Here is a 115343-nt window from a genome sequence, read left to right as displayed (position 1 = left end):
CGTCGCCAACCTCATCGAGGCGTACCGCCAGAGCATCCGGAACCTCGAGTGGATGAGCGCTGACACGCGCGAGAAGGCGCTCGCCAAGCTCGACACCTTCCACCCGAAGATCGGCCACCCCGACATCTGGCGCGACTACGACGGCGTCGACATCGACCCCGGCGACCTCGTCGGCAACGCCCGCCGCGCGACCGTCTTCGAGCATGACCGCCAGGTGAAGAAGGTCGGCGGACCCATCGACCGCGACGAATGGCACATGCCTCCGCAGATGGTCAACGCGTACTACAACCCGCTCATGAACGAGATCGTGTTCCCGGCGGCCATCCTGCAGTACCCGTTCTTCGACGCGGGCCGTGATGCGGCCGCCAACTACGGCGGAATCGGCGCGGTGATCGGGCATGAGATCGGTCACGGCTTCGACGACCAGGGCAGCCGCTACGACGGCGACGGTCGCCTGCAGGACTGGTGGACGGATGCCGACCGTGAGGCGTTCGAAGAGCGCACCAAGGTGCTCATCGCCCAGTACGACTCGCTGGTGCCGCTCGGCCTGAGCGACGAGAACACGGTCAACGGCGCGCTCACGATCGGCGAGAACATCGGCGACCTCGGCGGGCTCGGCATCGCCCTGAAGGCATACGAGCTCTCGCTCGACGGCGCGGAGGCGCCCGTGATCGACGGCTACACGGGCATCCAGCGTCTGCTGTTGTCGTGGGCACAGGTGTGGCAGCAGAAGAGCCGCGACGCCGAGACGATCCGCCTGCTCACGATCGACCCGCACTCGCCGAACGAGTTCCGCTGCAACCAGATCCTCAGCAACATCGACGCCTTCTACGAGGCGTTCGACGTGAACGAGGGTGACAGGCTGCACCTGCCGAGCGAGCAGCGCGTCACCATCTGGTGAGGCCGGGTTCCGGGGCGCAGGCGCCGGGGATAGGATGACGGAGGCGCCAGGGGAACCGCAGGAGGGGCGGATCCCCGCAGCCGCCGACTCAGTCTCCCCCTGTTAGGACACCGCGCGTGGTCCCGTCGCCAGCTTCCGCCCCCGAGCCCGGGTCCGGCGCGCCCGCGGTCCGCCGGCGCGCACCGCGCGGGGGTCGGCGTATCCCTCGTCGCGCCGCCGTCGACCGCCGCTCGTTCGCGCCCAGCCTGCGCCGACTCGAAGAGCTCGCCCAGAGCGGAGCGCAGGTCTCGGTGCACGTCGCCGAGCTCGACTCCGACCGGGTCGTGCTCGCGGGCGACGACCACGTGCCGCTGCCGATCGCGGGCCTCGGCATCGTGCCGGTGCTCGTCGAGACGGCCGCCGGATTCGCGTCGCGCTCGCTCGACCCGCTGCGGATCATCGACAGGCTCGACGACCAGCTGGTCACGCGGGCGGGCCTCTGGCGACACCTGCGCGCGCCGGCGCTGCCGCTGACCGACCTCGCCGTGCTCGCCGCGGCGGCCGGCGATCCGAACGCCGCGAACGCCCTGCTCGACGCCGTCGGGCACGAGCAGGTGCGCTCTCGGATGGTGGCGCTCGGGATGCCCCGCAGCGCCGTGCTCGACCGCTTCCGCGACAAGCGCGGACCCGATGACGCGCCGCACGTCGCCGTCGGCACGACGCGCGAGTTCGCGAAGCTCTTCGCCGCCCTCGTCGACTCGCGGGCGGTGGATGCCGCCGTCAGCGCGCAGGTGGCCGAGTGGCTCAGCCTGAATCAGGACCTCACCCTGGTGGCATCCGCGATGGGACTCGACCCGTTCGCGCACGACGACGACGCGCACGGCCTGCTGTTCGTCAACAAGACCGGACGCGCCAGGGGCGTCCGCGCCGAAGCCGGAGTGCTCGCCGGGCCACGCGCCGGCGTCGCCTACGCCCTGACGGTGTGCTTCGACGATCTCTCGATCAGCCACCGGTTGCGCGTGCACGATGCGTTCCGCGTGCTCGGCACCGACCTCATGGAGTACACGCACTGAGACCCGCCGGCTGCGACCACGGGCATCCGGGTTCTGGCGAGGTCTGCCGGGCCGGGTCTGCGCCTGAGATCCGGATGTTCGCCTGAGATCCGGATGCTCGGGCCGCAGGCTTACGGATCTGGGGCGACCTGCCGGATGCGGGGCGACCTGCCGGGCCGGGGTCTGTGCCTGAGATCCGGATGTTGGCCTGAGAGCCGGATGCTTGGGCTGCAGACATCCGGATCTGGGGCGACCTGCCGGATCTGGGTTGACCTGCCGGGCGGGTCTGCGCCTGAGATCCGGATGTTCGCCTGAGCTCCGGATGCTTGGGCCGCAGGCATCCGGATCCGGGGCGACCTGCCGGATCTGGGACCATCGGCTAGCGTCGAGGGATGCTGCCCGCTGACTGGATTCCGCACCGACGTGACGACGGCGAGCTGCTCGGCTGGATCCGCCCCGAAGGCGATGACTGGGTGGCGATCGATGTGCTCGGCCGCCCGGCCTCCGACGCGGTCGACTGGCTCGACGCCGAGGCGGCGCTCGAAGCCGTCGGTCTCGCGTGGCTCGCCGACGTGTGGATGCTCGACGGCGAGGCGCAGGAGCCCCTTCGCGTGCGCTTCGTCGAGGTGACGCCTCCGACCGCTGAGGCCGGCCGGATCGTCGTGAAGGCCGACGACTTCGGAGACATGCAGCGTCCGCCCGCTGAGCGCTTAGTGCTGCCGTGGCCCGCGCCGGAGACACTGCGCCCGGCCCGCGCCGGTGATCCGGACGGCCGGACGATCGCGCGCTGACGCGATCCGCAGCGCGACGGAGGATGGTTCCGCTGCGCCCGAGATGCGGATGTTCGCCTGAGATCCGGATGCTCGGGCCGCGGGCATCCGGATCTCGGACGAATTGCCGGGTTCCGGGCGTGACGGAGGATGGTTCCGCGCGCCGGCCTGCGGTGGTTCCGCTGCGCCCGAGATGGCGATCTGCCGGATTCCGGGCGGCGAAGGCAGGTGCCCTAACCCGGCAGGGCCGGGTGCGGCTCCGCGCTCGGATGCCTCGGGATCAGGAACGTCAGCGCGAACCCGATCGCACCGGCGATGATCGACAGCCAGAAGCAGACCTCGAACGCCTCGCGGGTGGGGATCGCCCGCCCGTCGACGTCGATGCTCATCGCGGCGAGCACGCCGCCCATCACCGCTGACGCCGTCGAGGTGCCGACCGAGCGGAACAGCGAGTTCAGCCCGTTCGAGGCGCCGGTCTCGTGAGCCGGCACAGCCCGCATGATGATCATCGGCATGGCCGCGAACGAGAAGCCGATGCCGATTCCGATCAGCACGTTCGCGACGACGAAGTGCCACAGCTCGGTCGACCAGATCAGCACGAACGCATAGGCGAGCACGATCGCCGCGGTGCCGACGGTGAAGAGCGGGCGAGGGCCGACCGTGCGCTCGAGCCATCCCGAAAGCGGCGAGATGATCATCATCATGACGCCCGAGATGGCGACGATCACCGCCGCGGCGAACATGTCGAGGCCGAGCCCCGATCCGGTCTCGCGGGGCAGCTCGAGCATCTGCGGGAATGTCACGTTCGATGCGAACAGGGCGAAGCCCATCCCGATCCCGGCGATGTTGGTGTACAGCACGGCCGGGCGGGCGGCGACCCGCAGATCGAGCAGCGGTTCCTTCGCCTTCAGCTGGTACCGGCCCCAGACGCCGAGCACCACGAAGCCGCCGATCAGGCACGCCAGCGCGAGCGGCGAGGTCCAGCCCCAATCAGCCCCGCGCGAGACGTAGAGCAGCAGCCCGGTGAGGCCGGCCGCGAGCCCCACCGCACCGAGAAGGTCGAGACGCCCGGGTGCGAGCAGCACGTCGTCCGGCACGACGAGCACGACCAGTAGCAGGCCGACCGCGCCGAGCCCGGCCGCCAGCCAGAACAGCCCGTGCCAGTCGGCGTTCTCGGCGACGATGGCAGCCACGGGCATCCCGACAGCTCCGCCGACGCCCATCGTCGCGCTCATCAGGGCGACGGCTGTGCCCAGGCGCTCGGGATGGAGCACGTCGCGCATGATCGCGATGCCCAGCGGAACCACCCCCGTGGTCGCGCCCTGCAGGGCACGGCCGATGATCACGCCGATGATCGACGACGACAGCGCCGCGACGATCGAGCCGACCACGAGCAGAGCGAGCAGCGCGATCACGACGCGACGCTTGCCGTACATGTCGCCGAGGCGTCCCGAGATCGGCGTCGCCACCGCGGCGACCAGCAGCGTGATCGTCACGACCCAGCTGGTGTCTTCGCGCGAGGCGTTCAGCAGTCGCGGAAGCTCGGCCTGCAGCGGCACGACGAGCGTGAACATGAACGCCGCGCACAGCCCGACGAAGGCCAGCACGGCGACGATCGCACCGCGAGGAGGGGTGCGTGAGAGCCGCTTCCTCGCCCGGTCATCCGCATCGCCCACGGAACGAGGCTATCGGGGTGGGCGAGGTGAGGTCCCAGTTCCGGCAGGTCGGCTGAGTTCCGGATGCTCGGGTGCGGGGTCTCCGGATCTGGGGTGGTTTGCCGGATTTCGGCGACCGGGGCCGGGGAGGCGCCCAGTTCCGGCAGGTCGGCTGAGTTCCGGATGCCGGGGCGCGGGGTATCCGGTTCTGGGGAGCGGTGCCGGATTTCGGCGACCGGGGCCGGCGAGGTGAGGTGCCCAGTTCCGCAGGTCGACCGAGATCCGGATGCCCGGGTGCGGGGTATCCGGTTCTGGGGTGGTTTGCCGGGTTTCGGCGACCGGGGCGAGGTGAGGTGCCCAGTTCCGGCAGGTCGACCGAGTTCCGGATGCCCGGGTGCGGGGTATCCGGTTCTGGGGAGGGTTGCCGGATTTCGGGGATCGCAACCAGCTGCGCCAGCCGTCAGCTGACGCCCTTCATGAGCTTCAGCACGGGCTTGACCGACAGCCCCAGTCCCACTCCGACGACGATCGCGATCAGGCCGAGCACGGTGAAGTACGGCACCTCGTTCGTCGGATCGTAGAACTGCACCAGCCAGCCCGAGATGGCCGTGCCGAGCGAGATCGAGAGGAAGAACAGCGCCACCATCTGCGTCTTGAAGCGCGCCGGCGCGAGCTTCGTCGCGGCAGACAGTCCGATCGGCGAGAGCAGCAGCTCGGCGACGGTGAACACGAACAGGATGCCGACGATCGCCAGTAGCGGGGTGGAGCCCTCGCCGCCGTTCGCGAACGGCAGGAACAGCAGGAACGCGCCGCCCATGAGTGCGGTGCCCAGCGCGAACTTCGCCGGGGTGGACGGCTGGCGGGCGCCGAGGCGCGTCCACAGCGCCGCGAACACGCCCGAGAGCACGATGATGAACACCGGGTTGATCGACTGCACGGCCGAGATCGGCATCTCGAAGCCGAGGATCGACCGGTCGAGTCGCTTGTCGCTATACACCGTCAGCACGGTGAACTGCTGCTGGTACAGCGACCAGAAAGCCACGCTCGTCACGAACAGCGGCACGAACGCCCACACGCGCGAGCGCTCGACCTGGTCGATGTGCCGGCTCGCGAGGATCACGGCAAAGTACGCGATCGTCGCGCCGAGCGCGCACACGATCACGATGCTCGCCAGATTGTCGGCGCGGATGACACCCGTCAGCACGAGCACGGCGATGACGGCCACGGCGCCGACGGCGATGCCGGCGAACAGCGGGTAGCGACTGCGCGGCAGCGGATTGGGCACCGCGCGCGCCGAGTCGGGCAGCTCCCTGCGCCCGAAGCTGTACTGGATGAGGCCGGCGGTCATGCCGACTGCTGCGAGCCCGAAGCCCCAGTGGAACCCGGCCGACTTCTGCAGCAGTCCGGTCAGCAGCGGGCCGAAGAACGACCCGAGGTTGATCCCGAGGTAGAAGAGCGAGAACCCGGCATCGCGTCTGGTGTCGTCCTCCGAGTACAGGGTGCCGACGACGGCCGTCGCATTGGCTTTCAGGCCGCCCGAGCCGAGTGCGACGAGCACGAGACCGACCGCGACCCCGACGACACCGGGGAGAAGGGCGAGAGCCAGGTGACCTGCGACGATGACGATCGCGCTGGCGAACAGCACGCGCTCCGACCCGAACAGCCGGTCGGCGAGCCAGGCGCCCAGGATGGTGGACAGGTACACCGATCCGCCGTAGGCGCCGACGATGCCTCCAGCGACCGCCTCGTCGAGGCCGAGCCCGCCCTTCGTCACGCTGAAGTACAGGTAGATCAGCAGGATGCCCTGCATGCCGTAGAAGCTGAAGCGCTCCCACATCTCGACGCCGAACAGGTGGGCCAGTGCACGTGGCTGGCCGAGGAATCGCTTCTCCGACGGGGTCGTGTCGGTCGCGGGAACTGGGGAAGGCATCCTTCCAGCCTACGCTCGCGGCGCGAGCGGGCTGCTGCGCGCCGAGTTCGCGGGCGGCACTCGTCAACGTGCGCTGCGACGCGAGCGCACCAGTCCGACCACCCCGGCGCCGACGATGACCGCCGCCGCGATCAGAGCCGCCGCGCCGATCGGGATGCTCTCCGGCTCGCCGCCGAACCGTCCGACGGCGAGCCACACCAGCCCCCACGATGTCGCGAGGGCAGGGGCGAGACGGCGGGTCACGAGGGCGCTCGCCGCACCGATCGCGGCGACCACGACGAGCACGCCGATGCCCCAGGCATCCGCCTGCTGCCCGAGCCCGTCGGGCAGCGTCTGCGTCAGCCATGCGGCGGTGTTCGCGACGGTCGCGATCGTCACCCAGCCGAAGTGCAGTCCCATCACGGCGTCGAAGAGGGTGAGGTCGAGAAGGCCGGATGCCCGGTCGCGGCCGAGCAGCACGATGATGCGCGCCAGCACGATGAGCAGAGCCGCGATCACGACCACGGTCGCCACGAGGCTCAGAAAGCGGGCGGTCACCAGCCACAGGCCGTTGAGCACCATCGACCCGGCCACCCACCAGCCGATCGCACGCTGGCGGCTGCTGTCGCGCTGAGCGGGAAGCGCCTGCCAGATCGTGTATGCGCCGAGGCCGAGGTAGATCAGCGTCCAGATCGCGAATGCGGGCCCCGCCGGTGCGAGGTGCGAGCCCTGCGCGGACAGCGCGCCGTCCTGCAGCTCGGCCACCGATTCGCCCCCGAACGCGCCGCCGCCGACAGCCGCGCCGATGATCATGAACACCGCTGCCGCGGTGATGGTCGACTGCCTCACGATGTCGCGTCCGGTGCTGTTCATGCCGCCGACCCTACCGGCGGAGGGGGTGGGCTCGGCTGGCCCGTTGACATGGCCGCCGCGCTCTGTCAGTGCGGCGTGGTTCGATGTACCCATGAGCGCCGACGAGCAGCATCCCGCAGACACCGATTGGCACCGCTGGGCGCCCATCGGCCAGACACTCGACACCCGCGGCATCCCCGGCAGCGGCCCACGCGCGAGCATCGCCGCCTTCGAGCTGCTGCCGCTCGAGCCGATGCTCGTGCCGGAGAAGCCGCGCAGCGGCGAGCTCGACGCCTCTCAGTGCGGTCACTGCCGACCCGCGAACGAGTACACGATCTGGCAGGACGACGAGTGGCGCGTCAGCGGCGGCATGCAGGGGCCGAGCGGCATCCCGTTCATCGGGGCGATCTCGCCGCGCCGCCACGTGAAGCTCGAGGATGCCCCCGTCGAGGTGCTCTCAGGTCTGGGGCCGATCCTGCAGCGCGTCTCGGAGGCGGCCAAGAGCATCCCGGCGGTCGCTCGCTGTCACTTCTCGCGCTGGAACGACGGATCCGCGCATCTGCACCTGTGGGCGTACGCTCGGCCGCTCGGCATGATGCAGGGCCGCGGGGCGATCCTTCCCTACTGGGAGCAGGCGATGCCCGCCATGCCGGGGGAGATGATGCAGGAGTACCTCGAGATCGTCGCCGACGCGCTCGCCGCAGGTGGCGGCCAAGCCTTCCCGGCCCGCTGACCGCCCCGGTACGCTGGCCGCATGAGCAACGTTCCCCCGCCGCCCGGAGCATACGCGGCCGCCCCGCAGCCGATGAGCCCGTCCGACGAGAAGATGTGGTCGACGCTGGTGCACGTCGGAGGCATCCTGTTCCAGTTCCTGCCGGCGCTGATCGGCTTCCTCGTGCTGAAGGACCGCGGCCCGTTCGTGCGCGCGCACACGGCCAACGCGCTCAACTTCCAGCTCACTCTGCTGATCGCCTACTTCGTCGGCAGCCTGCTCACGATCGTGCTCGTCGGCTTCCTGATCATGTTCGCCGCGTGGGTGCTGAACATCGTCTTCAGCATCATGGCGGCGGTGAAGTCCAACGGCGGGTGGCCGTATGAGTACCCGATGACCATCCGGTTCGTCCGCTGACGCGGGCGTTCGAAGCTTCGAGAGGCAGACTGACACCGTGCGCACGATCCGAGACCTCGACACCGTCGAACTGATCATCGACGCCCAGGAGCTGCTGGACTCGATCCGCGGCGAGAACCGCGTGATCGACGCAGGCACTCTGCGCGCCCTGCAGCATGCGGGCAACTACGTCGTCGGCCTGTTCGACGACAGCGACGGCGAGGAGCGCATGGTCGGCGCATCGATCGCGTTCTTCGGCGAGCCGGGAAAGCGCACCATGCACTCGCACATCACCGCCCTGCTGCCCGAGTACCGTGGCCGCGGCTGGGGCCGCGAGCTCAAGGAGCACCAGCGTCAGTGGGCGTTCTCGCGCGAGGTCGGCCGCATCACCTGGACATACGACCCGCTCGTCGCGCGCAACGCGCACTTCTTCCTCACCGTGCTCGGCGCACGAGTGAGCGGCTACTCGGTGAACCGCTACGGCATCTTCGGCGGCGGCGACGCGGGAGACGAGAGCGACCGCCTCGATGTGCAGTGGGCCCTGGCAGACATCGCCAAGCCCCCGGCGCCCGAGTCCGTCGTGGCGACCCTCGAGATCCCGACGGATGTCGAGGCGATGCGCACGTCGGATCCGGATGCCGCGCACGAGTGGCGCCTGCGTCTGCGCGGCGAGATGGAGGAGCTGCTCGGCCGGGGGCTGCACATCGCCGGATTCGACAACGAGCGCGGCTACCTGTTCACCGAGTAGGGGGCAGCACGAACGCCCCGGTGTCGCCGGGGTTGACCGCGATCTCCCAGCGGAAGCCGTCGGGGTCGGCGAAGTACCCCGAGTAGCCGCCCCACTCGCGTCTGGTCGCGGGCGAGACGACGGCGCCCAGCGCCTCGGCCTCGGTGAGCACCGCGTCGACCTCGGCCTCGGTCGCGAGGTTGTGCGCCAGGGTGATCGGCGCGACTCCGGATGCCGGTGCCTGGCCGATCTCGGCGGTGAAGCCGGCCACGCTCCACAGCGACAGGATCAGGCGGTCGGCCACGGGCAGCATGAGAACCTCGCCCTCGGCCTCGAAGATCGGCCGCCAGCCCAGTCCGTCGACGTAGAACGCCCGGCTGCGGGCGACGTCGGCCACGGCGAGGGTGATGAAGCTCACGCGCTGTTCCATCGCCCCAGCATCCCACTGGCATCCGACGTGCCGGAAGGGCGTCGCGGGTAGGATTGGGATGCCCGTGTTCACGGGCTTCTCACCCGCAGCATCCGACCATTGGAGCCACCGTGGCCGAACAGTCCCGTCTTGACAAGGTCATCGCCCTCGCCCGCCACCGCGGGTTCGTGTTCCAAGCGGGTGAGATCTACGGCGGTTCGCGTTCTGCGTGGGACTACGGCCCCCTCGGCACCGAGCTGAAGGAGAACATCCGCAGGCAGTGGTGGCAGACCTTCGTGCGCGGCCGCGGCGACATGGTGGGCCTCGACTCGTCGATCATCCTCCCGAAGCGGGTGTGGGAGGCATCCGGTCACGTCGCGACCTTCAGCGACCCGCTGGTCGAGTGCCTGCAGTGCCACAAGCGTCACCGTGAGGACCACCTCGTCGAGGCGTTCGTGGCCAAGAAGGGCCGCCAGCCCGAGAACGGCCTGGCCGACATCGTCTGCCCCGACTGCGGCACCCGCGGCAGGTGGACCGAGCCGAAGTCGTTCTCCGGTCTCGTGAAGACCTACCTCGGCGTCGTCGACGACGAGTCGGGCCTGCACTACATGCGACCCGAGACCGCGCAGGGCATCTTCGTGAACTTCTCGAACGTGCTCACCGCGTCGCGCAAGAAGCCGCCGTTCGGCATCGGCCAGGTCGGCAAGGCGTTCCGCAACGAGATCACTCCCGGCAACTTCATCTTCCGCACCCGCGAGTTCGAGCAGATGGAGATCGAGTACTTCGTGCCGCCGGCCGAGGCGAAGGAGTGGTTCGACCACTGGGTCGAGGCGTGCTGGGACTGGTTCATCGACCTCGGCATCGACCCCGACAACATCCGCCGCTTCGATGTGCCGGAAGAAGACCGCGCGCACTACTCCGCGGGCACCATCGACGTCGAGTACCGCTTCGGCTTCCAGGGGTCGGAGTGGGGCGAGCTGATGGGTGTCGCGAACCGCACCGACTACGACCTGTCGAGCCACAGCGAGGCGTCCGGCCAGTCGCTGACGTACTTCGACCAGGCATCGGGCGAGCGCTACACGCCCTACGTGATCGAGCCCTCGTTCGGCCTCACCCGCGCCATGATGGCCTTCCTCGTCGACGCGTATGAGGAGGAGGAGGTGCCGAACGCCAAGGGCGGCACCGACACCCGCACCGTGCTCAAGCTCGACCCGCGCCTCGCGCCCGTCAAGGTCGCGGTGCTGCCGCTCTCGCGCAACGAGCGCCTCTCGCCGCTCGCGCGCGAGGTGGCCGACACTCTGCGCGGCAAGTGGACCATCGACTTCGACGACGCCGGAGCCATCGGCCGCCGCTACCGTCGCCAGGACGAGGTGGGCACCCCGTTCTGCGTGACCGTCGACTTCGACTCGCTCGACGACGACGCGGTGACCGTGCGCGACCGCGACACCATGGGTCAGGAGCGCGTTGCGCTCGAGAACCTCGAGGCCTACCTGGCCGAGCGTCTGCGCGGCGCCTGACGCCTGCTCGCCGAGCCCCGATCCACGCAGGTGGATCGGGGCCTCGTCGTGTGTGGTGCCTGTCGGACTTGCCGGACCGGATGATCGTGGCGCGGCGTGTCGGCGTCCGCCACGCCGCCGGCGGGTCGGATCGTCTGAGGTTCCCGGCGTGCGGGGGCGTCTGTCGGGTTTGCCGGACCGGATGCCTGTGGCGCGGCGTGTCGGCATCCGCCGCGCCGTCGGCGGGTCGGATCCTCTGAGGTTCCCGGCGTGCGGGGTGCCTGTCGGGTTTGCCGGATCGGATGCTCGTGGCGCGGCGTGTCGGCATCCGCCACGCCGTCGGCAGGCCGAACGGTCTGAGGTTCCCGGCGTGCGGGCAGAGCGCCAGGAACGTCAGCCGTCGCGCGTGAGCAGTCGTCCGAGCGCCGTGGTCGCGGTGAGCAGCGCCTCGACGAGGTGGTCGTCGACCTCGAAGGGGGATCGGGACGATAGGGCGATCGCCCCCAGGGGCTCCTTACCCATCCACACGGGCGCGGCCAGGGCGGCGACGTTCGTGTCGTACTCGCCCTGCGAATAGCACCACCCGCGAGCCCGGATGTCGAGGAACTCCTCCTCCAGCTGTCGGGGGTCGGTCTTCGTCTCGGCGGTGAATCGCGCCATCGGGCGATCGCCGATGAAGCGGGCGCGGAGCGCGTGCGGCAGCTGCGCGTAGTATGCCTTCGAGATGGCGCCGGCGTGCGCGGGGAACAGCTCGCTGGCCATCGGGTAGCCGCGCAGGGGACCCTCGGCGCCGTCTATCGATGCGACGACGCGCATGTGCGCATGATCCGGCACGGCGAAGGTCGCGTTGAGCCCCGTGGCCTCGGCGAGCGACTCCAGCATGGGGGTGGCCATGCTGCCGAGCGACGCGGTGCTGCGCCAGGCGCGCGAGAGGTGCAGCACCGCTGGACCCAGCCGGTAGGTGCGCGTCTCGTCGTCGCGCCGCAGGAAGTGCTGCTCGGTGAGTGTCGCGAGCGTGCGCTGCGCCGTCGAGGTGGAGCATCCGAGCAGGTCGGCGAGTTCGGTGACGCCCATCGAATGTCGCTCCCCGGTGAACAGGCGCAGGGTCTCGAGGGCTCTCGTCACACTGCTGAGCTGATCGGCCATGCATCCATCATCCCGCATAGCGGGAAATGTCTTGCCGGTGGTTGCGCGTCGGACGAATGTTGCTTCAGACCACCCCGATGGAGAGGAACGAGATGGCACTGACAGAGCAGACGGATGCCGCGAGCCGGCCGTACGTCTACTTCGACTCCGCGGCCGCCGCACCACCCGTGCCCGAGGCCGTCGACGCCGCCGTCTCGTACCTGCAGCGCACCGCAGCCGAGGGCCCCTACGTCCCGAGCTTCCGGCGCGAGGTGTACGAGCGCATCGAAGAGGTGCGCGCCGCGGTGGCCGGATTCCTGCAGGCAGCGCCCGAGGAGATCGCCTTCACCCGCAACGGCACCGAGGCGATCAGCCTCGTCGCCCGCGGCATCCGCTGGCAGCGCGGCGACGAGGTGATCGTGCCCGACACCGAGATGCTGAGCAACATCGCCATCTGGCGGATGCTCGAAGCCGAGGTCGGCATCCGCGTGGTGCCGTTCGCGGCCGACGCCGACGGGATGCTCGACCCGCAGCGCCTCGCCGCGGCGATCACCCCCCGCACGCGCCTGATCACCTTCGTGGCCCTCTCGAACGTCACAGGAGCCGTGCAGCCGGTGGCCGAGATCTGCCGCCTCGCCGCCGACGCCGGAGTGCTCACGCATGTCAACGCGGCGCAGGCGATCGGGATGCTGCCCCTGGGCTTCTCGTCATGGCAGGCCGACTTCATCTCCGCCTGCACGCGCAAGGGGCTGCGGGGCATCGAGGGCTCGGGCGTGCTCGCCGTCCGGCGTCAGCACGTCGAAGCGATGACGCCCGCTCTGGCCGGCTGGTGGAACGCCGGCCTCGAGGGCGGTGGCGTGACCCTGCCCGACACCGCCAAGCGCTTCGAGGCCGGATCCCCCAATGTCCCCGCGATCCTCGCCCTCGGGGCCGCGATCGAGGTCGCCGAGCGGATCGGCATCGACAGCATCCACCAGCAGGTCCGCGAACTGACGGCTGCTGCGGTCAACGGCATCCGGAGCATCCCCGGCGCAGCGGTGTACGGTCCCTCCGACGACGACCGCCTCGGCATCATCCCGTTCAACGTCGCCGGTGTCGATCCGCGCGCTCTCACCGATCACCTCGAGAGCCGCGGCATCATCATCGAGGCGGGTCACTTCATGGCCACGCCGATTCTGAACGCGTACGGCATCTCCGCCATGGCGCGGGCCTCGGTGCACTACTTCAACTCCTTCGACGAGATCGACCGCCTCGTCGCCGAGATCACGGCCTTCGCCGGAAAGGAAGAATCATGACTCGCGCACTTCTCATGAGCAGCTCGCGCAAGGACAGCCTCGGCTACCTCGAGCACGCAGGCGACCAGCTGGCGCTGGTGCTCGGCGAGCACGACGGTCGCCCGAAGCCGACCCGTGCCCTGCTTATCCCGTACGCAGCCGTCTCGACCACCTTCGAGGCGTACGAAGAACTGGCGAAGCCGGCATTCGCCGCCCACGGCGTCGAGCTCACCTCGATCCACCGCTTCGACGACCCGGTGCAGGCCGTCCGCGACGCGGAGGTCATCGCCATCGCCGGCGGCAACACGTTCGCTCTGCTCACCCGCCTGTACCAGGCCGGCCTGATCGACGAGATCCGCGAGCGAGTCACCTCCGGGGCGGCCGCCTACGTCGGCTGGAGCGCGGGCACGAACGTCGCCACGCCGTCGATCCGCACCACGAACGACATGCCGATCGTCGAGCCGCCCTCCTTCACCGCCCTCGGTCTGGTGCCCTTCCAGATGAACCCGCACTTCATCCCGGGCAAGCCCGTCGGCCACAACGGCGAGAGCCGTGAGGAGCGTCTCGCCGAGTTCACCGCCATCAACCCCGACGAAGAGGTGCTGGCCCTGTACGAGGGCTGCGCGCTCTGGGTCACGGGCGACAGCGCGCGCATCGTCGGCGGGCGGGAAGCACTCGTCTTCGGGAACGCCGCCGAGGTGCGCACGATCGCCGACGGCGAGAGCTTCGCCCTCGCCGAGATCCGCGGGGCGGTGCGCTGATGGGCGCACGCGAGATCGCCGAGGTCACCGAGCTGATGGACGACCCTCGCCTGAACGGCGAGCGGATCGCGACGCTGCTGGGCAGTGCGGCCGCCCCTGGCGCCGAGATCACGGTCACCTCGGTGCCCTACGAGGCACCCGAGGACACGAGACAGACCTGCGACTTCGTGCGCGTGGTGCTGCCGGGCAGCAAGGGGGCGCTCGCCGGCGGCGACGCTCCGACGCTGGGCATCATCGGCAGGCTCGGAGCGCAGCAGGCGCAGCCGGCTCGGATCGGATACGTGTCGGATGCCGACGGCTCCACCGTCGCGATCGCCGCAGCTCTCCGGCTGCTTCGTCTCGCCGCGGCGGGTGCGCAGCTTCCGGGCGATGTGATCGTCACCACCCACATCGCCACCCATGTGAGCATCACGCCGCGCGAGCCCGCCGACTTCATGGGCATGCCCGTCTCGTCGGCGACGATGAACGAGCACGAGGTCGATGACGCGATGGACGCGATCCTCTCGATCGACGCCTCGAAGGGCAACCGACTCATCAACCACCCCGGTGTCGCTATCTCGCCCACGGCGAAGGAGGGCTACCTGCTGCCCGTCGCACCGGGCCTGCTCACGGTGCTCGAGTACGCCACCGGTGCACCGGCGCGCACGTTCCCGCTCGCGCTGCAGGACATCACGCCGTACGACAACGGCTACCGCCACTTCAACTCGATCATGCAGCCGACCGTCGCCACAAGCGCTCCGGTCGTCGGCGTCGCCCTGACGGCGGCCGCCGTGGTGCCAGGATCCTCGACGGGGGCCAGCTACGAGCCGGCCCTTCTCGAGGCCACTCGCTTCGTCGTCGAGACGGCGAAGCAGTTCACGCAGAGCCGCGTCGTCTTCCACGACGCGGACGAGTACGACCGCCTCGTCGACCAGTACGGCGACCTCACCCGATTCCAGCGCTGACCCGCCCGACGATGGGCACCCGCAGGCGATGACGCCCGCGTCCGACAGCCTTCAGAAAGTCCGCACATGACCACCACACCCTCCAGCGAGCAGGCGCCCCCGAAGGCCCACCCGCGCGCATTCGAACCCCTGACCCTGGTCGTCACGATCGTGCTGAGCGTGCTCGGCGCGGTGATCGGCGTCCACCTGATCACCACACTCGGCATCTCGGCGAACACGAGCGTCATCGGCGCCGTGATCGCGATGCTGCTCGGACGGATCGCCTTCTTCGGCTTCTCGAAGTTCCGCAGCAGGCACCGCCAGAACCTGATCCAGTCGGCGATCTCCGCAGCGACCTTCGCGGCGGCCAACGGCATCCTCGCGCCCATCGCCATCCCGTGGGCGCTCGGCAGGCCAGAGCTCGTCTGGCCGATGCTGCTCGGCGCCTCGCTCGGCGTGCTGATCGACGTGTTCGTGCTGTTCCGCGCGTTCGGCTCGCGGTTCATGCCCGCCTCCGCTGCGTGGCCTCCCGGAGTCGCCGCCGCCGAGACCATCAACGCGGGCTCAGAGGGCGGACGCCGCGCTCTGATCCTCGTGGGCGGAGGCGTGGTCGGCGTCATCGGCTCGCTGTTCGCGCTGCCGATGTCGGCGGCGGGTGTGGCCCTGATCGGCAACATCTGGGCTCTGCTCATGTTCGCGGTCGGTCTGCTGATCTCGCAGTACGCCCCTGTGTTCCTCGGCGTCAACCTGGGCCAGCTGTACATCCCGCACGGTGTCATGATCGGCGCGGGTGTCGTCGCACTGCTGCAGGTGATCTGGATCATCGCGGGTGCCCGCACCAAGCGTGCGCGGGAGGAGGAGGAGCGTCACACCGAGGCGATCAAGCTCGACGAGACCCTCGATTACACGATCTCCGGGCGCCGACTCGGACGTGCGCTCGGCACCGGCTATGCGGCCTTCGTCGCCGGCGCGCTGCTGATCGCGCTGATCGGCGGCGCGGCATCCGATCTGACCATCCCTGCGCTCATCGGCTTCGTCCTGTTCGCCGGCTTCGCCGCCATCGTGCATGAGCTGATCGTCGGACTCGCCGCGATGCACGCCGGATGGTTCCCCGCGTTCGCGGTGACCCTCATCTTCCTGATCCTCGGCCTGTTCCTGGGGATGCCCGAGGTGCCCCTGCTGATCCTGGTGGCATACTGCTCGGCTACGGGACCCGCGTTCGCCGACATGGGCTACGACTACAAGGCCGGCTGGCTCCTTCGCCGCGAGGCCCGCCCGTGGAAGGCGTACGAGCTCGAAGGCCGTCGCGAGCAGCTGAAGGCATCGCTCGTAGCCATCGTGATCGCGATCGGCATCGTCGCGGTCTCGTGGCAGGGTCTCTTCGCGGACGGCAAGATCCCCCCGTCGTCGCAGGTCTTCGCCGACACGATCGCGGTCGGCATCTCCGACCCGCAGGTCGCGCTCACCATGGCACTGTGGGCCATCCCCGGGGCGCTCGTGCAGCTTCTCGGCGGCTCCAAGCGGCAGATGGGCGTGCTGCTGGCGACGGGTCTGCTGGTCGCGACCGCCAACGCCGGATGGCTCGTGCTCGTCGCGCTGCTCGCACGGGTGATCTGGGTCAAGCGCCGTGGCGAGAAGGGCGAGCAGGAGATCGCGCTGGTCGGTGCGGGCGTGATCGCCGCCGATTCGCTGATGAGCGTCGGCAAGGTCATCAAGTTCTGACCCTGTCGGTCTGACGGAGCCCCGGTTCACACCCTGTGGATCGGGGCTCCGTCGCATGCAGGCTCCTGGCCGGACGGGTTCCGGGTTCGGGGGCCGGGTGACCGACGGGAATCCGGTCGGTCCGGTTCGGGCTCGGTTCCCGGTGGGCCGGTCGGGTGACCGACGGGAATCCGGTCGGAAGGACCAGACCGGATGCCCGTGGCGCGGCGTGTCGGCATCCGCCACGCCGCGTGGCGACCGAACCGCCTGAGATCCCCGACGCGGGATCCGGAGGTGTTCAGGCCCCCGTCCACCCGGAGCCGTTCCTCGGCGTTCTGGGCTCGGCATGTGCGCGACCCGCCGTTGTGGATAACTCGAAAGCCCTGCAGGCCTGAACGCGTAGCGTGCCGGGCATGCAACAGCAGACGGATGCTCCGATCGCGCGCCCTCGATGGATGACCCTGCTCGTCACCGGCATCCTGCTCGTGGCGGGCGGGCTGACACTGTGGGTGAGTCCCTCGCTGGCCGAAGGCGCGTGGCTCGGTGCGGCTATCGCGCTCGCTGTCGGCCGCACCGGCATCCCGATCGGGCTGTCCGTCGCCGGACGGATCGCGCTGGTCGCGGTGCCGATCGTGATGATCGGCACCGGGATGCGGCTGGAGCAGGACGCGCTCGAGCCGTTCGACGCGGTCATCCTCCTGAACGACGTGCCCGTGGCGCCCGAGGTCATGCACCTCCTCGTGATCGCGGGCGGCGGCGCGGTTCTCGCGGCTGCGGCCGGCGTGGTCGCGTCGGTGCTCATCGTCCGCTCGAACGTCTTCTCCAACGGCTGGGGGTGGCTGGCGCTGCCCGTCCTGGCCGGTGGCGCGATGTGCGCGATCGCCCGCGACCTCATCGTCGCGACATTCGCCGTGTCGATCGGATACGCCGAACTCGACACGTGGCTGATGCTCGCCCAGTTCATCGGCAGCGTGGTCGTCGGTGGTGTCCTGATCTTCGTCGCGGTGGTCGCCAGATCCCGGATGCCCGTGCCGGAACAGCCCGTGGGCTGATCGAGCGGTCGGCGATCTCAGACCGGATGCCCGTGGCGCGGCGTGTCGGCGCCCGGCGCGCCGACCGTGGGTCGGATGGTCCGAGACTTCCGACGTCCGCACCCGCTGAGCACGCGCACGGGCCCCTCCGGATGCCCGTGCCGGAACTGCTCGTGCGCTGATCGAGCGGTCGGCGATCTCAGACCGGATGCCCGTGGCGCGGCGTGTCGGCATCCGGCGCGCCGACCGTGGGTCGGATGGTCCGAGACTTCCGACGTCCGCACCCGCTGAGCACGCGCACGGGCCCCTCCGGATGAACCGGCCCGTGGCGATCAGCGTGCGATCAGAAGTCTTCGCCTTCGGCCTGCGACGGGTGACGGTCGAACCAGTAGGGGCGACCGATGTGCAGCAGGGCGTCGGTGTCGATGAGGTCGTTCTCGCGGTCCATGTGCGGCTCCTTCGCGCGGAATGTCTGGGGCTGAATCCAGCATCCGGCATGCTTGAGCCCTTTTGCGGGGGAATCCAGGCGAAAGAATCGCCAGAGTTTCGCGTTGCTTAAAGGCTGGCGGGCGTCGCTATGGTGAGCGCATGAACGATGTCGATGAAGACGTCCTCGCCGGTCGCCGCCGCACCTGGATGGTCGGGGGTCTGCTGCTGCTCACCACAGGACTTGCGTGGACCCTGTCCGAGCTGGGCATCGCACCACTCGGGCTGCTCGGTCTCGTGACCGAACCGCTGGCCTTCATCGTGTTCGCGATCGGTCTCGGGCGAGAGGGCAGCGTGACCGCGCGCCACCCGGTGGGCACGATCGCACTGGCGGGACTCGGCGTGCTCGTCGTCGCGCAGCCGCTGGTGCGGATGATGCTGAACGGCATGCCCATGGGCGAGGGGCCGCAAGCCTCTGAGCAGTACGCCGTGATGCACCAGAACGTCGGCATCGCACTCGATGTCACCGCACTGGTGCTGGCCGTCGTCGCGGCCGTCGCCATCGTGATGGCGGGCGTCGTGCCGTCGCCCTGGCGCTGGCTGCCGGTGGTCGCGCTGATCGTGGCGCTGATCGCGCGGGCTCTGCCCCTCCTTCGCCACGGTCCCTTGACGATGGATGCTCTGCTGACCGTGCTCAGGACCGCGAACCTGCTGAATCCGCTGATGCTGCTGATCCTGGGCGCTGCGGCCGTGGTGCTCGCCGCTCGTTCACTCAGCCGCCTGCCCATCAGCACCGTCGCCTGAGCGCACCGGCATCGCCCCGTGACGGGCACGTTCGGGAGGAGAGATGCCGCTGGGGAGGAGGATCCTCGCAGATTCCTCCTCCCCAGTGCGCGAACGCCTCCCGAGAGCGAGAGACCGAGGGCCGATCAGACCCGCGCGATGCGCAGGGTGCGCACCTCGAACGGCTTCAGCGCGAGCTCGCCTGTGCGGGCGTCTTCGAGCTCGTCCTCGATCAGCGAGACCTCGCGGATTCCGGCGTGATCGAAGGCCGCAGACACAGACCCGGTCGCACGGCGACCGAGCGACTCGTAGACCCGCACGATCACGTCGCCGGAGCGGTCGTCGGCGAGCTTCACGGCTGACGTCACGATCCCCGTGCCCGATACCGAGACCAGCGGCTGCACCTCCTCGCCGCCGCGCACGACCGCAGTCGGCGCGTTGAGGCGGATGCCCTCGGCCGTGGCGATCCCGGCATCCGCCCCGATCACCAGGCCGACCCGGATCTCGTGGCGACCGTGGTCGGTGTCGGGGTCGGGGAAGCGCGGAGCGCGCAGCAGCGACAGGCGCACGGTGGTGGTGACGTCGTCGCCGTCCACGTCGCGGGAGGTGTCGTAGCCGTAGATCGAGTCGTTCACCAGGGCTGCGCCGAAGCCGTCGTCCTCCTGGGCGAGCACGAAGCGGTGCATCGAGGTCTCGTACTTCGCGGCCTCCCAGCTGGTGTTCACGTGGGTCACGCGGCGCTGGAAGCCGAACTGCGTCTCGGCCAGCGTCTCGCGAGCGAAGATGTCGAGCGGGAATGCCAGCTTGAGCAGCTTCTCGGTCTCGTGCCAGTCGATGTCGTTGTGCAGCAGCACGGTGCGCGATCCGGGGCGCAGCGTGATCGTCTGGGTCAGGCGGGAGGATGAGAACTCCCGCGACACCGTCACGACGGCGGCGCCGTCGACGACGGACGCCTCGATCGACGAGATCGCGGTGAGGTCGTCGACGCGGTTCCTGTAGTAGCGGTCGATGTCCCACGCGTCCCACATGTTCGGGAAGTCCTGGTGCAGCTGGAACAGGTTGGCGGGCCTGCCCGCCGGGATCGTCTCGCGGCCGGTCGCCTCGTCGATCGCCGAGACGATCAGACCTTCGGACGAGATGGTGACAGTGATGAGCTCGTTGGAGAGCACATAGCCGCCGTCCTGCGGCGTGAGCACGGTGTCGGCGTGCGCCGGCTGTGCATCCGCACGGGAGGCGCCTCCGGTCATGCGGTCGAACACGAGCTCGCGGTCGCCCTCGCCGGCGAGCGCATCGCGTGCTGCGGACGACAGCTCTGCAGCATCCGCCAGCACTCCGGAGAGCACCTCGACGGCCTCGCGATGCACCCACGCGATCGACGTGCCGGGCAGGATGTCGTGGAACTCGTGCAGCAGCACGAGCTGCCACAGCCGGTCGAGCTCGTCGTAGGGGTACTCGGACCCGAGCTTCACGGCGGCGGTCGCCGCCCACAGCTCGGCCTCGATGAGCGCCTGCTCGGCCCAGCGGTGCAGGGCCTTCGTCGCGTGCTGGCTGGTGAGCGTGCCGCGGTGCAGCTCGAGGTAGAGCTCGCCGACCCAGACGGCGGGGTCGGTCAGCTCGGCCTTGGCCTCGTCGAAGAAGGCATCCGGATGCTTCCACTCGACCTGCGCGGCTCCCTCGAGCGACGCCATGCGCTGCGCCTTGCCCGTCATCTCGCGGGTGGTCCCGCCGCCGCCGTCGCCCCAGCCGACGGGGGCGATCGACATGGTCGCGACGCGGTTCTCCTTGAACTGGCGCGAGGCCTTCGCGACCTCCATGCCGCTCAGCTGCGAGTTGTAGGTGTCCATCGGCGGGAAGTGTGTGAACATGCGCGAGCCGTCGATCCCCTCCCACAGGAAGCTGTGGTGCGGGAAGACGTTGCGCTGGTTCCACGAGATCTTCTGCGTGAAGAACCACTCGAACCCGGCCCTGCGCATCAGCTGCGGCAGCGCGGGGGAGTAGCCGAAGCTGTCGGGCAGCCAGACGCCCTTCGAGCGGATGCCGAACTCGCGCTCGAAGAAGCGCTGGCCGTGCGAGAACTGGCGCACCAGCGACTCGCCTGTGGGCATGACGGTGTCGGACTCGACCCACATGCCGCCCAGCGGCAGGAACCGCCCGGAGGCGACGGCATCCTTCACCCGTGCGAACACCTCGGGACGGTGCTCCTTGATCCAGGCGTACTGCTGCGCGCTCGACATGCCGTACAGGAACTCGGGCTGCTCGTCGATGAGGGTGGTCATCGACGACGTGGTGCGGGCGACCTTGCGGATCGTCTCGCGCACCGGCCACAGCCAGGCCGAGTCGATGTGCGCGTGGCCGATCGCGGCGATGCGATGGGCGCTCGCATCGGCGGGCGAGGTCAGCACCTCCACCAGCTGGGCGCGGGCATCGGGGGCGGTCTCGACGATGCGCTGCAGGTCGAGGGCGTCGAGGGCGTTGTCGAGCGCCTGCAGGATGCGCATGCGGCGCGGGCTGGTCTCAGGCAGCTCGGCCTGCAGCTCGATGAGCACTTCGAGGTCGAGGGCGAGCTCGAAGACCGACTCCTCGAACACGGCGAGATCCATGTGGCGGACGCGGTACAGGGGCTCGGGGGAGGAGGTGCGGATGTCGCCCTCCTGCGTCGGAAGGAAGGGGTGGTAGTCGAGCAGCACGGGGTTGGATGCGCCTTCGAGATAGAACTCGACCGCGCCGCCCGGGGCGACATCGACAGGAAGCCACTGGTTGCGCGGGTTGATGCTCTTGATCGGCGTGCCGTCGGGACGGTAGGCGAGTGCCTCGCACTGGAACCCCGTCATGTTGATGTCGAAGCCGAGGTCGATGAGCGCCTCGATCCTGCGGCCGGTCCATTCGGCCGGGACCTGGCCGCGCACACGGAACCAGGTGGTGCCCCACGCCGGGCCCCACATGGTTCCGGCGGTGAAGGGCTCGAACTCGAGGGCGAGGCCCTCTGTGGGCGCGACCGGCTCGCCGGGCAGCTGATGAGCGGCGATCTCGAGGGGAACGCGGGCCGAATGGACGGCGGGGCGGACTCGTTCGAGCAGCACGCGGTTCACGCGTCCGACGGTGAGCGAGGTCTCTTCGTGCACGGGGCGCTCCTTCGCGGTGGGAGAATGAGGGCGATCGCCCCGGGAGTCAACGGGACGACCACAACTAAAACGATCTAGTACGGTGAGTCTATGCCACGGTCCAAGCGTGTCACCATCGCGGACATCGCTCGTCTTGCGGGAGTGTCTCCCGGAGCCGTGTCGTTCGCCCTGAACGGACGCCCCGGAGTCAGCGAGGAGACCCGCCAGCGCATCCTCGCGATCGCCGACCAGCACGACTGGCGACCGAGCTCAACGGCGCGGGCCCTGGTCGGCGCGCGCACGGGGGTGATCGGCTTCGCCGTGAACCGACCCGCCCGAACCCTCGGGACGGAGGCGTTCTTCACGCAGCTGATCGCCGGCGCGCAGTCGACGCTCGCCGCGCGCCGGATCGGGTTGCAGCTGGTGGTCGTTCCCAGTCTCGAGGAAGAGCTCGAGACGTACCGCCGGTGGGCGCGCTCGAATCAGGTCGACGGCGTGATCGTGCTCGATCCGCGGGTCGACGACCCGCGCCCCGCCCTGCTGCGGTCGCTGGGAATGCCGTCCATCACGATCGGCGGTCAGCCGTCGCCGGACGCCGAGCACGCCACCCTGTGGCTCGACGACGCCGCGGCGGCCGGCACCGTGTTCGGCTACCTGGCAGCCCTCGGGCACCGGCGCATCGTCTACGTCTCGGGGCCTGCGGCACACGAGCACGTGAGACTGCGCAGCGGAGTGCTCGACGGCATGGCCGGACGCGGGGTCGCAGGCGAGGTGATCGAGACCGACTACTCGCCGGCTCAGGTGGCCGCGACCATGCGCTCGCTGCTCAGCCGCCACGAGCGCCCCAGCGCCGTCGTGTTCGACAACGACATGATGGCCATCGCCGGTCTGCGCGTCACCCAGGAGATGGGCGTCGCCGTGCCGGAGGCGCTGTCGGTGGCGTCGTTCGACGACTCGATCGTGACAGACCTGGTTCGTCCGTCGATCACCTGCCTCACGCGAGACACCTTCGCACTCGGCGAGCACGCCGCGGAGTTCCTGCTGGAGCAGCTGGACGAGACCGAGACGCTGCCGGACCGGATGGGCCCCGCACCCACCCTCACCGTGCGCGAGAGCACGGCGACCGCACGCTGAGTCCCGGCGACCGCCCCCGAGCCCGTCTGCGTCGCGGTTCAGCCCGCGGTCGCGGTTCAGTCCGCGGTCGCGGGCACCCAGGGCGTCGGGTCCCAGCCGAAGCCCCGAGCCCACGCAGACAGCTCGGCCTGCAGGGAGGCCGCGACCTCGGGGTGCTCGGCCGAGATGTCGGTGGACTCGGCCGGGTCGGCCTCCAGGTCGACCAGGATGCTGCTGCCGAGCTCGAACGGACCGCCCAGGTGCTCGCGCGCCGAAGTGGTGAGCTTGAATCGTCCGCGTCGAGCCGCGAGCTGGGGGCCGTACTCCCAGAACAGGGTGCGATCGGCCGACGGCGCCATCGACCCGGCGTCGCGCAGGGCGTCGAGCACACTGCGCCCGTCGATCGCGCCGGGCGAGGGAACGCCCGCGGCGTCGAGCAGCGTGGGGAGCAGATCCATCATCGCGGCGGGTTCGCTCCACTCCGCGCCCTGCGGCAGAGTCGACGGCCACGAGATGATCGCCGGCACTCGGATGCCGCCCTCGAAGAGGGAGCCCTTGTTGCCGCGCAGTCCGCCGGTCGACCCGCCCTGGTAGTCGATCTCCTCGCCGTTCAGCCAGTTGCGGCTCTCGGTCGACGGGCCGTTGTCGGACGAGAAGAACACGATCGTGTCGTCGGCGATGCCCTGCCGCTCGAGAGTGTCGAGGATCCGGCCGATCCCGTCGTCCATCGCCGAGATCATCGCGGCCATGATGCGGCGGTCCTCGGGAAGCCCGGGGAATCTGTCGACGTACTCCCGCGGCGCGTGCATCGGGTAGTGCGGGGCGTTGAACGGCACGAAGCACAGGAACGGCTCGCCTGCGCTCTCGACGATGAAGCGCTCCGCCCGCTCCGCGATCACCTCCGTGAGGTAGCGGCCGTTGTCGTACACCTCGCGGTCGTCGTCCCACAGGTCGTGCACGGGGTTCACGCCCTGGCCCCAGTAGAAGATGTGCGAGTAGTAGTCGACGCATCCGGCGAGGAATCCGAAGTGATGCTCGAACCCGCGGTCGCGTGGGCGGAAGCCGTCACCCGCCCCCAGATGCCACTTGCCGAAGATGCCGGTGCGGTAGCCGGCGGCCTGCAGCCGGGAGGCGATGGTGGGCTGCTCGGGCAGGCCGGGAGTGCCCCGCTTGCCGCCGAGGATCTCCTGCACGCCGGCGTTCACCGGGTGCCGACCGGTGAGCAGCGCGGCGCGCGACGGCGAGCACACCGGAGAGTTGGAGTACCAGTCGGTCATCCGGATGCCTCGCGCCGCGAGCCGGTCGAGGTGCGGGGTGCGCACGTCGACGCTGCCGAAGCATCCGACGTCGCCGTAGCCGAGGTCGTCGGCGTAGATGATGACGATGTTCGGGCTGCTCATGCGTGCACCTCCGGTGTCGGAGCCGCGGCCTCGTCGACGACGGTGTTGTTCGAGGAGTACGAGCCGACTCCGACGGAGAGGTCGGGGCGGACGAGGTCCGAGATCCCCCTTGCCGCGAGCGCCGCGGCGTCCTCCGCGGTCGTCGAGGTGACGAACGCGGCATCCGCGCCTGCGTCGCAGGCGTCGACCCAGGCCTGGAAGATCGCGCCGCCGGGGCTCATCGCCGCCCGGCTCACGGGGACGTCGTCGCCGTCGACCTCGATCACGATCCCCAGCGTGCGCTCGGGCGCTGGACGTCGCTCGCGAAGTTCGGGGATGATCTCGGCGAAGCGCCTGCCGATCGGCTTGGCGGCGCCGCCGTTCTCGATCAGGCCGAGCGAGTACTCGAGCTCGGGGTAGTCGGCGAGCGAGCGGCTGACGTCGTGCGAGCACCACCAGGTGACACCCCACAGGTTCTCTGTGCGGGCGGCCGAGCGCACGGTCGCCTCGAGGAACCCGGGGGTCTGCTCCGGAGTGAGGCAGTTCGACGGGGCGCCGACCTCCTGCAGCCAGACCGGCCGTGCCGGGTCGGTCTGGAATGCGCGGGAGACCTCGATCATGTACTCGGCGTGGCGGTCGGATGCCGCCGAGCGCCCGCCGTAGCGCTGCGCCGTGCCGTTGAAGATCCACGAGTGCACGGTGGTCATCGCGCCCAGGCGGGCGGCGAGCGCGGGGGTGAAGCCGTGGCCGTCGAGGTACCAGGCGGCGTCGTACTCGCTGTGCACGTGGTCGAGGCCGGGGGCCGAGCGCTCTGCGGCGTCGAGCAGCGTGGTGATCCAGTTCGCCGCCTCAGCCTCGGTCACCGGCCAGGGAGAGGGATGCACCGAAGCCGAGAACTGGTTGGTCTCGTTGCCGAGCGTGAACCCGAGGAAGTTGCCTGCATCGCGCAGCGCCGCGCCGAGGCTCTCGACGAGGGCGACCTGCCCGCTGAGCGCGAGCGGATGGGTGAACATGTTCTTGTCGTGCCAGGTGAACAGCCACGACGGGATGAAGTCGAAGCTCGACAGATGGCCCTGGATGACGTCGACTCCGGCATCCATGCCGAACTCCGCGGCCACGTCGACGACCGCGCGGACGTCGGCGACGGCCTCCTCGCGGATCAGTGTGCGGTTGGGCTGCAGCACGGGCCAGAGTGGGAAGATGCGCACATGATCGAGGCCGAGCTCGGCGAGCCCCGCGAAGTCGCGGCGCACATCGTCGAGATCGAGCGACATCCAGGAGTGCATCCAGTTCTTCGCCGGGGTGTAGTTGGCGCCGAAGCGCAGGGGCGCGCCGGGGGTCAGCGGGGTGGTGGTCATCGCGTGCGTCCTTCGGGGGCGGTCTGGCGGGGATGTGCGGTGTCGCCGAGCTCGTGCTGCAGATCCCACAGACGCAGGGTCAGCTCGTCTCGGATGTCGGCGTAGGCCCGATCGAGGTGGACGCTCCGCAGCTCGTGAGGGTCGTTCTCGAGGTCGAACAGCTCCCACTCCGGCGGATAGCTCATGTTGCCGGTGTTCGGCAGGCCCATCCCGTCGGCGTAGTAGTAGATCAGCTTGTACCGGTCGGTGCGGATGCCGTAGTGCGCCCACACATGATGCATGTGGTCGTCGTGCTCGTAGAACCGGTAGTAGTGGGCATCGCGCACCGGCTCCGGGTCGGGAGAGGTGATCATCGGCACGAGGCTGGCACCCTGCATGCCAGGAGGGGCGTCGACGCCGGCGAACTCGAGGATGGTCTGCGCGATGTCGACGTTGGAGGTCAGCATCGCCGTCTGCTGGCCTGCGGGCACGCGCGCGGGATAGCTGAGCACGAGGGGCATCCGCAGCGACTCCTCGTACATGAAGCGCTTGTCGAACCAGCCGTGCTCGCCGAGGTAGAAGCCCTGGTCGGAGGCGTAGATGGTGACCGTGTCGTCGGCGTGTCCGCGATCGCGCACCGCGTCCGTCAGCGCGTGGACGCTCTCATCGACGGCGGCGACGCAGCGGAGATAGTCCTGCATGTAGCGCTGGTACTTCCAGCGTGCTCGCTCGTCGTAGCCGAGCTCTGCGGGCGGATCCTCCTTGAGGTCGACGTCGGTCAGATAGTCGGCGATGCGCATCGTGGCGTGATGCGCCGGCGTTCCTCGGCCGTCGTAGTCGTCGTAGAAGGTGGGCGGGAGGGGGATCGGATCGGTGAACAGGTTCGCGTGGCGAGGATGCGGCTCCCACGGGCGGTGAGGTGCCTTGTGCCAGACCAGCACGCAGTACGGCTCATCGCCCTGATCCGCCATCCACGCCAGGGCCCGCTCGGTGATGACGTCGGTGACGTACCCCTCGTGCCGCACCGGGCCGTCGGCGGTGTAGAACTCGGGATCGAAGTACTCGCCCTGATCGGGAAGCACCTCCCAGTGGTCGAAGCCGACCGGGTCGTGCCTGTCGCCGTGGCCGAGGTGCCACTTGCCGAACATCGCCGTGCGGTATCCCGCGGCCTTCAGCGAGGTGATGAAGGTCTCATGATCATTCGTCAGGTGCGTCGCAAGCGTGGTCACGGAGCTCGTGTGACTGTATGTGCCGGTGAGGATCGCGGCACGGCTCGGCGTGCAGAGCGCGTTCTCGACGAGCGCGCGGTCGAAGCGCACGCCGGCTGCGGCGATCGCGTCGATGCCGGGGGTGGCGTTGACCGCCGAGCCGTAGCACCCGATCGCGTTGGACGCGTGATCGTCGGTGAGCACGAAGACGAAGTTGGGGCGACGGCGTGTGCTCATCGTGGTCCTCTCGGAACTCTTTGGAGCCGGTGCGGCCCCTGTGCCATACTTACCGTACTATATCGTTTTAGTACGGGTGACCGACCCTCAGGGCTGTCCACCCACCGGCCATTTCGAAGGAGAAAGCCCATGAAGATCCGCACGATCCTCGCCACCGGCCTGGCGGCCTCGGTGGCGCTTGCGCTCACGGCGTGCACGGGTGGTGGCGCGCCCCAGGGCGGCGGCAGCGCCGACGGCGAGATCACCGGTGAGATCACGTTCCAGACCTGGTCGCTGAAGAACGACAAGTTCACGCCCTACTTCGAAGACGTCGTCGCGGCGTTCGAGAAGGAGCACGAGGGTGTGAAGGTCAACTGGATCGACCAGCCCGCCGAGGGCTACGAGGACAAGATCCTGCAGCAGGCCGAGTCCGGCGAGCTTCCCGACGTCGTCAACCTTCCCCCGGAGTTCGCGCACGAACTGGCTGGGGTCGGTCAGCTGATCGATGTGAAGAAGGAGTCCGACATCATCGACCAGTACGTCGAGGGCGGGCTCGAGGCGTACACGTTCGACGGCATCGAGGGCACCTACGCGTTCCCCTGGTACCTCGGCACCGAGCTGAACTACTGGAACATGGCGCTGCTCGAGAAGGGCGGCATCACCGAGGCCCCGAAGACCGTCGACGAGATGCTCGATGCGGCATCCGCGCTGGCGAAGGTCGGCGAGCGGACCATCTCGGGCGTGCCGGGACCGAAGACGCTGCAGGTGCTGCTGACCGACCAGGGTGCCGAGTACCCCTTCATCGTCGACGGCGAGTTCTCGTTCGACACCCCGGAGGCCGTCGCGCTGGTCGAGCGGTACGCCGAGCTCTACAAGGAGGGCGCCGTGAGCCCTGAAGCGCTTCAGAACGCCGGCGTGGCGAACGACAACATCGACAACTTCAACAAGGGCACCGTCGCCTGGACGACGGCAGGCCCGAACTACATCGACAAGAACCTCGCCGTCAACGCGCCCACCCTGCTGCCGAGCGTCACGGTCACGAGCGGATTCGGCAACCAGCCGCTGTTCGTGCAGGGCATCAGCGTGTCGGCGAACTCGAAGAACCCGGCCGCTGCGCTCGCGTTCGCTGAGTTCGTCACCGATGACGAGAACCAGATCGCGTTCATGAAGCTCGCTGCGGGCTTCTTCCCCGGCACGGTCAAGGCGAACGAGGACCCGTCGGCGTTCGCCGAGGCGGCCCAGAACGAGCAGCAGAAGGCGGCCACCGACTTCGCCGCACAGCAGATGGCCACCGCCCGCGTCCCCGGCGCCCCGGGCAGCGGGTACGTCGACTCGATGGAGGGCTACGCCAAGCAGCAGATCGCCCTGGCGATCACGGGCGAGATCTCGGCGAAGGAAGCGCTGCAGAAGGCGCAGGACTACGCCAACGAGAACGCCAGCGAGTGACCCGGTGAGACGGAGGGGGTGAGCAGATGAGAAGACAGCGCTGGTACACGCCGTACCTGCTCGTGCTGCCCGGCGTGGTCTGGGTCCTGGTGTTCGCACTGTGGCCGTTCCTGAACACGATCGTGCTGGCGTTCACCGATGCCCGCCCCCTCCGTCCCGTCGAGTTCGTGGGCCTGGAGAACTTCGTCAGGCTCGCCGGCGACGAGCGATTCGGCTACGCGCTGACGACGTCGCTCGTCTACGTCGCGGTCTGCGTGCCGCTGCTGACATTCCTGCCGCTGCTGCTGGCTCTGCTCGTGCATGCGAAGATCCCCGGCATCGGGTTCTTCCGCACGACGTTCTACTTCCCGGTCATCGCCTCGGCCGTGGTCGTCGCGATCGTATGGGAGTTCCTGTTCTCGAGCACCGGCACATTCAACTCGGCGCTCGCGTTCTTCGGCCTGGCCGACCGCCCGATCGAGTTCCTCTCCGATCGGTGGCTGCTCATCTTCTGCGCGATCGGCCTGACCGTCTGGAAGGGACTCGGCTACTACATGGTCGTGTACCTCGCGGCGCTGGGCAATGTCGGCCGGGAGCTGCACGAGGCAGCCGCGATGGACGGAGCAGGCGCCTGGCGCCGGTTCTGGTCTGTCACGGTCCCCGGGGTCCGCGGGCCGATGATGCTCGTGTCGGTGCTCATCTGCGTCGCGGCCATGCGCGTGTTCACCGAGCTCTACGTGCTCTCGGGCGGCTCGGGCGGGCCAGGCGGTCGCTCGATGAGCATGGTGATGCTGATCCAGGGCATGGGCAAGGGCCTCAACGGGCAGATCGGCTACGCATCGGCGATCTCGCTCGTGCTGTTCCTGCTCACGCTCGTCCCACTGCTGTTCGTCGGAATCGCCAACAACGGCGACATGCTCCGTGAGGCGCTGAACAACCGGCGCGCCCGGCGCGCCGCACGCGCCGCCGGACGCGCTGCGGAGGTGAAGGCATGAGCCTGATCGAGAAGCGCGCGAGCCGCTCGTCCGAGCGCCCCCGTCGCGATCGGCCGTACCGCACGGCCGGCTCGGCCGACATCATGAAGCCCTCGCTCGGGGGCCTGATCGCCAAGTACGCGCTGCTGATCGTCGTGCTCGGCATCATGGTCTTCCCGTTCCTGTGGCAGCTCTCGACCTCGTTCAAGGGCGGCTCCGAGAACATCTACGACTTCCCGCCGACGCTCATCCCGCAGGCGCCGACCGTCGAGCACTACGCCGAGGTGTTCCGCACCATCCCGGTGCTCGACTACGCGCGCAACTCGCTGATGGTCGGCGTCGGAACCGTGATCACGAACGTCATCTTCGCAACGCTCGGCGGCTACGCCCTCGGCTGCCTGAAGTTCCGCGGCAAGGGCATCGTGATGGCGATCTTCTTCTCGACGCTGCTGCTGCCCGGCGAGGTCACGCTCACGAGTCAGTACCTCACGGTGAAGTCGCTCGGCCTCGCGAACACGCTGTGGGGCGTGTTCCTCCCCGGTGCGATCGCGGCGATCAACGTGCTGCTCATGGCGGCCGCGTGCCGCATGATCCCGGGCGACACGCTCGACGCCGCGACCATCGACGGCGCCAACACGATGCAGCGCCTGCGGCACATCGTCTGGCCGAACATCCGCGGCATGGTCTCGGTGGTCGCCCTGTTCTCGTTCATCGGCGCCTGGGATGAGTTCCTGTGGCCGCTCGTCGTGCTCTCCGACCCGGCGAACTACACGCTGACAGTCGGCATGGACTACCTCAACTCGACGTTCGGGGCGAATCCCCGGGTGATCGCCGCGGGAACGATGATCGCGCTGGTGCCCATCATCATCCTGTTCGCGGTGCTGCAGAAGCAGTTCTTCAAGGGCGTCGAAGAGGGCAGCGTCAAGGGATGACCGCGGCGCCGCCGGAGTGGCTCGCCATCCCGCAGCCGAGCGCGTTCGCGCCTGCCGGCGGCAGCTGGCGGCCGGCAGCGGCGCATGTCGTCGCCGGAAGCCGCCGCTTCGACGTCGAGGCACGCCGACTGCAGCAGGAGCTGGCGTGCCTCGGCATCCCGGACGGCGACGAGAGCCGCATCGTGCTGAGCGAAGCCGATGTCGCGGCGCCCTCGCTGATCGGGGAGGCGTTCGCCATCCACGTCGCCGACGACATCGAGGTGCGCGCGGCGACCCCCGCCGGTGCGTTCCGCGCCACCCGCCAGCTGCTGCACAACCTGCGTGCCCAGGGCCTCGTGCCGACAGGGCGGGTCGAGAGCGCCCCCGCGGTCGCCGAGCGCGGAATCCACCTCGACGCCGCCCGCAAGCACTACTCGGCCGAGTGGATCATCCGGATGCTGCACGACGCGGCAGACGTCGGCATCAACGTCTTCCAGTGGCACTTCTCCGAGAACGAGGGGTTCCGGCTCGAATCGGTCGCCTTCCCCGAGGTGGTCTCGCCCGACCACATCACGCGCGCCGAGGCCGGGCTCATCCTCGAGACCGCGCGCGACCTGCACATCGACGTGGTGCCGTCGCTCGACATGCCCGGTCATCTGCGGCAGGTGCTCTCCGCCCATCCTGATCTTCGCCTGCCACCGGGGGAGGAGCCGGAGGATCCCGCTGCCGGCGGCATCGTGGGCACGGATCACGCCCTGGACATCACGCGCGACGAGGCGCTCGAGTTCGCGCGTCGGCTGGTCGACGACATGGCCGACGCGTTTCCGCACAGCACGAAATGGAACCTCGGCGGCGACGAGTTCGTCGCCTTCGAGCGGATCGGGGACTATCCGGCGCTGACCGAGGCCGCGCACGCGCGGTACGGCGCGGCGGGCACCGGGTTCGACCTGCTCACCGATTTCGTGAACGCGATCGCGACGCACCTGCGTGGCCGCGGCCTGCAGGCGCGCGCGTGGAACGACGGGATGCTTCGCAGTGAGGTCGCGACGCTGCACAGCGAGATCGTGCTCACCTGGTGGACCAATTGGCACGCGTCCATGCGGCCGGTGGCGGAGGCGGTGGCCGCCGGTCACCGCCTGGTGAACGTCAACGACTCGCTCTTCTACTACGTGCTCGGCGAGAACGCCGGCTACCGGTACCCGACGGCTGAGCGCATCTGGGACGAGGACTGGCATCCGGGCCTCTTCCCGAGGCTGTGGGGCGAGGAGGGCCAGTCCACGGTCCGTCAGGAGATCACGCGACCGTACCCGCCGACTCTGCTCGGCTGCTCGTTCGCGATCTGGTCGGACCGCCCGCAGGCGCAGACCGCAGAGGAGGTGGCCGCCGGCATCCGTTCGCCGCTGCGTGCGATGGCGGAGCGCGCCTGGAACGGCGGCTCGAGGCTCTCGCTCGCAGACTTCCAGGCGATGGATGCCCGGCTGCGCCCCTGGGGATGCGGCTCAGCCGTGCCCAATAGAATCTCCTGAAGCCGATTCGGAAGGACGCCATGAGCGAGACCGTCAAGAAGCACCAGGACTACAACCCCGGGCCCCGGGTGGGGATCACGTTCTCCACCTTCGACCTGCTGCACGCCGGGCACATCATGATGCTCGCCGAGGCGAAGCGCCAGTGCGACTACCTGATCTGCGGTCTGCAGATGGACCCGACGCTCGACCGTCCCGAGAAGAACGCTCCGACGCAGACCGTCGTCGAGCGCTACATCCAGCTGCGCGGCTGCGAGTACGTCGACGAGATCGTGCCGTACTCGACCGAGCAGGACCTCGAGGACATCCTGCGCTCCTTCAAGCTCGATGTCCGCATCGTCGGCGACGAGTACGAAGACCGCGACTTCACCGGCCGCAGCTACTGCGAAGAGGCCGGCATCGAGCTGTACTTCAACAGCCGCAACCACCGCTTCTCGAGCTCGGGCCTGCGCAAGATCGTCGCCGCCAAGGAAGCCGAGCGTCTCGCCCGCGGCTGAGCGCCCGCGGCCCTCGGCGGCGCTAGGGTGAGCGCATGATCGAGGTGGACACCGCAGCCGATGCGACGCGTTCGCGGCGGCGCACCTGGATCACGGGTGGCGTGCTGTTCGTGGCGTCGGCGCTGCTCGAACTGGCGCCGCCCGAGCTCGCGTTCGGGATGTCCTTCGGCCTCTCGACCGCGCTCTTCGCGGTGGGTGCCGGCGTCTTCGCGATCGGCCTGGGACGGCCAGGGAGCGTCTCGGCGCGCCGACCCCTCGGCACGAGCGCGGTCATCGCGCTCGCCGTCTGGCAGCTGCTGAGTGGTCCGCTGTTCACCGCGGTCTCGGCGATGCTGCTCGCCGGTTCCTCGCCCATGGACATGAGCGGATTCGGCCGGGATCTCGGGCTCGTGACCATGCTGACCACGTCGATGGATGTCATCACCCTCGCGCTCGCCATCGTGGCGACGGTGCAGATCGCACGCATCGCCGTCGTGCCCCGACCGTTCAACCGGGCCCCGCTGTGGGCGCTGATCGCGGTCGTGTTCGCACAGCTCGCGCCCAATGCCATCGCCGTCGCAGGGTCGATCGATGACCAGGCGCAGCTGAGCGCCCTGTTCGCTCTGATCCCTCTGATCACGGCCGCCGCCGTCGCGTTCCTCGGCGTGGCCGCGATCGTGCTCGCCGTTCGCCCGGCGGGGGGCGAGACCGTCGTCTTCGCATCACCAGGCTGACGATTCCGGGCGCACGCCTCCCGCGCGAAGCGCACGTGGCGAGCGGCGGTTCAGCTCACGACCGTGAGCTGCATCCCCTCGCTCCCGCCTGCCTCGACCCAGGCGAGCGAGCGGGTCAGGATGCGCCGCAGCACATCGACGTCCACCTGCTCGAGGTCTTTGATGTAGAGGCATCCGACGCCTGTGGTGTGCGGGCCGAGAGCCGCCAGATCTTCGGCGTGGGCACCGACGCCGTCGAGCAGATAGATGGTCGTCGCAGCCTTGCGCGGTGCGAAGCCGAGCAGGCCGGACTCGCCCTCGGTGCCGGTGGGGTAGCGGTAGTGCACCCGGCCGAAGCCGATGATCGTGCCCCACGTCGCGGGATCGCGGCCCGAGATCTCCTGCATCAGCGCCGTCAGCGTCTCGGCATCCCGACGCCTGGTCGCCGGCGCGGAGCGCGCGATCAGGCCGGCGACGTCGTCGCCGGTCTGTCTCACTTCTCCGCCTTCGCGGCTGCCTTCATCGCCTTCTTGTGCTCGCGCACCTTGGTCAGCGACTCGGGCGAGACGATGTCGGCGACGCTGCGGTACGCGTTCTGCTCGCCGTAGGGGGCGGATGCCTCGCGCCAGCCCTCGCCGGTGAAGCCGTACTGCTTGCCGAGCAGGGCCAGGAAGATCTTCGCCTTCTGCTCTCCGAATCCGGGCAGCTTCTTCAGCCGCTTGAGCACCTCGGCGCCGTCGGGGTCACCGGCGGTCCACAGAGCGGACGCCTCGCCGCCCCACTCGTCGACGAGGCTCTGGCAGAGGGTCTGCACGCGCGCGGCCATCGAGCCGGGGAACCGGTGCACGGCCGGTGTCTGCCTGAACGCCTCGAGGAAGGCATCCGGATCCATCCCCGCGATCGCGGCCGCGTCGGCCGCCCCGGTGCGCTGCTCGATCTTGAGCGGGCCGGCGAAGGCGGTCTCCATGGGCACCTGCTGGTCGAGCAGCATCCCGATCAGCAGGGCGAGCGGATTGTTCGTGAGCAGGTCGTCGGCGGCGGTGTCTCCGGTGATGTGAAGGGCCATGGGGCTATCCTCTCGCAATCAGGCGCCTCGCATGCTCAGGCGTCGGATTCGCACACACAGAGCTGTATCGACGAGTCCGCAGTGAACAGCGCACGATCCCAGTCGCCGAAGCGCTCGATCAGCCGGAGGCCGCCGAGTTCGAGGAGCACGGGAAGCTCCTGCGGGAAGATGCTCCGCACGGCAAGGGACACCTTCTGAAAGTCGGATTCGGAGTCTGTCGAGAAGTACCACGTTCCGCGGGTCACCTGCGCGGCCGCGTCGTAGGCGTCGTCGACGTCGACGCGGACGTCGCCCCGGTCCGGGTCGGTGAAGCAGGTGCGCGGGCGTCGCGTGCCATCGGCGCCGGCGAGGAGCCGCACGCTGGGGTTGAAGACATCGAACGCGAACCGCCCGCCGGGTGCGAGGTGCCGCCTGACCGCGCGAAAGCACTGCACGATGTCATCGGCCTCGTGCAGGTGCAGCAGTGCGTTGGCCGCGATGAAGATGAGGTCGAACTCGCCGTCCAGGTCGAAGTCGCTCATGTCGCCGTGTCGCCACTCGACCGAGACGCCTCGTTCATCGGCCTTCCGTCGCGCTTCAGCCAGCATGGCCGGCGACAGGTCGAGACCCACGCTCTGATGTCCGTCGGCCGCAACCGGGATCAGCTTGTGTCCGGTGCCGGATCCGAGTTCGAGCACGCGTTCACCCGCGCTGCCGGCCTCGGCGCGGTAGAAGTCGACGGCGACGTCGTCCGCCGGAAAGAGCAGGTCATACAATCTCGCGTCCGAGTACAGCTCCTGTGTCATCGCGCCTCCCGAAGGCTCATGCTCTCACGGGCGTGGGCGGCGGTGTCTCCGGTGGATGAATAATTGGCGGGTGGACTACGAACTCGACGATGACCCGTCTCGGATTCAGCCCGATGTGGTGTGGGGCTGGCTGTCGACGAAGGCTTATTGGGGCCGGCAGCGCAGCCGGGCCGATGTCGAGGCGCAGATCGCGGATGCATGGCGCGTCGTCGGTGCATACCGGCGCGACACCGGGGAGCAGGTCGGCTTCGCGCGAGCAGTGTCGGACGGCGTCAGCTTCGCATACCTTGCAGATGTCTTCGTGATCGAGGGTCACCGCGGCAGCGGGCTCGGCACGCGCCTCGTGCAGCTGATGATCGATGACGGGCCCGGATCCAGCTTCAGATGGATGCTGTTCACCGGTGACGCACACGCGCTGTATCGACGATTCGGCTTCGAGACACCGGATGACACGGCCATGGTTCGATCCGCGCGATGACCGATTCTGCTCCCGGCCTCGGGCCCCAGGCCGGATGAGTCTCCGAGCGGGGTCGCGTCAGCCGGGACCCGGCGTTCGCGCACCTCGCCGGCGGAGCCGCCTCAGGAGAGGCGGCTCGGCAGCAGACCCACCATGTCGGGGGTGAGCTCGTCGATGCGGGTCGCACCCAGCAGCGCCATGGTGCGCTCGATCTCCGAGCGCAGAATGGCGACCGAGCGCGCGACCCCCGCTTCGCCGCCGGCCATCAAGCCGTAGAGGTAGGCCCGACCGACGAGGGTGAACCGTGCACCGAGCGCGATCGCCGCGACGATGTCGGCGCCCGTCCGGATGCCGGAGTCCAGCACCACCTCGACCTGGTGACCCACCCGAGTCGCCACCGGCTGCAGGATGTTCAGCGGGGTGCGGGAGCGATCGAGCTGACGTCCGCCGTGGTTGGAGAGCACGATGCTCTCCACACCGGCGTCCGCTGCGCGGAGCGCATCGTCGATCGTCTGGATGCCCTTCAGCATGATCGGCCCGTCCCAGGTCTCGCGGATCCAGGCCAGATCGTCGAACGTGACCGAGTTGTCGAGGAAGCCCGACACGGTGGCCAGCTGCGAACGAGGAGCGTCGTCCTCCTCGTAGGTGAAGCGGTACGGCTCGGTCGTCAGCAGGTTCATCCACCACTCCACGCGGTACGAGGCGTCGAGGAAGGTGCGCAGAGTGAGCTGCGGGGGGTACGACATCCCCGTGCGCAGATCCCGCAGCTTGTTGCCGACGACGGGCCCGTCCACCGTCACGACGAGCGTGTCGTATCCGTGCCGGCGCGCTTCGTCGAGCATCCGCACCGAGCGGTCGCGATCGCCGAGGGGATACATCTGGAACCACCGCCGCGCACCGCCGGCGGCGGACGCGAGGCCGGCGATCGAGGTCGTGCCGACGGTCGAGAGAGCGTACGGGATCCCGGCACGCTCGGCGACCCTGGCGACGGCGATCTCGCCGGCTGCGTGCATCATGCGGGTGCCGCCGGTCGGGCCGAAGCCGAAGGGCAGCTCGCTCCGTGCGCCGAGGATCGTGGTCGAGGTGTCGATCTCGTGCACGTCTCGCAGCACTCGCGGCGCGAACTCGACGGCGTCGAACGCCTCGCGGATCCGACGCAGGCTCACCTCCTGATCCGCACCGCCGTCGACGTAGTGGAACGGGCCCGTCGGCGTGCGGCGCTTCGCCAGAGACCTCAGATCGTCGATCGAGTGCGCGTCGGCCACACGCCGGTCCGCCCTGGGCATCCCCCTGTGCGATTTCAGTCGCAGGAAGGGGACGATGTCGGCGGGCCGGGGGAAGCGACGGCGCAGCGGAGCGTAGTCAGACAACTCAATAGTCCTTTCGGGGTGTGTCGGCGGTCGTCACCGGGGTCTCCGCCAGGCGGATGCCGGCGAACGCCGGGGTCTGCTCGTACTCCGCGCGTCCCACCTGGGGTCGTGCGATCAGAAGGCCCACGAGGGTGATCAGGTGAGCGGCGATGAGCATGCCGGCTGCTCCCCAGGGGGCTCCGCCCATCGCCGCCATGAGGGCGGTGGCGATGAACGGCGCGGGTCCCGCGACGAGCGCACCCTGCAGCTCGCGCGCGGAGAACAGACCCGTGGAACGGATCTCCGCCGGGAAGTACACGGGCATCAGGATGGAGTGGGCTGCTCCAGCCGCCGCCCACCCGAGAGCGATCATGAGGCAGCTCGCGAGAGTGGCTGTCAGCAGGTCGCCCGTGTCGAGGAGCCAGTAGTACGGCACGGCGAGCACCACGCCGCCGATGACGCTGACGATCATCACGCGCTGCGCGCCGATCTTGTCGCACAGCCAGCCGAACAGCAGGATGCCGACCACCATGATCGCCGAGACGACGAGGTTGACGACGAGCCCGTCGTTCGTCGACATCCCGACGGTTCCGACCAGGTAGCTGATGCCGAAGGCCGTGACCCCGTATCCGGTGACGTTGAGTCCGGTCGGGATCAGGAACGCGGCGATCCAGTTGCGCGGGTTGGCTTTGACGGCTCGGCCGAACGCGATCAGCGGATTGATCCGCGCTTCGCGGACGACGCCCTCGCGACGAGCCTGCTCGACAGCCGTGAACTCGGGCGACTCCTCGAGGGAGCGCCGAAGCAGGATGCCGACGATCGTGAGCACCGCACTGAAGAGGAAGGGCACGCGCCAGCCCCAGTCCATGAAGGCGTCCTCGGAGAGGGCGGTGCTCATGCTCGTCACGATCGTCAGGGCCACCAGTCCGCCGACGCCGCCGCCGGCCATGGCCATGGCGGAACGGAATCCCTTGCGCCGCCGACCCGCGCTCTCGTTGGCGAGCGTGATGGCCCCCGCGAGCTCGGCGCCCGCGCCGAAGCCCTGGATGATCCGCAGCAGCACGAGAAGCACGGGTGCCCATACGCCGATCGCCGAGTACGGCGGCAGCAGGCCGATGGCCGTCGTCGCCGCTCCGATGAGCACGATCGAGAACATCAGCACGGGGCGCCTGCCCCAGCGGTCGCTCAGCGCACCGAGCACCAGTCCGCCGATGGGACGGGCGATGAACCCGACGGCGAACGTGGCGAACGATGCCAGCAGACCCACGGCTCCCGTCGAGCTGGGGAAGAACAGCGGGGCGATGATGATGCCGGCCGTGTACGCGTACAGCAGGTAGTCGTACCACTCGATCGCGGTGCCGAAGCCCACGGCGATCGAGGTGCGCGCCGACCGTTTCGCTCCTTCAGGTGACGATGGGCGACCGTGCTCGGTGCCCAGCTGGGGTTCTGTCATGTGTGCTCCTCTTCCGCCATTGGATGGGCATTGCTCTGATGATGTGCGAAGTGAACTCGGGATGGGTGGTCGTGGACCGAGGCGACCCGTGCGGTCATGTCGTGGTGCGGGTGTCTTCTCGACCCACGGCCCGACGGCATGCGCGCTCGGCGTCGATCGCCGCCGTCGCCATGAAGGCGAGATCGGCCTGGATCAGGAAGAACTCCACTCCGCGCGCTCGCAGCTCGGGGATCTCGTCGGCACCGGATACGTAGATCCCTGTCGGCACGCCGCATGCGCGGCATCCGTCGATGATGCGCTCGATCGCGGCCGAATGCGCCTCGCTGCCGGGAGCCGCGCCGAGGGACGCGGCGAGGTCGCCCGGTCCGATGAACACCATGTCGAGGCCGGGGGTCGCAGCGATCTCGGTGATGCGCTCGACCGCGAGCATCGTCTCGATCTGCGCCATGACGACGATCGCGTCGTTGGCCTCGCGGAGGTATCTCGCCAGGTCGCGGCCGTAGGCGGAGGCGCGTCCTGGACCCGCCCCGCGGCGACCCGTCGGCGGATAGAGCGCGCGGGCGACGGCGTCCTCGGCCTGTGCCCGGCTCTCGACGCGCGGGACCATCACTCCGCGGGCGCCGGAATCGAGTGCCCGGCCGATGTCGGGGCCCGACTCGACGACCCGCACGATCGGGACGGAGCCCCCTGCCTCGACTGCTCGTACGAGGTCTTCGACATCCCTGGTGTCGAGGGCGGTGTGCTCAGCATCGATGCAGACCACGTCGAAGCCGAGCCCGGCGATGAGCTCGGCCGCAGCGGACGACCCCCCTGCGGCGAACGTCCCGATCAGGGTCTCACTGCCGATTCTCCCGGCGAAAGCTCTGGTGCTCATCTTCGACCTCCTGGTCCCGCAGTCTATACAAAACTGTCGACAGTCGGCAAAAGTAGGATGTGAGATGCTGATCAGATGACGCAGAACGACGGCGCGGCCGGCCCACCCGCCTTCACCGCAGTCAGTCCCGTGCTGCTCGTCGACGAGACGTACGCGCGCATCAAGGCGGCGGTGCTGCGCGGCGACTTCGCCCCGGGCGAGCGGCTGCGCGATTCGGTCATCGCGCGCGAGATGGGCGTGAGCCGTTCGCCGGTTCGCGAGGCGCTGAGCCTTCTGGCCAGCGAAGGCCTCGTCGACCGATCCCCGAATCGCAGCTACACGGTCGCCGCCCTTGCGGATGAGGCCGTCACGGAGCTGTGCGCGATGCGCATCGCCCTCGAGGACTTCGCCGTGCGGCACCTCATCGCCAATGGAACGGACATCGGTTCGGCCCGCGCCGCTCTCGACGACATGGCTGCCGCTGTCGAGAGCGACGATGCCATCGCCCTTGCGGAGAGCGATGTCGCCTTCCACTCGGCGATCGTCGATGCGGCAGGCCTCGCGCGGCTGTCTTCCGCGTACCGCGGCATCCGCGATCAGCTGAGTCTTGCGCTGCGTGCGTCACTGGGTGTCAGGGGTGGCTCCGAGCACATGCTCGAACGCCACACCGAGCTGTACGACCTGCTCGTGCAGGCGCAGCGCGACGGCGAGGCGGAGCGGATCCGGGCGATGTTCCAGGAGCACATCCTGCATGCGACGGGCGTCACGCTCGCGTTGGCCTGACGCGGTGAGCGGTGGGTGACGCGCGAGCGACCTAGTTGATGATCTCGGCGCGGCTCTCGCGCAGCCCGGCGAGCCGCTCGCGCCAGGTCTGCAGATCCGCGGGCGAGAGTCGCGTCCAGTCGTGGACCTCCTCGACGATCCCCAGCGGATGGGCGGTGCGGTACGACCGTGTGGGGTTGCCGGGGAACTTCTTGTCGGTGACGTTCGGGTCGTCCTCGAATTCGCCTGTCGGCTCGACCCGGTAGACGTGCGGTGCCGCGTCGCCGGATGCTAGCTCCGCTGCCAGCTCGGCGGCTAGGCCGGCCCCGTCGCGCAGCGCCGTGAAGTAGACGTGGTTCATGAGGATCTCGGGCCTGTAGTTCGAGGGGAATCCCGCCGTCAGGAGGTCTCCCGGCTGCAGCGCCGCGGTTGTGCCGTGGAAGAAGGGACCGTCGTCGAGAAGCATGCACACCAGTGTCGCACCGGCGGGTGGATCGCCTGGCTCCCGACGACTCAGGCTGTTGCGGCGTCGGACGCGGCGCCCGACTCGGCGGTCAGGCCGTACAGCGTCTCGAGCGCAGCGTGGAACTCGTCGGCACGACCCTCGGCGGCGAGCTCGTGCGCCCGCGTCGTGGGGGTGTGCAGCAGCACGCCGGCGAGGTGGCGCATCGCCTGCTCGACCAGGCCGTTCTCGTCTCCGCGGCGCCGAGCGCGGTCGATCTCCGCCTCGAGCAGTCCGAAGATGTGCGTGCGCAGCGCGACGACCGCGGGCGTCACGCTCTGCCGCGACCCGTCGAGGTGGAAGCTCTCGGCCGCCTCGCGCACGACGTCGCGTGCAGCGTCGGTCGCGTGCAGCTCTTCGAGGGGCGCGTGCAGGCGGATCGTCTCGAGATCGAGGAGGGCGACCCCTTCGAGCTGAGCCACAGTGGGATCGACGTTGCGGGGCATCCCGAGGTCGATGACGAGCTGCGAGGCGGAGTGGCCGGGCACCGGGCATCCGGTCGCCGCCCCTGCCTGGCGCTCGAACTGCGCCGGCCCCAGCACCATCTCGGTGGACGTGCAGGTGATCAGCAGCGACGAGCGCTGCGCGACAGTCGCGTAGTCGTCGGCCGAGACCGGGCGGATGCCGTGCTTCTTGGCGAACGGCACGGCGCGGCCCGACGGGGAGTAGACCGAGATGTCGACGGCGCCGCGCTCACGCAGCGTCGCGAGGGTGACGGCGGCATACGAGCCGGTGCCGACGAGCAGCACGCGCTCGGCGCTCCAGTCGGCGATGCGGCTGTCGGCCAACTCCAGCGAGAGGCGCACGAGCGATCGGCCGGCGCGGTGCAGCGCGGTGACGTTCTTGACCTTGCGCTGGGCCTGGCTGGCGCGCTGGAACAGGCGCTCGAGCTGGGGCGAGGTGGTGCCCTGCTCGCGAGCCCCGCTGAGGGCCCGGCGCACCTGCCCGGCGATCTCGCCCTCACCCGACACGACCGATTCGAGTCCGGATGCGACCGAGAAGAGGTGTTCGGCGACGTGCGGGTCGTCCACGACCTGATACGACCCGGAGAGATCTGCCGAGGGGATGCCGGTGGCCTGCGCGACCGTCTCGATCACCGCCTCCGAATCCACCTCATCGGCCTCCACATAGGCTTCGAATCGGTTGCAGGTGGCGAGCACGACGGCTCCCTGCGCGCCTGCAGCCATCAGGCTGGGGGCGACGGTCTCGGGGTGGCGGCTGAGGCGTTCGAGCAGTTCGAAAGAGGCGGTCTTGTGACTCGCCGTCACGCAGAGCAGCACGGGGCAAGTCTACGCCGCCTGCCTTTGAGGGGCATCCAAGGGCGACCTAACCCCGGGTGGCGGTGCCTCCCCGGCGGGCGCATAGGAGTGCGGTGCGAGGATGGCGGAATGAGTGATCTGCTGCGCGCCCTCGCAGGCGAGACCCCCGAGCGCACCCCCGTCTGGTTCATGCGTCAGGCCGGGCGGTCGCTGCCCGAGTATCGCGAGCTGCGGGTCGGCACCCGGATGCTGGACGCCTGCCTCACCCCCGACCTCGCCTCCGAGATCACCCTCCAGCCAGTGCGCAGGCACAAGGTCGACGCCGCCGTGTTCTTCAGCGACATCGTCATCCCGCTGCGCCTGGCCGGCGTCGAGGTCGAGATCGAGCCCGGTCGCGGCCCGGTCTTCGCCGACCCGGTGCGCACGGCCGACGACGTCGCGAGGATCACGCAGATCGACCCCGCAGACCTCGACGGCACCGCGATCGCCGAGGCCGTCCGCCTCACCGTGGCCGAGCTCGGCGGCACTCCGCTCATCGGCTTCGCCGGCGCGCCGTTCACCCTCGCCGCCTACCTGATCGAGGGCGGCCCGTCGAAGGAGCACCTGCGCGCCCGCGCCATGATGCACGCCGACCCCGGCGCATGGAACGCACTGGCCGGCTGGCTCTCGCGCATCTCGCGCCGCTTCCTCGAGATCCAGCGCGACGCCGGCGCCTCGGTCGTGCAGCTGTTCGACTCGTGGGCCGGCTCGCTCAGCACCGCCGATTACCGCGCTCACATCGCCCCTCATTCGAAGGCCGCCCTCGAGGGCATCGGCCTGCCGAGCATCCACTTCGGCGTCGGCACCGGACCGTTCCTCGCCGACATGCGGCTCGACGGCGTCGCAGACGCAGTGGGCGTCGACTGGCGGATGCCGCTCGACGAGGCGATCCGCATCATCGGACCCGACACCGCGGTGCAGGGCAACATCGACCCGGCGCTGCTGCAGGCACCCTGGCCGGTGCTCGAGGCGCACGTGCGTCACGTGATCGCCCGCGGTCGCGATGCGAAGGGACATGTCCTCAACCTCGGTCATGGCGTCCCGCCTGAGACCGACCCCGACCAGCTGACCCGCATCGTGCAGCTCGCCCACGGCGAGCTCTGACCGGCGCTCCTGGCCGCAGCCGAGGAGCCTCGCACCTCTACCCCGGCGCTCCGCTCTGGAGACCACCTGCCGTCCTGAGCGGTGAACGCCTGTCCGCCGATCCGGCGCATAGCCCCCGGTGCGAGAATCTCAGCATGACCTCCGAGCATTCCCCCGAACTGGCGGCTCGTGCCGCGCAGCAGCACGTCGTCGTGATCGGCGGCGGGATCGGCGGTCTCGTCGCCGCGCGCGAGTGCGCGAAGGTCGGCATGCGGGTGACGCTTCTCGAGGCGTCGGAGACGCTGGGCGGAAGCATCCGCACCGCCGAGCTCGACGGCGTCGTCGTCGACGTCGGCGCCGAGAGCTTCGCCACGCGGGGCGGTCATGTGCGCGCACTGGTCGACGAGCTCGGGCTCGGCGACTCCGTGGTCTCGCCGCAGGGCGGCGGGGCCTGGCTCTGTGGCATCCCGGATGCCGAGGACGCACCCCTGCCGGCGGGGAGCCTGCTCGGCATCCCCGCCAACCCCTTCCAGGACGACGTGCGCCGCATCATCGGCTGGCGAGGAGCCTGGCGCGCGTACATCGACCGCCTTCGCCCGCCGCTCACCGTCGGGCACGAGCGCAGCCTGGGCCGCCTCGTCGGCTCGAGGATGGGCGCGCGCGTGCGCGACCGCCTCGTCGCCCCCGTCACCGCCGGCGTGTACTCCGCCGACCCCGATGACGTCGACACCGACGTCGCCGCCCCCGGGCTCAACGCCGCCCTCACTCGCATCGGATCGCTGAGCGGTGCGGTGGGGCTGCTGGCCGCCGAGCGCAAGGGCAAGGTGCCGGGCGCCGCAGTGCTCGGCCTCGTCGGTGGCATGGGGCGGCTCGTCGAGGCGCTGCGCGCCGACCTCGCCGCATACGGTGTCGAGCTGCGCACCGGCACGCGTGCGATCCGCCTCGACCGCGAGGCAGGGCGATGGACGGTGGGGATCGAGTCGCTCTCTGACGAGGGCGCGGATGCCCCTGCAGAGACCTCCCTGACGGCGACCGGTGTCATCGTCGCCACCGCCGAGCCTCCCGCGCGGCACCTCATCGACCCGCATGTCAGCGGTCTCGGCGACCCCGGTGCCGCGCCCGCGATCGAGATCGTCACGCTGCTCCTGGACGCCCCCGAGCTCGACGCCGCTCCGCGCGGTAGCGGTGTGCTCACCGTGCCTGGCAGCCACACGGCGAAGGCGCTGACGCACTCGACCGCCAAGTGGGGCTGGCTGCGTGAGGCGGCGGCCGGCCGGCATCTCGTCCGGGTCTCGTTCGGCAGCCAGGGCGAGCCGGCGGCGACGGCCGCCCTCGACGACGCTGCAGCCGCCGCGCTCGCCCTGTCGGAGGCATCCGCTCTTCTCGGCGTCGCCCTGCGCGAGCCGCAGCTGCTCGCCGCCCACCGCGCCCGCCACGTGCAGGCGCAGCCGTCGTCGCTGATCGGAGCGACCGAGCGCCGGGCCGCCATCCGCACCGCGGTGACTGCCATCTCCGGGCTCGCGGTGGTCGGCGCCTGGGTCGCGGGCACCGGGCTCGCGCAGGTGATCCCGGATGCCGTCGCCGAAGCCGACCGGCTGCGCGCGGGGCTGCTCTGGGACTGACCGCCCGCCTCCGTTACATCCAACGGCCATCGGGCGCAAGGGCAGATGCCGAATCGGGAATATGCGGTTACCCTTGAACGCGAAAGAGGCCGCAACCAACGTCAGGAGGCCCTCATGAAGGGGAAGATCGGACTCGTCATCGGACTCGGCGCAGGCTACGTCCTCGGCAGTCGAGCGGGGCGCGAGCGCTACGAGCAGATCAAGACGCAGTGGCTGAAGGTGTGGAACCTCGACCCCGTTCAGGAGCAGGTCTCGCGGGTGCAGGACTTCGCCAAGTCGCAGGCGGCCGCTGTGCCCGGTGCCGTGTGGACCGGAGCGGTGAAGGTCGTCAAGGCCGTCTCGAAGTCGGGCGCCACTCCCGGGGAGAAGCTCGACGGCGCCATCGACGCGACGAAGGACGCCGCCGAGAAGGTGGCCGACGCGAAGGAGTCGAGCGACGCGAAGTCGGGCGGCTCGATGCCTGCGGCCAAGCCGGTCGGCTCTGAGGGTGCCAAGCCCGCCAGCGCCAAGCCCAAGAACAAGGCCTGACGGATGCCCCGCGGATACCGCGACCGGGCCGACGACAGCCTGCTGACCCTGCTCGGGGACCTCCCCGAGCTGGTGCGCAATCTCATCACGGCCGAGATCGACGCAGCGAAGGCGTGGGTCTCGCGCACCGCGAAGGACGCGGGCATCGGCAGCCTCTGGTTCGTCATCGTCCTCTTCCTGCTGTTCTGGGCGATCCCCGTGCTGCTCGCCTTCGGCATCATCGGCCTCAGCTCGTGGTGGCCGGCCTGGCTCTCGGCGCTCGCCGTCTTCGGCTTCCTGCTGGTATTCGTGGCGGTCTTCGCGCTGCTGGGCATCTCGCGGTTCCGCAAGGTGACCGCGCGGCAGAACCCCGGCCAGGCCGTCGCCACCGATGTGCGTCTCATCAAGGGGGACTCCGACAATGACCGACTCTGAGAACACCGAGCTCGCTCGCACCGTCCTCCCGCGCACCGCCGTGCCGGCAGGGCTCACCGACCCGGTCGAGTCCGCCCGTGCTGAGCTGCGTGCAGCGCTCGCAGCCATCGAGGTGAGAGGCAACTTCCCTCGCCGCATCGAGAAGGCGACCGCGCGGGGCGTCGTGCGCGCTCGCGCGTTCGCGCACCGCAATCCCATCGGCGCGGGCGCCGCCGTCGTCGCCGCAACGGCGACCGTCGGCGGTCTCGTCTGGGTGATCGCCCGCGCGATCTCGCGCTGACCGTCCGCACGGGTCGCGGGTTCGCCCCCTCCGCCGAGAAGGGGCAGACTGGATGCATGTCCGAAACGCGCGATGACACCCCGTCCGGATTCACCCTGTGGGCCGTGTGGGGTCGAAACCCCGACGCTCCGGCGCCCGAGACCGACGAGAGCGAGCTCGAGGCGCTCGTCGGCCACATCGAGGACTCCGGTGTGACCGTCCGCGGCTTCTACGACGTCAGCGGGCTCAAGGCCGACGCCGACCTGATGGTGTGGCTGCACGGAGACACCGTCGAAGAGCTTCAGCGTGCCCTGCGCCGCCTGCGCCGCACCGACCTGCTGCGCAACCTGCTTCCGGTGTGGAACGTCATGGGCGTGCACCGTGACGCCGAGTTCAACCGTGCGCACGTGCCCGGCTTCCTGCGCGGCGTCGAGCCGAAGCAGTGGCTGTGCCTGTACCCGTTCGTGCGCACCCCCGAGTGGTACCTGATCGATGAGTCCGAGCGCCGCAAGATGCTCGCCGACCACGGTCGCAGGGGAGCGGCGTTCACGGGCGTCATCGCGAACACCGTCGCCGCCTTCGCGCTCGGCGACTACGAGTGGCTGCTGCCCCTCGAATCCGATTCCCCGACCGAGCTCGTCGACCTCATGCGCGACCTGCGCTACACCGAGGCTCGCCGCTACGTGAAGGAGGAGGTGCCCTTCTACACGGGGCGCCGGCTGCGCCTCGACGAGATCGCCGAAGTGCTGCAGTGACGACGCTCGCACCGATCCGCCTCGGGACCCGTCGCAGCGCCCTCGCGCAGGCGCAGTCCGGTCACGTCGCCGACGCGCTGGCGAAGATCGCGGGCCGGCCGGTCGAGCTGGTGCCCATCGTCTCGGAAGGAGACACGAATCGGGCATCCCTCTCCGAGATCGGCGGCACCGGCATCTTCGCCAACCGGCTGAGGGAGGCGCTGATCGCGGGGGAGTGCGACATCCTCGTGCACTCCCTGAAAGACCTTCCCACTGCCGTGCCGCCCGAGCTGGTCATCGCGGCCACCCCGCGGCGGGCGGATGCCAGGGACGTCGTCATCACGCGCGGTGGAACGCCGCTGCATGAGCTGCGTCACGGCAGCACGGTGGGCACGGGCTCCCCGCGCCGGATCGCCCAGGTGCGTCGCCGGGCCCCGCACGCGGAAGTCGTCGACATCCGCGGCAACGTCGACTCCCGCCTCGAGCGGGTGTCGTCGGGGAGCTGGACGCCGTCATCCTCGCCGCCGCAGGACTCACCCGCCTCGGCGCGGAGACGGCGCTGCGTCGTGAGGAGCTCGGCCTCGCCGAATGGCCGACCGCCCCCGGTCAGGGGGCACTGGCTGTGGAGACCGCATCCGACGCCCCGGCCGAGCTGCTCGACGCCCTCGCGCGGCTCGACGACCTCGACACCCGCATCGCCGTGACGGTCGAGCGGGCGGTGCTCGCGGGACTCGAGGCCGGATGCCAGGCGCCGATGGCGGCGCACGCGGTCGTCACAGGAGACAGCATCCGGGTGCGGGCGGTCGTCTACGAACCCGGCGGGAGTCGCCGGATCGGACTCGACGCCACCGAGTCCCTGGGCAGGGGGTATATTCGACGGAACGGCAGCGGCAACGGAGCGGATGCTGCCGATGGTGCAGACCCGATGCGCACAGCTCGTGAGCTCGGTGACTCTGCGGCCCATCGGCTGCTCGAACAGGGAGCGGCCGACCTCCTCCCCTGAGAGTGATCGAGATGACTGCTTCCGAAACCAAGACCGCAAGGCCGCTCGACGGCTGGCGCGTTCTCGTGCCCAGAGGCGGCCCCTGGGGCGACGGCGTCGCGGCCAGCCTGCGTGCGCTCGGCGCGGTGCCGGTGGTGGCGCCTCTGATCAACTTCGCCCCGACCACCGACCAGGACGCCCTCGACGCGGCGCTCGCCCGCCTGCAGGCCGGCGAGTACGACTGGCTCACCATCACCAGCGCCACGACGGTCGACGTGCTCTACGCGCACCGCGTCGAGATCCCGTCGCACACGAAGGTCGCGGCCGTCGGGGAGACGACCGCCACTGCACTCCAGGCGGCCGGCTACGATGTCGCGCTCATGCCCGAGCTCGACAACTCGGCAGCGGGCATGGCCGAGAAGATCATCTCGATCGAACCCGACGCGCAGCGCGTGCTCACTCTCCGCAGCGAGATCGCCAAGCCCGTGCTGTCGGTCATGCTCACCGAGGCGGGACACGACGTCGACAGCGTCGTCGCCTACCGCACCGTCGGCGTGCCTGTCACCGATCGCATCCGCCGCGATGTCGAGAACGGCCGCATCAACGCCATCCTGATCACGAGCGGCTCGGTCGCCAAGCAGGTGCGCGAGCAGTTCCCCGCGATCCCCGATACGACGATGCTCGCCGCGATCGGCCCTCGCACCGCCAAGGACGCCGAGAAGGCCGGCCTCCCGGTCACCGCGATCGCCGACAAGCAGACGGTCGACGCCCTCATCGACACCGTCTCGCGCTTCACCCTTCCGCACGCGGCAGACGAGTTCGCACCGTGAGCCGGTTCCCCGAGGCGCGGCTGCGCCGACTTCGCCAGTCCGCGCCGGTGCGCGAGCTCGCGCGCGAGACCTCTCTCGAACCGCGCCGGCTCGTGCTGCCGATGTTCGTGCGCGAGGGTCTCACCGAGGCCGCGCCGATCGGCTCGATGCCGGGTGTCGTGCAGCACTCCATGGACTCGCTCAGGGCCACGGCGTCGCAGGCCGCCGAGGCGGGTGTCGGCGGGGTGATGCTCTTCGGAGTTCCCGCCGTGCGCGATGCGATCGGCTCCGGTGCCGACGATCCGAACGGCATCCTCAATGTCGCCACCGCTGCGCTGGCGGCAGAGGTCGGCGACGCGCTCGTCGTGCAGACCGATCTCTGCCTCGACGAGTTCACCGATCACGGGCACTGCGGGGTTCTCGGCGACTCGGGCGAGGTGGACAACGATGCCACCCTCGAGCGCTACGCCTCGATGGCTCTGGCCCAGGCCGGTGCGGGGTCTCGGCTTCTCGGCCTCAGCGGCATGATGGACGGTCAGGTCGCGATCATCCGCGAGGCGCTCGACGACGAGGGCTTTCACGACGTCCTGCTGCTCGCCTACTCGGCGAAGTACGCGAGCGCGTTCTACGGCCCGTTCCGCGAGGCGGTCGACTCCCAGCTGAAGGGCGACCGTCGCACGTATCAGATGGATCCGGGCAACCGTCGCGAGGGCGTGCGCGAGGCGCTGTTCGACCAGGACGAGGGCGCCGACATCGTGATGGTCAAGCCGGCGATGGGCTTCCTCGACGTGCTGCGCGAGGTGCGCGACGCGGTCGACGTGCCCGTCTGGGCGTACCAGGTGTCGGGCGAGTACGCGATGGTCGAGGCCGCCGCGGCCAACGGCTGGATCGAGCGCCGCGCGGCCGTGCTCGAGTCGCTGATGTCGATCCGCCGCGCCGGTGCCGACGCGGTGCTGACGTACTGGGCGGTCGAGGCGGCTCGCTGGCTGCGCTGACGTCGGGGTGAGCAGACGCGGCTGCACACTTCTCCCCGTTCTGCACACGAATCCGTTCGTCGGGTGTGCAGTTCGAGGAAGAGTGTGCATCGGCGTCGGCATCTGCGGCCGGGAGTCGCTCATAGCCGGCATCCGTAGGCTGGATGCATGGACCGCAACGACTCCCTGTTCGACACCGCCCGCTCCGTCATCCCCGGCGGAGTGAACTCGCCGGTGCGGGCCTACGGCTCCGTCGGCGGCACGCCGCGGTTCCTGGCATCCGCGTCGGGCGCCCGCGTGACCGACGCGGACGGACGCGAGTACATCGACCTCGTCGCGTCGTGGGGTCCTGCGCTGCTCGGCCACGCGCATCCCGAGGTCGTGCAGGCGGTTCAGGATGCCGCGGCCCGCGGCCTCTCGTTCGGCGCGCCCACCGAGGGCGAGGTCGAGCTCGCCCAGCTGATCGCCGAGCGGGTGCGGCACGGCGAGGTGCGCCCGGTCGAGCGGGTGCGCCTGGTCTCGACGGGCACCGAGGCGACCATGACCGCCATCCGGCTCGCGCGCGGCGCGACCGGCCGCGACCTGCTGGTGAAGTTCTCGGGCCACTATCACGGGCACTCCGACGGGCTGCTCGCCGCCGCCGGCTCGGGTGTGGCCACCCTCGCGCTGCCCGGCTCGGCGGGTGTGCCTGCGCCGATCGCCGCCCAGACCCTGGTCATCGACTACAACGACCCGGATGCCCTCGCCGCGGTGTTCGCCGAGCACGGCGACCGCATCGCCGCGGTGATCGTCGAGGCAGCTTCGGCGAACATGGGCGTCGTCGCTCCGCTGCCCGGCTTCAACAAGCTGATCGCCGACACCGCGCATGAGCATGGCGCGCTGATGATCCTCGACGAGGTGCTCACCGGCTTCCGCGTGCACCCCGCCGGATTCTGGGGTCTGCAGCAGCAGGAGGGCGAGCACTACGTTCCCGACATCATCACCTTCGGCAAGGTCGTCGGCGGGGGGATGCCCCTGGCCGCGCTGGGTGGCAGCGCCGCAGTCATGGACATGCTGGCTCCGGTCGGCCCCGTCTACCAGGCGGGCACCCTGTCGGGGAACCCGCTCTCGGTCGCAGCGGGCATCACGACCCTGCGGCTCGCGACCCCCGAGGTGTACGCGCGGATCGACGCCTCGGCCTCGCGGCTGTCCGGGGCGCTGGATGACGCACTGACGGATGCCGGAGTGATGCACTCGGTGGCCCGCGCCGGCAACCTGTTCGGCGTCGCCTTCCTCCCCGAGGCCCCGCGCGACTACGCGATCGCGCAGACGCAGGAGTCGTTCCGGTTCGCGCCGTTCTTCCACTCCATGCGCGAGCAGGGCGTGGCCCTGCCGCCCAGTGTCTTCGAGGCCTGGTTCGTCATGGCCGCGCATGGCGAGGAGGAGCTGCTCGCGATCGAGGCCGCACTGCCCGCGGCGGCTGCGGCCGCAGCATCCGCCTGACCCGTCGGGGGTTTCGGACGGTCTGGTGCGGGGGCGGCGTGTTGCGGGTCGCCACGCGGGTGCGGGGTCGTTCGGTCTGAGGCTTCCGGTGTGCCGGGACTGGCGTCGAGGGTTTCGGACGGTCTGGTGCGCGGGCGGCGTGTTGCGGGTCGCCACGCCGGCGTGCGGTCGTTCGGTCTGTGGTTTCCGGTGTGCCGGGACTGGCGTCGGGCGTTTCGGACGGTCTGGTGCGCGGGCGGCGTGTTGTGGGTCGCCACGCCGGTGCGGGGTCGTTCGGTCTGTGGTTTCCGGTGGGCGGGGGCTGGCGTCGGGGTTTCGGACGGTCCGGTGCGGGGGCGGCGTGTTGCGGGTCGCCACGCCGGTGCGGGGTCGTTCGGTCTGTGGTTTCCGGTGGGCGGGGGCTGGCGTCGGGGGTTTCGGACGGTCTGGTGCGTGGGCGGCGTGTTGCGGGTCGCCACGCCGGCGTGCGGTCGTGTGGTCTGAGGTTTCCGGTCGGCTCGCCGGCTCCCCGTGCAGGATCGTTGTCGTCCTGTCAGCAAGTCGTGGGCGTGTCGCCGGTGCGCGCTGGCAGACTGGACGCATGGTGACCCTGCTGCTGGATCAGACGCGACTCGAGGTCGTGCTCTCGCCCATCGAGCGTGCGTCGACCTTTCATCGTGAGAACGTGCGGATCGAGCGTGAGCACATCACCAAGGTGCAGCTGACCCAGGATGCCTGGACCTGGCTGCGCGGAGTGCCAGGGCCGGGCACGCACATCCCGGGGATCCTCGCCGCCGGCACCTGGAAGGCCGCGGAGACCACCGACTTCGTGCTCATCCGCCGACGGAAGCCGAGCGTGGTGATCGACCTCGAGGGCGACCCGCAGTTCCAGAGACTCATCCTCACGACGCGTCATGGGATCGCCCTGACGCAGGCGCTGCGCCTCGAGGTCAGCGACCACCCTGAAGACGTCGTCGACATCGCGACCGGCACGGTACCGGTGCACAAGCCGCGTCAGCGCCCGGTCATCCGTCCTCGGCCGCGCACCGTCTGACGAGCGAGCACCGCCTGATCGGCGGGCCGCTGCGCCGCATCCGTCAGCCGTGGTGGTGCTGGTCGTGGTTCTCGTCGTGGTGGTGGCTCTCGCCACCGTGATGCTCGTCGCCCTCGTGCCGGTCGGACTCGTCGCTCTCACCCTCGGAGGCCACGCCCTCCTCGCCTGCCGCGGCGGCTTCCTCGCGTCGCTCGGCGCGTGAGCTGTACGGGTAGTCGGGAGCGGGGCCGTCGAAGAAGCGGCTGGCCGCAGCCGAGAGCGAGGTGCGCATCGCCGCGAGTCGCGGGTCGTCGACGCCGTCGTCCACGGCGTCTTCGTCTTCATCGTGCGTGAGCTCGGGCGTGACGATCGAGATCGCCTCGGTCGCCGGAGCAGCGCTGTCGGATCCCTCGGTGGTGACCGATGCGGGCAGGCCCGTGATCAGCTCGGTGAACGTGGGCTCGGCGGTCGCGGACGGAAGCGTGACAGCCTCGGTCGCGAGCGGAAGGATCAGGCGACGCGTCTCGTCGGACGGCTCGTCGGCCTCGTCCGAGTCGGCGCGGTCGGCATCGGATGCCGGATGCTCGTCTCCCGACTGGACAGACGATGCCGGGTGCTCGTCGTGCTGCTGGTTGTCGTGCTGCTGGTCGTGCTGCTCGGCCGATCCGTCGGACTCGAGGCCGAAGAGGTCGGCGACTGCCTCTTCTCCGTGCACGATGTCGACCGACTGGGTGTCGGCGTCATCGTTCTCGACGGCAGGGTCGTTCTGGCCGTTCTCGTCGAACTCGGTGCCGGCGGCACCCGCGGTCTCGACCGCGTGCGTCTCGTCGCTCCAGCCGTCGGCGAGGTCGTCGTCGCTGTGCTCGGCGGCCCGAGCCTCGTCCGAAGACGGGGTCTCGTCCGACGACGGGGTCTCGTCCGACGACAGAGCCTCGTCCGAAGACGGAGCCTCGTCCGAAGAAGGGGTCTCGTCCGACGACGGGGTCTCGTCCGAAGACGGAGCCTCGTCCGACGACAGAGCCTCGTCCGAAGACGGAGCCTCGTCCGACGAGGGAGCCTCGTCCGAAGAAGGGGTCTCGTCCGAAGAAAGCGGCTCGTCGTTCGCCTGCTCACCGGCGAACGCGTCGCCGGTCTCGGCGTCGTCAGCAACCGACTCCGCGTCGTCCGCGACGTCTGCGCCTTCGTCGGCACCGCTGTGCTCAGGGTGCTCATGGTGCTCAGGGGAGAGGTTGCCGTCGGCGTCCTGCGCGGTGTCGGCATCGCCCGCCACGCCGCCCGCGGCCGTCACGACGCCCTCGGCCATGGCGTCACTCGACTCCTCGGCCGCCGTCTCCGCCGCATCCGTGGGGTCGACCGCGCCGTCATCGGCTGCTCCGATGCCGGTGGCGTCACTCGACTCCTCAGCCGGGACGGATGCCTCCGCGCCGTCCACATCGTCTGATTCCGTGGAGGCGTCCGGTTCCTCCCCGTCGGGGGTCACGGTGTCCTCCGACGGATCGGTCGCCGTGGCATCCGAATCCGGAGCATCCGCATCGGGGTCATCGACGGCGGCGCCGTAGCCGATCCCCGCGGCGGCGACCACGCCACCGTCGGCGACCACAGCGGCGGCGCCCGCCAGGGGCACGCCACCCGCGACCAGTGCCGCATCGGCGGCACCCGCGTCCGGGCTCGCAGCCAGCGGCGCGTGCGCGACCGGGTTCGCCGAGGTGTCGAGGCGAGGGCTGTCGGTGCGTCGCCCGTAGACGAGGTCGAGGAAGACCTCCTCGAGGCTGGGGCCGCGCTGCTGCAGCATCGTCAGGGCGACCCCGGCCTGGGCTGCGATGGCGCCGACCGTCGCCGCGTCCGAGTCGCGCACGGTGACCCCGGAGCGCAGCACGTCGAAGTCGAGCTTCGCCGCCGAGAGGGCGGTGATCAGGAACGCCCGGTTCTCGGCATCCACCACGACGGCGCCTCCGGCCGATCCGCCGAGCTCGGCGATCGGACCCGCGTGCACCGCGCGCCCCTTCGAGAGGACCACGACGTTGTCGGCGACCTGCTCGATCTCGCTGAGGACATGCGACGAGACGAGCACCGTGCGTCCCTCGTCGGCCAGGCGCCGCATGAGCAGACGCATCCAGCGGATGCCCTCGGGGTCGAGACCGTTCGCCGGTTCGTCGAGGACCAGCACGCCGGGATCGCCGAGCAGCGCGCATGCGACGGCGAGACGCTGGCGCATGCCCAGCGAGTAGCTGCCGAGACGGGTGTCGGCGTCGTCCTGCAGGCCGACCAGGCGCAGCACCTGCTCGACGCGGGACGAGGGGATGCCGTTCGCCTTCGCCGCGATCAGCAGCTGGCGGCTCGCCGTGCGCCTGGGGCGGTACGCGGACTCCTCGAGCACCGCGCCGACGGTGCGCAGCGGGTGACGCAGGTCGGAGTAGTTCGCCCCACCGATCGTGGCGGTGCCGGAGGTGGGCCGGATCTGCCCGAGCAGGATGCGCAGCGAGGTCGTCTTGCCCGCGCCGTTCGGTCCGAGGAATCCGGTGACGGCGCCGGGTTCGACGCGGACGGAGAGGTCGGAAACGGCCGTCACCGCGCCGAAGCGCTTCGTGACCTGGCTGAACTCGAGCACCTGTCCTTCGGGCATGTCGACCTCTCCTCTTCGGGACAATTCCCCCCATCTTCTCGGAAATCCGCTGGAACCGTGGCTTCACCTGCCGAAAGAGCCCATCCTGGTGGTCAAATCAGGGCAGATCGCGAAGCGGAGTAGCCTGGCAGGCGTGACCGACACCGAAGCCGCCACCGTCCTCGTTCGCACAGAGAGCTCGCTCGGGCGCATCACGCTCAATCGGCCGCGGGCCATCAACGCCCTCGACCTCGGCATGATCGAGCAGATCACGGCGGCGCTCACGGCGTGGATCCGCGACACCGACGTCCAGACGGTGCTGATCGACGGCGCCGGCGATCGAGGCCTGTGCGCCGGCGGCGACGTGCGTGCCCTGTACGACTCGATCACGAGCGGTCACCCCGAGCACATCGCCGACTTCTTCCGCGCCGAGTACGCCATGAACGCGCTGATCGCCGAGTACCCGAAGCCCGTCGTCGTCTTCGCCGACGGCATCACCATGGGCGGCGGCATCGGCCTCGCCGGTCACGCCGCGGTGCGCATCGTGACCGAGCGGTCACGGCTCGCGATGCCGGAGACGCGCATCGGCTTCACCCCCGACGTCGGCGGCACCTGGCTGCTCGGCCGGGCGCCCGGCCGGCTGGGGGAGTACTTCGGTCTCACCGGGCAGAGCATGAGCGCGGCGGATGCCCTGTACCTGGGCTTCGCCGATCACTTCGTGCCCTCCGAGAACCTCGACGGGCTGCGCGACGCGCTCGCGACCCGTGCCGATCCCGGCACCCCGAACGAGCTGACCCTGCTCTTCGACGAGACGCCGGAGCCTTCGCAGCTGCCGGCCGCCCGGGCTTGGATCGACGAGGCCTTCTCGGCCGACACCGTTGGGGAGATCATGCAGCGGCTGCGGGATTCGGATGCCCCGGAGGCGGCATCCGCCCTCGCCACGCTCGAGGAGCTCGCACCGACAGGCCTCGCCGTCACGCTCGACGCCGTGCGCGAGGCGCGCGCGATGGGCGGTGTGCGCGAAGCGCTGGAGGGCGAGTACCGGCGGGTGATGTGGTTCGGTCACAACCACCCTGACCTGGTCGAGGGCATCCGGGCCCAGCTGGTCGACAAGGACCGCAACCCGAAGTGGCAGCCGGCCACGGTCGCCGAACTGCCGGAGGATGCCGGAGCCCCGGCACGGAGCTACGCGCCCGAGCCCGCACTGTTCTGAGTCGAGTCATCCGACGAAGGAGCGCAGCCGAGGTCGGAGAATCCCGGCGATATCGTCCTGTGCTCGCGTGATCGCCTACCTCGGATGAGCGGTCAGGCGATGAGCCCGCCCATGCTCGCGGCTCAGACCGAGGCGGCAAGCTCCAGCAGCCGCGCGACATGAGCGCCGGGCTGACGCTCGCTCGCGTAGGCGACGGCCGCGTCGCGCGGCGCCGCCAGCAGCTCACGGGATGCCTCGAGCCGAACGATCAGGTCGGCGAGCCCCTCGGCATCCGGCGTCTGAGTCCCGAGCGCCGCGTCGCCGAACTCGGTCGCGAGCACGGGGTCGCTCACGATCACCGGACGCCCGTGCGCGAAGGCCTCGAGCGCGACCATCGGCTGGTTGTCGAAGCCCAATGAGGTGATGAGGGCGGCATCCGCGGCATCGAGCAGCTCGCCGACCCGCTCACCCGGCACCGCGCCGTGGAAGGTCACCCCTGGCACCGGGCGGTGGTCGCCGCCGGCCACGTCGAGGTGCACGCGGTCTTCGCCGAGGCGGTCGACAACGAGCCGCATCGCGTTCAGGGCGACCTCCACTCGTTTCTCCGGCGCGAAGCGCGCGACCCAGAGCAGGCGAAGCGGGCCCTCGTCTGAGGCGGCGGATGCCAGACGCAGCGGCTGCGCGACGTTCGAGAACGCCTCGACCCGACTCGCGCCCGCGTCGCGGAGCGCTGCGGCCTGATGAGCCGAGGGAGAGAGGACGACGTCGGCGCGCTGCGCGATGCGCAGCGTCATGGTGCGCAGGGCGTTGTTCAGCGGGTGGCTGCCGGTGAAGCGGTCGCCGCTCGTGATGCCCGTCAGCGCGCTGTGCACCCGTGAGACGACCGGCGCGAACGGGGCGAGCACGGCGGGCGCGCGCCAGAAGAAGGTGTGCACCGTGTGCAGCGAGGGGATGCGCAGCTCCCGCGCCACCGCGATCGCGGCGGCTGCGAGGGCGAACTCGGAGTGCACGACCACCGCGCCGATGCCGTGCCGGCGGATCATCGCGGCGACCAGCGGCTCGAGGTCGCGGGCCCGGCCGAGCAGCGGCAGATCGAGCACCGGGATCGTGCCTCGTCGTGGAGGGGAGACGGTGGTGATGCCCTCCGCCGCGAGTGCCTCGGCATCCGGAGCCAGGACGACGACCCTCACGCCCTCGCCGGCGAGCGCCTCGGCCTGACGCAAGAAGGCGGTCTGCGCACCGCCGAGATACTTCAGCGAGTAGTCGCACACCATCAGCACGGCAGGGCGGGCGGCGTTCTCGATGGGCATGACAGCGAGTCTATTCGGGGGTCAATCGCACCCCGTTTCCGCTGACAGCGAAGGTCATCCTTCAGGGGGATACGAATGTCGGCGGTTCGTGGCACGCTGTCTGATGGCCGCGTTTCGGCCCTCCGAATTCTCACAAGGAAGTCCGCCTGTGCTCGGAAAACTTCTCATCCGCTATCTGAAGAGATACTGGCCGCTGCTCGTCACGATCGTCGTGCTGCAGTTCGCCAGCGTCATGGCATCCCTCAACCTGCCCGAAATCAACGCCGACATCATCAACAACGGCGTCGCCAAGGCCGACATCGGCTACATCTGGAGCCGCGGCGCGTTCATGCTGCTCGTGTCGCTCGGCCAGATCCTCGCCTCGATCTTCGCCACCTACTTCGCCGCCCGCATGGCGATGAGCGCAGGGCGCGATATCCGCGCCGACGTATTCTCGCGGGTGAGCGGCTTCTCCGAGCGCGAGGTATCGCACTTCGGCGCCGGGTCGCTGATCACGCGCAACACCAACGACGTGCAGCAGGTGCAGATGCTGGCGATGATGGGCGCGACGATGTTCGTGACCGCGCCGCTGCTCGCGATCGGCGGCATCATCAAGGCCGTGCAGACCGACGTCGGCCTGAGCTGGCTGATAGCCGTCTCGGTGCCGCTGCTGCTGATCATCGCCGTGCTGATCATCGGCCGCATGGTGCCGCTGTTCCGCCAGAACCAGACCAAGCTCGACGAGGTCAACCGCATCATGCGCGAGCAGCTCACGGGTGTGCGCGTCGTGCGCGCCTTCGTCCGCGAGCGCATCGAGGAGCGCCGGTTCCGCGAGGTAAACACCGACCTGATGGTGCTCGGTCGCAACATCGGCTCCCTGTTCGTGCTGATGTTCCCGCTGTTCATGCTCGTGCTCAACGTCACGGTCGTCGCGGTGGTGTGGTTCGGCGGTGTCGAGATCAACCAGGGCGACGCCGAGATCGGCACGATCTTCGCGTTCATGCAGTACATCGGTCAGATCATGATGGGCGTCATCATGTCGAGCTTCATGGCGATGATGATCCCACGCGCCGCGGTCTCGGCCGAGCGCGTCGGAGAGGTGCTCGACGCCGAGTCGTCGATGACGCGTCCCGAAGACGGGGTGACCGAGTTCCCCGAGCCGGGGCGGTCTCCTTCCAGAACGTCGAGTTCACCTACCCCGGTGCCGAGGTGCCGGTGCTGTCCGACATCACCTTCGAGGCCAGGCCCGGCGAGACCGTGGCGATCATCGGCTCCACCGGCTCGGGCAAGACCACGCTGGTCTCGCTGATCCCGCGGCTGTTCGACGCGACTGGCGGTGCCGTGAAGGTCGGCGGCGTCGACGTGCGCGATGCCGACCTCGACGCCCTGTGGAAGGACCTCGGTCTCGTTCCGCAGCGTCCCTTCCTGTTCTCGGGCACGGTGGCGTCCAACCTCCGCTACGGGCGGGCAGACGCGACCGACGACGAGCTGTGGGCTGCGCTCGAGATCGCGCAGGGGCGCGACTTCGTCGCCGAGATGCCGGACGGGCTCGACTCGCACATCGCCCAGGGCGGCACGAACGTGTCGGGCGGGCAGCGGCAGCGACTGGCGATCGCTCGCGCGATCGTGCACCGCCCGCGCATCCTCGTGTTCGACGACTCGTTCTCGGCTCTCGATCTGACGACGGATGCCCGATTGCGGCAAGCGCTCTGGAGAGAGCTGCCCGATGTCACCAAGATCGTCGTGGCGCAGCGCGTCTCGACGATCACGGACGCCGATCGCATCGTCGTCCTCGACGACGGTGCCGTGGTCGGCGTGGGCACGCACGACGAGCTGCTCGTCACCAGCCCGACCTACAAGGAGATCGTCGAGTCGCAGCTGGGGGTGGACGCATGACCGACAGCACCGACAAGAAGACGTCGCGTCGCGAGCGAGCGCTCGCCGCACGCGCACAGGCCACCGCGGTGGCCGAACCCGAGCTGACCGCCGCCGAGAAGGAGGAGGCCGAGCTCGCCGAGAAGGCGCGCCTCGAGGGCGGCGGCATGTTCGACGGCCCCGCGCCGGGCAAGGCCGACAACTTCGGGCCGAGCTTCAAGAGGATGATCGGACTGCTCAAGCCCTCGGCCTGGTGGTTCGCGCTCGTGTCGTTCTTCGGCGCAGTGGGCGTCGTGCTCGCCGTGGCCGCGCCGAAGGTGCTCGGCGAGGCGACCAACGTCGTCTACGAGGGCTTCATCTCGAGCGTGCTCGGGCAGGGCTTCGGCGGCGCTCCCGGGTTCCCACAGGGCACGAGCCGCGACCAGGTCGTCGAGGTGCTGCGCGGCGCCGGCCAGGACGAGTTCGCCAACATGGTCTCGGCCATGGACGACTTCGCCGTCGGCGACGGCGTCGACTTCGAGCGGCTTCGCTGGATCATCGTCGCCGTGCTCGCGATCTACGTCGTCTCGTCGATCCTCAGCTGGCTGCAGGGCTACGTGATCAACGTGATCATGGTGCGCACCATGTGGCGCCTGCGCGAAGACGTCGAGGCGAAGATCAACCGTCTGCCGCTGTCGTACTTCGACAAGGTGCAGCGCGGTGAGCTGATCTCGCGCGTCACGAACGACATCGACAACATCACGCAGACGATGCAGCAGTCGCTCTCGGGGCGCTCACCAGCGTGCTCACCGTCGTGGGCGTGCTGATCATGATGTTCTCGATCTCGTGGCAGCTCGCACTGGTGGCGCTGATCTCGCTGCCTCTGATGGGAGTGATCTTCGGCATCATCGGCCCGCGCTCGCAGAAGGCCTTCGGCCAGCAGTGGCGCAAGGTCGGCCGGCTCAACGCCCGCGTCGAGGAGGCCTTCTCCGGCCACGCTCTGGTGAAGGTTTTCGGTCGGGAGAAGGACGCTCTCGAGAGCTTCCAGGTCGAGAACGAGGAGCTGTACCAGGCGGCGTTCAAGGCGCAGTTCCTTTCGGGCATCATCATGCCCGCGATGATGTTCGTCGGAAACCTGCAGTACGTCGGCATCGCCGTTCTCGGCGGCCTGCTGGTCGCAGGCGGCAACCTGCGTCTCGGCGACGTGCAGGCGTTCATCCAGTACTCGCAGCAGTTCAGCCAGCCGCTGAGCGAGCTGGGCGGCATGGCCGCCGTCGTGCAGTCGGGCACCGCCTCGGCCGAGCGGGTCTTCGACCTGCTCGATGCGGAGGAGCAGGATCCGGATGCCGAGGATGCACCCGCCGCGCCGGAGGGCAAGGGCGTCATCGAGTTCGAGCACGTCGCGTTCTCGTACAGCGAGGACCGCCCGCTGATCAAGGACCTCTCGTTCCGGGTGGAGCCGGGGCAGACGGTCGCGATCGTCGGGCCGACCGGTGCAGGCAAGACGACGCTCGTGAACCTCATCATGCGGTTCTACGAGCTCAACTCCGGTCGCATCCTGCTCGACGGGCAGGACATCTCGGAGATGCGCCGCGACGACCTCCGTCGCCGCACCGGCATGGTGCTGCAGGACCCGTGGCTGTTCGGCGGCACCATCCGCGAGAACATCCGCTACGGCAACGACGCGGCCACCGATGAGCAGATCATCACCGCCGCCGAGGCCACCTATGTCGACCGGTTCGTGCACTCCCTTCCCGAGGGCTACGAGACCGTGCTCGATGAGGACGCCTCGAACGTGTCGGCGGGCGAGCGGCAGCTGATCACGATCGCTCGCGCGTTCGTGTCGCGGCCGTCGATCCTCATCCTCGATGAGGCGACAAGCGCCGTCGACACGCGAACCGAGCTGCTGCTGCAGCAGGCGATGGCCGCGCTTCGCGAAGGACGCACGTCGTTCGTGATCGCGCACCGCCTCTCGACGATCCGCGACGCCGACCTCATCCTCGTGATGGAGCACGGCGACATCGTCGAGCAGGGCGATCACGACGAGCTGATCGCCGCACAGGGCGCGTACTGGCGGCTGTACCAGTCGCAGTTCGAGCAGGCCGCGACCGACATCGACGCAGAGGAAGCCCTCACCGGCTCGGTGCCGGTGATCGTCACCGGAGACGCCGACGACGAGGCGGAGGCCGTCGCCGAGCAGAAGGTGGCGACGGCGCCCGACGCTCACCAGCTCGGCGAAGCCGTGAAGGATGCCGAGTCCACGGCATCCGAACCGCGACGCGACTGACACCGCAACAGCAGAGCGCCCGCCCCGTCACCGGGGCGGGCGCTCTGCTGTTCCGCCCGCCCGGATCGCCCAGCCGACGAGACTTGCGTTCCCGCACGAGACGGGGCTCGCAGGGGTGCGTCTCGTGCGGGAACGTAAGTCTCGCGAGGCGGCCGACGGGATGGCCGGGATGGCCGGGTGGTGCTCAGTCGTTGTCGAATCCGAACAGCTCGAGCGGGTGAGTCAGACGCCACCAGGCGGTCGGCTGAGTGATCTCATCAGCGAGCGACACCGAGGTCTCAGCGGTGTCGAGCGGGCCTTTCGCCGTGAGCGTGCCGACCTCGGCGCCCGCCTTCGTGGAGTCGCCGAGCGAGAAGGAGATCGAGGTGGTCGCCTCGGCGCCGTTCCAGAGCAGCAGTCGCGCGTCTTCGTCGGTCACGAGGTCGACGCGGTCGCCCCACTCCGTGCTCACATGTCCGACCACCGTGCCGGCCGTGATCGCGGTCGGCTGATCGGTGAGCGCCTTCTCGACGCCGGCGAGAAGCTCGCGGGTCGCGGCGAGGCGCTCCGCGTTGCTGTCCTGCCCGAGCACCGAGGCGAACAGGCGCACGGTCGTGTCGCCGACGGTGACGTCCTTCGCCGTGAGCAGGTTCCAGCTCTTCAGGGTTCCCGTCTTCACGCCGACCACGCCGGGATCGTCGAGCATCTTGTTCGTGTTGGTCACCACGCCGACGCCGGGGATCTCGGCCGTGCGCGTGGCGACGATCTCGGCGAACACGGGGTTCGCCATCGCCAGCTCGGCGATCTGGATCAGAGCCGCAGGCGATGCGACGTTCTCATCGCTGAATCCCGACGGCGACACGAGGGTCACATCCTCGATGCCGCGATCGCTGAGCCACTTCGCCGACGCCTCGGCGAAGCCGGCCTGCGAACCCCACAGCTCGTCTGCGAGGCGGTCGATGTAGTTGTTCGCCGAGCCGAGCATGATGCCCTGCAGCATCTGGTACTCGGTGAGGCTGCCGCCGACGGGCACGTCCAGCGATGACTGGTTCGAGCGGCGGTAGGTCCAGTAGTCTCGCTGGTCGGCGGCGGTGAACTCGAAGCTGGGCCCCTGCTCGCCGACGTTCAACGGCAGCTCGTCGAGCACCATCATGACGCTCACGACCTTCGAGATGCTGGCGATCTCGGCCGGCGTCGTGCCTGACGCCACCGGCGCCATGCCCTGGATGCCGATCGCCGCACTGCCCTTCGCCGGCCAGGCGACGGCGGCGGCCGGGGCCGGAGCGACCGTGACGGGGGATGCCTGAGCCGTCGGTGCGACCGCGTTCAGCGGCCACAGCAGAGTGGTCGAGACGTAGGCGCCGCACAGCGCCGTGACGATCCCGAGCGGGATGAGCACGCGAGGGCGACGCCATCCGGGGGTGAGCCTGGCGCCGTCGAAGAGCGGACGCGGCTGCGCCGCCGAGGGATGCTCGTCGAGCAGGCTGGACGGCTCGAGCCAGGTCAGCGCCGTGGGCGGGCGCGATGCGTCTGCCCACTCCGCCGGAGCATCCGCGAGGGGAGCAGTGTCGGCAGGCGCTCCGTCGGCAGGTATTCCGTCGGCAGGAGTTCCGTCGGCAGACACGCCGTCGGCGGGCATCCCGTCGGCAGGCGTTCCGACCGACGGAGCGCCGAGTGAGGTCGTGTCGCCGGCAGAGGCATCCGGAGGCGTCTCGGCAGCACGCTCGACGGCGTCTGCGGGCGCACCATGCTGTGCAGGTTCCCTCACGTCCACAGCGTCAGTATCCCCGGTCACAGCCCGTTCCGGCCCGAGGCTGTCGCCGAAAGCCGGCAGTGGCGCGGCGGCGCCGGGCGAGCGATCGGCGCGCGTCCGAGTGCGCTCGCGCATGGCACGGCGCGTGGCTGGGCGCGTGGACTCGGGGGAGGTGTCACCTGACCACGCTACAGCCCGCTGTTTCGCGGGACGAAACGCGGCCACGCGGGCCCGCGGCTGGCGATATGATCGATCAATCACCACGGGAGTCCGCGCAGGCGGGCTGAGAGGAAGCGAAAAGCGCTTCGACCGTCGAACCTGATCCGGATCATGCCGGCGCAGGGAGGAGTTCAGATGAGTACGTCCACGCACCGCTCGACCGCCGAGAAGGCGACCATCGGCCGACCCGCGATCTGGCGCTGGCGCGTCGTCGACATCGTCGTCGCCAGCGTCCTCGGAGTCGCCTGCGGCTTCCTGTTCCTCGCCTGGAACGTCGGCTACCTCGGACCCAAGGCACTGCTCGAGCCGCTGCTGCCCGGAGTGCAGGGCCTGCTCGACGGCCCCTGGCTCATCGCCGGGGTGCTCGGGGGGCTGATCATCCGCAAGGTCGGCGCGGCGATCTACGTCGAGACTCTCGCGGCCGTCGTGTCGGCGCTCGCCGGAGCGCAGTGGGGCGGGTTCCTCACCATCGAGGCCGGCCTCGTGCAGGGTCTCGGCGCCGAGCTGATCTTCCTGCTGGTCGCCTACCGGGTGTGGTCGCTGCCCGTCGCGATGCTCGCAGGTGCCGGCGCCGCGCTCGCCGGCGGCATCAACAACCTGATCCTGTGGTTCGCGGGATCGGATGCCGCGTTCACCGTCGTCTACCTGATCTGCACCGTCATCTCCGGTGCCGTGCTCGCGGGCCTTCTCGGCTGGGCGCTTGCGCGCGGCCTCGCAGCGACGGGGGCGCTGGATCGCTTCGGGTCCGGGCGCGAGGTGCGGGCCCGAGTCTGAGATGACCTCGGATGTCCGGCCAGCTGCGGTCGAGGCGCAGGGATGGGGCTGGCGGCACGCCAGCCGCATCGCCTGGGCTGTACGCGATGTCACGCTGCGCATCGAGCCCGGTGAGCGGGTGCTGCTGCTCGGCGCCTCCGGTGCCGGCAAGTCGACCCTGCTGCATGGCCTCGCCGGGGTGCTGGGCGGAGATGAAGAGGGGGATGCCGAGGGGCGCCTGCTCATCGACGGCGCTCCGGCCTCGGCATCCAGGGGCGGCGCCGGTCTCGTGCTGCAGGACCCCGACTCGCAGGTGATCCTCGCGCGCGTGGGCGACGACGTCGCCTTCGGCTGCGAGAACCTCGGCATCCCGCGCGAGGAGATCTGGCGACGCGTCGACGAGGCGCTCGACGCGGTCGGACTCGACGTCCCCCTCGATCGACCGACCAAGGCGCTCTCGGGCGGGCAGAAGCAGCGCCTCGCGCTCGCGGGAGCGCTCGCCATGCGACCGGGCCTGCTGCTGCTCGACGAGCCGACCGCGAACCTCGATCCGGCGGGTGTCGTCGAGGTCCGCGACGCGGTGGAGCGGATGCTGCAGACGCAGCGCACCACGCTGATCGTCGTCGAGCATCGGCTGGGCGTATGGCTGCCGCTGATCGACCGCGTGATCGTGCTCGGAGACGGCGGCATCATCGCCGACGGGCGCCCCGAGCAGGTGCTGGCCGCCCAGGGCGAGCGCCTGGCGGACGCCGGCGTGTGGGTTCCTGGGCGCCCGCCACGGCACCCCGCGCCGCCGGTCGCCTCGCCCGGCGAGGCTCTGCTCACGGGTCGCGATCTCGCCGTCGCACGCGTGCGCGGCACGGCGGTGGCATCAGGAATCGACGTCGACGTGCGCGCCGGGTCGGTGCTCGCCATCACCGGGCCGAATGGCGCAGGGAAGTCGACACTGGGGCTCACGCTCGCGGGGCTCCTGCCGCCCGTCGCCGGCGCGGTCACGGCATCCGACGCGCTCGCCGCAGGGGCGGCGGCCCAGCCCATCCGCTGGACGTCGCGTGAGCTGCTCACACGCGTCGGAACGGTCTTCCAGGAGCCGGAGCATCAGCTGCTCGCGAGCACCGTGCAGGACGAGCTTGCGATCGGGGCCCGGTCGCTTGGCCTGTCGGAGGCGGAGATCGCGGAGCGCAGCGACGAGCTGCTGCAGCGGCTGCGGCTCGATCGTCTCGCGAAGGCCAATCCCTACACGCTGTCGGGCGGCGAGAAGCGCCGGCTGACCGTGGCCGCCGCGCTGATCACCCGGCCTCGCGTGCTCATGCTCGACGAGCCGACGTTCGGGCAGGACGCCCGCACCTGGCAGGAGCTGGTGGCGATCCTCGCCGCACTCCGCGACGACGGGGCAGCCCTCATCGCCGTCACGCACGATCTCGACGTCATCGCGGCGCTGCACGCCGAACGGTTCGAGCTGCGAGGTGCGGCATGACCCTGCTCGAGACCCGTGCTCGCACCGGAGCGATGGCGCGCGTCAACCCGGTCGCGAAGCTCGTGGCCAGCGCGCTCATCGCGATCCCGCTGATCCTCACCCTCGACATGGTGTCGGCCGCGGTCGCCCTCGCGCTGGAAGGGGTGCTGTTCCTTTTCGCGGGCATCGGGTGGCGGGAGTTCTGGGCGCGCACCTGGCCCGTCTGGCTCGCCGCCCCGCTGACCGGCGTGACGATCGCGCTTTACGGCGAGACCGGCGGGCGCATCCACTTCGAGTGGCTGCTCGTGCATGTCAGCGACGGGTCGCTCGCGCTCGCGGGCGCAACCGTGCTGCGTGTGCTGGCGATCGCGCTGCCCTCGGTCGTGCTGTTCGTCACGGTCGACCCCACCGACCTGGCCGACGGGCTGGGGCAGACCATGCGGCTGCCGGCGCGGTTCGTGCTCGGCGCGCTCGCCGGCCTTCGGATGGTGGGTCTCTTCCTCGACGACTGGCGGGCGCTCGAGCTCGCGCGCCGCGCACGCGGCGTAGCCGACCGGGGCCGCATCCGCAGGTTCCTCGGCATGGCCTTCGCGCTGCTCGTGCTGTCGATCCGCAGAGGGGCGAAGCTCTCGACCGCTATGGAGGCGCGCGGATTCGGCGCTCCGGTGCGTCGCACCTGGGCACGCCAGGCTCGTTTCGGCTGGCAGGAGTGGATGCTCGTGCTGGCAGGTGCAGCCATCTCGGCGGTCGCGATCGTCGCGGCGGTCGCGACCGGGGCCTGGAACTTCATCCTCGGGCCGGCCTGAGCTGACGGGCGCGGCCCGCGCGCACGAGCGTAGACCTGAGCGCACGGGCGCAGACCTGGATCGGCTCAGCCGCCCAGCCAGCCACCGACCAGCTCAGCCGCATCGCGGATCACCGAGATCAGCCACACGATCAGGCCGACGCCTCCGAGGAACACCGCGAACCACGGGAATCGCGTACGCAGACGCCGCCCCTCGTGAGCGACGCCGAGCGGGCGGAGACCGGGAGAGAGTCGTGCGCCGGGGTCCAGGCGGTCATCGCGCCACTGCGCCCACTGCCTGGCCATGTCGCGGAAGGCGTCGACGGTCGCGAGCAGCCGACGCCACGCGTCGCCGTCTGTGGTGATGATCCCGTCGGGCGCGTACAGCCGCACCGTCGAGCCCATCAGCTCGACATCCAGCGGTCGGGCGTGATCGAGCAGCGACTGCATGATGTCGGGCGGCAGCAGGTACAGGGCATCCGTCTCATAACCGGTCGGGCAGTACAGCCGGAACGAGCGATCGAAGTCGCCCTCGAGCCTCAGCCGCTGCGAACGCACCGGATCGAACTCCAGGTTGCTCCGCCCGAAGGCACGGTCATTCGCGCGGCTGTCGAGAACGATGTGCGGCAGCTCGGCCGGGACATGGAAGGTGACGACCTCGGTCGAGACGACTCGGCGGCTTCGGCCGCTGCCGGTCACCGACGTATAGCGACCGAACTCCACACTCCGGTCGCCGGTGCGCAGCGCATCGAACAGGCTCTCATCGCCGCCTGCCTCGAACGCCGCGCCCACGGCTCCGCCCGAGGGAGCCCAGGCGCGATACGTCCAGCCGTTCGCCTCGGCGAAGCGCCGCAGGCGCACGCGGCGCCGATCCTGCGCCAGCCAGCGCGCCGCTATCCACACCGGCACGGCGATCATGCTCACCGAGATCGTGAGGCCCAGCACGGCGAAGGCGATGTCGGCCGCATCCGGATCGTTCGAGAGCATCCGCACGGACAGCGGCGCGAACAGCACCAGCGTCAGGCCGAGCACCGCGACGAAGACCAGCAGCACGGCCGCCTGCGGGCGCCGAGCGCCCGGCGGCATGGCCGCGGCGGCTTCGCGTCCGGCGGCGCGTGCGTCGGCGAGGCTGACGGATGCCGTCAGTGCGGCGGTGTCGAGTTCTGCGGTGTCGGACGGGGGCACGTGGTCAGCGTAGTGGTGAGCTTCGCTGCGAGCCGAGGACGGTCCGATCAGGTCGCGTTCCACAGGTCGCGGTAGAACGCGAGCCGCTCGCGGTCGGGTTCGAGGCCGTATGCCTCGACGAGGGCGTCCTCCCAGCCCGGGCCGTAGTCCCACGCGGTGCTCATCGACGCGACAGCGAGGTCGGCCCAGCGATCGCCTGTACCGAGAAGACCGAGGTCGACGTGGGCGAGCCAGTCGCCGCGGTCGTCGAGCAGGTAGATCACGAGGTCGGCAGATGCCAAGTTCGTGAGGCCCACGAGGTTCGGTGCTCTCCGCTCTGCCGCGCCAGTCATGGAATGCCAAGGGTGCCCGGAGCCACAGACGGCGCGAGCGGACCGACAAGTTCGAGAAAACGAGCCATGACGTCTATTGTGATTGTCGGTCCTGGCTGCTCGGTCGACTGATCGTGCGCTCGGGCGCCGCGTTACGGCAGAGTGGGGAACGCGCCGCAAGAGCAGCTGCTCGCCTGTGCCGCGCGCGACTGCCGGGGGCAGAGCCGAGCGCCGCCGCGTAGCAGGCGGTCTGCATATCAACCTCCTACCGGAGACGCCAGTGCAGGGGCGGGGCGCCGTCTCATCAACGCTCTTCTCGCGGCTCTGCGCGGTCGCGGCGTCCCAGGCCTGCATTTTTGCGTCACAGCTTCGCCCCCGCCAACGCTTCGGCCGCGTCCTTTCTGCGCGCATCTGGGGCTGGTCGCACTTGCAGCTGCGCCGGGAACGCAGAGCTATGGATTGCTCGTGGGCTAGACCACGGAGAAGCAGGTCCAGATGCCAACTCCTGAAATGGCTATTGCATTTCGTATCTTGGTATACGAAGATACTCGTATGACTCAGGCAGTGACGCCGACTCGGACGGTGCAGTTACCCGAAGTTGGAGAGGCGATCTCGCGAGGTGATCGCGTCGTCGAGGTTCTGCGCAATGCGATCCTCGAAGGACAGTTCAGCCCAGGGCAACCGCTCATTGAGCGAGAGCTAGCGAGCGTGCTCGGCATCTCGAAGACGCCCGTTCGCGAAGCTCTCAAGCAGCTTGTTGCTTCGGGTCTCGTCACCAAAGGCGTTGGGCAAGGAATGATCGTGCGTGTCATCGATCGTCGAGTCGTGATCGACAGCGCCGTCGCCCGCGCCGGCGTGGAGCCCTATGCGTTGCGCCTTGCAGTGGAAGCGCGCGGCGCCGCACCCTGGCCAGAGGCGCGGGATCAGCTTGAGGCATCCAGGCAGCACCTCTTGGCCGGCAGAGTTGCCGAGCACGGACTCGCAAACCGTCAGTTTCATCGCGTGCTCTATTCGGCGTCGGGCAATGCCTTTCTCATTGACTTTCTGAGCAATCTGAGCGATCTGGGAACCCTCATTGCAACGACGGGATGGCGCTTGGGAGGCGCAGACGAGCAAGAGGTCCTGGAGCATGCGCGCATCATCGACGCTGCGGAACGCGGTGAAGCCGCTCACGCGAGTGAACTGCTGCGCCACCACATCGAGACGGCAGCGGGTGCGCACATTGCCGCCCTCGACGAGCGGGGCATGCAGTGACGGAGGTTCACCTCTGGGCGCACCCGAGATCAGTCATCCGTGGCAACGGCCTCGCGGCGATCGCGGAGATCGCGCCGGACGCGGTGCGGCTGGCGACCGTCTATCACAGCGCGAGGTGGCTGTCCTACTCATCGGAACCGGGAGCAACAGAACGGCTTCCCGCCGGCGCATGGTCTCGCCGGGTCAGCGGCACTCTGGGGCTCCCCGCATGCGGAGGCGATGCCGACCAGGCAACGGAGTCACTGCGGTCCCGCGGAATCGATGTGATCGCGTGGATCGTCGGACTGCACAGCTCGTCGGTTGCCCAGCGGTTTCCCGAGCTTGCGATCATCAATGCGTTCGATCATCGCTTCACTCACGCCCTCTGCCCGGCGCAGCATGCGGTCGTCGAACACGCGATGGCGCTCGTCCGACAAGCAGTCTCCGCGGATGTCGATGGTCTCGATCTCGAGGCATTCGGCTATCTCGGATGGCCTCACACCGGCGAGCACCTCAAATCCGGGGAGGCGCTTCGTCCCATTGATGAGTGGTTGCTCGGACTGTGCTTCTGCGAATCATGCCGTGCCGGATATATGGCTGAGGGTCTCGACGCGGATGGCGTCCGGCAGCTGGTCCGGATTGCCATCGGGGAGCAACTGCGGCGGCCAAGACCGGCGTCCGCGAGTACCGCTGACGATGCCGTCGACGCGCTTGGCGAGGACATCGTCACGCACGTGCTCGCTGCGCGGGCGGCGGTGACGGCGGCGCTCGTGCATGAAGTCGTTGCCGCCGCTGAGGGGGTGCCCGTGGCACTCCGCGTGACGACTGATTGTTACGCCGGAGCGGGCAAGTCGTCGGGCGATCTAGTTTCACTCGCCGGCCTCGCCAGCAGCCTCACCGTCTCGGACTTGCAGCGGCAAGGAGCTTCCCTCCCCACGGAAGTTGCGGACCTGATCGCGCGGGGTATCACCCCCGAACGTGTTGATATCGGTTGGTCAGTGGGCGATGGTGGGCAGTCGTGGACCGAGGGCATCGGTATATCGCCTCGGTCCGTGTCGCTCTACGCATATGATCAAGTGCCGAATGTGCTACTTGCGAGAGCAGCCGAACAGTGGCGCTCGATGGAGAAGGCCGCATGATCGCGTACGTCGGCCGTCGGTTGCTCCAACTCGTTCCTGTCCTGGCCATCGTCATGGTGACGCTGTTCCTCCTCCTGCGGTTGCTTCCCGGCGATCCCACCGCAGAGTTGCTCGGCGAGGATGCGACGGAAGAGCAGATTGCCGAGATGCGGAGGAGACTCGGGCTCGACAAGCCCATCTTCGGCCAGATGCTGGACTGGATCGGTGGGCTGCTCCAGGGAGACCTTGGTCAGTCGTGGCTTACTCGCGAGCCCGTGGCCGCGACGGTCATGAGCCGGCTTCCGGTCACGCTTGAGCTTGTGCTCATCGCATTGTTGTTCTCGCTCATTCTGGGGATCCCCGGGGGTGTGATCGCCGCGGTCCGCAAAGGCAAAGCGACGGATGCTGCTATCACGAGCGTCTCGATGTTCTTTCTTGCCATCCCTCACTTCTATCTCGCGATACTCCTCATCCTCATCTTCGCTGTCGGACTCAAGCTTCTTCCCGCTTCTGGCTACGTCCCATTTGGCAGTTCGCCTCTACAGAACATTCGGTACATGATCCTCCCCGCAACCGCGGTCGCGGTGACAGTGGTCGCCGTCGTTGCCCGGCAGACCAGAGGGTCGCTATTGGAAACACTCGAGCTCGATTTCACGAGGACAGCCACGGCTTTCGGTATTAGTCAGCGTGGCGTGGTCTTGCGCTATGCACTGCGGAACGCGCTTGTTCCTGTGGCAACGGTGATTGGGTTGCAGGTGGGGGCATTGATGAGTGCCACCGTTGTCACCGAGTCGATATTCACGCTCCCTGGGATGGGCACGCTCATCGTGGACGCGATCTTCAGCAGGGATCTGCCCATCGTCCAAGGAGCCGTGCTCGTCGTCGTGCTTCTCGTACTGCTCGTGAACCTGCTCACCGACTTGTTGTATGCCGCGCTAGATCCCCGCATTAGCTATCGGAAGGTGTCGCGATGACGGCTATTGATCCGCGCACGGCGAACGGATTGCGGAGCGTGCGCTTTCGGAACACCTTGCTCGGTCGCGTTCTCAAGGATCCCCGCGGAGCGTTCGGGATCGCGATCGTCTTCCTCGTCATCCTGGCCACTGCCGTGAGCCCCCTGTTTGACGAAGCCGCTCGTACTCCAGATACCACGGCCATCTTGGCCTCTCCGAGTTGGTCTCATCTGCTGGGTACCGATGAGATCGGCCGCGATATCCTCGCGCGGATCATCACGGGATCTCGAGTCGTGCTGCAGGTGATTGCCGTGTCTGTGGGATCGGCGCTCGTGCTGGGAACGGCGATCGGCTTGATCTCCGGCTATCGCGGCGGGGCCGTCGACGCAGTGATCATGAGAATCGTCGACGCGATGCTGGCCTTCCCACTTCTCGTGCTCGCGTTGACCATCGTGGCGGCGTTGGGTAGCGGGTTGCATAACGCGCTCATCGCGATCACCGCGGTCGTGACGCCTCGGATTGCGCGAGTCGTGCGCGGAGAGGTGCTCTCGCTTCGCACGCGCGAATGGGTGGATGCATCGCGGATCATCGGTTTGCCGACTTTCCGGGTTCTCCTTCGCCACGTGCTTCCCCACCTGATGGGCACCCTTCTGGTGTTTGTCGCGCTGCAAGCGTCGACGGCGATTTTGGCGGAGGCCTCGCTGAGTTTTCTTGGTCTTGGCATTCAACCTCCGGAAGCGAGCTGGGGCGCCATGGTGTCAGCCGGTGCCAGCAACCTCTACAGAAGCTGGGCTCTCGGTGTGTTTCCTGGGCTCGCGATCCTGCTCGTCGTCACGGCGCTGAACCTGCTCTCGGACGCGCTGGGACAGGCGCTCCGTGACACCGAGCCCACCGATCCGTAATTCCCGTCTCGAACCAACCCTGAAAGGGCAACTCAATGATGAGATCAACAATGAGGCGCACTTCGCTCCTCATCGCCGCAGTGGTCACGACGCTTGTCGTCGGAACAGGGTGTGGCGCAGATGCCACGCCGAACACGCCGGATGAGGCCGCGGGCGGGGGGACCCTCGTCGTGGGGTACGACAACGAGCCCGTCACTCTCGATCCGCATCTGAGTGTGCTGAATAGAACTCTGCTCAACCTGTTCTTCGACTCCCTGGTGAGGCAGGAGCGCGATGGAGAGATCGTCGGTGCGCTCGCTGAGTCCTGGAAGGACAACGGTGATTCCATCGAGTTCGTGCTGCGTGATGGCGTGAAATTCTCCGATGGTACGCCGGTCAACGCGGATGCGGTGGCGTTCAGCCTCGATCGCGTGCTGGATCCGGAGACGGCGAGCCCCAAGAGCTCGTTCTTGTCGTCGATTGATGACGTCGTGGTGGTCGACGACTCCACGGTGAGGCTAGATCTCAACCGAGCAGACCCACTTCTGCTGACTTACCTCGCGCACGAGCACGGAGCGATCGTTTCCCCTACCGCGGTGGAGAAGTACGGTGACGACTTCGGGCGGCACCCCGTCGGGAGCGGACCGTGGATCTTCGACAGTTGGACGTCTGGTGTCGAACTGAAGATCGAGAAGAACCCCGAATACTGGGGTGGACAGAGCGGCGAGCTCCCGCTCCTCGATGGCGTGCGGTTCCGCTTCATCACGGACCCGAACGTGCTCAAGGCCGAGTTGCAGACCGGCGGCGTGGACATTGTACGTCTTCTGCCGCCGACCGTTGTCGCAGAGCTGCAGAGCGACCCGCAGCTGGCGTTCGATGACATAGGACTACGACGCTCGTACTACGCAAGCTTCAATGTGACGGGTGGGCCCTTTGCTGACGCCGATCTGCGCGCCGCCGCGGCCCACGCAATCAACAAGGAATCAATCGCTTCGGCGGCCGCGGGTGACCTCTACGAACTCGCTCCGAGCTTCGCCACGGCGAACGATTGGTTTTACAGCGATGACCTCGGCCAGCCATCGTTTGATCCCACTCAGGCCGAAGCGTCACTCGCAGAAAGCTCATCGTCGGAGCGCGACGTCGAGATCGTGGTCCGGCGACGCGATCCGGACCCGCTCATCGCTGAACTTCTGCAGTCCCAGCTGAATGCTGTCGGATTCACCGCGAGGATCGAGGCCCTTGAGGCCGCCGCGTACCTCGAGCGCCTCAAGGCGCACGACTTCGACATCGCCATCGGAGTGATCGATGTGCCTCGTCTGGACCCGACTCTCACGTTCAACCCGTATTTCTCCTCGACAGGGGCGAATAACTGGTCGGGTCTCGCGGATGAGGAACTCGACAAGCTCCTCACCACCGCGGGCCAGACAACCACGCAAGAAGAGCGTGCAGCGGCCTATGTCGAGGTTCAACGGCACATCGTCGAGCAGAACTACTGGTCCTTCTTGTATCAGCCGGTGAACCTTCTCGTCCATGCCGCCGATGTCGAGGATATCGACCTCGATGTCGATGGAGAGTGGCGACTGGAGAGGACACATTTCGCTGATGTTGAGTGACGTAGGCGCCCCGGTCGTCGGGCTCGAAACTGCCCTCGAGGTCAGGTCGCTGTCGGTGACGTTCAAAGCCCTCGGCAACTCGCCGGTCCGAGCAGTCAGTGATGTCTCACTGACTGCTCGGAGGGGGGCGATCTTGGCGCTCGTTGGCGAGTCCGGTTCGGGCAAGACAGCAACCGCGATGAGCATTCTGCGCTTGCACGCGGACGACACGGTTGTCGAAGGGGCGATCAGCTTTGGCGACCAAGACTTGTTGAAGCTGAATCCTGCGCAGCTACGACAGGTGCGGGGTGCCCAGGTTGCGATGGTGTTCCAGGACCCTTCTGCCGCGCTTAACCCCCTCATGACAATCGGCGCCCAGCTGGAAGACGTACTCAAAGCGCACGGCGGCCTCTCGAGCGCCGCGCGCCGCGAGCGCGTGTCTGAGTCGTTGAGACTGGCCGGCCTGCCGACGCCGGAAAGGATCATCCGGAGGTATCCTCATCAGCTGTCGGGCGGTATGAGACAACGTGCGGCGATCGCCCTGGCGCTCGTCTGCGGGCCGAGCCTGTTGATCGCAGACGAGCCGACAACCGCTTTGGACGTCGCGGTGCAGGCGGAGATCATGGACACTCTTGTCCGGCTCCGAGACGAACTGGGAATGGCAATTCTCCTTATCACCCACGATCTCGGCGTCGTCGCAGACTACGCCGACGACATAGCGGTGATGTACGCGGGTCGCGTCGTGGAAAGTGGTCCCGCGGCGGAGGTCCTTGGAGCACCCCAGATGCCCTACACGCGAGCGCTGCTTGATTCGACGCCCAACATCGATGCGCCGGCGAAGCAGCAGCTGAGAGCGATCGCGGGCCACCCGCCAGACCCGAGAACCCTGGGCCAGCTGTGTGCATTTGTGGAACGATGCGAGTTTGCGTTCGAGCGATGCCACCGGGAGCGTCCGGCGTTGACCATTCGCACGGTTGCGCGTGCGGCGGCTTGTCACCTTTCCCCGCTCCCCGTCGCGCCGCCGGCGGCGGCCGCGCCACGCCCAGTCCGTTCCGTGGACGGGGATGCCGCCCACGGTGTGATCGCGGAGTTCGAGAACGTCAGTCTGCGCTATGGCGGTGGGTGGTCCCGACGTGATGAAGGGGTCCTTGCGGTAGACGGAGTCAGTTTCACCGTCCGACAGGGTGAGACGCTTGCGCTCGTGGGCGAGTCGGGATCAGGGAAGACGAGTATCACCCGCACTCTTCTCCGGCTCGAACGTCCGACGAGCGGAGCTGTGCGCTATGACGGCATTGATGTCGCAGAGGCGAAGGGCGGCGACCTCAAACGGCTTCAGCGAGAGGTTCAGGTTGTCTTTCAAAGCCCTTACGCGAGCCTCGACCCGCGAATGACTGTCCGGCAGATACTGCAGGAGCCGTTGCGGGTCCATGGCCTTGATGACAATCAGGAAATTCTTTGTGAACACCTCGCGGCCGTTGGGCTTGACAAGCGTGCGCTTCCTCTCTATCCTCGGTCATTCTCCGGCGGACAGCGTCAACGAATCGCGATCGCTCGAGCGCTCACGGTCGGGCCGAAATTGCTTGTCTGCGATGAGGCCGTGAGCTCACTGGACGTCTCGATCCAGGCACAAGTTCTCAATCTGCTCGGTGAACTCCAGATTGCGAGCGGTCTGACTTACCTCTTCATCACGCATGATCTTGCGGTGGTGCGATCTATCGCAGATCGGATTGTCGTCATGCGAGACGGAAAGCTCGTAGAAGAGGGCGATGCCGAATCGATCTATGCCTCTCCGAAAGAGGCGTACACGCGATCTCTCATCGAGCTGGCACCGGGCCGCGCGAAGGCGAAGGAATGAATCAATGACGCGCATCACTGACATCAAGTTGACGCCCATAAACACGCCGCGAACCTCGGGCGTCATCTGCGGTCATGTCATCGTTGAGCTGTTCACCGACGACCCGAACCTCATCGGGGTCGGGGAGATGTCGGACTTCCAGCATCTCCCGCGATATCACATCGACGTCGCCGGCCTCGAGTCCGTATTGCGCGAGCTCTTAGTGGGAAGCAACATCCTCGAGATCAACAGGATCGCCGCGCTGCTGGAAGAGAGCTTTCCGCAGGCAGGGTACATCTACGACAAAAGCCGTTCCATCAAATGCGGGGTCGACATCGCGCTCTGGGACGTCGCCTCTAAGTCGCTCGGGGTTCGTTTGGTGGATCTCTTGGGCGGACAGGTCCAGGACGGAGTTCCTATCGCCTACCCCATCTTTCGGCAACAGCATCCCGACGACATCGATTACAGCCTCGGGGTCGTAGAACAACAGTTGCAGGCGGGACAGTCTTGTTTCCGTGTGTACGTCGGCCGGAATCTCGATCTCGACGAAAGGTTTCTTCGAGAGGCGAGGGAGCGCTTCGGTGATCGAATTACCCTGAAGTCCCTGGACTTCTCGAACTTGCTTGCTCCTAAGGACGCTGCTCGGTTCGCCACGCGGGTTCGCGACGTCGGGTTCGACCTCGTGGAGTCGCCGGCACGCTCGGCCGACATCCGCGGTCTGCTCGAAGCGCGCAGCCTTATCGAAGAGCCGGTGAGCGAACACGTGTACAGCAATGACTGGGCATTGGAGCTCATCAAACATCGCGCCGTCGATGCCTTCAACGTCAGCGTGATCGCGATCGGAGGGATTACGCCGGTTAGGCGCGTCTTTGCGATCGCAGAGGCAGCAGGTGTCCCGTGCATTCTGGGAACTACTCAGGAACTCTCGATCGGCACTGCGGCGGCCGTTCACGTGGCGGCCGCGACGGATGCCGTCTCCCTCCCCAGCGACCCGGTCGGACCTTTGTTGTATGAGACCGATGTGGTCGCAGAGCCGGTCTCGTACGAATCTGGGGTGCTCAAGCTCCCGGACGGATGGGGACTCGGCATCGACATCGACCAGGAACGGCTCGCTCAGGCGACGGGTTCGCTGAGTTGGACGCACACATCGGCGCGTGGCGCCGCGGATCGGATTCGGCTGTCATGATGCCGCGACGCGTTGCCTGGGTTACCGGCGGCAGCCGCAATATCGGTCTCGCGATTACCGAACGACTGGTATCGGATGGGTATGCCGTTGCGGTCAATGGGCTCGATGTGGATGAGGTTCTCCACGTTTGTCGAAGGCTGACAGCCAGCGGCGCTGACGTGATCGGCGTGCCCGGCGACATCAGCGTTGAGAGCGGCGTACGAGAGATGATTGCGCAGATTCATCGGAAGTGGGGGCGACTTGATGTCCTCGTGAATAATGCTGCAGCGCCACTGCTTGCGCGTGGCGCACTATCTGATATCGATGTCGCGACTATGGATCGGAGCTTCCGTGTCAACGTAGGCGGAGTGATGCTATGCAGTCGCGAAGCCGCGCCGCTACTCACCGGAGGTGCGATCGTGAATCTCTCCTCCGTCGGCGCTACTCGCGCGCACGCACAGTCGTTGATCTATGACGCGGGTAAAGCGGCTGTAGAGAGTATGACCAGGGGGCTCGCAATCGATCTCGCTCCTCAACGAATTCGCGTGAACGGTGTCGCGCCGGGAGCGATCGAGAATGATCGCTTCCGGGCGCTGTCCAAAGACGAGCGGCGTGAGCGAATCAGTGGAGTTCTTCTCGGCAGGGTGGGCACGGGTGAAGATATCGCCGCTGGCGTGAGCTTTCTTGCCAGCGCTGATGCATCGTACATCACCGGCCAGGTGCTCACCATCGATGGCGGACTGACCGCACAAGCGAGGCCGGCGGCGATGACGAACACAAGGAGCAACACATGAATGAAGTGGCATTTCTTGACGCCCTCAGAGGAGTCGTGGCCGTTCTGGTCACGCCGTATGACAAATCGGGAGCGGTCGACGAGGCAAAGAGCACACAGCTTGCCGAGCGTGCAGACGCTGGTGGCGTGCATGTGGTCACAGCGCTGGGAAACACCTCGGAGTTGTACCAGCTCACCGCCGCCGAACGGCGGGTGGTCCTCCGGAGTGTCGCCACGGGCACGTCGAGGGCCCGGTTGCTTGCAGGGTTCGCGGGCGCAGCGATCGAGATCCACGACGAAAGCCAGTATGCAGCCGACCTCGGCTATCACGCGGTGATGATCCACGAGCCCATGGATCCGTTCGGAGATGGCGATGGTCTGCTGCGGTTTTACCGCGAGGTTGCGGAACGTTCTGCGCTTCCGATCGTGCTCTACCTCAGAAGCACACGTCTCTCCCTTGAACAGATTCGCGAGCTGGTCACGCATCCGAAGATCTTGGGGGGTAAGTTTGCCCGCGCCGATTTCGGCACGCTGGAACAACTCGTTCACGACGGTGACTCGGTGTGGGTGAACGGAGCGGCGGAATCTAAAATCGCGATTACTGCGGCGATGGGGATCACCGGTTTCACGTCTGGCATCGCGGCAGCTCGACCCGACGCGGCTCTGGCCATGCACGCAGCGGTCTGTCGAGGCGACCTCAACCGGCTCACACAGCTGATGCGGCTCATCGCGCCCGTCGAACGCATGCGCGCAGCAAACCATGCGCGGAGCAACGTGGACGTCGTCAAAGAAATGCTCAGAATCGATGGAATCGAGTTCGGGTCGGTGCGTCCGCCTCACGTGCAGCTGTCAGCGCAGGAGCGACTGCACCTGCGTGACCTCCTTGACCGCTGGCCAGCTCGGTTCGACGACTCCGCAGGCACGAACGGATAGCTCGTGTGGTCGACAACTGCGGAGGCCGAGATCTCCGACTCGGGGTGGCGGAGTGTGCGACGCGTGCCGTCGGCTGCGGTCTCCGCGGCTGACTCTGCTCGCTTCGAAGACGTAGCCGGCATGGCCACCGGAGTACGCTATCGATTTGTCCCTCGCGGAACGGTGCTTCGCGTTGAGCTGCGAGCCGACGACCGGGCTGCCCCCATCGACCTTGTGGTCGATGGCCAGGTCGCCGCGCGGCGCGAAGTGCCCTCCGGGGAATCGTTCGTCGCCTTCGACCTTCCGGAGGGATCTTCGGCCGAGCTGTGGCTGCCTCAGTTCGGGACCGTTGAGGTGCGGAGTCTTCTTGTCGACGATCTCGCACCACAGGAGCTGGAATTCCCCGAGCGCCGGTGGATTGCCTACGGAAGTTCTCTCACGCAGTGCAAGTCTGCCGCGGGACCGTCGGAGACCTGGCCGGCGATACTCAGTCGCCGCTGCGGGCTGGATCTGGAATGCATCGGTCTCGCCGGCGAATGTCATCTGGACCCCGCCATCGCTGACTACATACATGATGCAGAGCCCGACTTCGTGACGCTCTGCATCGGGATCAACGTCTATGAGCAGGCGAGCTTCTCGGCTCGGTCATTCGCGCCGGCGGTCCGGGCATTCATCGAGCGAGTCGCACGCTCACGGGCGCAGACCCTCGTCATCGGACCTGTCGCCAGCCCGCGCTTCGAGGACCAGCTGAACCGCGTCGGGATGTCTCTGGACATGATGAGGGAGCACGTTCACAGTGCGTCGCAGGATGTCTTCCAGAGGTACTCGAATGTTCGATATCTGGACGGGCGGTATCTGCTCTCTCTGAGCGATGACCACCTGTTCCTTGACGGAGTTCATCCCACGGCCGAGGGACACCGTGTGATTGCTGAACGGATGATCGACCGGTTCCCCGAGGGGGAGCTGGGCTTGACCCCACTCGTTCGACGTTGAGCGAGGCGAGAAAGGAATGCCATGGAAAGCAGTTGTGAGATCCTCCGCCGGACCGTTCTGAAGGGCGGGGTTGCGCTGGGCATCGGTGCACTTATTCCGTTCGCCGGATCCGCTAGTCCGGCCTCTGCGATGATGCTCGACGCTTATGACGGACTCCGCGAGAAGTGGAGGGACGGTCTGACGGGGGCGCGGTCGATCTATCGGTGCCGGCGATCTCCGAGGCGATTGACCGGCTTGACAACGAAGTCACGCACCTGCTCGGTCTTGTGGAGTCCGGTGCGACCCGTACCCGTGTCTTCACCGATCTTTCGCTGACCGAGTCGGCACAAATGTCCGCTTCCTATCAGCGACTGCGCACGATGGCCATCGGGTACGCGACAAGCGGTTCGAGCTTTGCCGGCGATACGTCGCTTCTTGCTGTGTTGAGAGCCGGGCTGGCGGACCTCTATGACCTCGTCTACGGACCGGGGCACAGCCAATTCGGCAACTGGTTCCACTGGCAGATCAGCTCGCCGCAGGCGTTGAACGATGCCTGCGTACTGCTTTACGACCAGCTGAGCGCGACCGAGATCGACAATTACACGGCGATCGTTCAAAGTCGGATTCCGAACGCCGATGGTCAGACCGGCGCGAATCGCGTAGACGTCGCTCAGGTCATGATCGTGCAGGGCATCCTGGATAAAAGTTCCACCAAGATCGCTGCCGGCCGAGATGCGCTATCCCCGGTCTTTCCGCTCGTTACGAGTGGTGACGGTTTCTATTCGGACGGAACCTTCATTCAGCACAACGTGATTCCTTACACCGGGCAGTACGGTCGTGTTCTCCTTGAAGGCCTTGCATCACTCCTGGCGTTGCTGACGGGTTCGCCTTGGGAGGTGATCGATCCGCAGAAACAGGTCGTCTTCGACACCGTGGAGAAAAGCTTCTCGCCCTTCATCTACGACGGTCGCATGATGGACGCGCTTCGCGGGAGGGGCGTGTCGAGATGGAATCAAAGCGAGGTCAGCGATGGGCGCACCGTGGAGGAGGCGATTCTTCTCCTGGCAGCTTCTGCGTCGTCCGCAGAAGCCGCAGCCTGGCGCTCTCGGGTAAAGGGGTGGCTGCAGCGCAGCAGTTCCGAATCCGTCTATACGCAAGCGAGCGTCGTGCGTGCCAAAGCGTTTCACAACGTCTTGCATGACGCAAGCGTCGGTTCGGTCGCGGAAAACAATGTCACGCAGATCTTTCCCGTGGGGGCGCGAGCCGTCCACCGTCGGCCCGGGTGGTGCGTTGCCCTCGCGTCAGCCTCGTCGCGCATTGCCCATTACGAGTCGATCAACGGAGAGAACAGAAAGGGCTGGTTCCAAGGGAGCGGGATGCTGTATCGGTACGATTCCGATCACGCGCAGTACTCGGACTCTTTCTGGGCCGCTGTCGATCCGTACCGTCTGCCCGGAACGACCGTGCAGCGCACGAGCCTCCCGCCGGCCAGTGGCGCGCCGAAGCCGACCAACAAGTGGAGCGGCGGCACGGTGCTAGATGGAAACTACGGGACGGTGGCCCAGTATCTCATCCCACCGGGCGGTACCTCGATGCGTGCCTGGAAGTCATGGCATTTCCTCTCCACATCTGTCGTGTGCCTTGGCTCGAAGATCAGCTCCTCATCATCGGCGACTGTGGAAACGATCCTCGAGAACAGGAATCTTCACCACTCCGGCTCGGCAACCCTCACCGTCGACGGGGTGACAAGATCTCTCACCCTTGGTTCGCCCACGGTGATCACCGGTGCTTCTTGGGCGCATATCCAGGGCGTGGGCGGGTATGTCCTCTTGGGCGGAGCGACTCTTTACGCTCTGCTGGAAGACCGAGCCGCCGACTGGTCCCAGGTCAATAGCTACGTAGCGGGTGCACCCGCTCCGACCGACCGACGCTTCTTGTCCCTGTGGGTCGACCATGGGGGTGCACCGACGGCCGGTCACTATTCATATGTGCTGCTGCCCGGAGCGGATGTCGCCACGACCGCGAATTGGGCGGCCTCGCCTCCGGTCGCCGCACAGGCATCGAGCGACCGGCATATCGTCGAAGTCCCCGCTGCCCAGTATCTTTCTGCAGATGTTTTCACAGTCGCCGGAACGTCGGCGGCCGTGACGACAAGCAGCCTGCCGACGATGGACCTTCCCGGTCAGTGCTCGGTGATCGTCAGACGGTCGGGGTCTCAGCTGAAGGTCGCCGTGGCTCAGCCGACGAAAGCCCTCGATTCGGTGACGATTGTCATCCACGAAGGCGGCTGGTCGCCGTCCACGCCGCATCCCTCTGTCTCAGTCAGCACCTCATCAACGTCGACACGACTGACAGTCGACACGAGTGACCGAGACGCTCGGAGCCATCAGATCACCCTTGTCTGAGTGGGAAGGCGCACGCATGTCCGCGCAAAGTGATACGAATGTGAAGGAGCCCCTCGTGACAACCTCGGTGGGCGTGAGTGCGATTGCGGCCGCTGCCCAGCAGGCGTTCTCGCGAATGGTGCGGGTAAGCGAACGAGAGCGGGTGGCATGGCTCTTCGCTCTCGCGGACGGGCTCGATGCACATACGGAGGAGCTGCAACACCTCGCAGAGGCGGAGACGTCATTGTCGAGAATTCGCCTGCGGGGCGAGATTGCGCGGACATCTGGTCAGCTTCGACTGATAGCCTCGGTGGTTCAGGAGGGCTCCTACCTCGAGGCGATCATCGATCATGCGGATGACCGGATGGCTCCGCCCCGTCCGGATCTGCGTCGAGTACTTCGTCCGATCGGACCTGTGGCGGTGTTCTCCGCTTCGAATTTTCCCTTCGCATTCTCCGTACTCGGTGGCGATACGGCGTCCGCACTCGCCGTCGGGTGTCCGGTTGTTGTCAAAGCACATCCGGGACACCCCCTCCTATCCCGACGTTGCATGGAGATCGCAGGCGAGGCCCTTCACCGGGTCGGGGCTCCCGACGGCGTTCTGGCGCTCGTCGAAGGTCACGAGGCGGGGATCGAGCTGGTTGAGCACCCGGTGATCAAAGCTGTGGGATTCACGGGCTCGTTGGAAGGCGGGCGAGCCCTCTTCAATCGCGCGGCTGCGCGCCCAGATCCCATTCCCTTCTTCGGCGAGTTGGGCTCGATCAACCCGGTCATTGTGACAGCGGCGACAGACCGGGTTCGCGGCAGCGAACTGGCTGCGGGTCTTGCAGGCTCATTCCAGCTTTCGCACGGACAATTCTGCACAAAGCCCGGCGTCGTCTTCCTTCCCTTTGATTCGGAACTGGAGCGCGCGTTGCCGGCTCACGTCAAGAGCAATTCGGAGCGGATGCTCACTCAGCGCATTGCTGACGGCTTCCGGGAACGGAGCAAAGACCTGTTGTCCGTCCCGGGGGTGAGTGTGCTCGCCGGCGAGCCGACGCTCGCAGATGCGCAGACCGTGCGAGCTCGAGTGCTGGTGACCGATACGCGCGTGTTCGAAGAGCATGCAGTCGACCTCCTCACGGAGGTCTTCGGCCCGACGACGCTTCTGGTCCGCTACGCGACAGAGCAGGACCTGTTCGATGCGTTGCATCATCTTTCAGGAACGCTGACGGCAACGCTCCACGCAGAACCTGACGAGGATATCGCCGAGCTCACGCGCGTTCTCGAAGATCGAGCAGGCCGAGTGCTGTTCGAAGGGTGGCCGACAGGCGTGGCCGTGACATGGTCGCAACACCATGGCGGGCCATGGCCCGCGGCGACGTCGACGTTCAGCTCGGTCGGCGCTACGTCACTTCGTCGGTTCCAAAGGCCGATCATCTATCAGGACGCGCCAGACGCGGTGCTGCCGCCGGCGCTCCGCGAGATGAACCCGCTTGGTATTCCCCGGCGGGTCGACGGCAGCTACACGGTGTGATCTCGAATTGCGAGCTTGAGGAGCTCGAGGATGTGCCGACACTTCTTGCAGGTCCCTCGCGTTTTAGCGATCTCGCAGGTGCGGTTAAACGGAGATCACCTCGGCGGCTTCCGCGACGGTGGCAGATCCTGTGAGTTCCTGGTGCAGCATGCACGGTTCCCGGCGAACCTACACCACCCCCGCCATGGGGGACAGTAGCTGTTCTGACGACCGCATTTGCGATCGCCACCAGCGCTCCGTCCAGACGGTCTGTGCGGGGGATCAGGTGGGTTGCAGCACGAGAGAGTTGACGACCTGAGGTGCATCTCCCAGCGCATCAAGCACGACTCTGGCGCCGAACGACACGACGTCCTCGGTTCAATATCTGAGATCGGCCTCGGTGAAGAAGGTGGGAAAGCCCTTCGGTCAGCAGGAGGGGTCGCTGAGCAGGAGAGCCTCTTCCTCGTCACTGGAATTGACTATCGCCTTGACGGTTCTTCTCAGGATCCGGGACCATCCCTACGCATGTCCCTTGGATGGCCACGGGGTAGAGCAGCAGATCGATTCGATGCCATCCGGAACGACGGACCACGCGAGCGCCTCGGTGACACCGATTCCGCTCCCGGCTGGACCGTACTGCCGTTGACGCAGGCGGGGAGGTAGACAACCACGGCCGGCTTCCGCCACATACCGGCGCTCGCACGGCTGTCTCGGGCTCGGTCGCCGAGCGCGGATCCACGGCGTTCAGGCCGCACCACCCTGGTCGCCAGCCACTCATCGGAAACGTCGCGTCCTTCGGTGAGCACATCGGGCACCTCGATCGCTGAATCGGGAATCGACATGCCTCCATCGTCGCCGATATCAGCCGAGCAGGCGTCGCAGCACCTCTTCCAGCACGATCGCGTGATTGTGCTCGGTGTCGTGCACGGCGTAGACGAGGGTGACGACCGGATGCCCGCGCAGCTCGTCGACGAGTTCCGAGAGCGCCTCCGCCGATTCGCTCTCGAGCTGCGCCCGGTAGCGCTCGGCATTCGTCTCGAAGTCGGCGCCCGGGGCGTGCCACGCGCGGCGCAGCTCGGTGGTCGGGGCGACGTCCTTGGCCCACAGATCGATGGCCGCGCGCTCCTTCGAGACTCCTCGCGGCCAGAGCCGATCGACGAGCACGCGGAACCCGTCGGCGGGGGAGGCGTTGTCGTAGGCTCGTTTGCGACGAAGTTCCATGCCCTCAGCATCCACCCGCCGCGGCCACCCCGCCAGCGGGAGACTCAGAACCACGTATGCTGAGACTCAGTCGCATACGGCGTCCGACCGGCGCCGAGCCGTTCGAAGGAGAACACGATGCAGATCACGGGACAGGGCGCGCTCATCACGGGCGGAGCCAGCGGACTCGGTCTCGCCACCGCGCGCAGGCTCTCCGCTGCCGGAGCACGGGTCGCGATCGTCGACCTGCCGAACTCCCCCGGCGAGGAGATCGCGGCCGAGCTCGGCGGGCTGTTCCTGCCCGCCGATGTGACCAGCTCGGAGCAGGTGGCCGCCGCCGTGGCATCCGCTCATACCGTCGCCCCGCTGCGCGTCGTCGTCAACTGCGCCGGAATCGCTCCGCCCGCGAAGGTGCTCGACCGCGACGGCAACCCGGCAGACCTCGACGCATTCGAGCGCGTGATCCGCATCAACCTCGTCGGCACCTTCAACGTCATCTCGCAGGCCGCAGCGGTCATCGCCCAGACCGAGCCAACCGACGGCGGAGACCGCGGCGTCATCGTGAACACCGCGAGCGTCGCCGCGTTCGACGGGCAGATCGGCCAGCCCGCCTACTCCGCCTCGAAGGGCGGCGTGCACGCGATGACCCTGCCGATCGCACGCGAGCTCGCCCGTCACGGCATCCGGGTCTGCACGATCGCGCCAGGGATCATGGAGACCCCCATGCTCGCCGGCCTTCCGCAGGCCGCGCAGGACTCGCTCGGCCAGCAGGTGCCCTACCCGTCGCGCCTCGGAAAGCCCGACGAGTACGCGGCGCTCGTCGAGCATATCGTGGCCAACGGCTACCTCAACGGCGAGACGATCCGTCTCGACGGCGCCATCCGCATGGCGCCGAAGTAAGGAGAAGAACATGTCCCTCGCAGGCAAGACCATCCTGATGTCGGGCGGCAGCCGCGGCATCGGCCTCGCCATCGCGCTTCGCGCCGCCGCCGACGGCGCGAACATCGCCATGCTCGCCAAGACCGACACCCCGCACCCGAAGCTCGAGGGAACCGTGCACTCCGCGGCCGAGGCCATCCGCGCGGCCGGCGGCCGGGCTCTGCCCATCGTCGGCGACGTGCGCGACGACGATCAGGTGACCGAGGCGGTCCTGAAGACGCAGGGCGAGTTCGGCGGCATCGACATCGTCATCAACAACGCCAGCGTCATCGATCTGTCGCGCTCGCTCGACCTCGCCGCGAAGAAGTACGACCTCATGCAGGACGTCAACGTGCGCGGCACGTTCATGCTGTCGCGGGCGGCGGTGCCCGTGCTGCGCGAGTCGGCGAACCCGCACATCCTGTCGCTGTCGCCGCCGCTGAACATCTCGCCGAAGTGGCTCGGGGCGCACACCGGGTACACGCTCGCGAAGTACGGCATGACGATGGCCACCCTGGGCCTGGCGGCGGAGTTCGCGGATGCCGGGATCGCCGCCAACACGCTCTGGCCGCGCACGACGATCGCCACCGCCGCCGTGCAGAACCTGCTGGGCGGCGACAGGGTGATGGCGGCCAGTCGCACCGCCGACATCTACGCCGACGCGGCGTATTCGGTGATCACCAAGCCCGCCGCGTCGTACACCGGCCAGACGCTGATCGTCGAGGACGTGCTCGAGGCCGACGGCGTCACAGACTTCTCGACGTACGCCGCCGTCCCTGGCACCCCGGACGACCGCCTCTTCCCCGACATCTTCCTCGACTGACGCGTGCCCGCCGGGACGGATTTCGGCGGATCCGACGGATGTCGGCGCGAACGCGAGGTTCGCGCCGACATCCGTCTTCTGCGCCGACATCCGTGCGGCACCGCTCAGAAGAGCAGGTAGACCGAGCCGGCGATCGTGAGCGCGATCACCAGCCGGTCGAAGAGCCGCTGCGGCATCCGCCTGGCGATGCGGATGCCGATCAGCGCGCCGATCACGACCATCGGCGCGAGCGTGAGATCGAGCAGCAGAACCTCGGGGGTCAGCAGCCCGATCCCGGCGAGGAAGGGCACCTTGGTGAGGTTCACGATCGCGAAGAACCACGCCGAGGTGCCGAGGAAGACCTTCACCGGGGTCCGCGTCGCGAGGAAATACATCGACATGACCGGGCCGCCTGAGTTGGCGACCATGGTCGTGAATCCGGCCATGGTCCCGTAGCCGGCGGCGGCGATGCGACCGGATGCCCTGACGCCGCCCTCGTCGGGCGCGGGCGGCGCGCCCCCGGCCCGGCGTCTGCGCCAGAGGGTGAGCGCCACCATGGCCAGCAGGATCACCCCGATCGTGCGGCGCACGATGCCGTCGGTGCTGATCGCGAGGAACGCCGCACCGACCAGCAGTCCGACGACGACCGCCGGTGCGAGCCGCAGCAGCGTGCGCCAGTCGGCATGCCTGCGGTACGCGATGAGGGCGAACACATCGCCCACGATGAACAGCAGCAGCATCGCGGCGGTCGAGGTGCGAGCGGGAAGGACGGATGCCAGGATCACCACGGCGATCGTCGAGCTGCCCGGGAGCGCCGTCTTGCCGAGCCCGGCGATGAGGGCGGCGAACGCCAGCAGCATCCAGGCCCAGATCTCCATGGTCTCCAGTCTCCCAGGCGGCACGCCGTACCCTTGACTCATGCCCGCATCCGACAAGACGCCGCCCTCCCGCAGCACGCCCGTGCGCAAGACCGGGCCTGCCCGCGGCACTCAGGTGCGCCCGGCGACAGAAGGATGGACGCAGGCGAAGGATGCCGAGGGCCGTCCGCTGCTGCAGTTCGCCAGCCCCAAGCGCGGCAAGCCGCCTGTGCACCTCGCCGACCTCACTCCCGCTGAGCGCGTCGAGAAGGTCACGGAGCTGGGGCTGCCCGGCTTCCGCGCCAAGCAGCTGTCGACGCACTACTTCACGCACTACACGTCCGACCCCGCGCACATGACCGACCTGCCGGCTGCGCAGCGCGACGAGCTCGTCGCGGGCATGCTGCCGCCGCTGATGACCGAGGTCAAGCGGCTCGAGACAGACCGCGGCGACACGATCAAGTTCCTCTGGCGCCTGCACGACGGGGCGCTCGTCGAGTCGGTGCTCATGCGCTACCCCGGCCGCATCACCCTGTGCGTCTCGTCGCAGGCCGGCTGCGGCATGAACTGCCCGTTCTGCGCCACCGGCCAGGCCGGTCTGACCCGCAACATGTCGACCGCTGAGATCATCGAGCAGATCGTGCGCGCCAACCGGGCGATCGCGAACGGCGAGCTCGGCGGAAAGAAGGCGAACGACCACTCCATGGAGCGCGTGTCGAACATCGTCTTCATGGGCATGGGCGAGCCGCTCGCGAACTACAAGCGGGTGATGGATGCCGTGCGCATCATGGTCGCGCCGCAGCCCGACGGTCTCGGCATGAGCGCCCGCGGCATCACCGTGTCGACCGTCGGTCTGGTCCCCGCGATCAAGAAGCTCGCCGATGAGGACATCCCGGTCACCTTCGCGCTGTCGCTGCATGCCCCGGACGACGAGCTGCGCGACGAGCTGATCCCGGTCAACTCGCGCTGGAAGGTCGGCGAGGCGCTCGATGCCGCCCGCGAGTACTTCGACAAGACCGGTCGTCGCGTGTCGATCGAGTACGCCTTGATCAAGGACATGAACGACCACCCGTGGCGTGCCGACCTGCTCGCCTCGAAGCTGAACTCCCGCGGGCGCGGCTGGGTGCACGTGAACCCCATCCCGCTGAACCCGACGCCGGGATCGATCTGGACGGCATCAGAGGTCGAGGTCCAGAACGAGTTCGTGCGCCGGCTGAACGACGCGGGCATCCCGACCACCCTGCGCGACACCCGCGGCAAGGAGATCGACGGGGCCTGCGGCCAGCTGGTCGCCACCAGCGAGGACGAGGCCGAAGCCGCCGCGCTGGTCTGACCCGCGCCTCTCGCGGGTCAGTGCGGCGAGCGCAGCTGATCGGCGGGCATCAGAGCGGTCTCCGGGCGACAGCCCAGCTCGCCGGGCTGCAGCAGCACTCGCGGCACGTCGGCCGCCTCGACCGTTCCATCGGCCCTGCGCGCGACGAGCACGCAGTCGTCGACGCCTCCTAACGCGACGCCGATCTCTTCATTCCGGACGAGCACCGACGGGTCGTACGCGACCTCCCGTTCGCCGGTCGGCTGCGGGATGCGCGAGACGATCTCCGCCCGGATGCCATCGGCCGAGGCATCCGGATCGACGGCACTCAGCACGTCGATCACGCTCTGCTGGGCGCCGTCGGGCACGACGTGCACCGTGCGGGTGTCGGCGGGCGGGTCGACGGGATGCGCATCGGCCGGGCACTCCACCCGTCGGGCGAGGGCATCGGGGTCGCGGTCGCCGAACTCCTCGGTGGCCACGCCCCAGTAATCGAACTCCGACTCGAAGCACGCGCGGTACGGCCCGTCTTCGCGGGTGGCGATCGTCACCCGCAGCAGCAGAGCGCCGAACGGCTCGCCGTGCACCGCGCCGGGGTATCCGCTGAACCCGATCATCTCCAGCGACTGGCCGCCCGCGAGGTCCTCATCCGCCCATCGGGCATAGTCGTCGATCGTGTCGGTCGGGCCGCGATAGAGCTCAACCGCGAAATCGGCGGCGATGCGCTGAGCATCCGTCGCGACCTTGAGCTCCTCTGCGTCCTTGGGGACTCCGGCGCATCCAGCCAGACACATCACGGCGATCAGGGGAGCGAGCAGAGCCGCGGGCCGCGCGGCACCCGTTGGGGAGGGCATCATGATCGCGGAGTGCGCAGCGCTAGCAGGCGCCCAGAGCCCTCGATCAGCTCCGCCCACGAGTCGACGTCGACAGCGCATTCGGCGACGGCGCAGGTCGGGAACGACACGAACTCGCCGGTGAGCTCGGTCACGGCACCGGCCATTCCGGGATTGTGTCCGACCAGCATCGCGACGTCGACATCGTCCGTGAGGGTCCCGGCCACGGCGAGGATCGTGCGCGCCGACGCCGCGTACAGCGAAGGCTCGTCGGCCACCTCGAGACGGAACGCCGCCGCGTACTCGTCGGCTGTGCTGCGGGCGCGCAGCGCCGTGCTCGACGCGATGTGCTGCAGCCGCACGCCGTCATCGCGAAGTCGGACGGCCATCGAAGGGGCGTCGCGCAGACCGCGGGCGTCGAGCGGGCGATCATGATCGCGCTCCGACGGATCTCGCCAGTCGGACTTCGCATGGCGGGCGAGCAGCAGCGTCTTCATGGCGTCCAGCCTGGCATCCGCGGCCGCGAGCCGCACCCTTTCTGTGAACCGCTCGCAGGGATCGTCCGGGACTCCCACAGCCGGGATTTCCTACGCTGGAAGGATGTCCTATTCCGCACATCGCCCTGGCCGGATGGATTCCCAGGGGCGGATCTCGCTCGACACCGACGCTCCCGACGGCTCGGTCGCCGACGACGACCTCGATTTCCTGCGCCAGTACGAGCCGACCGGCTCGGAGAGTGCGCGACCCGACGACGACGCACCCGAGACGCACCCGACCGCTGTGATCGACGACACCGAGCCACCGGCATCCGGCGACCGCCAGAGCGAGGCTAGACGGCCGCAGCGTGCGCCTCGACCGAAGCGTGAGCGCCGACCCCGAACGCCCGGCTCACGCCTTCGCACCCTGGCGATCCTGGGCGGCGCCGAGGGCGAGATCCTCGACCGGGTGCCCGGCGAGACCCCGCGTTTCGTGCAGATGTTCTTCGTGCTGCTGGGCACGGCCCTCGTCTCGGCGATCTCGATGATGTTCGCACTGACGACCGGCGTGCAGGTAGCCATCTGGGTGGCCGTGCCGCTGGCGCTCGTCTGGGCCGCGATCATCTTCAACCTCGACCGCTTCCTCACCTCGACGATGACCTCGACGCGCAGCGTCTGGAAGATGCTGGCCCTGGCTCTTCCGCGCGTCGCGATGGCAGCGCTGATCGGCTTCCTCGTGGCAGAGCCGCTCGTGCTGCAGGTGTTCCACAACGACATCGCCCGCGAGGTGGCATCCACCAACATCACCCAGTCGCAGTCCGACCAGGACGCACTCGAGAAGGGGCCTGAGAAGAAGGCCCTCGACGCGGCCACCGAGCGCGTCGCCGCCCTCGAGAACCAAGCCGCCACGGGTGTGGTCGCCGGCACCGACTCGGGCTCGGCGACCACCACCGCCGCGAAGTCGACGGTCGATGAGCTGACCGGGAAGATGGCCGAGCAGCAGAAGGTCATCGACTCGGCACGCGCTCTGTATCAGTGCGAGCTCACCGGCGAGGGCGCCGGCACCGTACCCGGATGCACCGGGGTCAACGGCCAGGGTTCGAGCTCGGATGCCGCCAAGGCGCAGCTCGCTCAGGCCCAGCAGACATACGACGCGCTCGCCGCGCAGCTGCGCGATGCGAACGACGACCTCTCGGCGGCCGAGACCGATGCGAAGGCCAACACCGCGGCATCCGAGTCCGCCAATCGCGAGCAGGCGAAGGACCAGCTTCCCGCGGCGAAGCAGACCTACGAGCAGGCGCTCGCCGCATACAACGCGCGTGCCGACTCGGTGGCGCAGGGCAATGCCGGCGCTGTCGGCCTGCTCAGCCAGATCACCGGCCTCAATCGCCTCGGCGAGAAGGAGCCGACGATCTTCTGGGCGCACTGGCTGATCGCCGCGCTGTTCTTCATGATCGAGCTGCTGCCCGTGCTCGTGAAGGTGCTCACCAGCTGGGGCGACCCCTCCCTCTACGAGAGGGCGCGCGACATCCGCAGGCAGGTCGACCTCGACCGGGTGACCGCGGAGGGCTTCCGCGATCGCGCCGCGATCGTGACGGCGGCGGATGCCCCTGCCGCCGCGTCTGCGGCATCCGCCCCCGCGTCGGCTGCCGAGCCTGCGCCGGCGGATCCGGCGCCCACCGAGCCGATCACCCGCGCCGACATCCGCGAAACCGCGTCGGTCTGAGAGGATGACGCCATGACCGACGGCACGATGACGGCACGCACGGTGCTCACGCCGCGCGTGGCCGCGGCCGGCCTGGTCGTCGTGACGGCGTATGCGGCGCTCGCCGCCCTGCAGATCTTCGTGCTGAACCCGCTCGCCGCCGTGCCCGGTGCATCTCTCTCAGCTGTCTACGCCGAGATGGACGCCGTCGGCGAGACCATGCCCGTCGCCATGCCGGCGGTCGTGCTCGGCATCGGAGTGGTCGCCGCAGTGGTGGTCGCGGTGCTGAGCATCCGGTCGCGGCTGGAGCCGGCGCACAGCGCACTGCTCTTCCTGCTGCTGCTCGTCTTCGGCACGCCGGGCTACTTCGTCGCATCCTTCGGTCCTGGCATGAACCTGGCCGACACCTTCATGATCAGCGGAGCCGACTACAGCCGCTGGTCGCTGGTGCTCTACGCCGTCAGCATGGCAGCGGTCGTGGCGGTCGTCGTACTGGTGACACGGCTGGCATTGCGTCGCCCCGCCGTTGTCAAGGGGTGACGCAGAGCGGCCACCGTATCGCCACGCCGGATAGCGTTGGAAGCATGGTCAACTATCGCTACCTCGGAAACAGTGGACTCAAGGTCTCGGAGATCACCTATGGCAACTGGGTGACGCACGCCTCGCAGGTGGGCGACGAGGCGGCGATCGCCACGGTGCACGCCGCCCTCGACGCCGGGATCACCACCTTCGACACGGCCGACACCTATGCGAACACGGCCGCCGAGGTCGTGCTCGGCAAGGCACTCGCCGGTCAGCGTCGCGCCGGACTCGAGATCTTCACGAAGGTGTACTTCCCGACCGGCCCCAAGGGTCCGAACGACACCGGCCTGAGCCGCAAGCACATCTTCGAGTCCATCGACGGCTCGCTGCAGCGACTGGGCACCGACTACGTCGACCTCTACCAGGCTCACCGCTACGACTACGAGACCCCGCTCGAAGAGACCATGCAGGCGTTCGCAGATGTCGTCCGTCAGGGCAAGGCGCTCTACATCGGCGTCTCGGAGTGGACCGCCGAGCAGCTGCGCGAAGGGCACGCGCTGTCGCGGCAGCTCGGCTTCCAGCTGATCTCCAACCAGCCGCAGTACTCGATGCTGCACCGCGTGATCGAGGGCAAGGTGGTGCCGACCTCCGAGAGCCTCGGCATCTCGCAGATCGTGTGGTCGCCGATGGCTCAGGGCGTGCTGAGCGGCAAGTACCTGCCGGGCCAGCCCGTGCCGGACGGCTCGCGGGCCACCGACCCGCACTCGGGCGCCGACTTCATCAAGCGCCTGCTGCAGGACGACATCCTCGAGGCCGTCCAGCGCCTCAAGCCGATCGCCGCAGAAGCCGGTCTCACGATGCCGCAGCTCGCGATCGCATGGGTGCTGCAGAACCCGAACGTGGCCGCGGCCCTGGTCGGCGCGTCGCGCCCGGAGCAGCTCGCCGAGACCGTCAAGGCATCGGGCGTGCGCCTGGGCCCCGACGTGATGACGGCCATCGACGAGGCGCTCGGCGACGTCGCGAACACCGATCCCGAGGACACGTACGACGTGTCGCCGAAGACGCGACTGGTCTGAGACGGGGTCGATGACCGGCCGGCGGCGCCTAGGCGCCGCCGGCCGCTGTCGTCTCCGCACGTCTTTCGGAACCGAGCTCTGGACTCTCTGCGCATTTGTGTTATTGTCGTGACATTCACTTGACCGCATGTCATGTGAGAAGACGCATTGCTGACGAACGGTTCCGCCGATGACACGCATCACACCCGCTGACCTCGCCCGTCTGCGCGATGTCCGCGCCGTCGAGCCCGAAGCCGTGGCTCGCGCGCACGCCACCCGCTCGCGCCGCCCTCTGCTCGGTGACGACGGGCGCCTGTTCATCGTCGCCGCGGATCATCCCGCGCGCGGAGCGCTCGGCGTCGGCCTCGATCCTCTCGCGATGGCCGACCGCGGAGATCTGCTCGACCGGCTCGCCGAGGCGCTCAGCCACCCCGGGGTCGACGGCGTTCTCGGCACCGCCGACATCCTCGACGATCTCGCCCTGATGGGCCTGCTCGACGACAAGGTGGTCGTCGCATCGATGAACCGCGGCGGGCTGCGCGGCTCGACCTTCGAGATGGACGACCGCTTCACCGCGATCGACGCGAGCTCGGCGAGCCGCATCGGCGCAGACATGACCAAGGTGCTGATCCGGGTGGATGTCGACGATCCGGGCACCGTGTCGACTCTCGAATCGACGGGACACGTGGTCGCCGAATGCGCCGCAGCCGGTCTGCCCGTGATGCTCGAGCCCTTCATCAGCCGCCGGATCGAGGGCAAGGTCGTCAACGACCTGTCGGCCGACGCGGTGATCCATTCGATCGCCATCGCCGCCGGACTCGGCGGCACGAGCTCGCACAGCTGGCTGAAGCTGCCCGTGGTCGACGACATGGAGCGCGTGATGGCGGCGACGACCCTGCCGACCCTGCTGCTCGGCGGCGACTCCGGCCCCGACCTCGATGCGACTCTGCTCCGATGGGAGCACGCTCTGCGGCTCCCCGGTGTGCGCGGCCTGACGGTCGGACGCACACTGCTCTACCCGACCGACGGCGATGTCACGTCGGCGGTGTCCCAGGCGGCCGGTCTCGTGCACCCTTCCTATGCTGGGCGAGACGGGGCTCCTGGGTGGGATCAGGCGATGACTGACATCGACCGCGGATTCGCGCGGAAAGACTGAGCAAGACAGACACGACACAGGTAAGGGCGATGATGACCACCGAAGCGTACGAGTTCGTTTTCGAGGCCGGGGAGTGGACCCTGCGGCGCGACCGAGAACCCATCCTGAGGGTTCTCGGTCGCGAGGGCGCCACGGACAGCTTCACGCCCATCGAGGGCGGATTCTGGCTCTGGGAGCGGGTATGCGACCAGCCGACCGACTCGATGCGCATGGAACTCGAGACGACGTTCGCGCCGCAGTACACGATGGTTCCCGGGATCAGCTACAACGGCAACGGCTGGGGTGACACTCCCGAGTACGTCGGGGACCGCGCCGCCGACGGCACGCCGTGGACCTGGGCGTGGCACCGCGCCACGATCCCTGCCTGCACCTACTCGGCGGCCGACGGCCAGGCGGTGGTGCTCTCGGGCGCCCTCGACGACGCCGTCAGCTGCTCGCTCACCAGGGAGGGCGACGTCGAGCGGCACACGCTGCTGTGGCCCGAGGTCGAAGGCCCGCAGGTGCTGCACCGGCACTTCTGGAAGGAGGCCTACCAGGGCTCGATGCCGCCGCGCCGTGTCTTCCAGGCGGTCATCGGCGGCTTCGCCGCCGAGCGCCCCCACCTCGACTACCAGCCGCTGCTCGACTTCGCGTTCCGCTACTACGGCCACCCCGTGAAGGAGCGGTTCGGCCCGAAGCGCCTGCACGAGCTGAGCCTTGCCTACACGAAGTTCCTCTGGTCGAGGGAGGCCGACGGCTTCATCAGCATCAACCGCGGATGCGGCTGGCATGAGGACATCACCGCCTTCGGCAAGGCGCGCATCTCGAAGTACGAGATCGGCTGGGTCGGTCAGAGCGCCCTGCTCTCGGTCGCTCTGCTTGAGGAGTACGAGCGCACCGGAGATGCGGATGCCCGTGACAAGGGGCTCAGCACGCTCGACCACTGGTGCCGCTTCGCGATGCCCAACGGCATGGTGCGCATCAAGTTCAGCCTCTCGCCGGAGGAGGACGGCGTGCTCGAGACCGCCGTCGAGAAGCTCGAGCAGAGCAAGGAGCCGGGCAAGGAGCTGCCCTACGAGGAGTACCACCCCGAGTTCGTCACGGGTGCGGACGGCAAGCGGATCTTCCCGATCGACGCGTGCAACCTGGGCGGCGCAGCTGAGCACCTGCTCTCGGCCTACGAGATCGCTGAGAGGATCGGCGAGCCGCGGCCCGAGTACCGGCGGGTCGCGCTGGGAATCTGCGACTTCGCGCTGCGTGATCAGAAGGAGAGCGGGCAGTTCGCCAAGGCGTGGAATCCCGACGGGAGCGTGTTCCGTGAGGGCGGCACCGTCGGATGCTTCCTCGTGCCCGCCCTGATCAAGGCCTACGAGGTCACCGGCGACGAGGCCTACCGCGACAGCGCTGTGCGCGCCTTCGACTTCTACTACGCGGAGCTGCTGCGCGACGGCTACACCACGGCCGGCGCGCTCGACACGTACTGCATCGACAAGGAGTCGTCGAGCCCGCTGCTCATCGCCGCCCTGCGCCTGCATAAGCTCACCGGCGAGCGCCGCTACCTCGAAGCGGCCGAGACCACCGCGTGGTATCTGAGCACCTGGATGATGCACTTCACCGTGAAGTACCCCGAGGGCAGCCTGCTGCACGAGACCGGTATCGACACCTTCGGCATGACCTCGGTCTCGACGGCTCACACCGCCGTCGACCAGTACTCGCTGCATGATGTGCTGTCGTTCTTCGCGCTCGCCGAGGCGACCGGCGATGACCAGTGGCGCGAGCGGGCGCTCGCCCTATGGGTGGGGGCCAGCCAGCTGATCTCCGACGGCACCCTTTCGGTGCGCGGGCGGGTGCGTCCCGCCGGCTCGCAGGACGAGGCGATCTTCCACACGCGCTGGGGTCGCCCTCTGGTGACAGAGTTCCACCCGTGCGAGTGGCTGCCGGCGTGGCCGACCGCCTTCCGCCTCGAGGTGCTGCACGGCCTCGGCGACTGGAGCGATCTCGAGCGCGGGCTCGACGTGATCGCGGGAGCGATCGATGTCCGCCCGCTAGACGAGCCCATCGCAGAACTGGGGGTGAGCGAGACGGCGATGGTGGGACGCACGGGCTGACCTGCGAGCGCTGCCGATCGGCCCGGATCCAGCAAATGTATTTACCTCTAGACATTGACACATAAACTCGCGGCTCCATATGCTGAAGACAGCAGCAGGTGCGCCCCCGTGCATCCGCAGCCGCACCGACAAGGAGGTCAGATTGTGGTCAGCAACAACAACGGCATCAGCAGGCGCAGCCTGCTGATCGGAGGCCTCGGGCTCGCAGCGACGACGACGCTGCTCGCGGCATGCGGTCCGAGCGAGACGTCGGCGAAGAAGCCGGTCGAAGACAAGGGCACCGAGGCCGAGGGCAGCCTCGTGGTCTGGGGTGGCGTGGATCCCGCCATGGGCCCGCAGGCCCTCATCGACGCCTTCATGAAGAAGCACCCGAAGATCAAGGTCGAGTACGTCCGCTTCGTCAACAACGAGGAGGGCATCCTCAAGCTCGACACCGCGCTGCAGGGCGGCGTGCCCATCGACGTCTTCTTCTCGTACGGCACCGTCGACATCGCACGGCGTTCGGCGGCGGGTCTGGCGATGGACCTCACGGACCTCGCGAAGAAGGACGATCAGCTCAAGATGTTCGTCGAGAAGGAGCCGATCAGCACCCGAGTCGACGGCAAGCTGTACTCGATCCCCACCTCGATGTACCCCAACTACGTCGCACTCAACGCCGATGCCCTCGAGAAGGCCAAGATCGACGTGCCCTTCGACTGGACGATCGACGACTACCACGACGTGGCGCAGAAGCTGAAGAAGTCCGGGTTCGAGGTGGGCGCCTACAACGCCCCCAAGCCGTTCCCGGCCACTCTCGGCGGCGACTACCTGTACAAGGACGGCGGCAAGGAGTCGAACTTCGACCACCGGTCGTATCGCGAAGAGCTCGATCTCGTGCTCGCGATGGAGGACGACGACTCGATCTTCACCCAGGAACGCCTCCTGGCCGAGGGGATCGGCGGCTACGCGCAGAACTACTTCCTCAACGGAACGTTCGGCATGATGATCGACGGCAACAACGTCATCCGCTATGCCAAGAACCTCGCGGAGTACCCGCACGACTTCCGCGTGACCTTCCGTCCCTACCCGGCGCCCGCGGGCGGCAAGCCGTACTTCAACCCCGGCGTGCGCGGTGACGACGTGCAGATCTCGTCGAAGACCCAGTACGCCGCTGCCGCCTGGACCTTCGTCAAGTTCTGGATGGGAGAGGGCGCCGACCACATGACCACGGCCGGCAAGATCAGCCCCGACCAGTTCGCGAACCCGTCCGACCAGATGTACGAGAACCTGTTCGGGCCCGACGCCGACAAGCTGTTCGACGTCGATGCGTTCAACAAGACCTTCTTCACCGAGGAGCCCCCGATGTCGGTGCGTGCGATCACCACCGCGTACACCGAGATCTCCACCATGAAGTCGAAGATGGAGAGCGAGGTGCGCCTGCGCACGAAGTCGGTCAAGGACGCCATCGCAGAGCTCAAGCAGAGTGCGGACGAGGCGATCGCCAAGGCGAGCTGAGAAGGACGCGCCTGTGACCGTCACCGAGAACGTGACCACTCAGGGGGCCGGGCACCGCGCTCGGCCTCCCTGAAGGCCCCACCCCGCCGGCGAGGCCAGCTCGTCAACGGCTACCGCTGGTGGATCCCGTGGATGTTCCTGGCGCCGACGATCCTCTCGGTCGCCGCGTTCCTGATCATCCCGCTCGTCGCGGGGCTGCTCATCGCCTTCACCGACTGGAATGTGGTGTCGGGGATCGAGGGCATCCGCTGGATCGGCATGGCCAACTTCCAGGAGATCCTCGGCGACGAGATGTTCTGGGAGTCGACCGGGCGCACGATGTTCTACGCCGGCATCGGCACCCCGCTCACGGTCGCTATCGGCGTGCTGCTCGGCCTCGCCCTGAACCGCCCGATGCCGTTGCGCGGCATCCTCCGCGCCATCTTCTTCCTTCCCTCGCTGGTCAACGTGATCGCGGCCGGCACCGTCTGGCTGCTGCTGCTGCACCCGACCAACGGGCTGGTCAACGATGTGCTGCGTGCGCTGGGGATCACCGAGCCCCCGGGATGGTTCATCTCCCAGGACTGGGCGCTTCCGGCGGTCATCCTCATGTCGGTGTGGATCGGCGCCGGCTATGTCGCGATCCTCGTGATCGCCGCTCTGCAGGACATGCCCGAAGACCTGTACGAGGCCGCGACGCTCGACGGCGCGAACGCCTGGCGCCGGTTCTGGACGGTCACCTTCCCGGGCCTCGTCCCGATCATGACCTTCCTGGTCATCACCTCGTTCATCGGCCGCTCCCAGGCGTTCGGCATGATCCAGTTCATGACATCCGGCGGCCCCGGTGACTCGACCACCGTGCTGTCGTACTACATGTACGAAGTGGGCTTCCACTCGTACCGCTTCGGCTACGCAGCGGCGATCGGGGTGATGAGCATGCTCGGCGTGCTCGTGCTGTCGGTCGGCCTGTTCCGGCTTCAGCGAGGGCGGAGCCTCTACTCATGAGAGACACGACCATGAAGACGCGAGCCGCAGACCAGCTGCAGTTCACCCCGCGCCCGGGTCAGCTTCGACGCAGGCGCCGCGAGCGCCTCGCGTGGTGGGTGCGCGGCCTGATCATGTCGGCCATCGCCCTGCTGTTCCTCACCCCCTTCCTGTGGATGCTCTCGTCATCGCTGAAGGCCAACGGCGACATCTTCGAGATGCCCCTGCGGTGGATCCCCGACCCGATGGTGTGGGCGAACTACATCAACGTATGGTTCGGCGAGCGCTCGATGGTGCGCTACTTCGGCAACTCCACGATCGTCGTCGTCGCCACCATCATCGGCCAGCTCGCGGTCGTCACCCTCGCCGGCTACGCCTTCGGGCAGTTGAAGTTCAAGGGCCAGAACGTGCTGTTCATCGCGTTCCTGGCGACGTCGATGGTGCCCGCCCAGCTGCTGCTGGTGCCGCGGTTCATGTTCTTCCGCCAGATCGGTCTCTACGACACGCTGTGGGCGCTGATCCTGCCAGGCCTCGCCTCGGTGTTCTCGACATTCCTGCTGAGACAGCACTTCGCCTCGGCGCCACGGGAGCTGGGCGAGGCGGCACGACTGGACGGCGCGAGCGAGTGGCGCATCTTCTTCCACATCTACCTGCCGCTGTCGCGTCCGATGCTCGCTGCCCTCGCCATCCTGATCTTCGACGCCACGTGGAACGACTTCGAGAGCGCGCTGATCATGATCACCGACGAGTCGAAGTTCACCATCCCGCTCGGTCTCACGAGGTTCATGTCGGAGGACGGCACCGTGTCGCTCGGGCCGGCACTGGCGGGATCGGTCTCGTCGCTCATCCCGATCCTGATCGTCTTCCTCATCTTCCAGCGGCAGTTCATGCAGTCGATGGCGCGCGCAGGGCTGCGCTGACAGGAGCGGAACCACCGATGACTTTCGATCACCGGATCATCACCGTCTCGGGGTGGGAGGCGCATCGCCTCTCGACCTCCGAGGTCGATGTCACCGTCATCCCCGCCAAGGGCGGCGACGTGCACGCGATCGCCCATCGACCGACCGGTGTGGACCTGCTGTGGACTCCGCGCTGGGGCCTGCGGCCGCCCTACGCCCTGCCTCTTCCGGGCGTTCCCGAGGCGCTGGCCCTCGATCGCTCCGGCGGCGGGTGGAACACGATGTTCCCGAACGCCGGACGGGCGAGCGTCGAGCACGGCGTGGACTGGGGATTCCACGGCGAGACCTGGCTCGCGCCGTTCGACGCGGAGGTCGTCGATGGCGGGATCGTGATGCGCGCGACGCTCGCGCGCAGCCCGTTCATCGTGTCGAAGCGCGTGATAGTGGCTGATGCCCGCGTGACGGTCACCGAGACGGTGACTCATGTGGGCGCGCGCCCCGTCGATGTGCTCTGGTGCCAGCATCCGGCTTTCGGAGAGCCGCTGATCGGCCCGGCGACGACGGTCGAGATCACCGGATGCGTGGTGAACCCCGACATGCCCGACGACGTGCCGCCGACCGTGGCGCCCCCGCGCTGGCCGGACCACAACGAGACCGACGGCTCGCACCACGACCTCGGTCGGCTCGACGCCGATCGCAGCGGGGTGTCACGGCTGGCGTTCCTGGGATCGTTCGATGACGAGCAGGTGCGCGCGCGCATCCGCAATCCCGAGCTCGGCCTCGGCGTGCAGCTCGAGTGGAGTCGCGAGGACTTCCCGTTCGCCTGGTACTGGTACGAGGCCGGCGGCAGGCAGGACTACCCGTGGTTCGGGGCGGCGCACTCGCTCGCCCTCGAACCCGCGAGCGGTTATCCGAGCGGAGTGCGCCGTGCGCGCGAGCTGACCGGCACGGCGACGACCATCCAGCCCGGCGCGACCGTGACGAAGACCGTCACGCTGTCGGTCATCCCCGCCTGACGGGAGACGGCCCGAGCCCACGACGGTGAAGACCGTCGTGGGCTCGGTCGTCCGCCGGGATGAGAGACCGTCCGTCGTCGATGAGAACCGCACCAGGCCGATGCGGAGGCCGCCGCGGCCGACGCGGGGTCGCCCCGGCCGACGAGGAGCTGCCCCGGCCCGGCCGACGGGGGCGGGGCCGGGGCCGGGGCAGCGGACTCAGGAGGTGAAGCCGCTGATCTTGTCGGCCAGGGGGATCGGGTTCACGCTCATCGTGTACGTCTTCGACAGCGGTGCGGGGTGTCCCGATCCGTCGCCGATCCGCAGGCCGTCGCCGTCGGCGACGTAGGGCTCGATGAACGCATAGCGCGCCGTGGTGGTCGACGTGCCGGGGCGAGCCTGGAACATGAACCAGTCGGTGCCCTCGTGGTCGGTGAAGTTCGGACCGGTGCCCGTACCCGTGACCTCTGAGTTCTTGCTCATGATCGGGGTCGGGTTCTTCACCCAGTTGGCCGCATCCATCGGATCGCCGCCGACGTACTTGAGGTAGCCGATCGCATAGTAGATCGTCCAGTAGCCGCTGGCGGAGTAGGCGAGATAGACCTCTCCGTCGTGGCCGTAGACCGCAGTCGCTCCTTCGACGACCTTCGGCCACCACATGTTCGGGTCGCTGGTCGACTGCGCGTAGCCGTGCTCCTCCCAGTCGTACTCCGAGCGGGTGATGATGGTCGGGTCGCCCTTGAGCGTCCAGGGGTTGACGATGCGGCTCATGTTGATCGTCTGATGGAAGTCCGAGGTGCCTCGACCGACCTCGGCGACATAGGTGATGTGCGTCTCGCCGGCGACGCGCATCAGCGAGATGCCCGCCACGAAGCTCTCGGCGTTGAAGTCGGCGTGGTCGACGTTGGTGATGCGTCGCGCCACATCGACCTCACCCGTCACCGGGTCGCCCCAGCGGCCGAACAGATCGTCTCCGTCGAGAGCCTTCAGCACGTACTGCCGCTGGCCCTCGGCCGCTCCCTCGCCGAGCTGCGCTGCCGAGAGGTACAGGTACCAGCCGGCGTTCTCCTCTCCGACCTCGTCCGACGAGAGGTGGTGGATCTCGGGAGACCACAGGTTGGCCATGTCATCGGGCGCGTAGATCACCGACCCGACCGCCTGCGACAGGTCGGCGGGGTTCGCGACCTTGTACAGCGACAGCGTCGTGCCGCCGGTGGCGATGAAGTAGTACTGCCCCTGATGCACGAACATGTACGGGTCGGCAGCTCGCACGAGCGGGTTGGTGAACGTCAGCTCTCCCGTCGGCGGCGCCGTGATGTCGACGGCGGGGTCGACGCTCAGTGTGCTCGCCATGCTGCCCGCAAAGCCCTCGCTGCCCAGCAGATCCGTCAGGTGCGCGAAGGTGCCGCCGCTCACGGTGAGGTCGAAGGTGCCGGCAAGCACCGTCGAGCGCGACTTCGCCGGGGCGATCGTGGCCCAGAACTCGCCGCCGCTCACCGTCAGGTCGACGTCGTAGTCGGCCGAGTAGGGGCGTGCGTCCTCCTCATACACGGCGTACACGCCCTGCGTGAACGTTCCGCCCGTGATGGTCGCCGCGACATCGCCAGAGCCGGTGCCGCGGTGAGCGAGCACGACCGGACCCTGGAACGTGCCGCCCTCGACCCTGACATCGATGCGCGAGCCGCTCGTCGACGCGCCGCTGTTGTCGGTGCCGCCGCGAAGCGACGACCACTCACCGCCCTTGACGGTGACCGACGAGGTGGCGGTGGCAGTCGTGTCGTCGCGGCCGCCGACGATGCCGATGAGCGTCTCTCCGCGCCGGGTGAACTCGGTGCGCACCTCGGTGCCGATCGTCAGCGGGTGACCCATCGCGTAGATGGTTCCGTTGATGGTCGGCGACTGCAGCAGCAGCTTCTCGATCGTGGTCGGACCGCCCAGGCGCACCGCGCCCTCGATCTGCAGAGCGGCGCCGTCGGCGGCGAAGTCGATGTCGCCGTCGTCGGAGGTCAGCACCACGCTCGCGCTGTGCGAGCCGAGATCGGTGCCGTCGACGGTGAGTCCGTCAGTGAGCACGACCCGCCCGTCGCCTGAGAGGGCGGCGATCGCGGTCTTCAGCTCGCCGGCGGCGTGGGCAGGGCTGCTGCCGTCGCCGGTTCCGGTCGCCGAGACGTAGACGACCTCGTCGTCGCGCACGGTCGTGAAGGCCGACGCGATCTTGGCTGCGAGCTTGCTGTCTGCTCCGGGCAGACGGGTCAGGATGCGCTCCGCATCGTCCGCCGGCGCCCAGCCGTCGACCGAGATGGAACCCACCTTGGCGGCACCCAGGCGCACTCGCGCCTCGCCGTCGACCCCGCGCAGATCCGCACGGGCGACCTGGCCGGTGATGAACCGCGCCGTCAGCGACGACGTTATCCGTGCTCCGGAGGCGGTGAGCTTGCGCACCGTTCCCCCCGAGACCGTCACTGTCGCGTTCGCCACGGCGTGCTTCTGATCGGTGCCGGCCCACAGCTGCACGACCTCGCCGCCTGCGATCGTGACCTCGGTGCTTCCGGCGAAGTCGCCGGTCAGTCCGGTGATGCCCACGACGCGCGAGAACGTGCCGGATCGCACCGTGATGGATGCGCTGTCGCTGACTCCCGCGAGGCTCGCCTGATCCGCATCCGCCACGGTCACTCCGTCGCCGATCGTGAGATCGGCGCCGTCGGCCAGCAGCGTGAGCGGGCCCTCGTTCGCGAGTGCGAGGGAGGTGAAGGTCACGTCGCGCGCGAGCCGCGCCTCGGTGCCCGCCGGGAACGAGATGGCCGCCGTGCCGTCGCCGACGAAGCTGACGCTTCCGGCTCCGGCGGCGAGGGTGGCGGGGTCGACATCCCACGGGACGGCGCCGCTGATCGTGATTGCGCCGCCGTCCGCCGCGAGCAGGCCGAGGGCCGTCTGCAGGCTTCCGCACGGAGAGGCGACGGTGCATTCGGTGCCCGAGCCGCCTGCGCTCACCCGCACGTCGGCGGTGTTGATCAGCACGTCGAAGATGTCTCGGAGCGCGGCGACCTGCTCCTGGTCGACGTACTGCCCGGCGAAGCGCACCGTGCGCACCGGGGCGAAGGCGAGGATCTGCTGATGACGGTCCTCACCGCCCCAGGCGTTCGCCGCCTTGATGGCGCCCCACGTGGCGTGACCCAGCGTGAGGTCGACGTCTTCGACGACGTTGTTGATGTCGATCGTGTTGACGTTGCCGCCGGTCAGCTCGACGGATGCTGAGCCGACGATGTAGCGGGTGACGTCGCCCGCGGTGTGCAGCGTGCCGACGCGGCCGCCGCTCATCGCGATCCTGGTGCTGCCCGAGTAGTGGTTCTCGAGCGAGGCGCCGAAGATCTCCTGCACGATGCCGCCGGTCATCGTGATGTGCGAGGTGCCGGTGTACGTCTGGGTGCCGACGCCCTTGCCGCGGCTGAAGCCGGCCACCTTGTAGAACGTGCCCGATCCGATCGTGATGTGCGAGTCGGCGTCGAGCACGGTGTCGTCGGCCGACGGGCCGTGGTACCCGCCGACGACGAAGACCTGGCGCACGCCGTCCTTGGGGGTGCTGACCATCTTCATGCCCTCGCCGAAGGCGATCGGGTGGAAGTTCGCCGCGAACACGGCCCACTGCGAGGTGACCACGGTGAGATCGGCGAAGTCGGTGGGACCGCTGAGGTTGTACTCGATGAACGCGGTGTCGCCGAACACGAGACGGCCTGGGTAAGCGCGCTCGCCGTCGTCGCTGGTGATGAGGATCTTCTCGGTGTGCGCCGGTTCGGTGAGGCTGGCGCTGAGACGGTAGTCGTCCATCAGCACGACGCGCCCGCCCCCGTCTGCGACGAGTGCGAGCGCGCGGTCGAGCGAGCGGACCGGCTGGGCTGGATCGGTGCCGGATGCCTGGTCGTCGCCGGATGCCGCGGCGAGATACACCGTGGTTCCGGCGGCCGCCGAGGCGGCTGCGGCTGTCGCCGTCAGCCCGGCCAAGGTGAGGGCCAGTATTGCGATGGATGAGAGCAGCGAGCGTGTTCGGCGAGCCATGGGGGAGTCCTCGGGGTGGGTGTCAGGTCACGAGCGCGGCTCTCATCCTCGACGTCGAGGATGACATGACGATCGTGCAAATGTATGGACAACAGTATGTTAAGGTAACTCGGAAGTCACCATAGGCGAGAACGCCCGGCAGGTCAATGGCGACCTGCCGGGCGTCGGATCACGCGTAATGCGCCGGTCAGTACGGGTCGTCGAGCATGGCGTCGATCGAACCGTCGATCGACTGGCCCCCGTCGACCGTGATCGTCTGGCCGACGATGAACCGGCTTCGGCTCTTGTCGGCGAGGAACACCGCGACCTCGGCGATGTCGGCGGGCGTGCCGCCCCCGCCGAACGGGATCTTGCGGTTGAAGGCCTCGAGATCGCGCTCGGAGTATCGATCGAGCGCTTTGGTGTGGATGAGGCCCGGCGCGATGCCGTTGACGTTGATCCCGTACGAGATGAGCTCCACCGCCAGCGACTTCGTCAGCATGTTGAGTCCGCCCTTCGCCGCCGAGTACGGCAGCGACTTGCGGCGCACCCAGGTGACATCGCCGTGGATCGACGAGACGTTGATGATGGCGCCGTGAACGCCTGCCGTGATCATCGACCTGGCGGCCGCCTGCGCGCAGTACGACGCGGCGCTCAGGTTGAGTGCGATCTGGCTGTCCCAGTACTCCAGGGGCATGTCGACGAAGCCGCCGCGCGGCATCCGCAGAGCGCCGCCGGCGTTGTTGATCAGCGCATCGATGCGACCGAAGCGCTCGACGAAGCTCTGCACCATCGCCTGAGCCTCACCGGCGTCCGACACGTCGGCCGCGAAGACCTCGGCCTCGACGCCGAGGTCGCGGCACTGCTCGGCGACGCGCTCGGCATCGTCTTCGGAGGAGCGGTGGTTGATGCCGACGGCGTACCCCTCGCGCGCGAAGGCGAGCGCGCATCCCGCTCCGATTCCCCGCGAGGCTCCGGTGATCAGCGCCGACTTCATGACTGCTCCTTCTCGGCCGCCTCCTGGTAGGCGGCCACGGTGTGCATGGGCAGGAACATCTTCTCGGGTTCGGCACCGCCGACCTGCGCGACCAGCGCGCGGGCGACGGCGAGCGGATCGGTCACGCCCGCACTCGCCATCCCGGCGACGAGGCCGCGATCGTGTTCGTAGCACCCGATGCACGTCGCGAGGAACTTGCGCGCCTCTCGCTCGCCGATGGCGAGCTCGCCCAGCGGCAGATACGGATGCCCGCACACGATGTTCTGCACGGGCAGGTCGAGCAGCCGGTGCAGGGAGGTGAGATAGCGCGCGGGATCGAACAGCAGGGCGCAGCCCTGCGAGAGAGTGCCGTTCAGCTGCAGCGAGTCGCCGGTGATCAGAGTGCCGGAGCGGGTGTCGAAGAAGCAGCACGCGTCGACGTCATGCCCGGGCGTGTGGATCACCCGCAGAGGGCCGACCAGGTCGCCGTCGTCGAGCAGCAGATCCGGTTCGACGCCGTCGAGCACGGCGGGCGGCTCGGGGCTGTGCTCGGGGAACCGCGCCCGGATCTCACGGCTGTAGCGGTGCGGGTCGCGCATGCGCTGCCGGGATTCGCGCAGCACGCCTACCGAGATCGACGGTGCGAGCTCCCGCATGCGCGCGATTCCGCCGACGTGATCGCCGTGGATGTGCGTCGCGAGCACGCAGCGGATGTCGGAGAGCTCGAGCCCGAGGGCGCGGAGCGCCGGCACGATCGTCGAATCCACGGTCTCGGCGCTGCCCCCGCTGTCGACGAGGATCGGCCCGTCGTCGTCGAGCACCAGCACGACACCGGTCCAGACGACGGCGAACGGAACCTTCAGCAGCAGGACGTCGTCGGTGACGGGGGTGAAGCGCTCCATCGCGTCACGCGCTCGTGCCGATGGCGATGTCGATGCTGCGCTGGTACTCGCGCACTGCACCGCCGAGCACGTCGTCGACCTTCACGATGGCGCCACCGGCCGCGCCGGACTCCATCATCGCGTAACAGACCGCGATCGCGCGCATGCCCTCGTCGAAGCCGACCTCGGGTCGGCTGCGCGATGCGATGCAGGCGCCGAACTCGGCGTACTCGACCGCGAGCAGCAGACGGTCGACGGTCTCGAAGTCGAGGCCGTAGGCCGTCGCCCGCTCTCCGCCGAACAGCGCCGCGGTCGCGTCGTCGAGCTGGAATCCGGGGACGAGAGGAAGGATCTCGGCGCCCGTGAAGGTGCGCGAGCCCTCGAGGGTGACGACCAATGGCTCGCCGCTGCGATCCTTCGGGATGTCGACCGCGCCGGCGGAGCCGTGCACTGTGCGAGCCCACTCGGATCGGCCGTGCCCGGCCCGGTTCTCGGTGTACTGGCCGACTGCGCCGGATTCGAAGTTGACCAGGGCGAAGAGGGCGTCATCGGCCGTCGCGGTGAACTCGGCGGGCATCGCCGCCTGGAACTGGCCGTAGACGCCGCCGGGGTCGGAGGCCGGCGCGCCGCCGGTCGCTGCGGGGTTGTAGCGCACCTGCTCGAACAGCCGCATCTGCGCATAGACGCTCGCCACCGGACCGAGGTAGTACTCCATCATGTCGGTGTAGTGGGTGCCGGCGTCGAACAGGATGCCGCTCTCGTCTTTCAGGTGGCGCCACACTGATATCGCCATCAGGTCGCGGCCGCCACTGGAGCTCTGGTGGAAGTAGCGGGGCTCGCCCAGCACACCCTCCTCGATGAGCGACTTGACCAGACGGTTGGTGGGGTCGCGGCGGAAGTTCTCGGCCACGCTGAGGATGCGGTCGGATCCGCGCAGGGCGTCCTGCAGGGCGTGGGCCGCGGCGATGGTGAGTCCGACGGGCTTCTCGACCATGACGTCGAGCCCGAGGCCGATCGCGTCGGCGGCGACCGTGTGGTGAAAGCGCGGCACGGTGGTGATGTCGACGGCCTGCGCCCCGGCCCTGAGCACGCCCTCGATGTCGGCGCAGACGGCCGGGCGCCGCCCGAGCGCATCGCGAGCGGCGTCGGCGAGCAGGTCGGCCCTCGTCTGGTCGATGTCGCACACGGCCACGAGGTCGAAGGGGTTCAACCCGGCCTTCTCGAGTTCGGCCAGGCCGAACATGTGCCTCGTTCCCATGCCTCCGCTGCCGATGATCGCGAGGGGGATCCGTGCCATGGTTCTGCGCCTTTCGACTCGTCTGCGTGAAGCCGACTCTATTTGAGCAGAGCTTAATATGTCAATACATTTACGCAGACGGAATGTGCGGCATCAGTTCTCTTCGAGGACGAGTTCGATCTCGTAGTTGTCGGAGCGGTAGATGTGCTCGGCGTATTCGACCGGAGCACCGCCCGGTTGGAAGACCGTGCGGCTGACGGCGATGATGGGCAGGCTTCGCGAGATCTCGAGAAGCTCGCTCTCGTCGGCGGTGGGAAGCCGTGCCGCGATCGACTGATGCACGACGATCGGGCCGACGCCGTGGTCGCCCAGGATCGAGTAGAGCGAGCGCTCTTCGAGCTCGGCGTCGGTGATCGGCCCGAACCGGGCGGGCAGCCAGTTGTGCATGATGGTCAGCGTCTCGCCATCGGCGTAGCGCAGGCGGTTCAGCGCGATCAGCTCAGTGTCGGGGTCGAGCTCGAGAGCCGTCGCGGCCTTGACGTTGGGGCCGGTGGACTGCCCGAGCAGCTTCGTGCTGGGGCTTCGGCCCTGAGTGAGCAGATCTTCGTAGAGACTGCCCTTGCTGACCCGGCGGTGCACCCGGCGGCTGGTGATGAAGGTGCCCAGCCCGCGCTTGCGCACGAGCAGCCCCTGATCGACGAGGTAACGGATGGCGTAACGAACGGTCGGCCGCGACAGACCGAGCCTCTTGCTCATGGCGACTTCGTTCTCGACGAGGTCGCCGGGCTGCGCCGATCCGTCGGTGATCGCCGCCATCAGCTGCTCGGCGAGCTGGAAGTACAGCGGAACGGGCGAACTGCGGTCGAGTGACACCGGGATCACAGCTTCGGTTGCCGACATCAGCACCTCATTCCTCATGCAGTATGTCTGCTCATTAGGACGATAATCCGGCCCCGGTTCGCAGACAAGGAGGCGCTCGGCGCGGCGGCGGGAAGATCAGCGCTGCCGGGGTCGGGTGTGAGAGGCCAGGAAGTCGGTGATCTCGTCCGCGGTGGGCATCGCGACGGAGCACCCGCGACGCGACGCGACGATCGCGCCGGCGGCCGCCGCGTGGCGCAGGGTCTGATCGAGTGGCCATCCGGCGCTCTCGCCGCGCAGCAGCTGTCCTCCGAACGCATCGCCGGCGCCCAGCCCGTTGATCGTGCGCACGGGGAAGGATGACTGTTCGAACAGCTCGTCACCGGTCGCCGCGATCGCCCCTCTCGCGCCTTCCTTGATCACGGCGACGCGTGCCCCGCGGTTCAGCAGCTCTCGTGCGAGCTCCCGGGGCGAGGCGCTGATGCCGAGGGCGATCTCGGCTTCACGCACGTTGCCGACCACGGCATCCGCCTGCGCGAGCACGGGCCGCACACGCTCGCGCAGAGCGGCCTCGCTCGGCCAGAAGTCGGGCCGGTGATCGAGGTCGAGGAAGACGCGGCGGGCCGAGCCGAGCGCGGCGGTGTGCGCCTCGGCCGACTGCTCCGACGCGAAGCCGGATGCCGTGATCCACAGGATGCCTGCCGCGTCGGCCGCCTCCTGGAGCTCGGCGGCGACGAGATCGTCCTCGGGAGGCCGAGCATCGCGGAAGAAGGTCAGCGCGGGCTCGTGCGGCTCGTGCAGATCGCACACCGCGAGGGTGGTGCGGCGGGCAGGCGACGAGCACACCCAGCGGGTATCGACGCCGAAGGAGTCCAGCTGGCTGCGGATGAAGTCGTGGAACAGGTCGGCGCCCGTTCGGGTGACGACGGCGCTGCGCAGCCCTGTGCGCGCGGCGGCGACCGCCACGTTGGTGGGCGAGCCGCCGAGGTACTGGTTGTACGAGACGACATCCTTCGGCGCCCGTCCGTCTTCGGCGGGGTACATGTCGACGACGGCCCTCCCGACTGTGACGACGTCGAAAATGGCATTCAGCTGTAAGGACATAGCGACATAGTAACAATCTGCTAGAGTTCTGCGCATGCGAGGTCCAGAGACGGGCTCGGCGGCTGCCGATGACAGTACGCCGTTCGCCGCCCTGGCGTTCGACCACCGGAAGCGCAACTTCTCATCCGTGCGGCCGGCCGGCATGACCGACGAGCAGATCCGCCTCTCGAAAGAGCTGATCTTCGACGCATTCGAGGTCGCGCGAGGGCAGGGTCCCACCGGAATGCGGCCTGGCGTCATCATCGACGAGGAGTACGGAGCAGACCTCGCTCGTCGAGCCGTCGACAGCGGCGTCGAGGTGGCGATGCCGGTGGAGCGAGCCGCTCAGCCCGTCTTCACGTTCGAGTACGGGGACGACTTCGGGGCTCATCTGCGAGCGTTCCGGCCCTCCTGCGCCAAGGCGCTCGTGCACTACCGCACCACGGACGCCGACGATGTCAGGCGGGTGCAGGCGTCGAGGCTGCGGCAGCTGTCGGACTTCCTCTCAGGCGAGCCGATCGCCTTCATGCTCGAACTGATCGTCGGGCAGCGCGCCGACGATGAGAGAGCAGCGCCGACCGTTCAGGCAGACAGCCTGTGCGCGGCGATGGCAGAGCTGCAGGAGGCCGGCGTCGAACCCGACATCTGGAAGGTCGAGGGCACCACCTCGCGCGAAGACGCCGCGCGGATCGTCGCCCAGGCCTGGCAGCAGAACGCTCAGGCGCGGTGCGTGGTGCTGGGTGCCAGCGCCTCGGAACGCGCGGTCAGGCAGTGGCTCGACGTGGCGGCCGCCACACCGGGCTACTCCGGGTTCGCGATCGGCCGCAGCATCTGGGGCGGCTCGATCACCGGGTGGCTGGATGGCAGACTCGGGCGCGGACGCGCCGTCGAGGAGATCGCGTCGACCTACAGACGGTGGGCGCTGCGATACGGAGGAGAACGGATCGGATGATGCAGGCTCTGCGCAAGACAGGACCACGACCCGAAGACATCGCGCTGCAGGACGTGCCGCGGCCGAAGGCAGGCCCTGGCCAGGTCGTCGTCGACGTGGCGGCGGCGGGACTGTGCGGCACCGATCTGCACATCCTCGAAGGGAGCTATTCGTCGCGGCCGCCGGTGACGCTCGGCCACGAGGTCAGCGGCACGATCGCCGCGGTGGGAGAGGGCGTCGATCCCGGTCGCGTGGGCGAGGCGGTGGCTCTCGAGACGTTCTTCTCGGTGTGCGGCGTGTGCGCCGGCTGCCGGTCGGGTTCGCCGAACATGTGCACCTCGCGGGTGTCGATCGGGTCGGGGATCGACGGCGGATTCGCCGAGCAGATCGTCGTTCCGGCTCGAAACGCGCGGCGACTGCCCGATCACGTGCCCGTCGACGTGGGCGCGCTCAGCGAGCCGCTCGCGTGCGTGTGCCGCTCGCTGTTCCACCCGACGCCCGCCGTGCAGGCGGGGGATCGCGTGCTGGTGATCGGCCCGGGCGCGATGGGCCTGATCGCCGCGCAGGTGGCTCGGGTGTCGGGCGGGCGGGCGACGGTGCTCGGAACGCCGGCGGATGCCGAGCGGCTCGACGTCGCCGAGATCCTCGGGTTGGCGCGAGCCGGGCACGTCGACGAGCTCGAAGACGACTACGACGTCGTGCTGGAATGCTCGGGTTCTGCAGGAGGCATGAACCTGGGCATCCAGCGCGTGCGCCGGGGCGGCCGGTACGTGCAGATCGGCCAGCGCGGCGACGCCGTGCCGATCGACCTCGCGCTCGTCTCGTTCCACGAGCTCGTGATCACCGGCGGATTCGCCAGCACGCCCGAGTCGTGGGACCGCGCGATGCGGCTGCTCGACCAGCGGCTGGTCGACCTCGAGCCGCTCGTCAGCCGCCACTACCCGCTGCACAGCTGGCAGGACGCCTTCGACGCCGTGCGATCGAGCGACGGGGTCAAGCAGCTGATCTGCCCGGGAGTCGAGCGATGAAGCTGGGATACAACACGTGGTCGATGCCCGAGACGCCCTTCGGCGAGGCGGTGCGGATGCTGGCGCGCATCGGCTACGACAGCGTCGAGGTCACCGTGTGCGAAGGGTGGCCGACCGATGCCGAGACGGCGGCCGACGCCGACATCGAGAGCTGGCGCGTGGCGGCGATGGAGCAGCGGCTCGAGATCTCGAGCGTCACCGCCAACGCGCCGTTGGTGTGCGATGACGACACCTGGGTCGCCAGCCGCCGTCGCCTGCTGCGGTCGTTCGAGGTCGCCGCGATCCTCGGCGCAGGAACTCCGCTGCCCGTGAGCCTGGGAGCGCACAAGCCGAAGGCGCCTCTGCTGGGTGGCAACCCGCCGCCGATCATCGCCCAGAACAGCTGGGAGTCGGACCGTGCGCAGATCATCGACCGCTTCGGCGACCTCGCCGAGCAGGCGGTGGCGATCGGCTGCACGGTCGCGCTCGAGCCGCACGCGGGAGCGGTGGTGTCGACGCCCGAGCAGGCGATCGCGGTGCTCGACGGGGTCGGGTCGGATGCCCTGGGTATCAACCTCGACGTCTCGCACTTCGCCGTGCGCGACTTCGACCTCGCCGAGGTGGTGAGCACTCTGCTGCCGCGCACGGTCGTGGTCGAGGTGAAGGATCACCGCCGCACCGCCGACGGGTTCGACTTCCTCACGCCGGGGGAGGGCGAGTTCGACCACGCCGGGTTCCTGCGGCTGCTCGACGAGGGCGGCTATCGGGGCACGGTGTCGGTCGAGATCAGCGTGCGCCGGCAGGCGCTGCCCGACTTCGACGAGCGCTCCGCCGCCGAGCTGTCGTACCGCACCCTGTCCGATGCCGCGAGATCGGTCGGGGTCGTCAGGGCAGGCGGGGTGAGGTCATGACCGCTGAGATGCGCGTCGGCGTCGTGGGGCTGGGCCGGTTCGGCACCATCCATGCCGAGGCCGCGGCGTCTCTGCCCGGCGTGCGAGTGGCGGCGCTGTGCTCGCGCACGCTCGAGAAGGCCGAAGACGCCGCGCGGCAGCATCCGGATGCCACCGCCTACGACTCGACCTCGCGCATGCTCGACGAGGCCGAACTCGACGCCGTGCTCATCGCCACCCCGCACAAGCAGCACTTCGAACCCGCCATGCAGGCGATCGCAGCCGGTGTCGCCGCGCTCGTCGAGAAGCCGCTCACGACGTCTCTGGCAGAAGCGCACGAGCTCGTCTCGGCGGCCGAGCGCGCAGGCGTGGCGCTCGGCACGATCTTCCAGCGCAGATTCGTCCCCGCGGTCGACCGCATGCACCGCGCCATCGCCGACGGCCGCCTCGGCCGGGTCGCGGCGGCCGAGTGCATCGCGCACCTGGGACGAGACCGGCAGTACTACGGGCAGGACGACTGGCGCGGATCGTGGCAGGGCGAGGGCGGCGGAGTGCTGCTGACCATGGCGATCCACTACATCGACATGATGAACTGGATGCTCGGCACCCCCACCTCGGTGTACGGGCGCTGGGCGACGCTGAAGCACGGCGAGTGCATCGATGTCGAAGACGTCGCGGGTGCAGTGGTGACCTACGACAGCGGGGCCATCGCCACGGTGCAGGCGCTGACGACCTTCGAGAACGGCTTCGCCTCGCAGCCGAGCGCCGACGTCGCCTACCGGGCCCCCGGGTTCCGGCTCGCGGTGCACGGCACAGCCGGGCACAGCGTGGGTGTCGCCGAGAGCCCCGAGCTCGCGCAGGCGGTGAACGACCTGTGGACCTTCGACGGAGAGGAATCGCTCATGGCCGGATGGCGAGAGCAGGAGGCGGGGCGCACCAGCGTGCCCGAGTTCCATCGCCGCCAGATCGGCGAGTTCCTCGAAGCGGTGCGCGACGGGAGGCAGCCGGCTGTCACGGGCCGCGACGGACTCACCGCGCTCGAGGTCGTCAAGGGCGTCTACCTAGCCCAGCAGCGCGGCGCGGCGGTGTCGCTGCCGATGTCGGATGCGGATCGCCTCGCGGCGGATCGCCTCAGTGAGGGAGTGGCATGACCATGAAGACGCGCGTGGCGCTGGTGACCGGCGGGGCCACGGGGATCGGGCGTGCGACCTGTGTCGCGCTGGCGCAGCGCGGGATCGACGAGATCCACATCGGCTACTCGCGCTCGGTCGATGCGGCCGAGAGCCTCTCGGCTGAGCTGCGCGATCTCGGCGCTGCAGCGTTCCCGCTGCGTATCGACGTCTCGGATCGCGAGGCGGTCGAAGAGGCCGCGGCCCGGATGCTGCAGACCAGCGGCGGGCTGGATGTGCTCGTGAACTGCGCGGGGACGACGAGGAAGATCGAGTTCACCGACCTCGCCGCTCTCACCCCCGACATCTGGGACGAGATTCTCGGAACGAACCTGCTCGGAGCGTTCTGGGTGTGCCAGGCGTTCGCCGGGGCGCTCACCGAGCGGCGCGGATCGATCGTCAACGTGTCGTCGATCTCGGCGACCCGCGTGGTCGGCAGCTCGATGCCGTACAGCGTGAGCAAGGCCGCGCTGTCGCAGCTGACCAGGGCACTGGCTGTGGCGCTGGCCCCAGCGGTGCGGGTGAACTCCGTCGCGCCGGGGACGGTGGTCTCGGGATGGCACGAGCGGCTCGTCGGCGAAGCCGATGCCAGGGCCGGGTTCGAGGCCGAGGCGCAGCTGGTGCCCCTGGGCAGACTCGCGGGTCCCGCCGAGATCGCCGACGCGATCGCGAGCGTGGCGCTCGAGCTGGGGTTCATGACCGGGCAGGAGCTGATCGTCGACGGCGGCAAGGCGCTGCGCTACTGACGCCCGCCGCGCCGCCCGTCAGGGCTGTGCGAACATCCCCCTCGCGGTGTCGGGTGTGCAGATGGAAAACGCCGGTGCGGGATGCCCTGCACCGGCGTTTCCCGTCCGGCTGCCGAGTGGTCGGACGGGAAACGCTGGTGGTAGACGCGATGCGCCGGCGTTTTCCGTCCGGCTGGTGGGTGAAGAACGGCTCGGCGGCTCAGAGAGCCGTGATGTCGACCTGCAGATCGTGCGTGAGGCGCTCGATGTCGGTGCGCAGCGCGTCGAGATCGGCCGACGCCGGGACCGTCGCGGTCACCGACGACTCGAACAGCCTGCCGCCCGCCATCGCCGCGTCGCGGGTCTGCGTCGTCATGTTCTCGATGCTCAGCGCGTGGGCGCTCAGCACTCCCGAGATCTCGCGCACGATCCCGGCGCGGTCGTTGCCGAGCACGCTGATCGAGATGCGCTGCGCCGAGTCGGATGCCGAGCTGTCGGCCCCCGTGTGGACGGTGATCGCGAGCATTCCGTCCAGCGCGTCGAGATCCGCTCGCAGCGCCTCGACCCGGTCATCGGCGACCGAGATCTCGATCACCCCGGCGAAGGTGCCGGCGAGCTCGGCGAGCTGGCTGTTCTCCCAGTTGCCGCCGTGCGCGGCGACGACGTCGGCGACGGCCGAGACCAGTCCGGGGCGATCCGCTCCCGCGACGGTGAGGATGAGCGTGGTCATGCGCTCAGCGTAGCCGCTCAGAACTCAGGAGCAACCGCCGCTTCCGGCCGGATCCGCGCAGGCTGCAGCGAGCGCGCCCCGACTCTCCTGAGCGGTGAGCGCGCGTGCCGCTCACCAGGCGTCGCCGTCGAGGAATCTCTCCATCCGCTCGCGGTGCGGGGCGAGCTCCCAGCCCTGCGCTGCGACCCAGTCGTCGTCGTAGTAGGTCTGCGCGTAGCGCACACCGCTGTCGCAGATCAGCGTGACGACGCTGCCCGTCTCGCCCGCGTTGCGCATGCGCCCGATCAGCTCGAACGCGCCGTACAGGTTGGTGCCGGTCGATCCGCCCGCCCAGTGCAGGGTGCGCTCGCGGAGCAGCCGGATCGCGGCGACCGACGCCGCGTCGGGAACGGGGATCATCTCGTCGATCACGCTCGGCACGAATGACGGCTCGACCCGCGGGCGGCCGATGCCCTCGATGCGGGAGGGCTGTCCCGTGGCATCCGGGTCGCCCTTCCAGCCGGCGTAGAAGGCCGAGCCCTCCGGGTCGACGACAGCGACCTCGGTCGCGTGCCGGCGGTAGCGCACGTAGCGGCCGAAGGTCGCGCTGGTGCCGCCGGTGCCCGCGCCGACGACGATCCAGCGGGGGACCGGATGCCTCTCCTGAGAGAGCTGGCTGAACACGCTCTCGGCGATGCTGTTGTTGCCGCGCCAGTCGGTGGCCCGCTCGGCGAACGTGAACTGGTCGAGGTAGTGGCCGTTGCAGCCGGCTGCCAGGCGGCGCGCCTCGGGTGAGATCTCATCGGCGTGGTCGACGAGATGGCACTGGCCGCCGTAGAACTCGATGAGGTCGATCTTCTCCTGGCTGGTGGAGCGCGGCACGACCGTGATGAAGGTCAGACCCAGCATCCGGG

Annotated in this window: 98 protein-coding genes, 4 pseudogenes and 1 riboswitch (2 of these 103 running past the window's edge); of the genes and pseudogenes, 68 read left to right on the top strand and 34 right to left on the bottom strand. The window is 68.5% G+C overall.

All coding sequences use genetic code 11. The annotated features are described in order from the left end of the window. The 3 genes from FVO59_RS04355 to FVO59_RS04345 form a co-directional block, all read left to right on the top strand. On the top strand, nt 1-901 hold the end of the coding sequence (locus tag FVO59_RS04355) for a M13 family metallopeptidase (protein ID WP_182255020.1). The gene continues 1064 nt to the left of window position 1, outside the view; only the last 901 of its 1965 coding nucleotides appear in the window; its start codon lies off the left edge, out of view; the stop codon is at nt 899-901. Nucleotides 902-1017: 116 nt separating this feature from the next. Continuing rightward, nucleotides 1018-1953, top strand: coding sequence for a serine hydrolase (locus FVO59_RS04350; protein ID WP_182255018.1), 936 nt, complete (start codon nt 1018-1020; stop codon nt 1951-1953). A gap of 371 nt (nt 1954-2324) precedes the next feature. Further along, the gene (locus FVO59_RS04345; protein WP_182255016.1) at nt 2325-2723 is read left to right on the top strand and encodes a hypothetical protein; all 399 of its coding nucleotides are present in this window, start codon (nt 2325-2327) and stop codon (nt 2721-2723) included. Between the two features lie 212 nt (nt 2724-2935). Here FVO59_RS04345 and FVO59_RS04340 read toward each other — a convergent pair whose 3' ends face one another. The 3 genes from FVO59_RS04340 to FVO59_RS04330 all read right to left on the bottom strand — a co-directional run bounded on the left by FVO59_RS04340 (nt 2936) and on the right by FVO59_RS04330 (nt 7139). Continuing rightward, the gene (locus tag FVO59_RS04340) at nt 2936-4378 is read right to left on the bottom strand and encodes an MFS transporter (RefSeq protein WP_259363439.1); all 1443 of its coding nucleotides are present in this window, start codon (nt 4376-4378) and stop codon (nt 2936-2938) included. 439 nt (nt 4379-4817) lie between these two features. Beyond that, entirely contained in the window at nt 4818-6287 is a 1470-nt protein-coding gene (locus FVO59_RS04335; protein WP_182255014.1) for a peptide MFS transporter, read from the bottom strand. A 63-nt stretch (nt 6288-6350) separates the two neighbouring features. Continuing rightward, on the bottom strand, nt 6351-7139 hold the full coding sequence (locus FVO59_RS04330; protein WP_182255012.1) for a TspO/MBR family protein: 789 nt from the start codon (nt 7137-7139) through the stop codon (nt 6351-6353). A gap of 91 nt (nt 7140-7230) precedes the next feature. Here FVO59_RS04330 and FVO59_RS04325 point away from each other — a divergent pair, with 91 nt between their 5' ends. Genes FVO59_RS04325 through FVO59_RS04315 form a run of 3 tightly spaced genes read left to right on the top strand, consistent with a single transcriptional unit; the run spans nt 7231 to nt 8974 of the window. Further along, on the top strand, nt 7231-7851 hold the full coding sequence (locus FVO59_RS04325; protein ID WP_182255010.1) for a hypothetical protein: 621 nt from the start codon (nt 7231-7233) through the stop codon (nt 7849-7851). Nucleotides 7852-7872: 21 nt separating this feature from the next. Beyond that, nucleotides 7873-8247, top strand: coding sequence for a DUF4870 domain-containing protein (locus FVO59_RS04320; protein WP_259363438.1), 375 nt, complete (start codon nt 7873-7875; stop codon nt 8245-8247). 37 nt (nt 8248-8284) lie between these two features. Continuing rightward, complete coding sequence (locus FVO59_RS04315; RefSeq protein WP_182255007.1) at nt 8285-8974, top strand: GNAT family N-acetyltransferase; 690 nt, start codon at nt 8285-8287, stop codon at nt 8972-8974. Here the strand turns inward: FVO59_RS04315 and FVO59_RS04310 are convergent. Then, entirely contained in the window at nt 8964-9383 is a 420-nt protein-coding gene (locus tag FVO59_RS04310; protein WP_182255005.1) for a VOC family protein, read from the bottom strand. The genes FVO59_RS04315 and FVO59_RS04310 overlap by 11 nt on opposite strands. Nucleotides 9384-9493: 110 nt before the next feature. Here FVO59_RS04310 and FVO59_RS04305 point away from each other — a divergent pair, with 110 nt between their 5' ends. Beyond that, entirely contained in the window at nt 9494-10879 is a 1386-nt protein-coding gene (locus FVO59_RS04305; RefSeq protein ID WP_182255003.1) for a glycine--tRNA ligase, read from the top strand. Between the two features lie 372 nt (nt 10880-11251). On the opposite strand, the gene FVO59_RS04300 is transcribed toward FVO59_RS04305, so the two are convergent. Further along, nucleotides 11252-12004 (bottom strand): IclR family transcriptional regulator, encoded by a 753-nt coding sequence (locus FVO59_RS04300; RefSeq protein WP_182255001.1) that lies wholly within the window; start codon nt 12002-12004, stop codon nt 11252-11254. A 92-nt stretch (nt 12005-12096) separates the two neighbouring features. On the opposite strand from FVO59_RS04300, the gene FVO59_RS04295 reads away from it, so the two are divergent. From FVO59_RS04295 to FVO59_RS04270, 6 genes are all read left to right on the top strand, one after another. Continuing rightward, on the top strand, nt 12097-13278 hold the full coding sequence (locus tag FVO59_RS04295; protein ID WP_182254999.1) for an aminotransferase class V-fold PLP-dependent enzyme: 1182 nt from the start codon (nt 12097-12099) through the stop codon (nt 13276-13278). Further along, nucleotides 13275-14018 carry a dipeptidase PepE gene (pepE, locus tag FVO59_RS04290; protein ID WP_220465697.1) on the top strand — a complete coding sequence of 248 codons (744 nt, stop codon included), beginning with the start codon at nt 13275-13277 and terminating at the stop codon, nt 14016-14018. Before FVO59_RS04295 ends, pepE begins: the two co-directional genes overlap by 4 nt. Next, the gene (locus FVO59_RS04285; RefSeq protein ID WP_182254997.1) at nt 14018-14962 is read left to right on the top strand and encodes a DUF1177 family protein; all 945 of its coding nucleotides are present in this window, start codon (nt 14018-14020) and stop codon (nt 14960-14962) included. The genes pepE and FVO59_RS04285 overlap by 1 nt, the downstream gene beginning before the upstream one ends. A gap of 66 nt (nt 14963-15028) precedes the next feature. Then, nucleotides 15029-16663, top strand: a complete 1635-nt coding sequence (locus FVO59_RS04280; protein ID WP_182254995.1) for an OPT/YSL family transporter — start codon at nt 15029-15031, stop codon at nt 16661-16663. A 392-nt stretch (nt 16664-17055) separates the two neighbouring features. Then, nucleotides 17056-17694 (top strand): hypothetical protein, encoded by a 639-nt coding sequence (locus tag FVO59_RS04275; protein WP_182254993.1) that lies wholly within the window; start codon nt 17056-17058, stop codon nt 17692-17694. A 567-nt stretch (nt 17695-18261) separates the two neighbouring features. Next, nucleotides 18262-18903 (top strand): hypothetical protein, encoded by a 642-nt coding sequence (locus FVO59_RS04270; protein WP_182254991.1) that lies wholly within the window; start codon nt 18262-18264, stop codon nt 18901-18903. 125 nt (nt 18904-19028) lie between these two features. Here the strand turns inward: FVO59_RS04270 and FVO59_RS04265 are convergent, their stop codons facing one another. After that, nucleotides 19029-22004: an alpha-mannosidase gene (locus FVO59_RS04265; protein WP_182254989.1), complete on the bottom strand. Its 2976-nt coding sequence runs from the start codon at nt 22002-22004 to the stop codon at nt 19029-19031. A gap of 90 nt (nt 22005-22094) precedes the next feature. On the opposite strand from FVO59_RS04265, the gene FVO59_RS04260 reads away from it, so the two are divergent. Then, nucleotides 22095-23117 carry a LacI family DNA-binding transcriptional regulator gene (locus FVO59_RS04260; protein ID WP_182254987.1) on the top strand — a complete coding sequence of 341 codons (1023 nt, stop codon included), beginning with the start codon at nt 22095-22097 and terminating at the stop codon, nt 23115-23117. Between the two features lie 56 nt (nt 23118-23173). Here the strand turns inward: FVO59_RS04260 and FVO59_RS04255 are convergent, their stop codons facing one another. From FVO59_RS04255 to FVO59_RS04245, 3 genes are read right to left on the bottom strand one after another with little or no spacing between them, the layout of a single operon-like run. Further along, on the bottom strand, nt 23174-24496 hold the full coding sequence (locus FVO59_RS04255; protein ID WP_182254985.1) for a sulfatase-like hydrolase/transferase: 1323 nt from the start codon (nt 24494-24496) through the stop codon (nt 23174-23176). Continuing rightward, nucleotides 24493-25833, bottom strand: coding sequence for a glycoside hydrolase 5 family protein (locus FVO59_RS04250; RefSeq protein ID WP_182254983.1), 1341 nt, complete (start codon nt 25831-25833; stop codon nt 24493-24495). Before FVO59_RS04250 ends, FVO59_RS04255 begins: the two co-directional genes overlap by 4 nt. Beyond that, complete coding sequence (locus FVO59_RS04245) at nt 25830-27257, bottom strand: sulfatase family protein (RefSeq protein WP_182254980.1); 1428 nt, start codon at nt 27255-27257, stop codon at nt 25830-25832. Before FVO59_RS04245 ends, FVO59_RS04250 begins: the two co-directional genes overlap by 4 nt. 129 nt (nt 27258-27386) lie before the next feature. Between FVO59_RS04245 and FVO59_RS04240 the strand changes: the two genes are divergently transcribed. The 6 genes from FVO59_RS04240 to FVO59_RS04215 are packed head-to-tail and all read left to right on the top strand — an operon-like array spanning nt 27387 to nt 33279. Beyond that, on the top strand, nt 27387-28682 hold the full coding sequence (locus FVO59_RS04240; protein ID WP_182254978.1) for an ABC transporter substrate-binding protein: 1296 nt from the start codon (nt 27387-27389) through the stop codon (nt 28680-28682). A gap of 26 nt (nt 28683-28708) precedes the next feature. Next, nucleotides 28709-29656, top strand: a complete 948-nt coding sequence (locus FVO59_RS04235) for a carbohydrate ABC transporter permease (RefSeq protein ID WP_182254976.1) — start codon at nt 28709-28711, stop codon at nt 29654-29656. Continuing rightward, entirely contained in the window at nt 29653-30567 is a 915-nt protein-coding gene (locus tag FVO59_RS04230) for a carbohydrate ABC transporter permease (protein WP_182254974.1), read from the top strand. Before FVO59_RS04235 ends, FVO59_RS04230 begins: the two co-directional genes overlap by 4 nt. Continuing rightward, nucleotides 30564-32072, top strand: coding sequence for a family 20 glycosylhydrolase (locus FVO59_RS04225; RefSeq protein WP_182254972.1), 1509 nt, complete (start codon nt 30564-30566; stop codon nt 32070-32072). The genes FVO59_RS04230 and FVO59_RS04225 overlap by 4 nt, the downstream gene beginning before the upstream one ends. A 20-nt stretch (nt 32073-32092) precedes the next feature. Beyond that, entirely contained in the window at nt 32093-32566 is a 474-nt protein-coding gene (locus tag FVO59_RS04220; RefSeq protein ID WP_182254970.1) for an adenylyltransferase/cytidyltransferase family protein, read from the top strand. 35 nt (nt 32567-32601) lie between these two features. Next, on the top strand, nt 32602-33279 hold the full coding sequence (locus tag FVO59_RS04215) for a hypothetical protein (RefSeq protein ID WP_182254968.1): 678 nt from the start codon (nt 32602-32604) through the stop codon (nt 33277-33279). 50 nt (nt 33280-33329) lie between these two features. On the opposite strand, the gene FVO59_RS04210 is transcribed toward FVO59_RS04215, so the two are convergent. The 3 genes from FVO59_RS04210 to FVO59_RS04200 are packed head-to-tail and all read right to left on the bottom strand — an operon-like array spanning nt 33330 to nt 35109. Then, nucleotides 33330-33755 (bottom strand): DUF1801 domain-containing protein, encoded by a 426-nt coding sequence (locus FVO59_RS04210; protein ID WP_182254966.1) that lies wholly within the window; start codon nt 33753-33755, stop codon nt 33330-33332. Next, nucleotides 33752-34324 (bottom strand): HhH-GPD-type base excision DNA repair protein, encoded by a 573-nt coding sequence (locus FVO59_RS04205; RefSeq protein WP_182254964.1) that lies wholly within the window; start codon nt 34322-34324, stop codon nt 33752-33754. Before FVO59_RS04205 ends, FVO59_RS04210 begins: the two co-directional genes overlap by 4 nt. A gap of 35 nt (nt 34325-34359) precedes the next feature. Further along, nucleotides 34360-35109 carry a class I SAM-dependent methyltransferase gene (locus tag FVO59_RS04200; protein ID WP_182254962.1) on the bottom strand — a complete coding sequence of 250 codons (750 nt, stop codon included), beginning with the start codon at nt 35107-35109 and terminating at the stop codon, nt 34360-34362. A gap of 70 nt (nt 35110-35179) precedes the next feature. Here FVO59_RS04200 and FVO59_RS04195 point away from each other — a divergent pair, with 70 nt between their 5' ends. Further along, a complete protein-coding gene (locus FVO59_RS04195; RefSeq protein ID WP_259363430.1) occupies nt 35180-35587 on the top strand; it encodes a GNAT family N-acetyltransferase in 408 nt (135 codons plus the stop codon). Between the two features lie 101 nt (nt 35588-35688). Here FVO59_RS04195 and FVO59_RS04190 read toward each other — a convergent pair whose 3' ends face one another. The 3 genes from FVO59_RS04190 to FVO59_RS04180 form a co-directional block, all read right to left on the bottom strand. After that, the gene (locus FVO59_RS04190; protein WP_259363429.1) at nt 35689-36936 is read right to left on the bottom strand and encodes an alpha-hydroxy acid oxidase; all 1248 of its coding nucleotides are present in this window, start codon (nt 36934-36936) and stop codon (nt 35689-35691) included. Between the two features lies 1 nt (nt 36937). Then, on the bottom strand, nt 36938-38368 hold the full coding sequence (locus tag FVO59_RS04185) for an MFS transporter (RefSeq protein ID WP_182254958.1): 1431 nt from the start codon (nt 38366-38368) through the stop codon (nt 36938-36940). A 94-nt stretch (nt 38369-38462) separates the two neighbouring features. Then, complete coding sequence (locus tag FVO59_RS04180) at nt 38463-39242, bottom strand: HpcH/HpaI aldolase family protein (protein WP_182254956.1); 780 nt, start codon at nt 39240-39242, stop codon at nt 38463-38465. 75 nt (nt 39243-39317) lie between these two features. Here FVO59_RS04180 and FVO59_RS04175 point away from each other — a divergent pair, with 75 nt between their 5' ends. After that, on the top strand, nt 39318-40004 hold the full coding sequence (locus FVO59_RS04175; RefSeq protein WP_182254954.1) for a GntR family transcriptional regulator: 687 nt from the start codon (nt 39318-39320) through the stop codon (nt 40002-40004). 31 nt (nt 40005-40035) lie between these two features. Here the strand turns inward: FVO59_RS04175 and arr are convergent, their stop codons facing one another. Together arr and FVO59_RS04165 are read right to left on the bottom strand one after the other, a co-directional pair. Beyond that, entirely contained in the window at nt 40036-40449 is a 414-nt protein-coding gene (gene arr / locus FVO59_RS04170) for an NAD(+)--rifampin ADP-ribosyltransferase (RefSeq protein WP_430736333.1), read from the bottom strand. Between the two features lie 47 nt (nt 40450-40496). Then, nucleotides 40497-41765 (bottom strand): glutamyl-tRNA reductase, encoded by a 1269-nt coding sequence (locus FVO59_RS04165; RefSeq protein ID WP_182254950.1) that lies wholly within the window; start codon nt 41763-41765, stop codon nt 40497-40499. A 108-nt stretch (nt 41766-41873) separates the two neighbouring features. On the opposite strand from FVO59_RS04165, the gene hemE reads away from it, so the two are divergent. From hemE to FVO59_RS04110, 11 genes and pseudogenes are all read left to right on the top strand, one after another. Then, nucleotides 41874-42887 carry a uroporphyrinogen decarboxylase gene (gene hemE, locus FVO59_RS04160; RefSeq protein WP_182254948.1) on the top strand — a complete coding sequence of 338 codons (1014 nt, stop codon included), beginning with the start codon at nt 41874-41876 and terminating at the stop codon, nt 42885-42887. Nucleotides 42888-43021: 134 nt separating this feature from the next. Beyond that, nucleotides 43022-44488: a protoporphyrinogen/coproporphyrinogen oxidase gene (locus FVO59_RS04155; protein ID WP_182254946.1), complete on the top strand. Its 1467-nt coding sequence runs from the start codon at nt 43022-43024 to the stop codon at nt 44486-44488. 114 nt (nt 44489-44602) lie between these two features. Beyond that, on the top strand, nt 44603-45016 hold the full coding sequence (locus FVO59_RS04150) for a hypothetical protein (RefSeq protein ID WP_182254944.1): 414 nt from the start codon (nt 44603-44605) through the stop codon (nt 45014-45016). Between the two features lie 3 nt (nt 45017-45019). Then, the gene (locus tag FVO59_RS04145; RefSeq protein WP_182254942.1) at nt 45020-45430 is read left to right on the top strand and encodes a phage holin family protein; all 411 of its coding nucleotides are present in this window, start codon (nt 45020-45022) and stop codon (nt 45428-45430) included. Further along, nucleotides 45417-45710 carry a hypothetical protein gene (locus FVO59_RS04140; RefSeq protein ID WP_182254940.1) on the top strand — a complete coding sequence of 98 codons (294 nt, stop codon included), beginning with the start codon at nt 45417-45419 and terminating at the stop codon, nt 45708-45710. Before FVO59_RS04145 ends, FVO59_RS04140 begins: the two co-directional genes overlap by 14 nt. A 56-nt stretch (nt 45711-45766) precedes the next feature. Continuing rightward, nucleotides 45767-46444 carry a hydrogen peroxide-dependent heme synthase gene (gene hemQ / locus FVO59_RS04135; RefSeq protein WP_182254938.1) on the top strand — a complete coding sequence of 226 codons (678 nt, stop codon included), beginning with the start codon at nt 45767-45769 and terminating at the stop codon, nt 46442-46444. Continuing rightward, a pseudogene (hemC, locus tag FVO59_RS16725) lies at nt 46441-47426 on the top strand (hydroxymethylbilane synthase). The gene hemQ and the pseudogene hemC overlap by 4 nt, the downstream one beginning before the upstream one ends. Nucleotides 47427-47437: 11 nt before the next feature. Continuing rightward, nucleotides 47438-48235, top strand: a complete 798-nt coding sequence (locus FVO59_RS04125; RefSeq protein ID WP_182254936.1) for a uroporphyrinogen-III synthase — start codon at nt 47438-47440, stop codon at nt 48233-48235. Further along, complete coding sequence (hemB, locus tag FVO59_RS04120) at nt 48232-49209, top strand: porphobilinogen synthase (protein WP_182254934.1); 978 nt, start codon at nt 48232-48234, stop codon at nt 49207-49209. Before FVO59_RS04125 ends, hemB begins: the two co-directional genes overlap by 4 nt. Nucleotides 49210-49356: 147 nt before the next feature. Next, nucleotides 49357-50670: a glutamate-1-semialdehyde 2,1-aminomutase gene (locus FVO59_RS04115; RefSeq protein WP_182254932.1), complete on the top strand. Its 1314-nt coding sequence runs from the start codon at nt 49357-49359 to the stop codon at nt 50668-50670. A gap of 580 nt (nt 50671-51250) precedes the next feature. Further along, on the top strand, nt 51251-51703 hold the full coding sequence (locus FVO59_RS04110; RefSeq protein ID WP_182254930.1) for a hypothetical protein: 453 nt from the start codon (nt 51251-51253) through the stop codon (nt 51701-51703). A 43-nt stretch (nt 51704-51746) separates the two neighbouring features. On the opposite strand, the gene FVO59_RS16245 is transcribed toward FVO59_RS04110, so the two are convergent. After that, nucleotides 51747-54305 carry an ATP-binding cassette domain-containing protein gene (locus tag FVO59_RS16245; RefSeq protein ID WP_220465696.1) on the bottom strand — a complete coding sequence of 853 codons (2559 nt, stop codon included), beginning with the start codon at nt 54303-54305 and terminating at the stop codon, nt 51747-51749. A 133-nt stretch (nt 54306-54438) separates the two neighbouring features. Between FVO59_RS16245 and FVO59_RS04100 the strand changes: the two genes are divergently transcribed. Then, on the top strand, nt 54439-55497 hold the full coding sequence (locus FVO59_RS04100; RefSeq protein ID WP_182254928.1) for an enoyl-CoA hydratase/isomerase family protein: 1059 nt from the start codon (nt 54439-54441) through the stop codon (nt 55495-55497). Nucleotides 55498-55619: 122 nt separating this feature from the next. On the opposite strand, the gene FVO59_RS04095 is transcribed toward FVO59_RS04100, so the two are convergent. Beyond that, a complete protein-coding gene (locus FVO59_RS04095) occupies nt 55620-56786 on the bottom strand; it encodes a glycosyltransferase family 4 protein (protein ID WP_182254926.1) in 1167 nt (388 codons plus the stop codon). 148 nt (nt 56787-56934) lie between these two features. On the opposite strand from FVO59_RS04095, the pseudogene FVO59_RS04090 reads away from it, so the two are divergent. Then, nucleotides 56935-58661, top strand: a pseudogene (locus FVO59_RS04090) (ABC transporter ATP-binding protein). Nucleotides 58662-58807: 146 nt separating this feature from the next. Beyond that, nucleotides 58808-60906, top strand: a pseudogene (locus FVO59_RS04085) (ABC transporter ATP-binding protein). Nucleotides 60907-61090: 184 nt separating this feature from the next. Here FVO59_RS04085 and FVO59_RS04080 read toward each other — a convergent pair. Next, nucleotides 61091-62653, bottom strand: a complete 1563-nt coding sequence (locus FVO59_RS04080) for a D-alanyl-D-alanine carboxypeptidase family protein (RefSeq protein WP_182254924.1) — start codon at nt 62651-62653, stop codon at nt 61091-61093. A 237-nt stretch (nt 62654-62890) separates the two neighbouring features. Beyond that, a riboswitch (TPP riboswitch) is annotated at nt 62891-63000 on the top strand. On the opposite strand from FVO59_RS04080, the gene FVO59_RS04075 reads away from it, so the two are divergent. From FVO59_RS04075 to FVO59_RS04065, 3 genes are all read left to right on the top strand, one after another. Then, complete coding sequence (locus FVO59_RS04075) at nt 62993-63631, top strand: ECF transporter S component (protein WP_182254922.1); 639 nt, start codon at nt 62993-62995, stop codon at nt 63629-63631. It overlaps the preceding riboswitch by 8 nt. A 1-nt stretch (nt 63632) precedes the next feature. Further along, nucleotides 63633-65087: an ABC transporter ATP-binding protein gene (locus FVO59_RS04070; RefSeq protein ID WP_182254920.1), complete on the top strand. Its 1455-nt coding sequence runs from the start codon at nt 63633-63635 to the stop codon at nt 65085-65087. Continuing rightward, nucleotides 65084-65872, top strand: a complete 789-nt coding sequence (locus tag FVO59_RS04065) for an energy-coupling factor transporter transmembrane component T family protein (RefSeq protein ID WP_182254912.1) — start codon at nt 65084-65086, stop codon at nt 65870-65872. The genes FVO59_RS04070 and FVO59_RS04065 overlap by 4 nt, the downstream gene beginning before the upstream one ends. 65 nt (nt 65873-65937) lie before the next feature. Here the strand turns inward: FVO59_RS04065 and FVO59_RS04060 are convergent, their stop codons facing one another. Further along, nucleotides 65938-67035, bottom strand: a complete 1098-nt coding sequence (locus FVO59_RS04060; protein ID WP_182254910.1) for a hypothetical protein — start codon at nt 67033-67035, stop codon at nt 65938-65940. A gap of 47 nt (nt 67036-67082) precedes the next feature. Further along, nucleotides 67083-67289, bottom strand: a pseudogene (locus tag FVO59_RS04055) (aminoglycoside 3'-phosphotransferase); the annotation flags it as partial. Between the two features lie 552 nt (nt 67290-67841). Between FVO59_RS04055 and FVO59_RS04050 the strand changes: the two are divergent. The 12 genes from FVO59_RS04050 (at nt 67842) to FVO59_RS03995 (ending at nt 82678) form a co-directional block, all read left to right on the top strand. Continuing rightward, entirely contained in the window at nt 67842-68600 is a 759-nt protein-coding gene (locus tag FVO59_RS04050) for a GntR family transcriptional regulator (RefSeq protein WP_182254906.1), read from the top strand. Nucleotides 68601-68863: 263 nt separating this feature from the next. Further along, nucleotides 68864-69718: a hypothetical protein gene (locus FVO59_RS04045; protein WP_182254904.1), complete on the top strand. Its 855-nt coding sequence runs from the start codon at nt 68864-68866 to the stop codon at nt 69716-69718. Further along, complete coding sequence (locus tag FVO59_RS04040; RefSeq protein WP_182254902.1) at nt 69715-70671, top strand: ABC transporter permease; 957 nt, start codon at nt 69715-69717, stop codon at nt 70669-70671. The genes FVO59_RS04045 and FVO59_RS04040 overlap by 4 nt, the downstream gene beginning before the upstream one ends. Beyond that, nucleotides 70668-71552: an ABC transporter permease gene (locus tag FVO59_RS04035; protein ID WP_182254900.1), complete on the top strand. Its 885-nt coding sequence runs from the start codon at nt 70668-70670 to the stop codon at nt 71550-71552. Before FVO59_RS04040 ends, FVO59_RS04035 begins: the two co-directional genes overlap by 4 nt. Nucleotides 71553-71602: 50 nt before the next feature. After that, a complete protein-coding gene (locus FVO59_RS04030; RefSeq protein ID WP_182254898.1) occupies nt 71603-73144 on the top strand; it encodes an ABC transporter substrate-binding protein in 1542 nt (513 codons plus the stop codon). Then, nucleotides 73092-74978, top strand: coding sequence for a dipeptide ABC transporter ATP-binding protein (locus FVO59_RS04025; protein ID WP_182254896.1), 1887 nt, complete (start codon nt 73092-73094; stop codon nt 74976-74978). The genes FVO59_RS04030 and FVO59_RS04025 overlap by 53 nt, the downstream gene beginning before the upstream one ends. Nucleotides 74979-74982: 4 nt before the next feature. Continuing rightward, nucleotides 74983-76143 carry a mandelate racemase/muconate lactonizing enzyme family protein gene (locus tag FVO59_RS04020; protein ID WP_182254894.1) on the top strand — a complete coding sequence of 387 codons (1161 nt, stop codon included), beginning with the start codon at nt 74983-74985 and terminating at the stop codon, nt 76141-76143. Further along, nucleotides 76140-76916 (top strand): SDR family NAD(P)-dependent oxidoreductase, encoded by a 777-nt coding sequence (locus FVO59_RS04015; protein WP_182254892.1) that lies wholly within the window; start codon nt 76140-76142, stop codon nt 76914-76916. Before FVO59_RS04020 ends, FVO59_RS04015 begins: the two co-directional genes overlap by 4 nt. Beyond that, nucleotides 76913-77827: a dihydrodipicolinate synthase family protein gene (locus FVO59_RS04010; protein ID WP_182254890.1), complete on the top strand. Its 915-nt coding sequence runs from the start codon at nt 76913-76915 to the stop codon at nt 77825-77827. Before FVO59_RS04015 ends, FVO59_RS04010 begins: the two co-directional genes overlap by 4 nt. 120 nt (nt 77828-77947) lie before the next feature. Beyond that, complete coding sequence (locus tag FVO59_RS04005) at nt 77948-78799, top strand: GDSL-type esterase/lipase family protein (RefSeq protein WP_182254888.1); 852 nt, start codon at nt 77948-77950, stop codon at nt 78797-78799. 203 nt (nt 78800-79002) lie between these two features. After that, nucleotides 79003-81183 carry a polysaccharide lyase 8 family protein gene (locus FVO59_RS04000; protein WP_182254886.1) on the top strand — a complete coding sequence of 727 codons (2181 nt, stop codon included), beginning with the start codon at nt 79003-79005 and terminating at the stop codon, nt 81181-81183. A gap of 16 nt (nt 81184-81199) precedes the next feature. Beyond that, nucleotides 81200-82678: an aldehyde dehydrogenase (NADP(+)) gene (locus tag FVO59_RS03995; protein ID WP_182256486.1), complete on the top strand. Its 1479-nt coding sequence runs from the start codon at nt 81200-81202 to the stop codon at nt 82676-82678. Nucleotides 82679-83518: 840 nt separating this feature from the next. Here the strand turns inward: FVO59_RS03995 and FVO59_RS03990 are convergent. Beyond that, nucleotides 83519-83878 carry a DUF488 domain-containing protein gene (locus FVO59_RS03990; RefSeq protein ID WP_182254884.1) on the bottom strand — a complete coding sequence of 120 codons (360 nt, stop codon included), beginning with the start codon at nt 83876-83878 and terminating at the stop codon, nt 83519-83521. 117 nt (nt 83879-83995) lie between these two features. On the opposite strand from FVO59_RS03990, the gene FVO59_RS03985 reads away from it, so the two are divergent. Together FVO59_RS03985 and FVO59_RS03980 are read left to right on the top strand one after the other, a co-directional pair. Then, nucleotides 83996-84757, top strand: a complete 762-nt coding sequence (locus FVO59_RS03985; RefSeq protein WP_182254882.1) for a 3-hydroxyacyl-CoA dehydrogenase — start codon at nt 83996-83998, stop codon at nt 84755-84757. 10 nt (nt 84758-84767) lie between these two features. Next, nucleotides 84768-85598 (top strand): SDR family oxidoreductase, encoded by an 831-nt coding sequence (locus tag FVO59_RS03980; RefSeq protein WP_182254880.1) that lies wholly within the window; start codon nt 84768-84770, stop codon nt 85596-85598. Between the two features lie 104 nt (nt 85599-85702). On the opposite strand, the gene FVO59_RS03975 is transcribed toward FVO59_RS03980, so the two are convergent. After that, nucleotides 85703-86455 (bottom strand): sulfite exporter TauE/SafE family protein, encoded by a 753-nt coding sequence (locus tag FVO59_RS03975; RefSeq protein ID WP_182254878.1) that lies wholly within the window; start codon nt 86453-86455, stop codon nt 85703-85705. 40 nt (nt 86456-86495) lie between these two features. Between FVO59_RS03975 and rlmN the strand changes: the two genes are divergently transcribed. Further along, on the top strand, nt 86496-87767 hold the full coding sequence (gene rlmN, locus FVO59_RS03970) for a dual-specificity RNA methyltransferase RlmN (RefSeq protein ID WP_259363427.1): 1272 nt from the start codon (nt 86496-86498) through the stop codon (nt 87765-87767). A 17-nt stretch (nt 87768-87784) separates the two neighbouring features. On the opposite strand, the gene FVO59_RS03965 is transcribed toward rlmN, so the two are convergent. Further along, nucleotides 87785-88603: a hypothetical protein gene (locus FVO59_RS03965; protein ID WP_182254876.1), complete on the bottom strand. Its 819-nt coding sequence runs from the start codon at nt 88601-88603 to the stop codon at nt 87785-87787. Beyond that, complete coding sequence (locus FVO59_RS03960; RefSeq protein WP_182254874.1) at nt 88600-89076, bottom strand: SixA phosphatase family protein; 477 nt, start codon at nt 89074-89076, stop codon at nt 88600-88602. Before FVO59_RS03960 ends, FVO59_RS03965 begins: the two co-directional genes overlap by 4 nt. Before the next feature lie 103 nt (nt 89077-89179). Between FVO59_RS03960 and FVO59_RS03955 the strand changes: the two genes are divergently transcribed. The 9 genes from FVO59_RS03955 to FVO59_RS03915 all read left to right on the top strand — a co-directional run bounded on the left by FVO59_RS03955 (nt 89180) and on the right by FVO59_RS03915 (nt 99952). Further along, on the top strand, nt 89180-90781 hold the full coding sequence (locus FVO59_RS03955; RefSeq protein WP_182254872.1) for a DUF4407 domain-containing protein: 1602 nt from the start codon (nt 89180-89182) through the stop codon (nt 90779-90781). 12 nt (nt 90782-90793) lie between these two features. Continuing rightward, nucleotides 90794-91300: a hypothetical protein gene (locus FVO59_RS03950; RefSeq protein ID WP_182254870.1), complete on the top strand. Its 507-nt coding sequence runs from the start codon at nt 90794-90796 to the stop codon at nt 91298-91300. Nucleotides 91301-91344: 44 nt separating this feature from the next. Further along, complete coding sequence (locus FVO59_RS03945) at nt 91345-92358, top strand: aldo/keto reductase family protein (RefSeq protein ID WP_182254868.1); 1014 nt, start codon at nt 91345-91347, stop codon at nt 92356-92358. 169 nt (nt 92359-92527) lie between these two features. Next, nucleotides 92528-93493: a class I fructose-bisphosphate aldolase gene (locus FVO59_RS03940; RefSeq protein ID WP_259363425.1), complete on the top strand. Its 966-nt coding sequence runs from the start codon at nt 92528-92530 to the stop codon at nt 93491-93493. A 29-nt stretch (nt 93494-93522) separates the two neighbouring features. Continuing rightward, nucleotides 93523-95580, top strand: a complete 2058-nt coding sequence (locus FVO59_RS03935; protein WP_182254866.1) for an AGE family epimerase/isomerase — start codon at nt 93523-93525, stop codon at nt 95578-95580. Nucleotides 95581-95724: 144 nt separating this feature from the next. Continuing rightward, nucleotides 95725-97074, top strand: a complete 1350-nt coding sequence (locus FVO59_RS03930; RefSeq protein ID WP_182254864.1) for an ABC transporter substrate-binding protein — start codon at nt 95725-95727, stop codon at nt 97072-97074. Nucleotides 97075-97206: 132 nt separating this feature from the next. Then, a complete protein-coding gene (locus FVO59_RS03925; protein WP_182254855.1) occupies nt 97207-98058 on the top strand; it encodes a carbohydrate ABC transporter permease in 852 nt (283 codons plus the stop codon). Beyond that, on the top strand, nt 98055-98957 hold the full coding sequence (locus FVO59_RS03920) for a carbohydrate ABC transporter permease (protein ID WP_259363424.1): 903 nt from the start codon (nt 98055-98057) through the stop codon (nt 98955-98957). The genes FVO59_RS03925 and FVO59_RS03920 overlap by 4 nt, the downstream gene beginning before the upstream one ends. Nucleotides 98958-98974: 17 nt before the next feature. Then, nucleotides 98975-99952 (top strand): DUF4432 family protein, encoded by a 978-nt coding sequence (locus FVO59_RS03915; RefSeq protein ID WP_182254853.1) that lies wholly within the window; start codon nt 98975-98977, stop codon nt 99950-99952. Nucleotides 99953-100150: 198 nt separating this feature from the next. Here FVO59_RS03915 and FVO59_RS03910 read toward each other — a convergent pair whose 3' ends face one another. The 6 genes from FVO59_RS03910 to FVO59_RS03885 all read right to left on the bottom strand — a co-directional run bounded on the left by FVO59_RS03910 (nt 100151) and on the right by FVO59_RS03885 (nt 109019). Next, nucleotides 100151-103984 carry a family 43 glycosylhydrolase gene (locus FVO59_RS03910; RefSeq protein ID WP_182254851.1) on the bottom strand — a complete coding sequence of 1278 codons (3834 nt, stop codon included), beginning with the start codon at nt 103982-103984 and terminating at the stop codon, nt 100151-100153. A gap of 187 nt (nt 103985-104171) precedes the next feature. Further along, nucleotides 104172-104960 (bottom strand): SDR family NAD(P)-dependent oxidoreductase, encoded by a 789-nt coding sequence (locus FVO59_RS03905; RefSeq protein WP_182254849.1) that lies wholly within the window; start codon nt 104958-104960, stop codon nt 104172-104174. Further along, entirely contained in the window at nt 104957-105841 is an 885-nt protein-coding gene (locus FVO59_RS03900; RefSeq protein ID WP_182254847.1) for an MBL fold metallo-hydrolase, read from the bottom strand. Before FVO59_RS03900 ends, FVO59_RS03905 begins: the two co-directional genes overlap by 4 nt. Before the next feature lie 4 nt (nt 105842-105845). Continuing rightward, nucleotides 105846-107117, bottom strand: coding sequence for a Gfo/Idh/MocA family protein (locus tag FVO59_RS03895; protein ID WP_182254845.1), 1272 nt, complete (start codon nt 107115-107117; stop codon nt 105846-105848). A 93-nt stretch (nt 107118-107210) separates the two neighbouring features. Continuing rightward, on the bottom strand, nt 107211-107957 hold the full coding sequence (locus FVO59_RS03890) for a GntR family transcriptional regulator (protein WP_182254843.1): 747 nt from the start codon (nt 107955-107957) through the stop codon (nt 107211-107213). A gap of 96 nt (nt 107958-108053) precedes the next feature. Next, a complete protein-coding gene (locus FVO59_RS03885; RefSeq protein ID WP_182254841.1) occupies nt 108054-109019 on the bottom strand; it encodes a PfkB family carbohydrate kinase in 966 nt (321 codons plus the stop codon). Nucleotides 109020-109053: 34 nt separating this feature from the next. Here FVO59_RS03885 and FVO59_RS03880 point away from each other — a divergent pair, with 34 nt between their 5' ends. The 5 genes from FVO59_RS03880 to FVO59_RS03860 are packed head-to-tail and all read left to right on the top strand — an operon-like array spanning nt 109054 to nt 113741. Continuing rightward, nucleotides 109054-109950, top strand: a complete 897-nt coding sequence (locus FVO59_RS03880) for a 2-deoxy-5-keto-D-gluconate 6-phosphate aldolase domain-containing protein (RefSeq protein WP_182254839.1) — start codon at nt 109054-109056, stop codon at nt 109948-109950. Next, the gene (locus FVO59_RS03875) at nt 109947-110957 is read left to right on the top strand and encodes a zinc-binding dehydrogenase (RefSeq protein WP_182254837.1); all 1011 of its coding nucleotides are present in this window, start codon (nt 109947-109949) and stop codon (nt 110955-110957) included. Before FVO59_RS03880 ends, FVO59_RS03875 begins: the two co-directional genes overlap by 4 nt. Further along, nucleotides 110954-111847: a sugar phosphate isomerase/epimerase family protein gene (locus FVO59_RS03870; protein WP_182254835.1), complete on the top strand. Its 894-nt coding sequence runs from the start codon at nt 110954-110956 to the stop codon at nt 111845-111847. Before FVO59_RS03875 ends, FVO59_RS03870 begins: the two co-directional genes overlap by 4 nt. After that, complete coding sequence (locus tag FVO59_RS03865; protein WP_182254833.1) at nt 111844-112977, top strand: Gfo/Idh/MocA family protein; 1134 nt, start codon at nt 111844-111846, stop codon at nt 112975-112977. Before FVO59_RS03870 ends, FVO59_RS03865 begins: the two co-directional genes overlap by 4 nt. Next, the gene (locus FVO59_RS03860) at nt 112974-113741 is read left to right on the top strand and encodes an SDR family NAD(P)-dependent oxidoreductase (protein ID WP_182254831.1); all 768 of its coding nucleotides are present in this window, start codon (nt 112974-112976) and stop codon (nt 113739-113741) included. Before FVO59_RS03865 ends, FVO59_RS03860 begins: the two co-directional genes overlap by 4 nt. Before the next feature lie 199 nt (nt 113742-113940). Here FVO59_RS03860 and FVO59_RS03855 read toward each other — a convergent pair whose 3' ends face one another. Continuing rightward, nucleotides 113941-114450, bottom strand: a complete 510-nt coding sequence (locus FVO59_RS03855) for a glycine cleavage system transcriptional repressor (RefSeq protein WP_182254829.1) — start codon at nt 114448-114450, stop codon at nt 113941-113943. 111 nt (nt 114451-114561) lie between these two features. Next, nucleotides 114562-115343, bottom strand: partial view of a PLP-dependent cysteine synthase family protein gene (locus tag FVO59_RS03850; RefSeq protein WP_182254827.1) — the 3' portion only. The gene runs 268 nt beyond the window's last position; 782 of the gene's 1050 nt are visible here — the last part of the coding sequence; the start codon falls outside the window, past its right edge; the stop codon is at nt 114562-114564.

It is taken from the genome of Microbacterium esteraromaticum (genome assembly GCF_014084045.1).
GTDB lineage: Bacteria > Actinomycetota > Actinomycetes > Actinomycetales > Microbacteriaceae > Microbacterium > Microbacterium esteraromaticum_D.
This window is presented reverse-complemented; position numbering and strand designations above follow the sequence as displayed.

Coding starts and splice junctions, on each gene's coding strand:
- FVO59_RS04005 (WP_182254888.1), top strand. CDS start 77,948: ATGGCCACCGGAGTACGCTATCGATTTGTCCCTCGCGGAACGGTGCTT.
- FVO59_RS04230 (WP_182254974.1), top strand. CDS start 29,653: ATGAGCCTGATCGAGAAGCGCGCGAGCCGCTCGTCCGAGCGCCCCCGT.
- FVO59_RS04280 (WP_182254995.1), top strand. CDS start 15,029: ATGACCACCACACCCTCCAGCGAGCAGGCGCCCCCGAAGGCCCACCCG.
- FVO59_RS04260 (WP_182254987.1), top strand. CDS start 22,095: ATGCCACGGTCCAAGCGTGTCACCATCGCGGACATCGCTCGTCTTGCG.
- FVO59_RS04115 (WP_182254932.1), top strand. CDS start 49,357: ATGGACCGCAACGACTCCCTGTTCGACACCGCCCGCTCCGTCATCCCC.
- FVO59_RS03875 (WP_182254837.1), top strand. CDS start 109,947: ATGATGCAGGCTCTGCGCAAGACAGGACCACGACCCGAAGACATCGCG.
- FVO59_RS04205 (WP_182254964.1), bottom strand. CDS start 34,324: ATGGCCCTTCACATCACCGGAGACACCGCCGCCGACGACCTGCTCACG.
- FVO59_RS03870 (WP_182254835.1), top strand. CDS start 110,954: ATGAAGCTGGGATACAACACGTGGTCGATGCCCGAGACGCCCTTCGGC.
- FVO59_RS04065 (WP_182254912.1), top strand. CDS start 65,084: ATGACCCTGCTCGAGACCCGTGCTCGCACCGGAGCGATGGCGCGCGTC.
- FVO59_RS04325 (WP_182255010.1), top strand. CDS start 7,231: ATGAGCGCCGACGAGCAGCATCCCGCAGACACCGATTGGCACCGCTGG.
- FVO59_RS03935 (WP_182254866.1), top strand. CDS start 93,523: ATGATGACCACCGAAGCGTACGAGTTCGTTTTCGAGGCCGGGGAGTGG.
- FVO59_RS04335 (WP_182255014.1), bottom strand. CDS start 6,287: ATGCCTTCCCCAGTTCCCGCGACCGACACGACCCCGTCGGAGAAGCGA.
- FVO59_RS03895 (WP_182254845.1), bottom strand. CDS start 107,117: ATGGCACGGATCCCCCTCGCGATCATCGGCAGCGGAGGCATGGGAACG.
- FVO59_RS04320 (WP_259363438.1), top strand. CDS start 7,873: ATGAGCAACGTTCCCCCGCCGCCCGGAGCATACGCGGCCGCCCCGCAG.
- FVO59_RS04140 (WP_182254940.1), top strand. CDS start 45,417: ATGACCGACTCTGAGAACACCGAGCTCGCTCGCACCGTCCTCCCGCGC.
- arr (WP_430736333.1), bottom strand. CDS start 40,449: ATGCTTCTCGACGACGGTCCCTTCTTCCACGGCACAACCGCGGCGCTG.
- FVO59_RS04070 (WP_182254920.1), top strand. CDS start 63,633: ATGACCTCGGATGTCCGGCCAGCTGCGGTCGAGGCGCAGGGATGGGGC.
- FVO59_RS04310 (WP_182255005.1), bottom strand. CDS start 9,383: ATGGAACAGCGCGTGAGCTTCATCACCCTCGCCGTGGCCGACGTCGCC.
- FVO59_RS03855 (WP_182254829.1), bottom strand. CDS start 114,450: ATGACCACGCTCATCCTCACCGTCGCGGGAGCGGATCGCCCCGGACTG.
- FVO59_RS03865 (WP_182254833.1), top strand. CDS start 111,844: ATGACCGCTGAGATGCGCGTCGGCGTCGTGGGGCTGGGCCGGTTCGGC.
- FVO59_RS03950 (WP_182254870.1), top strand. CDS start 90,794: ATGACCGACGGCACGATGACGGCACGCACGGTGCTCACGCCGCGCGTG.
- FVO59_RS04035 (WP_182254900.1), top strand. CDS start 70,668: ATGACGGCTATTGATCCGCGCACGGCGAACGGATTGCGGAGCGTGCGC.
- FVO59_RS04030 (WP_182254898.1), top strand. CDS start 71,603: ATGAGGCGCACTTCGCTCCTCATCGCCGCAGTGGTCACGACGCTTGTC.
- FVO59_RS04025 (WP_182254896.1), top strand. CDS start 73,092: ATGTCGATGGAGAGTGGCGACTGGAGAGGACACATTTCGCTGATGTTG.
- FVO59_RS04010 (WP_182254890.1), top strand. CDS start 76,913: ATGAATGAAGTGGCATTTCTTGACGCCCTCAGAGGAGTCGTGGCCGTT.
- FVO59_RS04220 (WP_182254970.1), top strand. CDS start 32,093: ATGAGCGAGACCGTCAAGAAGCACCAGGACTACAACCCCGGGCCCCGG.
- FVO59_RS04250 (WP_182254983.1), bottom strand. CDS start 25,833: ATGACCACCACCCCGCTGACCCCCGGCGCGCCCCTGCGCTTCGGCGCC.
- FVO59_RS04015 (WP_182254892.1), top strand. CDS start 76,140: ATGATGCCGCGACGCGTTGCCTGGGTTACCGGCGGCAGCCGCAATATC.
- FVO59_RS03985 (WP_182254882.1), top strand. CDS start 83,996: ATGCAGATCACGGGACAGGGCGCGCTCATCACGGGCGGAGCCAGCGGA.
- FVO59_RS03940 (WP_259363425.1), top strand. CDS start 92,528: ATGACACGCATCACACCCGCTGACCTCGCCCGTCTGCGCGATGTCCGC.
- FVO59_RS04225 (WP_182254972.1), top strand. CDS start 30,564: ATGACCGCGGCGCCGCCGGAGTGGCTCGCCATCCCGCAGCCGAGCGCG.
- FVO59_RS04295 (WP_182254999.1), top strand. CDS start 12,097: ATGGCACTGACAGAGCAGACGGATGCCGCGAGCCGGCCGTACGTCTAC.
- FVO59_RS04110 (WP_182254930.1), top strand. CDS start 51,251: ATGGTGACCCTGCTGCTGGATCAGACGCGACTCGAGGTCGTGCTCTCG.
- rlmN (WP_259363427.1), top strand. CDS start 86,496: ATGCCCGCATCCGACAAGACGCCGCCCTCCCGCAGCACGCCCGTGCGC.
- FVO59_RS03920 (WP_259363424.1), top strand. CDS start 98,055: ATGAGAGACACGACCATGAAGACGCGAGCCGCAGACCAGCTGCAGTTC.
- FVO59_RS03905 (WP_182254849.1), bottom strand. CDS start 104,960: ATGAAGTCGGCGCTGATCACCGGAGCCTCGCGGGGAATCGGAGCGGGA.
- hemQ (WP_182254938.1), top strand. CDS start 45,767: ATGTCCGAAACGCGCGATGACACCCCGTCCGGATTCACCCTGTGGGCC.
- FVO59_RS03995 (WP_182256486.1), top strand. CDS start 81,200: ATGTCCGCGCAAAGTGATACGAATGTGAAGGAGCCCCTCGTGACAACC.
- FVO59_RS03975 (WP_182254878.1), bottom strand. CDS start 86,455: ATGGAGATCTGGGCCTGGATGCTGCTGGCGTTCGCCGCCCTCATCGCC.
- FVO59_RS03960 (WP_182254874.1), bottom strand. CDS start 89,076: ATGAAGACGCTGCTGCTCGCCCGCCATGCGAAGTCCGACTGGCGAGAT.
- FVO59_RS03945 (WP_182254868.1), top strand. CDS start 91,345: ATGGTCAACTATCGCTACCTCGGAAACAGTGGACTCAAGGTCTCGGAG.
- FVO59_RS04050 (WP_182254906.1), top strand. CDS start 67,842: ATGCCAACTCCTGAAATGGCTATTGCATTTCGTATCTTGGTATACGAA.
- pepE (WP_220465697.1), top strand. CDS start 13,275: ATGACTCGCGCACTTCTCATGAGCAGCTCGCGCAAGGACAGCCTCGGC.
- FVO59_RS03880 (WP_182254839.1), top strand. CDS start 109,054: ATGCGAGGTCCAGAGACGGGCTCGGCGGCTGCCGATGACAGTACGCCG.
- FVO59_RS04235 (WP_182254976.1), top strand. CDS start 28,709: ATGAGAAGACAGCGCTGGTACACGCCGTACCTGCTCGTGCTGCCCGGC.
- FVO59_RS04240 (WP_182254978.1), top strand. CDS start 27,387: ATGAAGATCCGCACGATCCTCGCCACCGGCCTGGCGGCCTCGGTGGCG.
- FVO59_RS04150 (WP_182254944.1), top strand. CDS start 44,603: ATGAAGGGGAAGATCGGACTCGTCATCGGACTCGGCGCAGGCTACGTC.
- FVO59_RS03980 (WP_182254880.1), top strand. CDS start 84,768: ATGTCCCTCGCAGGCAAGACCATCCTGATGTCGGGCGGCAGCCGCGGC.
- FVO59_RS03860 (WP_182254831.1), top strand. CDS start 112,974: ATGACCATGAAGACGCGCGTGGCGCTGGTGACCGGCGGGGCCACGGGG.
- FVO59_RS04095 (WP_182254926.1), bottom strand. CDS start 56,786: ATGCCCATCGAGAACGCCGCCCGCCCTGCCGTGCTGATGGTGTGCGAC.
- FVO59_RS04020 (WP_182254894.1), top strand. CDS start 74,983: ATGACGCGCATCACTGACATCAAGTTGACGCCCATAAACACGCCGCGA.
- FVO59_RS03900 (WP_182254847.1), bottom strand. CDS start 105,841: ATGGAGCGCTTCACCCCCGTCACCGACGACGTCCTGCTGCTGAAGGTT.
- FVO59_RS03910 (WP_182254851.1), bottom strand. CDS start 103,984: ATGGCTCGCCGAACACGCTCGCTGCTCTCATCCATCGCAATACTGGCC.
- FVO59_RS04255 (WP_182254985.1), bottom strand. CDS start 24,496: ATGAGCAGCCCGAACATCGTCATCATCTACGCCGACGACCTCGGCTAC.
- FVO59_RS03990 (WP_182254884.1), bottom strand. CDS start 83,878: ATGGAACTTCGTCGCAAACGAGCCTACGACAACGCCTCCCCCGCCGAC.
- FVO59_RS03915 (WP_182254853.1), top strand. CDS start 98,975: ATGACTTTCGATCACCGGATCATCACCGTCTCGGGGTGGGAGGCGCAT.
- FVO59_RS04300 (WP_182255001.1), bottom strand. CDS start 12,004: ATGGCCGATCAGCTCAGCAGTGTGACGAGAGCCCTCGAGACCCTGCGC.
- FVO59_RS04175 (WP_182254954.1), top strand. CDS start 39,318: ATGACGCAGAACGACGGCGCGGCCGGCCCACCCGCCTTCACCGCAGTC.
- FVO59_RS04185 (WP_182254958.1), bottom strand. CDS start 38,368: ATGACAGAACCCCAGCTGGGCACCGAGCACGGTCGCCCATCGTCACCT.
- FVO59_RS03965 (WP_182254876.1), bottom strand. CDS start 88,603: ATGATGCCCTCCCCAACGGGTGCCGCGCGGCCCGCGGCTCTGCTCGCT.
- FVO59_RS04285 (WP_182254997.1), top strand. CDS start 14,018: ATGGGCGCACGCGAGATCGCCGAGGTCACCGAGCTGATGGACGACCCT.
- FVO59_RS04275 (WP_182254993.1), top strand. CDS start 17,056: ATGCAACAGCAGACGGATGCTCCGATCGCGCGCCCTCGATGGATGACC.
- FVO59_RS04040 (WP_182254902.1), top strand. CDS start 69,715: ATGATCGCGTACGTCGGCCGTCGGTTGCTCCAACTCGTTCCTGTCCTG.
- FVO59_RS04345 (WP_182255016.1), top strand. CDS start 2,325: ATGCTGCCCGCTGACTGGATTCCGCACCGACGTGACGACGGCGAGCTG.
- FVO59_RS04180 (WP_182254956.1), bottom strand. CDS start 39,242: ATGAGCACCAGAGCTTTCGCCGGGAGAATCGGCAGTGAGACCCTGATC.
- FVO59_RS03885 (WP_182254841.1), bottom strand. CDS start 109,019: ATGTCCTTACAGCTGAATGCCATTTTCGACGTCGTCACAGTCGGGAGG.
- FVO59_RS03890 (WP_182254843.1), bottom strand. CDS start 107,957: ATGTCGGCAACCGAAGCTGTGATCCCGGTGTCACTCGACCGCAGTTCG.
- FVO59_RS03925 (WP_182254855.1), top strand. CDS start 97,207: ATGTTCCTGGCGCCGACGATCCTCTCGGTCGCCGCGTTCCTGATCATC.
- FVO59_RS16245 (WP_220465696.1), bottom strand. CDS start 54,305: ATGCCCGAAGGACAGGTGCTCGAGTTCAGCCAGGTCACGAAGCGCTTC.
- FVO59_RS04075 (WP_182254922.1), top strand. CDS start 62,993: ATGAGTACGTCCACGCACCGCTCGACCGCCGAGAAGGCGACCATCGGC.
- FVO59_RS04155 (WP_182254946.1), top strand. CDS start 43,022: ATGACCTCCGAGCATTCCCCCGAACTGGCGGCTCGTGCCGCGCAGCAG.
- FVO59_RS04330 (WP_182255012.1), bottom strand. CDS start 7,139: ATGAACAGCACCGGACGCGACATCGTGAGGCAGTCGACCATCACCGCG.
- hemE (WP_182254948.1), top strand. CDS start 41,874: ATGAGTGATCTGCTGCGCGCCCTCGCAGGCGAGACCCCCGAGCGCACC.
- FVO59_RS04200 (WP_182254962.1), bottom strand. CDS start 35,109: ATGACACAGGAGCTGTACTCGGACGCGAGATTGTATGACCTGCTCTTT.
- FVO59_RS04270 (WP_182254991.1), top strand. CDS start 18,262: ATGAACGATGTCGATGAAGACGTCCTCGCCGGTCGCCGCCGCACCTGG.
- FVO59_RS04245 (WP_182254980.1), bottom strand. CDS start 27,257: ATGAGCACACGCCGTCGCCCCAACTTCGTCTTCGTGCTCACCGACGAT.
- FVO59_RS04125 (WP_182254936.1), top strand. CDS start 47,438: ATGACTGCTTCCGAAACCAAGACCGCAAGGCCGCTCGACGGCTGGCGC.
- FVO59_RS04145 (WP_182254942.1), top strand. CDS start 45,020: ATGCCCCGCGGATACCGCGACCGGGCCGACGACAGCCTGCTGACCCTG.
- FVO59_RS04215 (WP_182254968.1), top strand. CDS start 32,602: ATGATCGAGGTGGACACCGCAGCCGATGCGACGCGTTCGCGGCGGCGC.
- FVO59_RS03955 (WP_182254872.1), top strand. CDS start 89,180: ATGTCCTATTCCGCACATCGCCCTGGCCGGATGGATTCCCAGGGGCGG.